Below are 112,400 nucleotides of genomic sequence, written 5' to 3'. Positions count from 1 at the left end.
TGCCGCATGCGTGGTACCAGAACATACCGATTCACCAGCGCAATCGCCACCATTAGCATGACCAGAGCACCTTTTAACAAAAGTAGTCGCCCGTAAGCCATGTGCCAGGGAACAGAAAAACCGACAATAAACAGCGCATTCATAATACCGGTAAGTAAAACACCGATAACAAAAAGATGCCCATAGCGTGAGAAGCGCATCATGGTACAAATGGCAGGTTCCCGCCAGCGACCTTGCGCCATTCGCATACAGTAAAGTACGGGTAGCAGGCCACCGAACCAGGCGGCGGCGCATATCAGATGCAAGGCATGGTTAACCTGCTGGATTGCCCCAGTAATACCACTATGCAGCGTCGCATGCCCGACGCCAGCCAGCAAAATAAACTGCGCAATCGTCAGCATTAACAGCCGTCGCGGCATGCTACGCGGTACGATAATAACCACCACCAGAGTGACCAGCGCGAGGATAATCTGCCATAACCAGACGCCGCCAAACTGCGTTTGCAACACCGCGCCCCATACATCTGTAGAGATAACATCCCGCCAGCCTGAGCCCATTAACCCACCCTGGATCGCCAGCATCAGCGTCGCGCTGATAAAGCTCCACGTTGCGGCATGCCGTTGCAGACGCAAAAAACGACGCATCATTAAACGACGAACCGAAACGGGAGCAAGCCATGCGCCGTAAAGCGCACAGCCAAACACCAGCATCAACGTGGTAAAATGGATAAACCGTAATGCAACCCAGGTAAATGCCAGCATCGGTTATTTCACGCTAAAGGTATATTGCCCCTTCGTCTTGTGACCATCCACGGAAACAACGTGCCAGTCGACCGTATATTTTCCAGCTTCAAGTGTTTGATCAAGCGGAACAATCAGCTGTGTTTTGTCCTGCTCACTGCGTGACGCCTTACCCGTTTTGATCTGTTCTTTGTTTGGACCTGTCAGCGTTGCGCCGCTGAATCCCGGCTCTACGCCTTCAGAAAAATTCAGCGTCAACGCCTGAGGAGATGCCGCAACCTCGGCATTAGCCGCCGGGCTTTGTTTTGTGAGGTGGGCATGCGCCAGGGCGGCGGGCGTTGCCAGCACGCTGGCGAGTACGATGAGAGCGCTGCGAAGCATAGATGCAGATGAAGCCATTTCAACTATTCCTTTTTGTTATGTCTAATCTATAGAGAATAACCTTCTACAATGATCGAGTCGAGAATCATCATTTCGGTCTTGCCATTAATGCACACTCTTAGTAACTTTGCGCGCCGAAAGACAGAGAAAAGGAGAAGCCCATGAACATCAATCTGGCCAAACTTGAGCAAGCGGAAATGGATAAGGTCAATGTTGACCTGGCCGCTGCGGGTGTAGCGTTTAAGGAGCGATACAACATGCCGGTTGTTGCCGAAGTTGTTGAGCGTGAACAGCCCGAACATTTACGCGACTGGTTTCGCGAAAGACTCATCGCGCACCGACTGGCATCCGTTTCCCTTTCACGTTTACCTTACGAGCCTAAAGTTAAATAAAACTTATACTACGTTACGATTCCTTACATGATGGCTGCTACAGTATAAGTATATTCTTAATCTATACTTTCAGGATGATTGTAGACACTATGAAAAGGAAATCATTATGTCACACTGGAAAATCGCAGCAGCGCAGTACGAACCTCTTCACACCTCAGTTACCGAGCATGTCGCACATCACCTGCAATTCATTCAGGCAGCCGCCCAATGCCAATGTGAATTGCTGGTCTTTCCTTCCCTCTCCTTGTTAGGTTGTGTTGATGAACATGACGCGCTTCCTGCCCCACCCGATGAAGCGCTGTTAGAACCTCTCGCCCATGCCGCCGTGACTTATCGTATGACAATCATTGCGGGACTACCGGTGGAACATAACAACCGGTTCGTAAAAGGCATCGCGCTCTTTTCTCCCTGGATGACCTCGCCCTTAACGTTTCATCAAAGTCACGGAGCCTGTATCGCCAGACAGCAAAATGCCATTAGCGTAGTGGATAGCCAACCGGAAGGAATCGATATCGACCCGGCTTACTCCCTGTTCACGAGCAGTCAGTCCATTAGCGAACCCGAATTGCTCTCCTCCACATCTCGTCTACAGAGTTTCTCGCATAAGTTTGCCATAGCTGTATTAATGGCCAATGCGCGTGGCAGCAGCGCGTTATGGGATGAGCGAGGCCGATTGATTGTTCGCGCAGACAGCGGTTCTTTGCTGTTAACCGGTCAACGCACGCCACGGGGTTGGCAAGGTGATATCATTCCATTACGCTAGTCGTTTTGGGTCAGGAGCATGGCATGTTGCGCATAATAGATACAGAAACCTGTGGTCTACAGGGAGGCATTGTTGAAATTGCTTCTGTCGATGTGGTTGACGGAAAAATAGTCAACCCAATGAGCCACCTGGTACGCCCTGACCGCCCCATCAGCCCACAGGCGATGGCTATCCATCGCATTACTGAAGCAATGGTGGCCGATAAGCCGTGGATTGAAGACATCATCCCGCAGTATTACGGCAGCGAGTGGTACGTGGCGCACAATGCCAGCTTTGACCGCCGCGTATTACCCGATATGCCCGGGGAGTGGATTTGCACCATGAAGCTCTCCCGTCGTTTGTGGCCGGGGATCAAATACAGCAACATGGCGCTGTATAAATCGCGCAAGCTGAGCGTACAGACGCCAGCGGGTCTCCACCATCACCGAGCCCTGTACGACTGCTACATCACTGCTGCACTTCTGATCGACATCATGCAGACGTCAGGCTGGACAGCCGATCAAATGGTCGATATTACCGGCCGTCCCGCGTTACTCACTACTTTCACTTTTGGTAAGTACCGCGGAAAACCGGTATCAGAAGTGGCTGAACGCGATCCGGGCTATCTGCGCTGGTTATTTAATAACCTTGATAATATGAGCCCGGAACTGCGATTAACGCTAAAACACTATTTGGATCACGCCTGAGCAGGCAGTGTTCCCTGCGCCAGTCCAATCAAAAAAGCGTACTCAAGAGCCACACCTTCGTAAGATTTAAAACGCCCGGATTTACCGCCGTGTCCGGAAGCCATATCCGTGCAAAGTAGCAGCAAATGATCGTCCGTTTTCAGCTCACGCAGTTTTGCCACCCATTTTGCTGGTTCCCAGTATTGCACCTGGGAATCGTGTAATCCCGTCGTGACCAGCAGATGCGGATACGCCTGCGCGGTTACATTGTCATACGGACTGTAGCTTTTAATATAGGTGTAATACTCTTCGTCCTGCGGATTACCCCACTCTTCAAACTCACCGGTCGTCAGGGGAATTGATTCATCCAGCATTGTGGTCAGCACATCGACAAACGGCACCTGAGCAATAACACCATGGAAGCGTTCCGGGCGCTCATTAATGGCGACGCCCATTAACATGCCCCCGGCGCTTCCTCCCATGCCATAACATAACTCAGGCGCGCCATAGCCCATTTTTAGCAGCGCATCACAGACGTCGAGGTAATCATTAAAGGTATTTTTCTTGCGCAGAAACTTACCGTCCTCGTACCACTGTTGTCCTAATTCACCACCGCCACGCACATGGGCAATGGCGTAAACAAAGCCGCGATCCAGTAAGCTTAAACGGCTGCTGCTGAAATCGGCATCCATGCTGGCGCCATATGACCCATAGCCATAAACCAGTAACGGATTTTTTCCTTTCAGGAAATACTTTTGATGATAAACCAGCGAAACCGGAACCTCAGTGCCATCACGTGCCGTTATCCATACGTGTTCGCTACGGTAATTCGCCGCATCAAATCCGGGGACCTCCGTCTGTTTAAGCACACGACGTTCACCGGTGTCCATATCCAGTTCAAACAATGTGTCCGGGGTGGTCATGGAGGAATAGCCATAGCGCAGGCGCGATGTCTCCGGCTCTGGATTATAGGCAAGCCAGGTCACATATGCCGGATCGTCAAAGGCGATCCCGACCACTTCGCGCGTTTTACGATTAATCTGTCGCAGGCTGGTTAAGCCTTGCTGACGCTCTTCTACCACCAGCCAGTCGGTGAATAGCGTAAAGCCCTCCAGCATCACGTTGTCACGCGGAGGGATCAGCGTCTCCCAGGCTTGCTCATCACGAACACGGGTACGGTACAGGCCGAAATTTTTCCCCTGACGGTTGGATCGCAGATAAAAATTGTGCTGATAGTGATCGAGACTATATTCGTGGTCTTTGCGTCGCGCTAAAAAGACCAACGGTTCGGCATCTGCCAGTTCTGCATCAAGCAACAAAACTTCACTGGTGGTCGCACTGGCAATGTGGATAACCACATAATGCAATGATGTGGTTTTATGCAGACTGACATAAAACATGTCATCGGCTTCTTCATACACCAGCTCATCCAGTGACGATGGCGAGCCGACTGTATGTCGCCAGACCTGATACGGCAATAACGTCGTTTCATGCTTGCGCACGTAATAGAAAGTCTGAGAATCATTCGCCCATACCAAATCCGCTTCGACGTTTTCCAGCACTTCCGGATACCAGTTGCCGCTTTGCAGGTTGCGAAAACGCACGCCATATTGCCGGCGAGAGAGATAATCTTCGGCCAGTGCCATGATGGTGTTATCCGGTGATATCGCCAGTCCTCCCAGCGTATAAAACTCGCTGTGTGCCGCGCGCTGGTTCCCATCCAACAAAGTGTCCCAATCATCCCACTCTTCACTGAAGGCAGACTGACGCTGATAAATGGCATATTCGCACCCCGGTTCATAAATATGCCGGTAGCGATAACCATTCTTCACATAGGGGGCAGAAGCATCCTGAGGCGGGATACGGTCGATAATCTCTTTCAGGACGCGATCCTGCAAAGCCTGCTGCGAGGCCATAATCTGACGGCCATACGCATTTTCTTGTTGCAGATAATCCAGCACTTCTGGCTGCGAGCGAGTGTCATCTCGCAACCAGTAATAATTATCAACACGAGTATCGCCATGCTGCGTCATGGCGTGGGGAATACGAGAAGCTTTTGGTAGCATGTCATTGTTCTTTTGCTTAAACATCCTATAAGGGTGGCAAAAGACAGCAATGATGCAAGCGAAACATGCGCCTTAGTGGTAAGTAATTAACCCGGTAACGCCTGTTTTTGTTCCTTGAGATCCTGTTCAATGCCTTCACGAACATCCTGCGGGATCTTCAACGCATCGCCCAGCGCATTGAGATAACTACGTTCCATAAAGTGGTCGATATCAATCGCCGCACAACTGAGGAAGTAAATTTCTAGCGCTTCTTCTTCGTTACGGATCCCATGCGCCAGTCGTTGAGGGTCTAACGGTTGTTCGATGGCGCTTTCAATCAGAATGCGGCCCTGCTCTTCCACGCCCGCTTCACGGAGCTGCTGCTCAATAGCGCTACGTTCTTTGGCATCAATATGGCCATCGCTTTTCGCCGCAAAAACCAGCGCCAGAATCAGGCGTTCGGTTCGCTGATCCAGCGGTGAGCTTTCTGCACCAAACTGCGGCTCATCCTGATGCGCTGCGCGAACTTTATCCTTGTACTTGTTCCATAACACAGTCCCGGCAACCGCGCCGCCGCCTACCAGAAGCGCGCTGGTGCCGTATTTACTCAGTAATTTACGAGAAGATTTGTTGGCAACCAGTAATCCTGCCAGACCGCCTAACGCGCCTGGAACCAGAAGTTTACTCAGCCCTTGCTCGCCAGAAGATGACGCGGAGGAACCTTTTTGCCCAAGAAGAGATTGTAGTTGATTTAGCCAGTTAGCCATTTTGCCCCTCAAGTACAGACGAATAATCATCAAAGCGTACCCGAGGGGATGTCAGGAAGTGTTCAGGTCATCAAAAGATGTGCAAATACCTCCGTTACTGCGGCTGATACTCCGCTGTTCCGGCTTTGCAGTCGACTTTTACCTGATAGTGAATATCCGCACTTTTACCGCGAACCGTCAGGGGAACTGACCATTTCCCGTCTTTGCCCGTAATATCGGGCGTGTTTACCCAGGCGACAGGATCGGCTTGCCCGACGCGCTTTTGATCGTCAGCCCAGCGCGCAATGCGATTTTGTTGATAATCACGTTTCACGCTCGCCGCAATACCGTTAGCGTCCAGTCCCTCACACTTGGGGAACTGGACGTTTTTGCTTTCCATATTTGCCGCAAATACAGATACGCTGGCAGACAGCAGCAGCAGGCTCAATAACGTTCTTTTTTTATACATTCTTTTCTCCTTAATCTCCCCTTCGTCATTCAGATTGCCTGTAGCAACGAGAAATAACGTCAGGGATTGCACAATGATTCAGGGAAAAGCATGGTACAAAACGTCAGGAGCGCAAGTCGTTTCAGGCAGCCTGAGTATCATCCCCAGCGTGCGCATCGTTTTCGACAGCCTGCGGCGAAGGCAGCTTGCCATTTTTCAGAATGGCGCTCAGCACATCTTTTTGCTCAGCCAGCCACAGGGAAAGCGCTTCGCGCTGCTCGTCTTCAAGCGCTACCGGCGATTGCTCCAGCCATGTGTCGAGCAGATCTGCTGTATCCAGCATTTTGTCATACGCATCGGCTTCCTTTTTGCTGGTAAACGACATTTTTTCCTCACCTTCCCGAATGACTACGTATTTAACTTCAACCGCCATTTTGCAGCCTCTTAAATTACCTGTATTTATGTACAGTATATTCTTTTTAAGCCCTGAAATCAACCTGGTAATAAAGACAGACGCAAACGTTTTCGTATATACTGCGCCCAGATAAAACAGGGGATTAATTTATGACGTTATTAGGCACAGCGCTGCGTCCAGCAGCAACGCGAGTGATGTTATTAGGTTCGGGAGAACTGGGTAAAGAAGTGGCAATTGAATGTCAACGCCTGGGTGTGGAAGTCATTGCCGTGGATCGTTACCCCGACGCGCCAGCCATGCACGTTGCCCATCGCTCATACGTTATCAACATGCTGGATGGCGAAGCATTACGCCAGCTCGTCGAGCGTGAAAAACCACATTATATCGTGCCGGAAATTGAGGCGATCGCCACGGATATGCTGGTAAAACTGGAGCAGGAAGGCCAGCGTGTTGTGCCATGTGCAAGAGCAACGCAACTGACCATGAACCGGGAAGGAATCCGTCGCCTCGCCGCCGAAGAATTGTCTCTACCGACCTCTTCTTACCGCTTTGCTGACAGTGAAGTCCGCTTTCGCGAAGCCGTCGCTGAAATCGGCTATCCCTGCATCGTGAAACCGGTAATGAGTTCGTCCGGTAAAGGACAAAGCTTTATCCGTTCAGCCGATCAGCTCGCTGCAGCCTGGGACTATGCTCAACAGGGCGGTCGGGCTGGTGCCGGACGCGTTATCGTCGAAGGCGTAGTGAATTTTGATTTTGAAATCACCCTGCTAACCGTTAGCGCCGTTGATGGCGTGCATTTCTGCGCGCCGGTTGGACATCGACAGGAAGATGGCGATTATCGCGAGTCCTGGCAGCCGCAGCAGATGAGTGAACTGGCGCTGGCGCGCGCGCAGGAGATTGCCCGCAAGGTGGTGCTGGCGCTGGGTGGTCACGGACTGTTTGGCGTGGAGCTGTTTGTCTGCGGTGATGAGGTGATTTTCAGCGAAGTCTCCCCTCGCCCTCACGACACGGGTATGGTGACCTTAATTTCGCAGGATCTGTCTGAGTTTGCCCTGCACGTACGTGCATTTCTCGGTCTGCCCGTTGGCGAAATCCGCCAGTATGGGCCTTCTGCTTCCGCTGTTATTCTGCCGCAACTTACCAGTCAGAATATCACGTTTGATAACGTGCAGGCCGCTGTAGGTGCGGGTATGCAAGTTAGGTTCTTCGGCAAACCGGACATCGACGGGAGCCGTCGTCTGGGCGTTGTGCTGGCCACAGCACAGAGCATTGAAGATGCGGTGATACGCGCGAAAGACGCGGCCGCACAGGTGAAAGTTACTGGATAAAAAAACGGGCCGAATGGCCCGTTACAGATTCCCATGCCCGGTAGTGATTACCGGGCATTTTGCGCAATTATTGCTTCGCGCCTTCAACAGCCTCACGAGCCAGTTTGGTAATGCGATCGTAATCACCTGCTTCCAGCGCATCTGCCGGAACCAGCCAGGAACCACCGATGCACAGCACGCTTTTCAGTGCCAGGTAGTCGCGGTAATTCGCTGGAGAGATCCCACCGGTTGGGCAGAAACGGACCTGTGAGAACGGACCCGCAATCGCCTGCAGCGCTTTAGTACCGCCATTTGCTTCAGCAGGGAAGAATTTGAACTCTTTCAAACCGTAGTCCATACCCAGCATCAGTTCAGACACGGTGCTGATACCAGGGATCAACGGAATAGTGCCTTCAGTTGCGGCTTTCAGCAACGGCTCGGTCAGACCCGGACTGATAGCAAACTGTGCACCGGCTTCGGTAACTTCAGCCAGCTGTTGTGGATTCAGTACAGTACCTGCACCAACGATAGCGTCCGGAACTTCTTTTGCGATCGCGCGAATGGCATCCATCGCACATGCGGTACGTAGGGTCACTTCCAGAACGCGCACGCCGCCTGCAACCAGCGCTTTTGCCATCGGCACGGCGTGTTCCAGTTTATTAACCACGATAACCGGTACAACCGGGCCAGTGGTCAGGATTGCTTCTGCACTTGTCTTCCAGTTTTTCATCAGAGTTTTCTCTCGCCTGATTACAAAATAAGTCTTAAAAAGTGATACAGGTTGCGCCCTGTTCCGCACCGGACAGCTTTTCACGCAACGCGCTGAACATTTCACGGCCTGTGCCCACGCGCGATGCGCTGAGGTCAGGAATATGAGGCTGACGAGAAGCAAGTTCCTCTTCATCAACCAGCAGCGTCAATTCACCTGTCTGTCCATTCACACGAATGATGTCGCCATCGCGTACTTTTGCCAGCAGCCCGCCATCATAGGCTTCTGGGGTTACATGGATTGCTGAAGGCACTTTACCTGAAGCACCTGAAAGTCGTCCATCGGTAACTAACGCAATTTTGAAACAACGGTCCAATAATACACCAAGTGGCGGCATGAGTTTATGTAATTCTGGCATTCCGTTTGCTTTTGGTCCCTGATGGCGCACAACTACTACGCAATCACGGTCGAGCAGTCCCGCATCGAAGGCAGGCAATACATCATGCTGACTTTCGAAAACAACCGCGGGCGCTTCAATCACCTGATTTTCTACCGGTACCGCCGACGTTTTCATCACTGCGCGGCCGAGGTTTCCACTCAGCACTTTGGTGCCGCCGTGGTGGGAGAAAGGCTGGTCAAAGGTGGCTATCACGTTGCTGTCCAGCGACTTCGCCGCACCTTCACGCCAGTCCAGCTCACCCTCGTTGAGCCAAGGCTCCATGGTGTAGCGCGATAAACCAAACCCGGCAACGGTGTTCACATCTTCATGCAGCAGACCCGCGTTAAGCAGTTCGCGCATTAACACCGGCACGCCACCCGCCGCCTGGAAGTGGTTAATGTCTGCCGGACCATTCGGGTACAGACGCGCCATCAGCGGCACAATATCGGACAGATCGGAGAAGTCGTCCCAGTTAATCAGAATACCGGCTGCGCGCGCCATCGCGACCAGGTGCATTGTATGGTTAGTGGAGCCCCCGGTCGCCAGCAGCGCGACAATACCGTTGACCACTACTTTTTCATCGATCATTTTACCGATCGGCATCCATTCATTGCCGTTGCCGGTCAGACGCGTTACCTGACGAGCCGCAGCGGCGGTCAACGCTTCGCGCAGCGGCGCATCCGGGTGCACGAATGAGGAGCCTGGCAGTTGCATCCCCATAAACTCCACCACCATCTGGTTGGTGTTTGCCGTGCCATAGAACGTACAGGTACCCGGTGCGTGATAAGACGCAGCTTCGGATTCAAGCAGCGCCATACGATTGACTTTACCTTCAGCATACAACTGACGGATACGCACTTTTTCTTTGTTCGCCAGACCACTCGCCATCGGGCCGGAGGGAATAAAGATCGAAGGCAGATGACCAAATGACAGTGCCGCCATCACCAGACCCGGGACAATTTTGTCGCACACGCCAAGGAATAACGCGCCGTCGAACATATTATGTGAGAGGCCCACAGCAGCCGACATAGCAATCACTTCGCGACTCAACAGCGAAAGCTCCATCCCATCCTGTCCCTGGGTCACACCGTCGCACATCGCAGGAACACCGCCAGCAACCTGGCCTACCGCATTGGCTTCATGCAGCGCTTTACGAATGATGTCCGGGTAATGCTCGTACGGCTGATGTGCGGAAAGCATGTCGTTATAGGAGGTAATGATCGCGATATTGTTACGCAGCATGCTTTTCAGCGAAGCCTTGTCATCCGGCTGGCAGGCAGCAAAACCATGCGCCAGGTTACCGCACGCCAGTTGTGAACGATGAACGGTAGTCGATTTCGCTTGTTCAATACGGGCAAGGTAGGCGGAACGTGTGTCGCGAGAACGTTCGACGATACGTTGTGTTACGCGTAACAAATTCGGATTCATAGAGGCTCCTAAAATTTATCTGTCAGAGCGTTGGAAAAACAATGTGTTTCAGTTGGCTTAAAAACAGCTGAATCGCTTGTTAGCCGTAGCTCAGGGGCAAAATCGTTTCAGGCAGTGTAATAAAAAAAGCCCCGCGGGTGAATCCACGCGAGGCTTAAAAGTGCAAAAATTATTCTACAATCTGTGTTAGATCATGTTACCGGTAAAATAACACCTATGGGCTAGATGATATTTTACTCGAATTCGTTCCAGGAACGACCATCACGGGTAATCATGGCCACAGAGGCAACCGGTCCCCAAGTCCCGGCCTGATAAGGCTTCGGCGCGTCGTTGTCCATTGCCCAGGCTTCGGTAATAGAGTCGACCCACTTCCATGCTTCTTCAACTTCATCTCGACGCACAAACAGCGCCTGAATGCCGCGCATCGTTTCAAGCAGCAGACGCTCATAAGCGTCGGCCAGATGTGTTTGGTTGAAGGTTTCGGAGTAGCTCAGATCAAGTTTGGTAATTTGCAGGTTATGCTTGTGATCCAGACCCGGCACTTTGTTCAGTACCTGGATATCGACACCTTCATCAGGCTGCAAACGGATGGTCAGCTTGTTCTGTGGCAGGTCCTGCCAGGATTCTCTGAACAGGTTCAGCTCAGGCGTTTTGAAGTAAACCACGACTTCAGAGCACTTGGTCGGTAAACGTTTACCGGTACGCAGGTAGAATGGAACACCCGCCCAGCGCCAGTTATCGATATCCACACGGATTGCCACAAACGTTTCCGTGTTGCTGCTCTTGTTGGCACCTTCTTCTTCCAGGTATCCCGGAACTTTTTTGCCCTGGGCAAAACCGGCGGTGTACTGACCGCGAACCGTTTTTTCTCGCACGTTCGAACGATCGATGCGACGCAGTGATTTCAGTACCTTCACTTTTTCATCACGGATGCTGTCAGCGCTCAGATCGGACGGTGGAGACATCGCGATCATGCATAGGATTTGCAGCAGGTGGTTCTGGATCATGTCGCGCATCTGACCGGCCTGGTCAAAGTAGCCCCAGCGCCCTTCAATGCCCACTTCTTCCGCCACGGTAATTTCTACGTGATCGATAGTGCGGTTATCCCAGTTGTTCACAAACAGGGAGTTGGCAAAACGCAGTGCCAACAGGTTCAGTACCGTCTCTTTGCCGAGATAGTGGTCGATGCGGTAAACCTGGCACTCTTCGAAATACTCGCCTACCTGATCATTGATTTCGCGCGATGTTGCCAGTGACGTTCCTAACGGTTTTTCCATCACCACGCGGGCAGGCTTAGCATTCAGCTTTGCTTCACCCAAGCCTTTGCAGATTGCGCCAAAAGTGCTTGGTGGCATCGCGAAATAGTTAATAGTGGTACGTGATTTCTGATCCAGCATTTCACCCAGACGGCTAAATGCGGCGGTATCATTGACGTCCAGATTACAAAACTCCAGACGACCGCTGAGGGTCTCCCATAAACCTTCATCGATTTTTTCTTTCATGAAGGTTTCGAGCGCTTCGCGCACAACCTTGGTATAAGCTGCTTTGTCCCAGTCGGCACGCCCAACCCCAATGATACGGGTTTCCGGGTTAATCTGGCCGGCCTTTTCCAGTTGATACAGGGAAGGCAGCAATTTCCGTCGCGCCAGGTCGCCCTTCGCACCGAAAATGACCAGGTCACATGCCTGGGCTGTTTGCGTTACCGCCATGTCATTCTCCTCAATTAAGTGCCTGGTGCTTTTGCCAGACACTGGTTGTAATTTTATTACAGTGCACTGTACTGCTTTTACGTGAATCCGGAAACCGTAAACGCTTATCCAGCCGTGCTGTTACCGCGAACAGCCGCTTTATTGGCGTATAACCCATCAAAATGGATAAAAAAGTCGTATTTTCCGTACCCATGACGAAGTATGAAAATCCGACTCCGATCATGTAATGAAAAAAAACAACAACTATTCTGTCCATTTTGCTCCGTTGCTGCATTAGCAGGGGTAATATCTATACACTAAATTGTGTATCGGTTTCCCCGTATCGCTGAAATCGTTTTTGCCCATGACCCATGAGTCTACCTACATCATGAATATGCTGGAAAAAATCCAGTTAAAACTGGAACATTTGAGCAAGTCAGAGCGTAAAGTCGCCGACATTATTCTTGCCTCTCCCGAGCGGGCAATCCATTCAAGCATCGCTGCACTTGCTGTAGAAGCGAATGTCAGCGAGCCAACGGTGAACCGTTTCTGTCGCAGCATGGACACCCGCGGCTTTCCTGATTTTAAACTGCATCTGGCGCAAAGTCTGGCAAATGGCACCCCTTATGTTAATCGCAATGTGGATGAGGATGACAGCGTAGAATCTTACACGGGGAAAATCTTCGAGTCAGCGATGGCAAGCCTCGACCACGTTCGCCAGTCGCTGGATAACGCGGCGGTAAACCGGGCGGTAGATTTATTAACCCAGGCGAAGAAAATTGCCTTCTTTGGTTTAGGTTCTTCCGCCGCGGTAGCGCATGACGCGATGAATAAATTTTTCCGCTTTAACGTGCCGGTAATTTATTCCGACGATATTGTTCTGCAACGCATGAGTTGTATGAATTGTAGCGACGACGACGTCATTGTGCTTATTTCTCATACCGGAAGAACCAAAAGTCTGGTTGAACTGGCGCAATTAGCGCGGGAAAACGATGCCATGGTTATCGCCCTCACCTCTCCCGGTACGCCACTGGCACGGGAAGCCACGCTGGCAATTACCCTCGATGTACCGGAAGATACTGACATTTATATGCCCATGGTCTCTCGACTTGCTCAACTGACCGTGATAGATGTGCTGGCTACAGGATTTACTTTGCGCCGAGGGGCAAAATTTAGAGATAACTTGAAGCGTGTCAAGGAAGCGCTCAAGGAATCGCGTTTTGATAAAGAATTACTCATCAAGAGTGATGACCGCTAAAAGCAATAACAATGTTCTACCCTTTTATCATCCGGGTTGTTCATTTACCGTTAATGTTTGAGAACGGCCGGATCAATGTTCACGCAACACCAAGTTGTTTCAGTCAACGGAGTATTACATGTCCAGAAGGCTTCGCAGAACCAAAATCGTTACCACGTTAGGCCCGGCAACTGACCGCGATAACAACCTTGAGAAGATTATCGCCGCGGGTGCGAACGTCGTACGTATGAACTTTTCCCACGGCTCTCCAGAAGATCACAAACTGCGGGCGGATAAAGTCCGTGAAATTGCCGCAAAACTGGGACGTCATGTAGCTATTTTGGGTGACCTGCAGGGACCTAAAATCCGCGTATCCACCTTTAAAGAAGGTAAAGTATTTCTTAACGTTGGCGACAAGTTCCTGTTAGACGCCAACCTCGGCAAAGGCGAAGGCGACAAAGAAAAAGTCGGTATTGATTATAAAGGGCTGCCTGCTGACGTCGTGCCTGGCGATATCCTGCTGCTCGACGATGGTCGCGTACAGCTTAAGGTGCTGGAAGTTCAGGGCATGAAAGTCTTCACCGAAGTCACCGTCGGTGGCCCGCTATCCAATAACAAAGGCATCAACAAACTGGGCGGCGGTCTCTCTGCTGAAGCCCTGACCGAAAAAGACAAAGCCGACATCATTACCGCAGCACAAATCAGCGTTGACTATCTGGCTGTCTCCTTCCCGCGCTGCGGCGAAGATCTGAATTATGCCCGCCGTCTGGCGCGCGATGCCGGTTGCGATGCGAAAATTGTCGCCAAAGTAGAACGTGCAGAAGCCGTCTGCGACCAGAATGCGATGGATGACATCATCCTGGCTTCTGACGTAGTGATGGTAGCCCGTGGCGACCTGGGTGTTGAAATCGGTGACCCTGAGCTGGTAGGTATTCAGAAAGCGTTGATTCGTCGCGCGCGCCAGCTGAACCGTGCGGTCATCACCGCTACGCAGATGATGGAGTCGATGATTACCAACCCAATGCCGACTCGTGCGGAAGTGATGGATGTGGCTAACGCCGTCCTCGACGGCACCGATGCCGTGATGCTCTCTGCAGAAACAGCTGCAGGTCAGTACCCGGCGGAAACCGTCGCGGCAATGGCGCGCGTCTGTCTCGGCGCTGAAAAGATCCCGAGCATCAACGTCTCTAAACACCGCCTTGACGTGCAGTTTGATAACGTTGAAGAAGCGATTGCGATGTCAGCGATGTACGCTGCTAACCACCTGAAAGGGGTCACCGCTATCATCGCAATGACGGAGTCCGGTCGCACTGCGCTGATGACTTCTCGTATCAGTTCCGGCCTGCCGATTTTCGCGATGTCTCGTCATGAGCGTACGCTGAATCTGACCTCCCTGTACCGCGGTGTCACCCCGGTTCACTTCGACAGCGAAACTGACGGCGTCGTTGCCGCCAATGAAGCGGTGAACCTGCTGCGCGATAAAGGCTACCTGGTTTCTGGTGACCTGGTGATCGTGACCCAGGGCGATGTGATGAGCACCATTGGCTCAACCAACACCACGCGTATTCTGACCGTAGAATAAGTCGCTTAAATGTAAAAAAGCCTCTCGTTTGAGAGGCTTTTTTTTATTTCTTCGGATAGAGATCTTTGCGCTTATAGGGCTCAATCTCGCCGGGTTTACGCGTCTTAAGCAGTTTCAGAATCCAGGTGTATTGTTCGACATGAGGCGTGACAAAAATCTCCACCTCTTCGTTCATCCGTCTGGCAATGGTGTGGTCATCCGCCGTCAGGATGTCATCCATCGGTGGACGAACATGGATCGTCAGGCGGTGCGTTCTCCCATCGTATACGGGGAACAGCGGTACCACGCGCGCGTGGCAGACTTTCATCAGACGTCCAATCGCCGGTAACGTTGCTTTATAGGTAGCAAAAAAATCAACAAACTCGCTGTGTTCAGGTCCATGGTCCTGATCCGGCAGATAGTATCCCCAATATCCCTGACGGACAGACTGAATAAACGGTTTGATGCCATCATTACGCGCATGCAAACGACCACCAAAGCGACGGCGTACCGTGTTCCAGACGTAATCGAATACCGGGTTCCCCTGATTGTGGAACATCGCAGCCATTTTCTGTCCCTGGGACGCCATCAGCATCGCCGGGATATCTACCCCCCAGCCATGTGGAACGAGAAAAATAACTTTTTCATCGTTGCGCCGCATCTCTTCGATGATTTCCAGGCCCTGCCAGTCAACCCGACTCTGAATTTTCTCCGGGCCACGTATTGCTAATTCAGCCATCATGACCATCGCCTGAGGCGCAGTTGCATACATATCATCAACAATGGCTTCACGCTCAGCTTCGCTACGTTCAGGAAAGCAGAGGGATAAATTGATCAATGCTCTGCGACGGGAGCTTTTTCCCAGTCTTCCGGCAAGCCGTCCGAGTTTTGCCAGAATAGGATCACGAAATGCTGCCGGCGTTAACGCAATACCAGCTATCGCCGCCACCCCCAGCCAGGCGCCCCAGTAGCGCGGATGGCGAAATGATTTGTGAAACTCAGGGATATACTCAATATTCTTTTTTTTCGTTTCCATGCTCTTCCAGTGTCTGGTGCCGCGAAAAGTAAATCTGCTGATAGTGTAGCGGCGCACCGTGCGCCGTACAAAATAAAAAAGCCGGCACGCATAGCGTACCGGCTTTGTCAGTGTACTAATTAATCAAAACGTAGCTGAGGCATAACCTCTTTCACCTGCGCCAGGTAATCGGTGCGATCCGAGCCGGTCAGACCCTCTGTACGCGGCAGTTTCGCCGTCAAAGGGTTCACGGCCTGCTGGTTAACCCATACTTCATAGTGCAGATGCGGCCCCGTTGAACGCCCGGTGTTACCTGACAGCGCGATACGATCGCCACGTTTAACTTTTTGACCTGGTTTCACCAACAGCTTACGCAGGTGCATATAACGCGTGGTGTAGGTGCGACCATGACGAACCGCAACATAGTATCCGGCAGCGCCGCTACGCTTCGCTACAACCACTTCACCATCGCCCACCGACAGTACCGGCGTCCCCTGCGGCATCGCAAAGTCGACACCTTTGTGCGGCGCTACGCGTCCAGTCACCGGATTCAGGCGACGCGGGTTAAAGTTCGAGGAAATACGGAACTGTTTCGCCGTCGGGAAACGCATGAAGCCTTTCGCCAGCCCGGTACCATTACGGTCATAGAACTTACCGTCTGCTGCACGGATAGCATAATAGTCTTTGCCTTCAGAACGTAAACGCACGCCCAGCAGTTGGCTTTGCTCGCGCTTGCCGTCCAGCATTTCGCGAGACATCAGCACCGAGAACTCATCACCTTTTTTCAGTTTGCGGAAATCCATCTGCCACTGCATGGCCTTAATCACTGCGCTGATTTCAGAGCTGGTCAGACCGGCATCTTTGGCGCTGGCGACGAAGCTTCCGCCCACCGTGCCTTTGATACGACTGTTAACCCAATCGCCCTGTTGCATTTCGCTGCTCATTTTGAAACCCGTCGCAGTGCGATCGTAAGTACGGGTTTCACGGCGGGATACTTCCCAGGTCAGACGCTGCAGGTCACCTTCCGCGCTTAAGGTCCAGGAAAGCTGCTGACCAATTTTCAGATTACGCAGCTCTTTATCGGAAGCAGCGAGTTGACTGATATCGCCCATATCGATGCCGTACTGATTCAGAATACTGCTCAGCGTATCGCCAGTGGAGACGACATACTCATGCACACCAGCTTCACCAGACGTTTTGTCATCCAGTTCATCCTGCGGAATGGCTTCGTCTTCCTGTGCAGCCTGATCAATAGGTTCGCTTGCCTCAGGCAACAGTGAACGAATCTCGCTTTTTTCCAGCTCGATAGTTTTAACGATGGGTGCAGAATCGGGATGGTAAACATAAGGCCGCCAGACGGCAACGGCCAATGTCAGTACGGTAAGCGACCCCAGCATAACGCGATGGGGTCGCGGCAGATTATTAAATGCCAGAGCGACAGAGCGGGCTATCTGTTGCACGTATTCACTTCCTCATTAATCTCCTTTCAGGCAGCTCGCATACTGGTTGGCTAATTGGTTCAAAAACGCTGAATAGCTTGTTTTACCCAGTTTGATATTCGTACCGAGCGGATCCAACGTTCCCATTCGAACGGATGTCCCTCTCGCGACGGCTTCAACGACCGCTGGCCTGAACTGTGGCTCAGCAAAAACGCAGGTTGCTTTTTGCTCAACCAACTGTGTTCTTATTTCATGTAAACGCTGCGCACCAGGTTGAATCTCAGGGTTCACGGTAAAGTGACCAAGCGGTGTTAGTCCGTAGTGTTTTTCGTAGTAGCCATAGGCGTCATGAAAAACGAAATAACCTTTTCCCTTGAGCGGTGCGAGCTCGTTACCTACCTGCTTATCGGTTGCGGCTAATTGTGCCTCAAAATCCTTCAGGTTGGCGTCAAGTTTGGCTCGACTTTGCGGCATAAGTTCCACTAATTTTTCATGGATTGCAACCGCTGAGGCCCGCGCTATCTCTGGAGAAAGCCAAAGATGCATGTTGTAATCGCCGTGATGGTGATGCTCGTCACTTTTTTCACTGCCAGCATCATTGTGTCCATGATCGTCATCGTCGTCGTCAGCACCTTTTATGAGTAACGGTTTCACGTCATTGAGCTGCGCAATCGTTACCTGTTTCGCGTTAGGAATATTCTTGACTGACTTTTCCATAAACGCTTCCATCTCAGGTCCAATCCAAACGACTAAGTCCGCGCCCTGTAAGCGTTTTACGTCTGATGGACGCAGTGAATAGTCATGTTCGGAAGCCCCGTCTGGCAGCAAAACCTCAGTGTCTGTTACCCCGTCCGCAATGGCCGAAGCAATAAATCCCAGCGGCTTGAGCGAGGCCACCACAGCAGCATTTGCTGCCTGTGTTGCACTACCCCAAAGAGCAGCGGATAATGTTGCGAAAAGAAGCGTATTTTTATGTAACATAATGCGACCAATCATCGTAATGAATGTAAGAAATGTGATATTATAACATTCTATAACTTCTGCAAGACTAAAATTGATATGACGACTTTGGTTTCACTGGAAAATGTCTCGGTCTCTTATGGTCAACGCCGCGTCCTGTCTGACGTATCGCTTGAACTTCGACCCGGTAAAATTTTAACGCTTCTCGGCCCGAATGGTGCCGGGAAGTCTACGCTGGTGCGCGTTGTATTAGGACTGGTAGCGGCTGATGAGGGAGTTATCAAGCGTAATGGCCAATTGCGGATTGGCTATGTACCGCAAAAACTGTACCTCGATACTACGCTTCCGCTGACGGTAAGTCGGTTTATGCGCTTACGTCCCGGCACCAAAAAAGAGGATATCCTTCCGGCACTGAAGCGCGTTCAGGCCGGACATCTGATGAATGCGCCGATGCAAAAGCTCTCTGGCGGGGAAACGCAACGCGTCCTGTTAGCCCGTGCTTTATTGAATAAACCTCAGCTACTGGTGCTCGATGAGCCGACCCAGGGCGTGGATGTCAATGGGCAGGTCGCACTGTACGACCTTATCGACCAGTTGCGACGTGAACTGGATTGCGCCGTACTGATGGTTTCCCATGACCTGCATCTGGTGATGGCCAAAACCGATGAAGTACTGTGCCTGAACCATCATATTTGCTGTTCCGGTGCGCCGGAAGTGGTTTCCATGCACCCGGAATTCATCTCAATGTTCGGACAACGCGGCGCCGAACAACTCGGAATTTACCGTCATAATCACAATCACCGCCACGATTTACAGGGTCGTATCGTCTTACGCCGGGGAAATGGTCACTCATGATTGAATTGTTATTACCCGGTTGGTTAGCCGGGATCATGCTGGCCTGTGCTGCTGGCCCACTCGGCTCGTTTGTGGTCTGGCGTCGAATGTCTTATTTCGGTGATACGCTGGCCCACGCTTCGCTGCTGGGAGTCGCCTTTGGCCTGCTGCTGGATGTAAACCCTTTCTATGCGGTTATCGCCGTCACTTTGTTGCTGGCTGGCGGTCTGGTATGGCTTGAAAAGCGCCCTCACCTCGCGATCGATACCTTACTGGGCATTATGGCGCATAGTGCATTGTCGCTGGGGCTGGTTGTCGTCAGTCTGATGTCCAACATCCGTGTGGATCTGATGGCTTACCTGTTTGGTGATTTGCTCGCCGTGACGCCTGAAGATCTTATCTCCATCGCCATCGGCGTGGTTATTGTTCTGGCGATTCTGTTCTGGCAGTGGCGTAACCTGCTGTCGATGACCATCAGTCCGGATCTGGCATTTGTCGATGGCGTGAAGCTGCAACGCGTGAAGCTACTGCTGATGCTGGTTACGGCGTTAACGATTGGCGTGGCGATGAAGTTTGTCGGGGCGTTGATTATCACCTCGCTGCTTATTATCCCTGCGGCGACCGCCCGTCGCTTTGCCCGTACGCCGGAACAGATGGCAGGAGTTGCCGTTGGTGTGGGAATGATAGCGGTTACAGGCGGGCTGACCTTCTCGGCCTTCTATGACACCCCGGCAGGTCCCTCCGTGGTGCTGTGTGCCGCACTGCTGTTTATTTTCAGCATGATGAAAAAACAAGCGAGCTAAGCATGCGTTGCCCGGTGGCGCTGCGCTTACCGGGCCTACAAAATCGCCCAGGCCTGGTGAGCGTAGCGACATCATGCATTAAGGCATTTGTGGAGGCGTAATGCCAAAATGGTTCCAGGCGCGCACGGTTGCCATACGTCCACGCGGCGTACGCTGCAGAAAACCTTGCTGAATCAGATATGGCTCAAGCACGTCCTCAATGGTTTCACGCTCTTCCCCGATCGCCGCTGCCAGGTTATCCAGTCCGACCGGTCCGCCAAAGAATTTGTCGATAACCGCCAGCAGCAACTTACGGTCCATATAATCAAATCCTTCCGCATCCACATTGAGCATATCCAGCGCCTGAGCGGCGATATCTGCTGAAATCGTGCCGTCATGCTTCACTTCGGCGAAATCACGTACCCGGCGTAATAAGCGGTTGGCAATACGCGGCGTACCGCGGGCGCGGCGTGCCACTTCCAGCGCGCCTTCATCGCTCATTTCCAGGCCCATAAAACGCGCACTGCGTCCTACAATGTGCTGCAGGTCAGCCACCTGATAGAATTCCAGGCGCTGTACAATACCAAAACGATCACGTAACGGAGACGTTAACGACCCGGCGCGCGTCGTCGCCCCGATTAGCGTAAACGGCGGCAGATCGATCTTGATCGAACGTGCAGCCGGCCCTTCACCAATCATGATATCCAGCTGATAATCTTCCATCGCCGGATACAGCACCTCTTCCACCACCGGTGAAAGACGATGGATTTCATCGATAAACAGCACATCGTGGGGTTCAAGGTTGGTAAGCATTGCCGCCAGGTCACCCGCTTTTTCCAGTACCGGACCGGACGTGGTGCGCAGATTAACGCCCATTTCATTGGCGACAATATTGGCAAGCGTGGTTTTACCAAGACCTGGAGGACCGAAAATCAGCAGGTGATCGAGAGCGTCACCACGCAACTTCGCCGCCTGGATAAAAATCTCCATTTGCGAACGGACCTGAGGCTGGCCAATATACTCTTCCAGAAATTTAGGGCGGATCGCACGATCCACCAGGTCTTCAGGGGTCGTGCTGACAGCCGAAATCAGGCGATCTGCTTCAATCATCCTTTACCTCACAATGCCGCGCGAAGCGCTTCACGAATCAGGGTTTCACTGCTGGCATCAGGGCGGGCAATTTTGCTCACCATGCGGCTGGCTTCTTGTGGTTTATAGCCCAACGCCACCAGCGCAGCAACCGCTTCCTGCTCGGTGTCGTCCGATGTCGGACTGGCCGGAGAGGTCAGAACCAGATCCGCCGCCGGGGTAAAGAGGTCACCATGCAGACCTTTAAAGCGGTCTTTCATTTCAACAATCAAACGCTCTGCGGTTTTCTTACCAATGCCCGGTAATTTCACTAACGCGCCAAGCTCTTCGCGCTCAACGGCATTAACAAACTGCTGCGCAGACATTCCGGAGAGGATCGCCAGCGCCAGCTTCGGCCCCACGCCATTGGTTTTGATTAACTCTTTAAACAGCGTGCGCTCTTGCTTGTTGTTAAAGCCATACAGCAGTTGAGCGTCTTCACGCACCACAAAATGGGTGAAGATAATCGCTTCCTGCCCGGCTTCCGGCAACTCGTAGAAACAGGTCATCGGCATATGCACTTCATAGCCTACCCCACCCGTTTCCAGAAGGACCAGCGGGGGTTGTTTTTCAATAATGATGCCTCTGAGTCTGCCTATCACGTGACGCTCCTGCGTTAAGGGCTAAAAGGTAATGCGCTATCATAAAAAAAGGCTGGATAGATATCCAGCCTCATTTGTCACTAACGTAATCGCCCTCGCGCCAAATTCAGCCTCGACTCGCTCATTTGCATGGCATTCTGACTGACATGGCAGTGGGTAATAGCAATCGCCAGCGCATCCGCGGCATCCGCTTGCGGATTCGCCGGGAGTTTTAGCAGCGTGCGCACCATATGCTGGACCTGGCTTTTTTCCGCACTACCGATCCCCACCACGGTCTGTTTTACCTGCCGGGCCGCGTATTCAAAGACCGGTAGATCCTGATTGGTCGCCGCAACGATTGCCACGCCACGTGCCTGTCCAAGCTTTAGCGCCGAGTCAGCGTTCTTCGCCATAAAGACCTGCTCAATGGCAAAATAGTCCGGCTGGAACTGGGTGATGATTTCCGTCACGCCCGCGTAAATTAACTTCAGGCGTGACGGGAGATCGTCGACTTTGGTGCGGATACAACCGCTGCCGAGGTAGGTCAGCTGTCTGCCGACCTGGCGAATAACGCCATAACCGGTGATGCGCGACCCCGGGTCAATGCCGAGAATGATAGACATCACGCACCTCCTGTCAGGTTGCGGTACAGCCACCTCATTCTAAGGTAGCTGCAACCTCATCAGAGATCTCGCCGTTATGGTAAACTTCCTGCACGTCGTCGCAGTCTTCCAGCATATCGATCAGACGCAACAACTTCGGCGCTGTTTCTGCATCCATATCTGCTTTGGTGGATGGAATCATAGACACTTCAGCCGCGTCCGCTTTCAGACCTGCCGCTTCCAGCGCGTCACGCACTTTACCCATCTCTTCCCACGCGGTGTAAACGTCAATTGCGCCGTCGTCGAAGGTCACCACGTCTTCAGCACCTGCTTCCAGCGCCGCTTCCATGATGGCGTCTTCGTCGCCTTGTTCAAAGGAGATCACGCCTTTTTTGCTGAACAGGTAAGCCACGGAACCGTCGGTACCAAGGTTGCCGCCCGTTTTCGTGAACGCGTGACGCACTTCCGCAACAGTACGGTTACGGTTGTCAGACAGACATTCAATCATAACGGCTGTACCGCCAGGACCATAACCTTCATAGATGATGGTTTCCATGTTGGAATCTTCATCACCACCCACACCGCGCGCGATTGCACGGTTCAGGGTGTCACGGGTCATGTTGTTAGCCAGCGCTTTATCAACCGCTGCACGCAGACGCGGGTTAGCGTCCGGATCGCCGCCGCCGAGTTTTGCCGCCGTCACCAGCTCACGAATTATTTTGGTGAAAATTTTACCGCGTTTAGCATCCTGCGCTGCTTTACGGTGTCTGGTGTTGGCCCATTTACTATGACCTGCCATAAATAATATCTCCAAAAAGCGCGCCTTTTCAGGCGACGTTAATTACAAACTCTTCAATCGCCTGCCGGTTACTCCACGACTTGGTTAATTGGGCGGCTTCAACCGCATTAACCCAACGATAGGTCAGATGTTCGGTGAACACGATCTCTCGTTCTGAGGGAAGTGCCAGGCAAAACCAGGATTCAGTATTTCGTTCAATTCCCGGTGCATAGCGATGACGTAAATGGCTAAAAATCTCAAACTCCACCGTGCGCTGACAGTCAATTAAGGTCAGTTGCTCAGATGCAACATCAATGGCGACCTCTTCCTTTACTTCGCGCATAGCGGCTTGCGACGCGGTTTCACCCTCTTCAAGGCTGCCGGTGACCGACTGCCAGAAATCAGGATCGTCGCGTCGCTGTAACATCAGCACTCTCCCGGTGTCCTTTGCATAAATCACGACTAACACCGAGACAGGCTGTTTGTATCTCATATCAGTTATTCTCGGCCTTCTTAACAACCTGAATGCTCAGTTCCGCCAGCGCAGCTTCGTTGGCAAAGCTCGGCGCTTCAGTCATCAGACACGCTGCAGCAGTGGTTTTCGGGAAAGCAATAACGTCACGAATGTTGTCAGTACCGGTCAGCAGCATAGTCAGACGGTCCAGACCAAACGCCAGGCCCGCATGCGGTGGTGTACCATATTTTAGCGCATCCAGCAGGAAGCCGAATTTCTCACGCTGCTCTTGCTCGTTAATGCCCAGAATACCGAATACGGTCTGCTGCATGTCGCCGTTGTGAATACGCACGGAACCGCCGCCCACTTCGTAGCCGTTGATTACCATATCGTATGCGTTAGCAACCGCGTCTTCCGGCGCAGCTTTCAGCCCAGCAGCCGTCATATCTTTCGGCGCGGTGAACGGGTGGTGCATTGCGGTCAGTCCGCCTTCACCATCGTCTTCAAACATTGGGAAGTCGATAACCCACAGCGGAGCCCATTTGGCTTCGTCGGTAATATTCAGGTCTTTACCCAGTTTCAGACGCAGCGCGCCCATCGCGTCGGCAACCACTTTCTTGTTGTCGGCACCGAAGAAAATCATGTCGCCGTCTTGCGCATCGGTACGCGCCAGAATCGCTTCCACGATTTCTGCGTTCAGGAACTTAGCAACCGGGCTGGTGATACCTTCCAGACCTTTCGCACGCTCGGTGACTTTGATGTAAGCCAGACCTTTCGCGCCGTAAATCTTAATAAAGTTACCGTAATCGTCAATTTGCTTACGGCTCAGTGCGGCACCGCCCGGTACACGCAGAGCAGCTACGCGGCCTTTCGCATCGTTTGCCGGACCAGAGAACACTGCGAACTCAACGTCTTTCACCAGATCGGCAACGTCAACCAGCTCCATCGGGTTACGCAGGTCTGGTTTATCGGAACCGTAACGACGCTCAGCTTCGGCAAAGGTCATGATCGGGAAATCACCCAGATCCACCCCTTTAACTTCCAGCCACAGATTACGCACCAGCGCTTCCATCACTTCACGCACCTGCGGTGCGGTCATGAAGGAAGTCTCAACGTCGATCTGGGTAAATTCAGGCTGACGGTCAGCACGTAAGTCTTCATCACGGAAGCATTTAACGATCTGATAGTAGCGGTCAAAGCCAGACATCATCAGCAGCTGTTTAAACAACTGAGGTGATTGCGGCAGCGCGTAGAATTTACCTTTATGTACGCGAGAAGGTACCAGGTAATCGCGCGCGCCTTCCGGCGTCGCTTTGGTCAGCATCGGTGTTTCGATGTCGAGGAAGCCGTGGTCGTCCATAAAACGACGCACCAGACTGGTAATTTTGGCACGCGTTTTCAGGCGCTGCGCCATTTCAGGGCGACGCAGATCTAAATAGCGATACTTCAGTCGCGCTTCTTCGGTGTTGACGTGGTTAGAGTCCAACGGCAGCGAGTCTGAACGGTTGATGATGGTCAGATCGGAGGCCAGCACTTCAATTTCGCCCGTCGCCATCTCGGCGTTGACGTTTTTCGCGTCACGCGCACGCACGGTGCCCGTAACCTGGATGCAGAACTCATTACGCAGTTCGGAGGCCAGCTTTAACGCGTCCGCACGGTCCGGATCGAAAAATACCTGCACGATACCTTCGCGGTCGCGCATATCGATAAAGATCAGGCTACCAAGATCACGACGACGGTTGACCCAACCACACAGAGTCACCTGCTGCCCCTCGTGGGACAGACGTAGCTGTCCGCAATATTCTGTACGCATGAGATATCCCTTAACTTTGCCGCAGGCGGATTGTCACCTGTCTCGCAGATGACGAAGTCGCAGCTTTAGCTGAATGTCACAACTGAATGAAAAAAGGCGGCTATTATACTGGAAATTCTGCCGCACGATAAGAGCCTATCCCAGTAGGCTATCTTATTTGCCATTTTACCCTTGGGCAGTGCTCACAATCCTCACGTACTTCATGTACGCTGCGGTTGTTCCGCGCTGTCCGCGGACAAACTGGCGGCAACAATTACGCCTACTGGGATAGACTCTACGTCCGGTACTGACTGTACGCCTGTTTCCTGGACGGGCATTGCGTAATCTCACAAAAAATAACAAAAATTGTCGCCCCTTTCACACTGATTCGCGCTTAAGGTGTAACGGAATTCTATTTTTTACTGGAGTGACCATGCTGGAACTGAACGCAAAAACAACTGCCCTTGTCGTGATTGACTTACAGGAAGGGATCCTGCCTTTCGCTGGTGGACCTCATACGGCACACGCTGTGGTTGCCCGCGCCGCGCAGTTGGCGGAAAAATTCCGTACCCACGGTTCCCCGGTGGTAATGGTGCGCGTCGGGTGGTCTGACGATTACGCCGAAGCGCTAAAACAACCAGTAGATGCTCAGACTCCAGCAAAAGCGTTGCCCGAAAACTGGTGGGATTACCCGGCTGCTCTGGGTAAATGCACCAGCGACCTCGAAGTAACCAAACGCCAGTGGGGCGCATTCTACGGCACCGATCTGGAATTACAGCTGCGTCGCCGGGGTATCGATACCATCGTCCTGTGCGGCATCTCTACGAACATTGGCGTTGAGTCGACGGCGCGAAATGCGTGGGAGCTGGGTTTCAGTCTTATCATTGCAGAGGATGCCTGTAGCGCCGCCAGTGCTGAGCAACACCAGGGTAGCATGACTCACATTTTCCCCCGCATTGCGCGCGTTCGCAGCGTGGAGGAGATTTTGCAAGCGCTATGATCTATATCGGTTTACCCCAGTGGTCGCATCCAAAATGGGTGCGTTTGGGGATCACAAGCCTTGAAGAGTATGCCCGCCACTTTAACTGCGTGGAGGGCAATACCACGCTGTATGCGCTGCCTAAAGCCGATATTGTTGCCCGCTGGCAAGCACAGACCACCGATACGTTTCGATTTTGTTTTAAGTTTCCGGCGACCATTTCGCATAAGGCCGCGCTGCGTAATTGTGATGACCTGGTGCAGGAATTTTTTACGCGCATGTCGCCGCTGGGATCGCGCATTGGACAATACTGGCTGCAATTACCCGCGACTTTTAGCCCACGCGACTTGCCTGCCCTGTGGCAGTTTCTCGATGCGCTCCCCAAATGCTTTACCTACGGTGTGGAAATTCGCCATCCAGACTTCTTTGCCAAAGGCGAAGCCGAACAGCTATTTAATCGCGGGTTACACGAGCGTGGAGTAAACCGGGTGATTCTGGACAGCCGCCCGGTACATGCCGCAATCCCACATACCGAAGCGATACGTGACGCCCAGCGCAAGAAACCGAAGGTTCCGGTGCATGCGGTGGTGACGGCAAACCATCCGATGGTACGCTTTATCGGTAGCGATGATATGGCACAAAACAGCGCGCTTTTTGCCGTCTGGCTGACCAAGCTGTCACTATGGCAACACACCACGACGCCGTATCTGTTTTTGCATACGCCGGACATCGCGCAGGCCCCGGAGCTTGTTGATACACTATGGTCAGATTTACGCAGTGCTCTGCCAGAGATCGGATCAGCACCGTCTATTCCACAGCAATCTTCTCTTTTCTGAAAATGCCACCTATCATAGTCAAGGCCATCAGCCATTTTAAAAGGGAGTTTGTATGGTAAGCGCGCTTTATGCCGTATTGGGTGCGTTATTGTTAATAAAGTTCTCCTTTGACGTTGTTCGCCTGCGCATGCAATATCGCGTTGCCTATGGCGATGGAGGTTTTAGCGAACTGCAAAGCGCTATCCGCATTCACGGTAACGCGGTGGAATATATTCCCGTCGCGTTAGTGCTGCTGTTATTTATGGAAATGAACGGCGCAGAGACGTGGATGGTGCATCTTTGCGGGCTGATGTTGATTGCCGGACGACTGATGCATTATTACGGATTCCACCATCGGCTTTTCCGCTGGCGCCGTTCAGGCATGAGCGCAACCTGGTGTTCGCTGTTGCTAATGGTGCTGGCGAATCTTTGGTATATGCCCTGGGAGTTGGTTTTCTCCCTGCATTAGCGCACAATACGCCACTTTATTTTTCCCGGATTTTTACGTTATGTCTCACCGCGACACGCTTTTTTCTGCGCCTATCGCCAGTCTGGGTGACTGGACCTTTGATGAACGGGTAGCTGAAGTCTTCCCGGATATGATCCAGCGTTCCGTTCCTGGCTATTCCAATATTATTTCTATGATTGGCATGTTGGCCGAACGTTTCGTACAACCCAACACGCAGGTCTACGATCTGGGCTGTTCTCTGGGCGCGGCGACGCTCTCGGTGCGTCGCAATATTCATCACGAGAATTGCAAAATTATTGCTGTCGATAACTCCCCGGCGATGGTTGAGCGCTGCCGTCGTCACATCGACGCTTATAAAGCACCGACTCCGGTTGAGGTTGTCGAAGGCGATATTCGCAACATTACTATCGAAAATGCCTCGATGGTGGTGCTGAATTTTACCCTGCAATTCCTTGAGCCACCCGAGCGCCAGGCGTTGTTGGATAAGATTTATCAGGGGCTGAATCCCGGTGGCGCGTTGGTGCTATCTGAAAAATTCAGCTTCGAAGACGCGAACGTAGGCGAGTTGCTGTTCAACATGCACCACGACTTCAAACGAGCCAATGGCTATAGCGAACTGGAAATCAGCCAGAAGCGCAGCATGCTGGAGAACGTGATGCTCACCGACTCGGTCGAAACGCATAAAGCGCGACTGCATCAGGCCGGCTTTGAGCACAGTGAGTTGTGGTTCCAGTGCTTCAACTTTGGCTCTCTGGTGGCGTTGAAAGCTGAGGTTAGCGCATGATCGATTTTGGTAACTTTTATCAGTTGATTGCCAAAAATCATCTGTCCCATTGGCTGGAAACACTTCCGGCGCAAATCGCTGCCTGGCAGCGCGATCAGCACGGTCTTTTTAAACAATGGTCAAACGCCGTCGAGTTTCTGCCCGAGCTAACGCCGCATCGTCTGGACTTACTGCACAGCGTTACCGCAGAAAGCAAAGAGCCGCTCAGCGAAGGTCAGCTTAAACGCATAGACACCCTGATGCGTAACCTGATGCCATGGCGTAAAGGACCGTACTCGCTGTACGGCGTCAACATCGATACCGAATGGCGTTCCGACTGGAAGTGGGATCGCGTCCTGCCGCACTTGTCTGATCTCACCGGACGTACCATTCTTGATGTCGGCTGCGGCAGTGGCTATCACATGTGGCGCATGATTGGCGCGGGCGCACATCTGGCGGTCGGTATCGACCCGACCCAACTGTTCCTGTGCCAGTTTGAGGCGGTGCGTAAACTGCTGGGCAATGACCAGCGCGCGCATCTGCTGCCGCTGGGTATTGAACAGCTTCCGGCGCTCAACGCCTTTGATACCGTATTCTCCATGGGCGTGCTTTATCACCGCCGCTCGCCGCTGGAACACCTGTGGCAGTTAAAGGATCAGTTGGTTAAAGATGGCGAACTGGTACTGGAAACGCTGGTTGTCGAAGGCGATGAAAATACCGTGCTGGTGCCGGGCGATCGCTACGCCCAGATGCGTAACGTTTACTTTATCCCGTCTGCACTGGCGCTAAAAAACTGGCTGGAAAAATGCGGGTTTGTTGATGTGCGCATTGCCGACGTATGTGTGACCACTACCGAAGAACAGCGCCGCACCGAATGGATGATTACCGAATCGCTGGCCGACTTCCTTGACCCGAACGACCACAGCAAGACGGTGGAAGGCTACCCCGCCCCACTGCGTGCGGTATTGATTGCGCGTAAACCGTAGTCATTTTTGCCAAATGACTATTACGTATAGCACCATTTCTCCAAAATAGTTCGGTTTGCAACAAGGCGGCGACGCAGCAAATCCCTGGGAGCGTAGATAACTACGTGACCGGGGTGAGCGAGGAAAGCCAACACAGTTGCAGACCGAAATATGCAGGAGAAGGATAAAAAAAGGCCCCTGTTGAAATGGCAGGGGCCTGGTACGAGCAAGCATCATATTGGGCGACATGATGCAACGGTAAAATCAGTTGGCCTGATGGTGTGCAATGATTGCTTTCATTTCAGCAACCGCCGCCCCGTCTACCGCATAGCGAGAATACTCATCCGCCTGCGCATCCGAAGACATCGACAACCCCGAATTGCGATAACGCATTGGTGAAGCCAGCCATACTCCGGCAGAACTGTGGACTTCCTGCACCCCAGCATCAAGGAACAGGGACAAATTCGAGGCGCGAACCCCCGCTCCGGCCATAATGATTGGAGCACCAGGCTGCGCAATAAGTTCCATTATTTTTGTTAAACCTTGCGCCGCATCGGATTTTTGCCCGGAGGTGAGTACTCTGGCGATGCCCAAATCAGCTAATTTTTTAAGCGTATTGAGTGGGTTAGCACACATATCAAAGGCACGATGAAAAGTGACTTGCAGTGAACCGGCGGCGATCATTATTTTCTCCATGCGCGGCATATCGACATCGCCATCCGCATCTAAAATGCCGGTCACCAGCCCTGAGAACCCCAGTTCTCTGACCATCGCTATATCATCCAGCATTGCAGCGAACTCACCTTCGGTGTAACAAAAGTCGCCTCCACGTGGACGAATAATGGGATTGACGGGAATCGAAATGTGCTGGCGAACAGAACGCAAGACGCCCAGTGAAGGCGTTAAGCCCCCTTCTTTGGGTGCCGAGCAAAGCTCAATACGATCCGCGCCGTTTTGCTGCGCCGTGCGCGCGCACTCCATGCTGTAACAGCAGATTTCCAGTATAGTCATGCTCACTCCTGACGCTCGCTTGCCACAATGGTTTCAATCGACCAAGGGTGGAATTTTATCGTCACGCTACCATCGCTAACCGCCAGCGTCGGATTCGGTAAACGTTCACGTTCTCCTTTTGGCGAGCTGGTTTTCACAAATATACCAGGTTGACTCAGACCGTGATCGGAAAGCAGCGCCAGCGCTCGCGCATTCAGCGTTTGTGCCTCACCCGGCAGAACAATTTCAATATGTTCCCAGCCTTCATGTGGGTAACGTTTTTCGCCCGGCCACGGCAGTTCGACGATGGAAAATTGCCAATGTTGCACACAAACCGGCTCATACAGTTTAAAAAGACAAATAGGTCTGCCGTTAATGATGTTTTCTGACAACAATTCACCGCACTGTTCAAACCCGCGACGCCAGCGTTCTGCAGTGGTATTTTGATGGCAACGCAAGGAAATGTGATCGGCTTCCAGGCCTGTGATATCCAGCCCAAGACGGATAGAAAGTTCCGTTAATGCCTGCGTGAAATGCGGTAAATCTGCAGAAATATCCTGTAGTTCTGCAACGGTTTGCCAGTTCGCCATATTAAAAGCTCATATCCATGTTCAAAGTCGCTAATTTACTCTGTTGCGCTTCGCCATCCAACCGCTGTTTTCTCCGAACACATCATGGATAAATTTATGCCATTGCATGGTTTATATTTCAGGCTACTGGCGGTACACACAATGCTGACGGCAACGGGCATTTGCAGTATACTCCCGCCCTTAATTCTTAAACTGGTGCGGTGAATTTTAGGCCGCTTCATAAATGTAAGGTATTCCGGTGAATATTCAGGCTCTTCTCTCAGAAAAAGTCAGTCAGGCCATGATTGCTGCAGGCGCGCCTGCAGATTGCGAACCACAGGTTCGTCAGTCAGCAAAAGTACAGTTCGGCGACTATCAAGCTAACGGCATGATGGCTGTCGCTAAAAAACTGGGTATGGCGCCGCGACAACTGGCTGAGCAGGTGCTGACTCATCTGGATCTCAACGGGATTGCCAGCAAAGTTGAAATTGCAGGCCCGGGCTTTATCAACATTTTTCTCGACCCAGCATTTCTGGCGCAGCACGTTCAGCAGGCGCTGGCTTCCGATCGTCTGGGCGTCACCCAACCGACTAAACAAACCGTCGTGGTTGACTACTCCGCGCCTAACGTAGCGAAAGAGATGCACGTTGGTCACCTGCGTTCCACCATCATCGGTGACGCGGCGGTGCGTACGCTGGAATTCCTCGGTCACAAGGTTATCCGCGCCAACCACGTCGGTGACTGGGGTACTCAGTTCGGTATGCTCATCGCATGGCTTGAAAAACAGCAGCAGGAAAATGCCGGAGAGATGGCGCTGGCTGACCTGGAAGGTTTCTACCGTGACGCAAAAAAACATTACGACGAAGATGAAGCCTTCGCTGAACGCGCCCGTAGTTATGTCGTGAAGCTGCAAGGCGGCGACGAATACTTCCGTGAGATGTGGCGTAAACTGGTCGACATTACCATGTCGCAGAACCAGTTAACCTACGATCGCCTCAACGTTACCCTGACCCGTGACGACGTCATGGGCGAGAGCCTGTACAACCCGATGCTGCCTGGCATCGTGGCCGATCTCAAAGCCAAAGGCCTGGCTGTTGAAAGCGAAGGCGCTACCGTCGTATTCCTTGATGAGTATAAAAACAAGGAAGGCGAACCGATGGGCGTTATCATTCAGAAGAAAGATGGCGGCTATCTCTACACGACAACCGACATCGCCTGTGCCAAGTATCGTTACGAAACCCTGCATGCCGATCGCGTACTGTATTACATCGACTCTCGTCAGCATCAGCACTTAATGCAGGCCTGGACCATCGTACGTAAAGCTGGTTATGTGCCGGATTCGGTGCCGCTGGAACACCACATGTTCGGTATGATGCTGGGCAAAGACGGTAAACCGTTCAAAACCCGCGCTGGCGGCACGGTTAAACTGGCCGATCTGCTGGATGAAGCGCTGGAGCGCGCACGTCGTCTGGTCGCAGAGAAGAACCCGAATATGCCTGCCGATGAGCTGGAAAAGCTGGCAAATGCAGTCGGTATCGGCGCGGTGAAATACGCGGATCTGTCCAAAAACCGTACCACCGACTACATCTTCGACTGGGACAACATGCTGGCGTTCGAAGGTAACACCGCGCCATATATGCAGTACGCTTATACCCGCGTACTGTCCGTATTCCGTAAAGCGGATATCGACGAAAGCGCGCTGGCAAATGCGCAGGTGATTATCAACGAAGATCGCGAGGCTCAGCTGGCTGCGCGTCTGCTGCAGTTTGAAGAAACGCTGACCGTCGTTGCGCGTGAAGGTACACCGCACGTGATGTGTGCTTACCTGTACGACGTTGCCGGTCTGTTCTCTGGCTTCTACGAGCACTGCCCTATCCTCAGCGCTGAAAACGAAGAGATTCGTAACAGCCGGCTGAAACTGGCACAGCTGACGGCGAAAACCCTGAAGCTGGGTCTGGATACACTGGGTATCGAAACCGTAGAACGTATGTAATTACCTCAAGTAATGTGGAAGCCCGCGCTATGTCGCGGGCTTTTTTATTTTCCCTGACCCGTTCTCATGGCAGCGCAATCAGGCCTACGAGAAGCGGCGACGTTCACTGTAATTTGTAACAGCCCACAAGGAATGACACATTTCCCTAGAGATATGGAACATTTTTTGCCTGTCATCCCGTTTAAGCCTCCGTATCATTAGGCGGCGAATTAATCGGGTACGGGTCAATGACATTCAGAGATTTTGAGGCGGAAGAAAAACTCTTTCAGCGGCGTGTGTTGGTGGCCTTTGGCCTGGTGGTCATCTGTTTTGGCATCCTGATTTACAATCTGTATAACTTACAAATCTGTCAGCACCAGTATTACACCACCCGGTCGAATGCAAACGACATCAAAATGCTACCCGTCGCCCCCACACGTGGCATGATTTACGATCGCAACGGCATCCCGCTGGTGCGCAACGTCACCTGGTACGATATTTCCGTTACGCCTTATAAAATCAGCGATATGAATGCGTTGATCCAGCAGCTCACGCCCATCGTTGACCTCACTCCTGATGATATTGATCAGTTTCGCCATGAGCTAAAAGCCAGCAGCCGCTATCGTCCGGTCGTGCTAAAAAATGCGCTTACCGATGTGGAAATCGCCCGTTTCTCGGTAAACCAGTTTCATTTTAGCGGCGTAAACATTAATAGCTACGAAGACCGCCAGTATCCCTATGGCGCGGCGCTGGCACATGTGCTTGGCTATGTTTCAAAAATCAATGACAACGACCTGAAAGCACTGGATCAAAAGGGTCAGGCAGAGAACTACGCCGCCGATCACAATATCGGTAAGCAAGGTATTGAGCGCTATTACGAAAATGAACTGCATGGAAAGACCGGATATCAGGAGGTGGAAGTAGATAACCACGGACGCATCGTACGCCTGCTCAAAGATGTGCCGCCCGTTGCCGGAAAAAATATCCATTTGACGCTGGATTTACATTTACAGCAATATATTGAGAGCTTGTTGGCTGGCCAGCGTGCCGCCGTTTTGGTTGAAGATCCACACGACGGTTCTGTACTGGCGATGGTCTCAAACCCTAGCTATGACCCGAATCCGTTTGTCAAAGGCATTAGCTATCAGGACTATAACAAGCTACTCCAGGATAAAGACCTGCCATTAATCAACCGCGTCACACAGGGATTGTACCCCCCCGCTTCAACGGTCAAACCGTATATGGCGATGTCAGCATTACTAAACGGTGTGATCACGCCGCAGACCAGTTTCTTCGGTGCTCCTACCTGGACGCTACCCGGCACCGAGCGACATTACCGTGACTGGAAAAAAACGGGCCACGGTATGTTGGATGTCACCAAAGCGATAGAAGAGTCTGCCGATACGTTCTTCTATCAGGTGGCGTATATGATGGGGATCGACCGGATTAACAGCATGCTCAGCCAGTTTGGTTACGGTAAACCGACCGGCATCGATCTTGATGAGGAGTATAACGGCCTGCTCCCGAGCCGTGAATGGAAGCAAAAAGTGCATAAAAAAGCCTGGTATCAGGGGGATACTATCTCAGTTGGCATCGGCCAGGGCTACTGGATTGCCACTCCTATCCAGATGGTCAAAGCCATGGTCGCACTGATTAACAACGGCAAGGTTATCGTCCCTCACCTGCTACTCGATGAAGAAAATGGCAAAACCTTCACGCCGTATCAGGCTCCAGAAGCACCGTCACAAATCGCCTCAGCCTCGTCACCCTACTGGGGACTGGTGCGTCAGGCGATGTTCGGCATGGCGAATGAACCAAATGGTACAGGTTATAAGTTCTTTCACACCGCACCTTACGGCATTGCGGCGAAAAGCGGCACCTCGCAGGTCTTTAGTCTGAAAGAAAATCAGACCTACAATGCGAAGATGATCCCTGTCCGCTTGCGCGACCACGTGTTCTATACCGCATTTGCGCCCTATAAGAACCCGAAGGTCGCGGTGGCGTTAATTCTGGAAAACGGCGGCAGCGATGGTGTCACCGCCGCGCCGGTTATGCGTCAAATCATGGATCATCTCTTTGCCCCGCAGGACAACACGGTACACACAGTGACGACTCAACCATCGGGTCCGATAGCGGTAGCGCCATCGAATACCGATATCAAAAATACTTACGCAAGTATTCGGTAAGACACAGCATCGCCATCGCTTGTCCGTAAGGCATAGAAGTCCGAGGGATGTTGCGGTAGAAATCGAGATTGTGTCCCATCCCGGTACCAAACGAGGTGTGCAGCAGTTCACCTTCCGGTGAAATATGCTGCACAATGCCACGAATGGCTTTTTCGGCCACCAGCGTATACTCTTGCCCAACATAGCGTTTACGTACAGCTTTGAGGATCCCATAAGCAAATCCGGCAGTTGCCGATGCTTCCAGATACGACTGCGGGTCGTCCAGCAAGGTATGCCACAACCCACTTTCATCCTGGCATTTCGCCAGCGCCGCGATTTGTGCGTTCAGGACCTGAACCAGATAGCGGTGAACGGCATTGTTTTCTGGTAAATCAAGTAATTCGAGGAAGTCCGGGATCACGATAGTTAACCAACTGTTGCCACGCGCCCAGCGGGCATTGGCAAAGTTATGATTTCCTTCATAGCTCCAGCCGTGGAACCACAGCCCCGTGTCTTTATCCATCAGGTTTTGCACGTGCAGCAGGAACTGATACGTTGCCTCTTCGATGTAGTCAGGGCGATTGAGTAATTTGCCAATCTTCGCCAGCGGTAAAACCGTCATCATCAGCGTGTCATCCCACATCTGCTGGTGGTTTTCTTCCGCCAGCGTGATGTGTTGCATACCGCCGAACTCGGTACGCGGCATCTCATGCATTGCCCACTCAGCCCAGCTGTCGAGCCACGGTAGATACGCCGGATTACGCGTCTCTTCATAGCGATACGCCAACGTTAAAAATGGCGCCATGGTGTTAACGTTTTTGGTGGTTGCACCTTCAGCAAAGCGATCGGCAAACCAGCTATCGATGATATCGCGCATCGTTTCATCACCGGTTTGCAGATAGTACTGATACATCCCGTACAAGCCGACGCCGTGCGTCCACTCCCATCCAGCCCAGCCTTTGGTATCAATTACGCGTCCATCGTCCAGACGCAGCAAGAACTCACCAGTTTCGTCATGAATATTGACCAGGTTATGCGTCACCTTTTTGATCAGCGCTTTTAATTCATCCCTGGCAATAAAATGTTCTGGCTGGCGCAACAACGGGCTATGTTTAACCGGGTAAACAATCATTTACTTAACCTCTGTCAATGTCGGATTCAATGCTGTGACCTGCCCCTGTTGCGGCGCAGCAGCTGTATTTGGGAGGCCCCGCAATCCTCGCTTTGACAATGGGCATCCTTATAGGGGCACAGTAAAAGCAAACAGGAAGTGAAACCTTTCTATTTCTGCCAGAAGGATTCGTGAAATGGCAACAATACAAAGAGTCCGGCAACGTACGTCACTTATTTTATAAAACCGCGTTTCTATTTAATTGAATGAGAGGCTGGAGTGTTGAAACAACCAGCAGTTTCAACTGCTGGTCTGAATGACGGAGGGTGTTAACGGTAGTTCACAATCACCTGATTGCTCTGAATGCGTAACGCGGGGATCAGGCGACCACCGCCGGGGACTTCCCAGACAAAATGCATCGGTTCAATGGCCGGAACATTATTGAACCCGTTGGTGGTCCCACTTTGCCCGTCCAGCTCGACACAGCGGGACTGAGAACATAAACGCACCCGCAGACCTGCGGGCGTGGGGCCATTCAGCTCATAGCGCCAGGCTACCAGCGTCATCAAGCCTGAGACCGGCTGGCCAGGAACCAAAGGCGCAGACGAGGCTGACTGGCCACGGTGATTTAAGGTGATCCCCATACCGCTTGCCTGCCAGGCCCCTTCTCCGGCGGCCTGCGCCACCAGAGGAAAAAACAACAACCACAGTAACTTGCGCATTATTTACCTCCAATGGTCGCTGTCATGCGGATATGGCGGTTATCGGAAAGCTCCATGTTCGATAACACCACCAACTGCGGGATGCTGCGACGTAAAAACCGCGCCAGCAGCGGACGCAACGCGTGATTAACCAGCAAGACCGGCGGCGCGCCCAACATTTCCTGCCGGGACAGCGCTTCCTGTGTTTGGGCCAGCAGGCGGTCTGCAAGCCCAGGCTCCAGGCCACCCCCCCCCTGCAGCGCTTGCAGCAGCAAACGCTCGAGCGGAGTATCAAGACCGATAACCTGAACCTCTTCATTACCCGGGAACCACTGCTGAGTGATGGCGCGTCCCAACGCAACACGGACGACCGCGGTAAGCTCATGCGGATCGTTTTGCAGCGGCGCATGTTCCGCCAACGTTTCAAGAATGGTGCGCATATCACGAATCGGTACTTTCTCGTCCAGTAAGTTCTGCAGCACTTTATGCAGCGTGGTGAGCGTCACAACGCCCGGCACCAGATCTTCCGTCAGCTTTGGCATTTCCTGCGACACTCGATCCAGTAACTGCTGCGCTTCCTGACGGCCAAACAGCTCAGCGGCGAACTGGCCAATCAGGTGATTTAGATGCGTAGCAACAACAGTACTGGCTTCAACCACCGTAAAGCCCTGAATCTGCGCCTGTTCCTTCAATGCGCTTTCAATCCAGATAGCGTCCAGTCCGAAAGCCGGATCGACCGTTTTCTCGCCCGGCAGCGACCCGGCAGCAGTACCCGGGTTAATGGCCAGCCAGCGTCCCGGATAGGCGTCACCGCTGCCAATTTCTACCCCTTTCATCAAAATTCGATAGCGGGCCGGCTGTAGATCCATATTGTCACGGATGTGTACCACCGGCGGCAGGAAGCCCATATCCTGAGCAAATTTCTTACGAATACTGCGAATTCGCCCCAGTAACTCGCCATCCTGCTGAAAGTCCACCATTGGGATCAGGCGATAACCTACCTCCATTCCCAGCGAATCTTCCAACTGCACGTCGTTCCACGTAGCTTCCACCACGGAGTTGTTTTCCGGCATTTTCACCGGCTGCGGTTCATCTGGCGCTTTTTGCTCACGACCGCGCATCCACCAGGCCAGGCCCAGCAATGCGGCAGTAAACATCAGAAACACCAGGTTCGGCATGCCCGGAACCAGGCCCAAAAGTCCAAGTACCGCCGCACTGAGCAACATGACACTAGGATTGCTGAACAGTTGGGTCACCATCTGTTCGCCTACGTCCTGGTCGGTACTCACGCGGGTCACGATAACGCCCGCCGCGGTAGAGATAACCAGCGCAGGAATTTGTGCCACCAGCCCGTCACCTATGGTCAGCAGGGTATAACTTTCCGCAGCGCTGCCCATGCTCATACCATGCTGCAACACCCCAACTAACAGACCGCCGACTACGTTGATCACCATGATCAAAATACCGGCAATGGCGTCTCCACGGACGAATTTACTCGCACCGTCCATTGAGCCGTAAAAATCCGCTTCCTGGGTCACTTCCGAGCGTCGTTTTTTAGCTTCATCTTCGCCAATCAGACCGGCATTCAAATCCGCATCAATCGCCATCTGCTTGCCGGGCATACCATCCAGCACGAAGCGCGCGCCAACCTCGGCGATACGCCCTGCACCTTTGGTGATTACCATAAAGTTAATGATGACGAGAATCACGAAGACCACGATGCCGATCGCAAAGTTACCGCCCACCAGGAAGTGACCAAAAGCTTCAACCACCTTCCCCGCCGCCGCCGCGCCGGTGTGTCCTTCCATCAAAATGATACGGGTCGACGCGACGTTCAGCGCCAGGCGTAATAATGTGGTAAACAGCAAAATCGTCGGGAATGCGGCAAATTCCAGCGTACGCTGGGTGAACATCGCCACCAGCAGCACCATGATCGACAGCGCAATGTTAAATGTGAACAGCAAATCGAGGACGAAAGCCGGCAGCGGCAGCACCATCATCGACAGGATCAGCAGGATGAGGATCGGTCCAGCAAGGATTTGCCATTGCGTGGATTTCAGGTTGCTGGGCAGGCGCAGCATCGCGACCAGATTAGCCATCAGTATTCTTCTCGTTCATGAAATCCAGTGCTTCAGGCACCGGAAGGTTTTCAGGTTGTGGTGGACGTTTGCCGCCAGCCAGACGCCAGCGTTTTAGCTGCCATACCCATGCCAGCACTTCGGCAACGGCGGCATATAATTGACCCGGTATTTGCTGACCAATTTCAGCATGGCGATAGAGCGCACGCGCCAGTGGCGGCGCTTCTAACGTAGGGACACGGTGCTCTGCGCCAATTTCACGAATGCGCAGCGCAACCAGCCCGGCCCCCTTAGCGACAACTTTCGGCGCACTCATTTTGTTCTCGTCATACTTCAACGCCACTGAGTAGTGCGTAGGGTTAGTGACAATAACGTCTGCTTTTGGTACATCCGCCATCATGCGACGCTGAGCGGCCGCGCGCTGCATTTGGCGAATTTTGCCCTTAACGTGCGGATCACCTTCGCTTTGCTTAAATTCGTCACGGATATCCTGGCGCGACATGCGCAGCTTTTTCAGATGGCTGTAGATCTGGAAAAAAACGTCGAATCCCACCATCGGAATGACGCCAAGCACCACCAACAACGCGCACATGCCGACTAAATCCAGGGCGTTGCCCATTGCCGTAATCGGAGATTCCGCCATCAGCCGCATCATCTCTGGCCACTTGTGCCAGAGATAAAACCCGGCCACGCTGCCCACTAACGTCGACTTCAGTATCGCTTTGAGCAGTTCTGCGCCGGTTTGCGCGGAAAACATGCGCTTAATGCCCGGCAACGGATTCAGCTTAGAGAATTTGGGTTGCAGGGATTTACCGCTGAAAATCAAGCCGCCAAGCATCACCGGGGAGATTAATGCCACCAGAACGACGCCGGTAATCAACGGCAACAGCGCAATCATCGCGTCTTTAATCAGCAGGATGATTTGGCTGAGGATCAGGTTTGGATCGTTGACCATACTGTGGTCAAAACGTAATCCGGCCGACAGCATACCGGCCAGCCGGCGGGCAAGCGACTCCCCGCCAATCCATATAATGCACACGCCCACCAGCAAAATAAGTAGTGAGGTTAGCTCTTTGGATCGGGGGATCTGCCCTTCTTCCCGCGCTTTTTCAAGTCGGTGGGGTGTGGGGGCTTCTGTTTTGTCGTCGTCGCTTTCTTCTGCCACGCATCAGACCCTGGATAGAGATATAGGCGAGAATGATGCCAGAACAGCTATCCAGCAATGGGAAGAGTAAGCGGTAAAAAAGACGGGATTTATGGCTTTAAGCAGAATTGCGCGTAAGCCGGATGAGAGGCCCACGCCTCACATCCGGCAAATACTCATCAGAACCCGAGGCTATCCAGCAGGTCGTCAACCTGATCCTGGCTTGCCACTACGCCAGCTTTCGAGGCGTCAACCTGCGGGCCGTTCAGCAAGCTTTCGTTTTCACGTTTAGGACGAGCGCCCTGTTCCGGTATGTTTTCCAACAGAACCATCAACAGCTGACGTTCAATTTCCTGGATAACATCCATCATGCGCTTGATGACCTGTCCGGTGAGATCCTGGAAATCCTGCGCCATCATGATGTCCAGCAACTGGGCATTGGTAAAGCTGGTATGTCCGGGCACATCACCAAGGAACTGACGGGTATCGGTGACCAGTTCACGAGCGTCTGACAGTTCGATCGGATTTTCGAACCATTCATCCCAGCGTTTGGTCAGGTCTTTGGCCCCTTTTTCCATCGCGTCCTGGTGCGGCTGCGAAGCTTCGACGCTGTTCAGCGCGCGCTCTGCCGCCTGAGCGGTCATCTGTACAACGTAATCGAGACGATCGCGGGCATCGGGAATTGCTTCTGCCGCTTCGGCAATGGCCTGATCCAGCCCCAGTTCACGCAGGCTGTCGCGCAGCATTCGGGTCAAACTGCCGATGCGCGCGATGATGTCCCCTGCAGAGTGTTCGTCAGCAGGTTTAATTTGTGGTTGCATCATCATCACACCCTCACATGCCCAGTTTCTCAAAGATTTTATTCAGTTTTTCTTCCAGCGTCGCCGCCGTGAACGGTTTCACGACGTAGCCACTGGCGCCTGCCTGTGCCGCCGCAATGATGTTCTCTTTTTTCGCTTCTGCCGTGACCATCAGCACCGGCAGAGAAGCCATCCCACCATCTGCACGGATAGTTTTCAGCAGTTCCAGTCCATCCATGTTCGGCATGTTCCAGTCAGAAATAACAAAACCGAATCCCCCTGCCTGCAGCTTGTTCAGCGCATCCACGCCATCTTCAGCCTCTTCAACATTGTTGAATCCCAGCTCTTTAAGCAGGTTACGCACGATGCGACGCATGGTGGAAAAGTCATCCACAACCAAAAACTTAAGCTCTTTATCCGCCATAAAAATAAACTCCTGATTCAAATACGTATTGCCTGTCCGGCACTAATTTTCACCAGCATTTGCTGGCTCACCTGGCTAAGATCGACCACTTCGCTTACGCCACCCATATTGATGGCCTCGCGCGGCATGCCGAACACCACACAACTTGCTTCGTTTTGCGCAATGGTCCAGGCACCCGCCTGGTTCATCGCTAGCATTCCGGCTGCGCCATCGTTGCCCATACCGGTCAGGATCACCCCAACGGCATTACGCCCCGCATGTTTCGCCACCGAATGAAACAGCACATCCACTGAGGGCCGGTGCCGGTTAACCGGCGGACCGTCATGAATTTTGATTTGATAGTTCGCGCCGCTGCGCGCCAGCTCCATATGCTTGTCGCCAGGCGCGATATACGCATGCCCAGGGAGAACGCGCTCTCCGTCCTCTGCCTCTTTCACGGTAATCTGACACAGTTTGTTCAGACGTTCGGCGAACGATCGGGTAAATCCTGGCGGCATATGCTGGGTAATAAGAATACCGGGACTTGAAAGCGGCAATGGCTGGAGTACATGGCGAATTGCCTCTGTTCCTCCGGTTGAGGCGCCGATGACCAGCAGTTTTTCTGAACTGAGTAATGGCCCCGTTTTCAAGGTCGTCGGTGCCGCCAAGGGTTTGTGGGCGGCCAGTTTTGCCCGCGATGCGGTGCGGATTTTCTCCGCAATCATCTCGCTATACGCCAGCATGCCTTCGCGGATCCCCAACTGAGGCTTGGTGACAAAGTCAATCGCCCCCAGTTCCAGGGCCCGCAGCGTGACCTCAGAACCTTTACCGGTCAGTGAAGAAACCATAACCACCGGCATTGGACGCAGGCGCATCAACTTCTCAAGGAAATCGAGGCCGTCCATGCGCGGCATTTCCACATCCAGCGTCAGGACGTCGGGATTGTATTTTTTGATTAAATCCCGGGCGACCAACGGATCCGGCGCCGTCGCCACCATTTCCATATCACTGTGGCTGTTAATAATTTCGGTCATGATTTGACGCATCAATGCAGAATCATCTACCGACAACACCCTGATTTTACTCATGCTTTATCCTTACCTGGCGCATGCGCATACACGGTCTGTCCACGCAGGCTAAACTCGCGCACAAGGTTGCTAAAGTTTTCTGAATGACCTGCAAACAGCAGTCCGTCAGGTTTAAGAAGTGGAACAAAACGGTGCAAAATGTCCTGCTGCGTCGTTTTATCGAAATAGATCATCACGTTACGGCAAAATATGGCATCAAAAGGGCCAGGCACGTTGTACTGCTTATCCAGTAAATTGACGCTGGAAAATTCAACATGACCTGCCAGTTCCTGCCGAACTCGTACCAGCCCTTCATGCGGCCCGGTGCCGCGCATGAAATAACGCTGCAACTGCTGGGGTGACAGCGTCTTTAGCTCATCGAGGCGGTAAATGCCGTTTCTGGCCTTTTCCAGCACTTCGGTATCAATGTCGCTGGCAAAAACGCGCCAGCGGCCCGGTGCCATACCTAAGGTATCGGCAAGCGTAATCGCAATGCTGTAGGGCTCTTCTCCGGTTGATGCCGCCGCGCTCCAGACGCGGTATTCACCGCTGCGCCGACGAGCATGATCTGACAGCACCGGAAAATGATGCCCTTCGCGAAAAAATGCGGTCAGGTTGGTTGTCAGGGAGTTAATAAAAGCCTGCCACTCAGCACTGTTCTGGTTAGCTTCCAGCATGCTGAGATAGCGACCAAAGTCATCCAGCCCCAGGGTACGCAAACGGCGGACCAGGCGGTTATAAACCATATCCCGCTTGTGGTCGGCCAGTACGATCCCCGCACGCTGGTAGATTAATTGACATATCCGACGAAAATGCGCGTCAGACAGCGCGAGGCGCTGTGTCATCTGTAACAATAATGACGTTTGCCCGGTGGGCAGAGATGATGTCATAGCGCCTTCTCAATCACATTCAGGATACAACGGGCACAACCTGCGGCTGCGCCAACTCTTGTTTTGCTACGGTTTGCTCTTCAAGCTTGAAAAATGCGACACAGGCGGAAAGATTATCGGCCTGTGTGGCGAGTTGTCCGGTGGCGGATGCAGCTTCTTCCACCAGCCCGGCGTTTTGCTGCGTCACTGAGTCCATCTGGCTGACGGCCTGCGCCACCTGCTCAATGCCTCTGCGCTGTTCATCGGATGCCGAGGCAATCTCGCCCATTATGTCGTTAACCCGGGTCACCGAACTGACAATTTCCGTCATCGTGCGCGACGCCATATCCACCAGTTGCGAGCCCTGATGCACCCGGGTGACTGACTCCTCAATGAGCCCCTTAATTTCTTTCGCCGCCTGCGCGCTACGGCTTGCCAGATTACGCACTTCACCAGCGACGACGGCAAAACCACGCCCTTGCTCCCCTGCCCTGGCGGCCTCGACCGCGGCATTCAACGCCAGGATATTGGTCTGGAAGGCAATGCTGTCAATCACGCCGATGATGTCGCCGATTTTCTGCGAGCTGGCAGAAATCTCATGCATGGTGCTGGCAACCCGGGACGTCTGCTCGCCACCTTTATGCGCTGTGTCTGCCGCACTTTTGGCGATCCCTGACGCCTGGCGCGCGTTATCAGCGTTCTGGCCGACAGTGGCGGTAAGTTGTTCCATGCTGGCTGCCGTTTGTGCCAGCGCGGCCGCCTGCTGTTCGGTTCGCGAAGATAAATCGTTATTGCCCATCGCGATTTCTGAAATACCGCTATGCATGGCTGAGCTGCCCTGACGAACGTCATTTACTGTTTCGCGTAATGCCTTTTGCATCTTCTGCAGGCTGGCAAAAATGGCCGAGATCTCATTGCGCCCATAAACCGCTACTGGCCGTGCCAGATTCCCCGCGGCAATACTGTCGAAATGGCTGCCAATAATCGCCAGCGGCTGAACAATCATCTTGCGTGACCAGAACAGCGCACCGCTGGTGAGCAGTGCTGCCAGGACCACCATGGTGGCGAAAATCACCCCCGACATATGGTAATTGCGCTGACTCTGCTCTCCTGCCGTTTGCAACACGCGGTCGATGTTGCTCTGCCACGCATTCACATTCGCATCAAAAGCATCTTGAGCCGCCTGCACCGGCGCGGTCAGAAAATCTGACAGCTGATTGTTTTCAAGCCAGGTGGCCTGATGCGCGAGATCGCTGTGCCACTGGTTGAAACTTTTCTCCGTCGCGCTAAACAGCGCCTTGCCTTGTTCCGTCGAATCCGACGTCGCCATAAAGCGTTTAAACATCAATTCAGACTGCGCCAGGCTGTCGCGCGCAAGAGTCATCAGGGTTTTGATGTCCTCTGGCGGATAGCTCAGGGCGGTCAGCGTCCCTGCCTTATTAAGGGCCGTACTGGCCTGTAATAACACAGCGCGGGTTTGGGCCAGCGCAGCGCGTTGCTGATTACTCCGTTCGACCTGATTCAGGTTCTGAAAACCGTCCCGAAATGCCCAGAAGGACAAGCCATTACTGCCAATCTGCAAAACACCGCAGAGGATTAAAATCAAAAACAGCGTGGTCGAAATTCGAATACGATTAAACATCAACGCTCCCATCAGGCGGCACTGGCCGCGGTTTAACTGTCAGTCAAAATGTTTCCCAATTCGTATCTTGTTCAATGCTCTGGCGCGGATAGGAGGCGCTCGGCGCTGCAGGTAATCGTGTATCGCGTGGTTTTGTCGAGGCCGGACGTGACGCAAGGCGGAAAGTCGATACCGACTGCGTCAGGCGACTGGCCTGTTCTTCAAGAGCGGCCGCTGCGGCAGCCGATTCCTGTACCAAAGAGGCGTTCTGCTGCGTAACGCGATCCATTTCAGAGACCGCGAGCGCAACCTGATCAATCCCCCGGCTTTGCTCGTCGGAGGCCGAGGCAATCTCACCCATGATATCGGTCACCCGCGTCACGGCATTGACGATGTCGTTCATCGTTTCCCCAGCGCTTTCTACCAGTACAGAACCGGTATCAACCCGGGAAACGGAATCTTCAATCAATGCTTTAATCTCTTTCGCCGCCTGCGCACTGCGGCTTGCCAGATTACGCACTTCGCCCGCCACCACGGCAAAGCCGCGGCCTTGCTCACCGGCGCGTGCAGCTTCAACCGCCGCGTTCAGTGCGAGAATGTTGGTCTGAAAGGCAATGCCATCGATGACGCTAATAATGTCGGCAATTTTCTTCGAGCTATCGGCAATTTCGTGCATGGTGTTCACCACGCTATCAACCACTTTGCCGCCATGCTGCGCGGTGTCCGAGGCGCTTTTCGCCAGTTGCGAGGCCTGACGCGCGTTGTCCGCGTTTTGCTTCACGGTTGCGGTCAGCTGTTCCATGCTGGCTGCGGTTTCTTCCAGCGCTGACGCCTGCTGTTCCGTACGAGATGAGAGATCCGTGTTTCCGCTGGCAATTTCGCTGGTACCAGAATAAATCGCATCAGAGCCTTCACGCACCAGAGTGACGGTTTCCGTCAGCGAGCGCTGCATATGATCAACCGTACTGGCCAGCTCGCCGATTTCGTTACGACCACTAACGGCGAGAGTTGCGGTCAGGTTACCGCTGGCGATTTCCCGAATATGGGCAATAACACGGGACAGAGGATTAAGCAGGGTATGACGGATGCCGTACCAGACCACCACCAGAATCAGCACCAGCACTACGGCCAGCACGCCAAGCTGCCATTGGGCGAAATGGTAATCCCGCGCGCTTTGATCAAATGCCTGAACGTAAAGCTTTTCGCTAACGCTGGCGTACTTGCCCAGCGCCTCGCCGAGCGCGTTTTGCATTCCCTGCGTAGGCTGCGCAAAGTAGGCGTCCATATTGCCGCTTTCCAGAAACTGAACCAGTTCTGCCAAGGCCGCATGGTACTGCTGATATTTTTCCTCAATGTTGCCGCTGGCTTCTGCCATTTCCGGCAACGGTGTGATGTTTTTAAATTTTGCGTAATGCGTTTCAGCCTGCGCCAGCGATGCTTTCGCATTCTTCAGCAGATCGTTTTTGGCGCTGCTTTGCTGGTTAGACGCATCCATCATCATGCGCGCAGAAGAACGGCTTAAATTGATTCGTGTTTGCAGCATCAGATCCCATGTTGAGGTGAGTTCACTTTGCTGCTGTCGAAGATCGTTAGAAATAACAAAACTTTGCTGATTCTGCTGCAATGAAGAAAACAACAGACCACCGGAAACAAGCTGTAGCAGTGCGAAAACCCCCAGCACCATCATCAGCATTGTGACAACGCGGATACGGTTAAACATAAGGCACCTTCCTGAAAACGAGTTATCAACGTTATCGGCAGTGGCTGAGATAACTTTACGTTTGCAAAAAGGAAATCCTGAAGGGATGTGAAGCCTGGCGAGGGGAAGGTAAAACGGGTGTGCAGCAACCACAGATTATTCACATAAAAACACCATAATTATCATGCAAATAACATTCATACTCATCAGTGAGCACGGCCAGATTGGCTGAAATACACTTTTTTGTGTGATTTGGATCACACATACGCATCGTAAATACCACAACAAAATGGATAAAAAATTAAAAAAAGTTGTATCCGTTTACGCTTTAATCCAATTTATATGATGAATACTTCGTTACCACTTAATAAGTATAAAAAATGAGTAACCGATCAATAAATGTTAAATCCTTACTGAGGGCTTTTTAGTGGCAAATGCAAACAAACTCACGTTGTTTATCGTGATCTTCATGCTGGCGGGGATCCTGTCGGGTGCGGTGATCCACTCTTATGCCTCCCCCGGCGTTGTGACCGCCTGGGCCGATAATATTACGCTTCTCACCGACATCTTTTTACGTCTGATTAAGATGGTGATTGCGCCTTTAGTATTCAGCACCCTGACCGTTGGTATTATGCGCCTGGGGGAAACGTCCACCATCGGTCGCGTGGGCGGCAAAGCGATGATCTGGTTTATCAGCTCTTCTGTATTGTCTATTCTGGTCGGTCTGTTTGTGGTTTCCCTTGAGCAACCCGGGAGCGGGTTAAACCTTACGATCCCGCTGGAAGCCACCGACACCGGTCTGGCCGTAGGCGGCATGAGCCTGAAAGGTTTTCTGACACATACCATTCCAACCAGCATAGCCGAGGCAATGGCTAACAATGAGATCCTGCAAATCGTGGTGTTCTCAATGTTCTTCGGTATTGGTGGAGCATCGCTCGGAGAGAAATTTAACGCTCCGCTGGTTGCCGCGCTGGATGTGGTTTCCCACATTATGCTGAAAGTGACCGGCTACGTGATGTACGTCGCGCCGCTGGCAATTTTTGCCGCCATCTCTTCCGTAATCTCTACCCAGGGTCTGGGGATCCTGCTTAACTATGCATCGTTTATCGGCGGCTACTATGTGGCGATTTTGCTGACCTGCCTGGTTCTGTTGGCGGTGGGTTATGTCATGCTGAAAAAAGAGGTATTTCGCCTGGTGAGCATGCTGAAAGACCCGGTTCTGGTCGCATTCACCACCAGCAGCTCTGAGGCCGCTTATCCGAAAACGCTGGAGCAATTAACTAAATTTGGCTGCTCACCCAACATCGTGTCATTCGTGCTGCCTATCGGTTATTCGTTCAACCTAGTCGGTTCCATGGTCTATTGTTCATTTGCCTCCATGTTTATCGCGCAGGCCTATAATATTCACCTCTCTTTCGCAGAAATCACCGTCCTGATGCTGACGCTGATGCTGGCGTCCAAAGGAATTGCAGGTGTGCCACGTTCAGCACTGGTGGTGCTGGCGGCAACCATCCCGAGCTTCAATATTCCGGTTGCCGGAATTCTGCTACTGATGGGAATTGATCACTTCCTGGATATGGGACGTTCAGCAATCAACGTATTAGGTAATGGGATTGCAACGGCGATGCTGGCGCAGGATGAAGGTTTACTGGAAGAAGAACCTGAGCTGGTTGAGCGGGAAGCGTAAGAAGGAAATCTGCCGGATACGCTACGCTAATCCGGCCTACAACAGCAATCATTGTAGGCCGGATGAGTTATGGCGATTATGCGACGTGGGAAGCGGCAATATCCAGCAGCGCCATTTCTTCGCTGTTCAGCAGCTTCTCAATGTTGACCAGGATCAGCATCCGGTCACCCAGCGCACCCAATCCCGTCAAATATTCCGTCGACAGCGTGACCGCAAACTCCGGTGCCGGACGGATTTGATCCGTTGTCAGCGACAGCACATCCGAAACGCCATCCACCACAATCCCAACCACCCGCTGACCCAGGTTCAGCACAATCACCACGGTGTTTTCGTTGTAATCCACATCACTCTGGCTAAATTTCACGCGCAGGTCGACGATAGGCACAATCACACCACGCAGGTTCGTGACGCCTTTGATAAATGCAGGCGTGTTAGCGATGCGCGTCACCTGATCATAACCACGGATTTCCTGCACTTTCAGGATATCGATACCGTACTCTTCATCCCCCAGCGTAAACACGAGGAATTCCTGACCTGACGGTTCGCCGGCCAGTTTAGTTACATTACTCATACCGGTCATATTATTCCCTTCTCACTCAATCAGGCGGCTGTGATCGCCACACGTTGTTCGCGGTTTAATCCCTGCAATGCAGAGACATCGACAATCAGCGCGACGCTGCCGTCGCCGAGGATCGTTGCTGCAGAAATACCTGGCACTTTGCGGTAGTTGCTTTCCAGGTTTTTGACCACTACCTGGTGTTGGCCAATTAACTGATCGACCAGCAGCGCATAGCGACGCCCTGCACTTTGTAAAATAACCACAATGCCCTGAGTCGCTTCAGTTTTAGCGCCTTCAACCTCAAAGACCTTCCACAACTCAACCAGCGGTAAATATTCGCCACGCACTTCCAGAACGCGTTCGCCTCCGGCCAACGGATGGAGATCTTCTTCGCGCGGTTGCAGCGATTCCATAACGGCATTTAGTGGCAGAATGAAGACCTCATCCGCCACACGCACGGACATCCCATCGAGGATCGCCAGCGTCAGCGGCAGCAGAATGCGAATAGTGGTCCCCTGTCCCTGTTTGGACTGGATCTCAACATGGCCGCCCATCTCCTGGATATTTCGCTTCACCACATCCATACCCACGCCGCGTCCGGAGACATCCGTCACCTGTTCGGCGGTCGAAAAGCCTGGAGCGAAGATCAACATACCCACTTCGTCATCGCTCATGTTTTCGTGGATCGGCATACCCTGGGAGATAGCTTTGGCCAGAATACGTTCGCGGTTCAGGCCAGCGCCATCGTCAGTCACTTCAATACAAATATTCCCACCCTGGTGCTCCGCGGAAAGCGTCAGATTGCCGATTGGGCTTTTGCCGGATTCAAGGCGTTTTTCCGGCAGTTCGATACCATGGTCGAGGCTGTTACGCACCAGGTGCGTCAACGGATCGATGATGCGTTCAATCAGGCTCTTATCGAGTTCGGTTGAGCTACCTACCTGCGTCAGCTCGACCTGTTTACCCAGCTTACCGGCCAGATCGCGCACCAAACGAGGGAAACGACTGAACACATACTCCATTGGCATCATACGAATCGACATCACCGACTCTTGCAAATCGCGGGCGTTACGTTGTAACTGACCCATGCTGGTGATGAGATCGCCATGATTGACGGGATCCAGTTCGTTAGATCGCTGGGCCAGCATCGACTGGGTGATGACCAACTCACCGACCAGGTTAATAAGCTGATCGACCTTCTCAACCGCTACGCGGATGCTGGTCGACTCGCTGGCGCGGGCTGGTTTTTCACGCTCCGCGCGCCCATGTGGCGCTTCACTGGCGGCGGCTTTCACCGCTGGCGCAACGGCAACCGGCTGCGGCTTCGCGACAACGGCTACCTCTTCAGTTTCAACGGTCGCGGGCGCTGCGCTGACGGTTTCGAATTCAATTTGGTCAGCTTCAATGACAAAGCAGAGTACTGCAATGATGTCATCTTCTGCGAGGTTGCCATCAAGCGTAGCTGACAGCGTGTCGCTTCCTTTTACCACATCGGTTAAGGTCGCCAGGTTCCCCAGTTCCTCTTCCAGCAAATCCACTTCGCTGGCTTTCAGACGCGAGAGAGTAATGCGTTTTTTGCTCTCTTCACTGGCGAGTTCAGGCTTTGCAACCGCCTCTTCCTGCATCGCGGTGCTATCAACAACGCTCAGTTTTGCTGAGTTGACAACTGACGGTGCGGTTTCACCTTTCGCTTCGAGCGCTAACTGCCGTAACGCCTGGCAAATGTACTCAAAACTGTCGGCATCAGGCTCCACTGAGCTTTTATAGGCGTCGAGCTGTTCCTGCATAATATCTTTCGTTTCCAAAAACAGGTTGATAATGTCGGCATTGAGCTGCATCTCGCCACGCCGCGCTTCATCCAGCAGGTTTTCCATCAGATGGGTCGTTTCCTGCAAAATGGTAAAGCCGAAGGTGCCCGCCCCGCCTTTAATCGAGTGCGCTGCACGAAAAATGGCATTCAGCTGTTCGGAGTCCGGGGCTTCAGGAACCAAATCAAGAAGGTGTTGCTCCATATCAGCCAACAGTTCGTCAGCTTCATCAAAAAATGTCTGATAAAAATCGCTAATATCCATGCTCACGCTATCACCTCGGATTGGCTGGTGGCGATGTGGGAACGCTTACCGGCGGGAGTTCCGCTGGCCGTTGTAAGACACTTACCGGCTCATTCTGGCTTTCAGCGTTTTCATGCAAAATGGCCTCTTCTGCCTGCTTATTGAGAACCAGCAGGCTAATACGGCGGTTGATAGCGTCTTCAGGACCGCGATCGCTCAGACGCATCGTGGCGGCCATACCTACCACACGTAATACTTTTCCATCATCCAGACCGCCGCTAACCAGCTCGCGACGCGATGCATTTGCGCGATCGGCAGACAATTCCCAGTTGCTGTACCCTTTCTCACCATTCGCGTAAGGGTAATCATCCGTGTGACCGGAAAGGCTGATCCGGTTAGGGATCCCGTTGAGCACTGGTGCAATCGCGCGCAGGATATCGCGCATGTACGGCTCAACTTCAGCACTACCGGTCTTAAACATTGGGCGATTCTGACTGTCGATAATCTGTATCCGCAGCCCTTCCTGAACTAAATCAATCTTTAAATGCGGACGCAGCGCTCGCAGTTTGGGATCGGATTCAATCAGTTGATCGAGATCGCCACGAAGTTTGCTCAAGCGGCTCTGTTCCATACGTTTTCTCAGGTCATCAATATTCGGCTGCTTGTTCACCTCACCCTGCTGCTGGGTGTAATCATCCCCGCCGCCTGGAATCGGGCTTTGGCTATTCGAAATACGATTTCCCCCGGTCACCGCGGTGGCCAGCGGTGTACGGAAATATTCGGCAATCTGGATCAATTCTTTAGGGCTGGAAATAGAAATGAGCCACATCACCAGAAAGAAGGCCATCATCGCGGTCATAAAATCGGCGTAGGCGATTTTCCACGAGCCATGCGCCCCACCACCGTGATTCTTATGTTTGCGTCGCTTTACAACGATAATGGGATGGGCCTGATTTTTCATGCGTCCTCGGTCGTCTGTTGCGCAGTTGGATTTCTCACCGCACGAACATGTTCTTCCAGTTCGATAAACGAAGGACGTTCGCTGGAGTACAGAGTCTTACGACCGAATTCAACGGCAATCGGCGGCGCGTAGCCATTCAGATTGGAGAGCAGCGTTATCTTCACGCACTGCATCATTTTGGTTGTTTCAGCGCTTTTCTGGCGCAGAACGCTGGCAAGCGGAGAAATAAATCCATAGGCCAGCAAAATACCGAGGAATGTTCCCACCATCGCATGCGCAATCAACGCCCCCAGCTCTGCTGCCGGGCGATCGGCAGAAGCCAGTGCATGCACAACACCCATAACGGCCGCGACGATCCCGAATGCCGGCAGTGAGTCGCCGACCATCGCCAGACTATTCGCCGGAACTTCGGCCTCACTCTCATGAGTCTCAATTTCTTCGTCCATCAGCGCTTCAATTTCAAACGTATTCATATTGCCGCTGATAATCAGGCGTAGATAATCGACAATAAAATCAAGCATTACGGCATCGGCAAGAATGCGCGGATAGCTAGCGAAGATTTCACTTTCTTTTGGGTTTTCGATGTCGCGCTCAAGCGAGAACATGCCCTGTTGACGTGACTTGGCCATCAGGCGATACAGGAGCGCCAGCAGATCCATATACATCGCTTTGGTGTATTTCGAACGACGGAAAAGCAACGGGATCGCTTTCATCGTCCCTTTGATGGCTTTCCCATTATTGCCGACGATGAATGCCCCAATACCCGCGCCACCGATAATCACCAGCTCAGCCGGTTGATAGAGTGCCCCAAGGTGTCCGCCGGTCATCATGTAACCGCCGAAAACTGTACCAATAACAACCAGGTAACCTAATAAGATAAGCACGACATCATCCTTTCGCAATTGACTATGACAGGATGCGCAGTCGGGCAATTAACGTAAGGTCAGGACAAAAAAAAGCAGCGGTAATCGCTTACCGCTGCTGGAGTGTTCATCCACACCGTATCAGTTAAACAGCCTGTTCGATCTGTTCATCCAGCAGTTGTGGAATAATATCGGCAGCATTCTGGGAAAGTTTACGTCTTTTTACGGCCCTTGATGGCGGCTGGCATAAACTACAGGCAAAGCTGCCTGCGGGTTGGTGTGCATGGGTGATAAAATTCCCACCGCAACAATTGCATTGGGACAACTCCAGCAATCCGCTGTCGACAAATCGCACCAGCGTCCACGCGCGAGTTAACGCCAGCAATGGCCCTTCTTCAGGCTGCGGACACTGCTCAAGATATAACCGATACGCCTTAATTACGGCATCCACGCCGCTACAGAGACCCGTTTTGAGCAGGAATTGCCATGCATTGCAAAACATCGACGCATGAATATTTTGTTCCCACGTCATAAACCAGTCGGTGGAAAACGGGAGCATCCCTTTTGGCGGAGGACTACCGCGTAATTCTTTGTACAGCTTGATTAATCGACCACGGCTTAATTGCGTTTCGCTTTCCAGCATTTGCAAACGGGCGCCCAATGTGATTAATTCCATTGCCAACTGGATATCACGCGCTTCCTGAACAATGCTTTTTTCGCTCATCATCAAGCCCTTTTCTTACGTGCTGCATCATCGATGTCGCTTAACAGGCGTGTGGAAAGCATAATACCAGTATGGATTTGCTGAAGATCGTCAACGCGGGAGTCTTGCGTCAGGCGAGTAACAGTCTGGTGATCGTCGAAACGGAAATGACATACCAGTTGGTTTGTTTCGGCCAGTTTGACCATTTGAGGAAGTGTTAATGTTGCCAACGTGTCCGCCATTTCCTCGCTGATACCAAGGCGAAACATCGCAGATGCTTTGTCCTGAACGATCAAACGCTGTGCAAGCAATAAATATGACAAATTGATGTCATAAATGTGTTTCAGCAACTCGGATGTATGCATTATTTGCATCCATAATAACCAACATTGTTTTCATGCGGTAAAACCGCACCCCGTGATGTCGCCGGGAAGGCCCGGTAAAAAAAAGCAAAAGGTCAAATACATAGCAACGTAACGACACTTACGCGTCGTCTAAACATTCCCTTTTAAGAAGGCAGCGTCCCTTACAAGCTCACATCAATTCTTACAAATGTCTAAGATTTTTCCTAATTCGACGCAACTCTACCCGCCGTCAGTTACACATACAACGGAGCTATGCTGCGAATTTAAAGAATATGTGATCAAGATCACATAAACCAGCCAAACACTTAACATAAATCCATCAGCGTGGCTTTTACTTTGTTTATTTCTTAACCTTCCATTATCCATTTCGATTCCTGATGTACGAATATTCTTGCAATAAAAGCGAATAGTATTATGTTCACGACCGTTAATATCACGCCATGAAATAGCGAGCTGGATCACATATTTAACTCAAAAAACTTTTTTAATTAAATACTTTATAAACAATGACTTAAATATTTAGAGCGATTAATTAATACCGCGATGTGACGACCTTGCAAATGTTAATGTATGTTTATTTTTTATTAACACATTGTTTTCATTAGCCGTGGGTTTTACTTAAGTTACCTGAACATATCTGCAACCAATATGAATCGATTATTCTATTTATAAGAATAATTAATGAATAATCATGATGACATTCACACTATGAAGGAAGGAAACGTTGCAGTATGGAGTAAGCTGAGTAAAGCTGAAAAGCCCTCTCATAATTCTTGAAAAAAAGGAGCGAGTTATGAGCTATTCGCACATTCTTGTTGCTGTTGCCGCCACCCCTGAAAGTCAGCAGTTGTTAGACAAGGCGGTTTCTATCGCTCGCCCTGTCAACGCCCGAATTAGCCTGATTACACTGGTCTCAGACCCCGAACTGTATAACCAGTTTGCTGCCCCCATGCTGGAAGACCTGCGTGAAGTCATGCAGGAAGAAACTCAGGATTTTATCGACAAACTTAGCAAAGAAGCAGAATACCCCATTGAGCATACCTTTATTACCTATGGGGCTCTGAATGAACATATCCTGGATGTATGCCGCAAATACGCTATTGATCTGGTCATTTACGGCAACCATAACCACAGTTTTTTTTCACGCGCTTCCTGTTCCGCGAAAAGCGTGATTCATACCAGCCAGGTGGACGTTCTTCTGGTTCCGCTAGCCGGAGATTAATACACAGCGCCAGGACTTCATGCGAGTTTAGAACAGGATGAAATATTGTCTGGCAGTTGGCATTGACTCCGACGCGGCGTGACTGCTTTAAGATCACTAATGAACGTCGCCTGCCAGTTGTCGATATCGTTTTTAACGATAGTCTCAAGCATTTCAGCGTGGCGCGAGATGCGTTCGGTAAGTGGCATCGTCAGCGCCTGGTTTAATGCGCCTGCCACTTCATCCCGGTCATAAGGATTAACAATAAGCGCAGAGGTTAGCTCATTCGCCGCCCCGGCAAATTGCGATAAAACCAGCACGCCAGGGTTAGCAGGATCCTGTGCGGCCACAAACTCTTTCGCCACCAGGTTCATACCATCGCGCAACGGGGTCACCAATCCTACGTCAGAGTAGCGGAAGATCTTCATCAGCAATTTACGATCAAAATACTGGTTCAGATAGTAAAGCGGCGTCCAGCCCAGTTGCCCATATTTGCCGTTGATTCGCCCTGCTTCTGTTTCCAGTTGGTGGCGAATATCCTGATAGGCCTGCACCTCTTCACGCGAGGTCGGCGCTATCTGCGTATAGCGAATTTTACCGTGGTGCTGCGGATAATGTTCCAGTAAGGCCTCGTAAGCCTGAAAGCGCTCCGGCAAGCCTTTGGAGTAATCCAGACGCTCCACGGAGAAAATATTCTGCACATTTTTAAGCTCCGCTTTTAGCTGCGCCAGTTTTGGCGGCAGCGGTCCGGACGCCTGTCGTGCTATCTCATCAGGTTCGATACCGATGGGATAGACCTGAGTGCGAAACGCTTTTCCCCATGCCAGATGCTGCTTATCTTTATGCGTGGACACCCGAGTCTGGGCTGCGAGACAGTCCAGAAAAGCCTGGCGATCGTTTTCAGTCTGGAAACCAAGCAAATCAAAATCACACATTTGCTCAAGTAGCGCCAGATGTGGAGGGAGCGCATTAAAAATTTCCGGCGTCGGAAAAGGAATATGCAGGAAAAAACCGATGCGGTTATTCACACCGCGCTTACGTAACTCGCAGGCAAACGGCAACAGATGGTAATCATGAATCCAGATGATGTCGTCATCGCCAAGCAGCGGCAGAAGTTTATCTACCAGTAAGGCATTAACCCGTTGGTAGCCTTCCCAGGCAGAGCGCTGAAACTGAACTAAATCCAGTCGATAGTGAAATGCGGGCCATAAAACCGCATTTGAAAACTGGCAGTAATACTCTTCGTAATCTTGCTCACTCAAATTAAACGAGGCCCAGGTGATATTGCCACGCGTGACTTTTTTTAACGGTTTATCCTCATTACCTGTATCACCACTCCAGCCAAACCACAGACCACCAGCAGCTTTTAACGCGCCCAGTACACCGACCGCGAGCCCACCCGCGCTCCCTTTGTCATCTGGTGAGGCGATACGATTAGATACTACGACTAAACGACTCATAGCCACCTCTTCTGTTATTCGTTGCTTTCGATTCTTGCTGCGAAGAGTTAATTTGCTCCAGCCAGCGCCAGACATCCCTGACGCCATCCAGACGCCATGTCGCCTGCGTCGGACCGCTCCCCACCTTCACGGAAATACCGCCAGCGCGGTTAACCACAGCAAATCCTGTTTCATCTGTCAGATCATCACCGAAAAACACAGGGATCCGGCCAGCAAAAGGCGCTTCCTGCATAAATGCAGCTATCGCGTCGCCTTTATTGCTGCCCTTAGGCTTTATTTCCACGACACATTTTCCGTGCTGCAGAGCAAGCTGCGGCCATCTGCGCGTGATGCGTTCAGCCAGGGTAATCAGCGCAGCTTCGTGTTCGGGTGCCTGACGATAGTGCAACGCGAAAGCCATACCTTTGGTTTCCAGCGTTGTCCCCGGTAACGTCACTAACGCTGCGTGTAATAAAGCCCCAGCTTCACGCTCGATACCTTCAGGCAGGTGTACTATGTGCGTTTGACCATTGATGTCACGGCGTTCTGCCCCATGCACTCCGGCAAGTGGAAAACGAAACGGAGTTGTGAGTGCGTCAAGCTCAACCATTGAGCGCCCTGAAATCAATGCCAGCGCATCCGCATTATGCGTCGCTAACTGATGTAAACATTGCAGGATTGCCTTAGGGACAACGACCTGGTCGGGAAAGGGTTTAATCTCAGCAAGTGTCCCATCGAGATCAAAAAAGTAAGCACAGTTTACAGATTGTTCAGGGGGTAAGATCAGTGATGCTGTCACCCGGTTATCCTCCTCATCATGGTCAGAACGCCACGCGGATCGCGGCGTATAGATGATGTATGACGGATATAAGTATAGACAGTGTGACCATGCTCGCCATTTGGAAAAACAATCGCCAGCCGGGTAGCGGCTGGCGACGGGCAGAAGCTAGACTAAAAAGTTAGGGTTTAAATCATCAAACGGTACGCTTCGCTTTTTGCTTGTAACGGTCGAAGATCACCGCCGCCAGCAGGATGAGGCCACGTACCACATACTGCGCGAACGGAGAGATATTCAGCAGGTTCATCGCATTCTCAACCGTACCCAGGATCAACACCCCGGCCACCACATATGAGATTTTTCCGATGCCACCTTTAAGCGAAACGCCCCCTAACACGCAGGCTGAAATCACGATCAACTCATAACCGATTGAGGTCATTGGCTGGCCGCTGGTCATACGCGATGCGAGGATAATCCCGGCAATGGCGGATACCAGACCGGAAAGAATAAAGATAATAATCTTGGTACGAACAACCGGAACCCCTGCCAGGCGCGCCGCCTCTTCATTGCCCCCAATGGCCAGCGTATTACGACCAAACGTGGTTTTGTTCAGCAGTAAACCAAAGACAATGAAACAAACGACAGTGATCCAGATAGGCGCAGGCAGACCAAACCAGTTAGCATAACCGAGTGTAAAGAAACGCTCGTCTTCAATCCCGACTGCCTTACCGTCGGAGATAATATAAGCCAGACCACGTACAATCTGCATCGTCGCAAGAGTAGTGATCAGGGCGTTAATTTTTAACCGCGCAATCACGAACCCATTCACCAGGCCACACAGAATACCGAGCAGAAGTCCGGCAGCCACGCCAATCCACAAACTTTCAGTCATGTTAATGACTACGGCAGTGGTAACACCAGCACAAGCAATCACAGATGCGACAGACAGGTCGAAATCACCGGATGCCAGACAAAACAGCATCCCACACGCGACCATACCCGACATTGATACTGCCAGTCCCAGTCCCTTCATATTGATGAAGGTGGCAAAGTTTGGCACAAACAGGGAACAAACGAGGAACAGCACGGCGAACACCACCAGCATACCGTATTGATCCCAAATGCGGCCCAGATTTAGCGCCGACTTCGCTGCGCCAGAACCCGATGTAGAAACGGAAGACATCATACTCTCCTTATTCAGGCTACAGCCTGGCTGACTTTAGGCATAGCAAGGCTCAACGCCTGGCGCTCATCCGCCTGTTCATGAAGTAACTCACCGGCAATTTCGCCTTCTCTCATCACCACAATACGATCGGCGACACCGAGCACTTCTGGCAGGTCACTGGAAGCAAACAATACGGCCACACCGCGCGCTGCGAGGGCATAAATCACGTTGTAAATTTCATGCTTGGCGCCTACATCAATGCCGCGTGTAGGCTCATCCAACAAAATCACCTTCATCTCTTCCGATAACCAACGACCGAGGATAGCCTTCTGTTGATTACCACCGGAGAGATTCATGATCAGTTGCTCTGCACCCGGTGTTTTGATGTTGAGTGAACGAATATGGTGATCGGCATTGGTCTCTTCCCAGCCGTTGTTGATCACGCATCCCCCCAGAACATGCTTACGTCGTGCACTAATGTTGATGTTGTTGCGCACTGAATGGACCGGAATGATCCCTTCGGCTTTGCGATCCTCCGGGCACAGCATCATCCCTGCTTCAATGGCATGGCTTGGTTTACGGATATCGATAGGCTGTTCATCAATAAATACCTGGCCCGCCGTGATACGCGTACCACCGAATAGTCCTTTCATTAATTCGCTACGTCCGGCCCCCACCAGGCCAAACAGCCCGACAATTTCACCGCTTCGCACGGATAAACTGATTGGCGTACGCACGCCCGGGGCTTTTACTTCATGCAACCGCAGACGCTCTGTGCCATACGGTCTGGATTTCCAGCCATAGATATCCCCGAGGTCGCGCCCGACCATCGCCTGCACCAGCGCGTCGTGATCGACCTGCTGCATATCCGTGAACGTTTTGACGTAATGACCATCTTTAAACACAGTGATGGCATCGCTGAGAGCAAAAATCTCCTCCATACGGTGCGACACGTACAGAATGATGCGTCCTTCGTTGCGCAGCTCACGGATGACACGAAATAGATTCTCAATCTCGCGAGCCGACAGGGAGCTGGTCGGTTCATCAAACGCAATAATTTTGGCGTTTCGCGCCAGCGCTTTTGCAATCTCCACCATCTGCCACTGACCAATGGAGAGGTATTTCAATGGGGTATCGGGATCGATATCCATTCCCAGATGCTTCAGCTGGATTCCTGCTTCATAGTTCAGCAGCGAGCGGTTCACAATCCCGCCTTTGTGCGGTAACTGCCCTAAATAAATATTCTCGGCAACGGTCATTTCCGGGACGAGATGCAGTTCCTGATAAATAATGGCGACGCCGGCGCTGAGCGCGGCAGTGGTATCCGCGAAGGAAACTTCTTGTCCGCGGATCGTCAATGATCCCGTCGTTGGCGCATAGTTACCGCTGAGAATTTTTAAGAGTGTTGATTTCCCGGCGCCATTTTCGCCCATCAGCGCATGCACCTGTCCGGCATAGCAGTCGAAACTGATATCCGTCAGCGCCTTAACGCCGGGGAACGTTTTGCCAATGCCGCGAAATGAGAGATACGGGGTAGACTGTTGCATAACGTCTCCGTGAGTCAGATCTTTATGCCGGAGGGGGGTTTTGCCTCATCCGGCCTTCTGAGGACGCAATTCGTAGGCCGGATAAGACGCGTTGACGTCGCATCCGGCATTTGTGTTACTTACCGCCTAAGCCTTTCTTCGCCAGCTCTTCTTTGAAGTTATCGCGGGTAATCAGCACCACATCCGTCACTTCAGTGAATGCCGGTGGCTCTGCACCTTTCGTTACCCAGTTGTAGAGCATTTCACTGGACTTGTAGCCGTGAACGTCCGGGCTTGGCAGCAGTGAACCGTAGAACCCGGTCGCTTCGCCTTTAGACAGTTCGCTTACTGCGTCAACACCGTTGATACCAATACCAATTACGTTTGGTGCTTTGAAGCCCTGCCCTTCGGTCGCACGTACGCCGCCCAGCACGGTATTGTCGTTCATACCGACAATCAGCCAGTGTTTGACTTCAGGATGCTGAACCAGCATAGAGTTAGCGGCATCGAATGCGCCGGGGATATCATTTGATTTAGTCGGGACCTGATAGATCTGTTTTTCCGGGAAGCCAGCGGCTTTAAGCGCTTCCATTGAACCAGAAGTACGACGACGTGCGGTATCCAGTTCGTTGGCGGTAATGGCCATTACGGCGGTGGATTTCACATCCCAACCGCGTTTTTGCATCTCCTTGTACAGCTCCTGGCCCTGGCGCTCACCAATTTTGGTTGCCGCCATCATCACCAGCGGTACGGTATCCATCGGTTTACCTTTGGCGTTGGCAAACTGGTCATCGACGGCAATGACTTTCATATCGTAGCCACGCGCCTTAGCCATAATGGCTGGCCCCAGTTTTGGGTCTGGCGTACAAATAACAAACCCTTTTGCTCCACTTGCAGCCAGGCTGTCGATGGCGTTAAGGGTTTTCTCACCATCCGGGACGGCAATTTTAATCACCTCAAAACCAAGGTCTTTACCGGCTTTATCGGCAAATTTCCATTCAGTCTGGAACCACGGTTCTTCCGGCTGTTTGACCAGGAAACCGAGCTTCATGGATTCAGCGATAGCGGATTGTGACATAATGGCCGCCAGACCGATGGCAGCAAGCGCTTTAGTGAATTTGTGCATGGTTAACTCCAGCTTTAACGTTCTTTTATGTAGGGTAAAATCAGACGATTTTTTGTAATTCGGACGTAAAACAAGGCATTACCTTTTATTGATAAGATCAATGCCAGTGCTGAGAGTATTTGTAGCGGGAAATTGATTCTCCATAAGAGAGCGGCATCACACCACAGAATTACAGTAATTGCGTACATAAATTCAGCGGGAAATGACATAAAAAAACGCGGTTTTGTCGACGGGAAAAAAGAGGAATAGCAGATTAGTCCATAACATCAGCCAACGAATCCTTGTTCCCGAATACCGGAGCATTCGGGAAAATGATTACCATCGGTAATAAATGTGGTCAGCGTGATCGCGAACCGGAATATCATCTCCCAATAGACGCGCCGCAAGCGTCAATGCAAAATCGAAAATATGCCCTAACCCTTTACCGCAAATCAGGTTGCCATCTTCCACAATCGGCGCATCGATATATTCCCCATCCGTTACGTTTTGCCACAGATCCCCTGAACACACGTAGCGACGCCCCTTCAGCAGGCCGTTGCCACCCAGCACGCGCGCAGCCGCGGAACACACCGGGCAAATGAGTTTTCCTGCCTCGTCATGGCGAGCGATAAACTGGATGACAGCCTTACTGGCGGCAAGATTAACGCTGCCCTGCGGCCCGCCCGGTAACACAACGGCATCGTAAAGATCCGTCTGACGCGCAGCCAGCGTGCTGTCCGTCACCATCGGCACGTCATGATAGCTCACCACCGCACGGGACTCGGCGCAGGCCAGTGTTTCAACTTCGATCTGCAGGCGGCGCAGAATATCAATGGTAACAATGGCTTCCGCCTCTTCAAAACCAGGTGCCAGTAGCACGGCAACCTTTTTCATACACACTCCTCGATTTTTCCAAATACACCAAACAATAAATGCCGAATCATTCAGGCGCTTAACTTTATTAATTTCAACAAAACTGATCTGGCGCAAATAATTAGCCGCAGATTTCGTTCACCGACACGTCGCGATGATGAAATTTCTTCATCCCAAGGCCGGATAATCATCCGGTGACAGACAATACCTGATTGTGAAATTCCATTTCATGATATGAAACATCATTTCAATATTAATTCTTCATTTTAATCCCATAAATATCAATCTGTTATATTCACATCACTTATATACACAAGCAGAAAAATAACTAATATTGCTATGACAATATGTAAAAAATCATAAATACGCAGATTTAAGGATTTTCTTAAGTCGGAACAGGAGTTATGCTGAATCTCGATCGGGAGCGAATATAATTCGTGATCACTAAAGGACCGGCGGAACGGATTTATTCTGCTAACAGTTTTAATTGTACGTAGAGGTGATGTGTAGCGGCAGCCCGTTGCACTGACGTAAGTAACGTACATCCCCCTTTCTGGAAATAAGGATATTGATATGGCTGCAGTTGGAATTGTTCATAAACTCAACACACAAATGAACCTCGAGTTCTACGCATCGAATCTTTACCTGTATCTCAGTGAATGGTGTTACGAACACAGCCTGACTGGCACCGCAACCTTTCTACGCACTCAGGCACAATGTAACGTGACTCAAATGATGCGTATGTTCAATTTTATGAAAAGTGCCGGAGCTAACCCCATCGTCAAGGCAATTGATGTTCCGGGTGATGAACTAACTTCTCTTGAAGAACTGTTTCAGAAAACGCTGGATGAATACCAACAGCGTTACAGCAAGCTATCACGCTTGACCAATGAAGCAGAAGCCTTGAATGATGCAACAACCATTGATTTTCTTCACGATCTGGAAAAAGAGCAGCAGCAGGATGGCGTGCTGTTACAGACGATTCTTGATGAAGTCCGCAGCGCTAAACGTGCGGGACTGTGCATGGCGCAAACCGATAAGCATCTGCTGAACGTCGTGAACTATCAACATCACTAATCTTCAATTTTCATCATGTTAATGCCGGATAACGATGCGACGCACCTTATCCGGCTGGTGCTTAATTTTCTCTACGCTCACGCCTCTCATTCTGCGAGGCGCAAAAAAACCTTTCTAAAACCTGAAACAACGGTTTATTTTAGTGAGATTCATTCTGCGGCGTGAATTTCAACTCGATCAAGGCAACTGCTTTTTGTATTGCGCGCATAGTAACCGGATCGGCGCCCGCAGGATGGCTGGAGAAATCGATGCTTTTCAGTTGGCTGGACATTTTCTCCCGCACTTCTACTGGGGCAATAACATCAAGAACATCCAGAATCTGCTTGATAACCAGCTGACAGGCAACAACGTCCGAGAGCAGTTCCTGATCGGCATTCAGTGTTTGGGACATAGTGAGCTCCTTATAGAAAGGTCGTCATAGTACCTATTCAACGAACGAAACGATAGCCGCGCATGCATTACGAATGCGCTGGAAAATAAAAATAGATCCAGTCAGTTTCTTTTGAGATGGCAAGCACAACATGAGTGAACATTTAGCGGTTGAGAACAAACGCGGTCTATCCCCGGCTGCATTACTTGTTGCCGGGGCTTTCTTTATGGAGTTTATTGACGGCACGGTGATTGCCACCGCACTGCCCGACATGGCGAAGAGTTTTGCCGTGCAAGCGGTAGACCTGAACATAGGTATCAGCGCCTATCTGATCACCCTCGCGGTGCTGATTCCCGCCAGCGGCTGGATTGCGGATCGCTTCGGCGCCCGAAAGGTGTTTACCCTGGCGCTGGCGATATTTACTCTCGCCTCGGTTTTATGCGGTTTTTCCGAAAGCCTTGAGAGCTTTGTCGCCATGCGAATCTTACAGGGTGTAGGTGGCGCGCTAATGGTTCCGGTTGGCCGACTTGCGGTATTGCGTACCACGCCTAAACATCAGTTGATCACCGCTATTGCGACCCTGACCTGGCCCGCGTTAGTCGCCCCCATCATTGGCCCTCCCCTTGGCGGATTCATTACCAGCTATGCCAACTGGCGTTGGATCTTCTTCATCAATGTACCGCTCGGGATACTGGCGATTGCGCTGGCGCTACGTTTTATCCCGGATATTCATGACGACGAGCGCCGCCCATTTGATATAACGGGATTTATCGCAACCTCTGTAGCGATGGTAAGCCTGGTGTATGCCATGGAGTTACTGGGAACCCAACAGCCTCAGGGCTGGCTGACCACCGGACTTTTGGCGCTAGGAACAGTGACATTTCTGTTTGCCCTGCATCATTTTCGTCGCGCCGCATGGCCAATGATTCGCCTTGATGCCATGAACGTCCCTACTTTTCGCGTCACCATGTATGGCGGATCGCTGTTTCGTGCCTCTATCAGCGCCGTGCCGTTTCTGCTGCCGTTAATGTTTCAGGTAGGTTTTGGCATGAACGCTTTTCACGCGGGTTCGCTGGTGCTGGCGGTATTTGTGGGCAATCTGACGATTAAACCGGCCACCACACCGTTGATTCGTTGGCTGGGCTTTAAGAAACTGCTGTTGATTAACGGTGCACTTAACGTTCTGGCGCTGCTGGCCTGTGCATTAATTACGCCGCAGACCCCCGTGTGGGTTATTTTGCTGGTGTTGTATCTGGGCGGTTTGTTCCGCTCAATTCAGTTTACCGGCGTCAGCACGCTTGCCTTCGCGGACGTCCCCGCGGCACAAATGAGCTACGCTAATACGCTGTTCAGTACAGCGACACAATTAGCGGTAGGATTGGGCATTTCTTTAGCCGCTATTGGGATCCGCATTGGCGATGTGATCAGTGAAAGGCTGGCATTGGGTAATATTCCAGGGATCAGTTTCCGGCTGGCCTTTGTCGCTATTGCCATTATTTGTCTGGTAGGTATGGTGGATACGCTGCGGCTCACCCGTGATGCAGGAAGTACAGTATCGAACAAGAACAGGTAGCCCGGAGGGTGAACGCTGCCGGGCCAACAGGATTTAGCCAATTACCTCGCGTACAAACGCTTCGATTGCTTTGTCCTGGCAGTTTTCAAAGAAGCACTGCTGGAAGCGCGGGCCTGATACAGCGGTTTTCACCAGTTCAGGATCGATAGCGCGCAGCGTGTCCAGATAATTTTCTTTTACCACAGCCGCTTTCACCTGATTCAGAATACCGGCGTTACGTACCTGCGGCTCTTTACGCTCCGGTGGGTAGCCTTCCCCGTTACGCCCGGTGAACGCTTTTTCAAACATATAGCGCACATTCAGCTCAGCACCCCAGCCAAAACCTTTGGCGAATGCCAGAGAAAGTGCGTTGCCGTTGTTGATCTGAGAGAACAAGAACGCATCTGCAGGATCGAGGCAATAACCACACACCACACCCGGATGGATATTCAGTGACATCATTGCCCCCTGGCCCGTGCCGCAACCGGTGACCACGAAATCAACCGCTTTGGAATTAAGCAGGATGCTGGCCATAATTCCTAAATGGATATAGGTCAGATGATGATCATTTTCATCGCTCATCCCAACGTTATAGACCGGAAAACCTTTTTCATCCGCAACGGCTTTAAGCTCGTTATGGATGATGGCGTTTTTGCTTGCCTGGCTGTTTTCCATCATCAATGCAATTTTCATTCTGTACTCTCCTGAATGCACTGCGGTAGCCCGCTGAAAGTCATAACATTCAGCCACATTACTATTTTGCAATCACACTTTCAAATTTAATGAAATTTAGTTTTAAAAAACAAAGTTGCGCTCACATTCTTGTCTGAACAGTTCAGAATTGCCTCAAACGAATGACCTCGTTGTGATTAATCACAGATGATCTTCGGGCTATTCAAGCCATTGATGAGGGCCTCTGTATGCCATGATAGTGTATCTTCGAACTTTCAGAGCGATCTCATGAAGACCTTTATCCTTGCGCTTTTGCCGCTCGTGCTGACAGGATGCACAATTACAAAACAGGCACAGGTCAGCGAAGCCAGCGCCATCACTGGTGTGGTTCGCCTGACTTATAATCAGGCCATGTTACAAACAGCACGTACCGATGACTACGTTACCCAAGGGACAGCCACCAAAGAGTGTCAGCGCCTGGGCTATGCCAGCGCTGAAGCGTTTGGTCAGCCGGTGTCAACCTGCAGCGTATATGCAGGCTCTCTGTGCTTAAATACCAAAATTACACTCGCCTGGCAGTGTCATGGTGTCGCAGTATCGCAATCCCCCTCATTCAATTATTAATATTTCCGACCAGCACATTTTTGCTGGTCTTTTAGCACTTTATTATTTATATCCCCCGCTTAATATCGTTAATGCGTTTTATTCCCATTCGCATTTTTAATAAATAAATTTATTATTTTACCTTTTGCAAATAATTAAATAACAAATTATAGTGACGCCACGTCAATATATAATAATGTTTGTGGAGCAGAACCATGCTGAAAACAGAAATGATCGACCAACTGAATGAGCAAATGAATCTTGAATTATATTCATCTCTGCTCTACCAACAGATGAGCGCGTGGTGCAGCTATCACAGCTTCGAAGGTGCCGCCGCGTTTTTGCGCCGTCACGCTCAGGAAGAGATGACGCACATGCAGCGTCTGTTCGATTACCTGACCGATACCGGCAGCTTGCCGCGTATTAATACCGTTTCTTCCCCTTTTGCTGAATATGCGTCTCTGGATGAACTGTTCCGTGTCACTTACGAACACGAGCAGCTGATCACCCAGAAAATTAATGAGCTGGCACACGCGGCAATGACCCACCAGGATTATCCAACCTTTAATTTCCTGCAATGGTATGTTGCCGAGCAGCATGAAGAAGAGAAATTATTTAAATCTGTTATTGATAAGCTGTCGCTGGCAGGGAAAAGCGGCGAAGGTCTTTATTTCATCGATAAAGAACTGGCTACGCTTGATACGCAGAATTAATATTTTGGGGTAATGAAGGCAACCCGCCATCATTACCCATTAAAATCAGTGACGGCAGATCTTGCTTTCGTGCGTAGAGAAGCCGTCTTCTTTTGCAATAAACTTTCCCTTCGCCGCTAAAAACGCCACCAGCTCGCCTGCCGTCATATCTGACGCGGAACAAGTGTGAAAACGCGCCTGCTCGCCGAAACGTGCCGTAATCGCCGCTTCAAGGCTGGCATTTGAATACTGCTCGCCAGATTCAATCATCATGTTGAGCACTTCGTGACCGTGAATAGATTCCATACTACCTCCTCAATAAAGACCGTAGCCTAATGTGAACCGCACGGCGCTGCTTTGCGCTAACGCAGGTTTATCCGCAGATAAATGTCATTTGTTATACATCTTAATGGTCAAAAACATCGTAAACATTAATGTACAACCATTGTAACGGCGATTTGACGAACATAGCGTTTTGCCTTAACCTGCGCCGCAGATATAACCGTTGATTATCTCTGGGACAGAGGAAAGCGTGAAAAACAGAACCCTGGGTAGTATTTTTATCGTGGCGGGAACCACGATTGGTGCCGGTATGTTGGCAATGCCGTTGGCTGCGGCAGGCGTGGGGTTTAGCGTCACGTTGGTATTGTTAGTCAGTCTTTGGGCGTTGATGTGCTACACCGCGCTGCTGCTGCTTGAAGTATATCAACATGTCCCGGCAGACACCGGGCTGGGTACACTGGCAAAACGTTATCTTGGTCGTTACGGACAATGGATAACGGGCTTTAGCATGATGTTTTTAATGTATGCCCTGACGGCGGCGTACATCAGTGGTGCAGGTGAACTGCTGGCCTCCAGCATCAGCGACTGGACCGGAGCAAATATATCTCCGACAACAGGCGTACTGCTGTTCACCTTTGTTGCCGGTGGCGTGGTTTGTGTTGGGACCTCGCTGGTTGATCTGTTCAACCGTCTGCTATTCAGCGCCAAGATAATCTTCCTGGTAGCGATGCTGGCTCTGTTAATGCCGCATATCCATAAAGTGAACCTGCTTACGCTGCCGCTGCAACAGGGGCTGGCGCTCTCCGCAATCCCGGTCATCTTCACCTCGTTCGGTTTTCACGGCAGTGTTCCCAGTATCGTCAGCTATATGAACGGTAACATCCGTAAACTGCGTTGGGTGTTTATTACGGGTAGCGCTATTCCACTGGTCGCCTATATCTTCTGGCAACTGGCGACGCTTGGCAGCATTAACTCGACAACGTTCATGGGGCTTTTAGCCAACCACGCAGGCTTAAACGGCTTATTGCAGGCATTGCGTGAAGTCGTGGCTTCGCCGCACGTCGAACTGGCGGTACATCTGTTTGCCGACCTCGCGCTGGCAACCTCTTTCCTCGGCGTTGCATTGGGATTATTTGACTACCTGGCTGACCTCTTCCAGCGCCGCAATACCGTAGCGGGAAGAATGCAAACCGGCGTGGTGACCTTCCTGCCGCCGCTGGCATTCGCGCTGTTCTATCCGCGTGGTTTTGTCATGGCATTAGGGTATGCGGGCGTTGCCCTGGCGGTGCTGGCGCTGCTCATTCCCTCGATGCTGGCCTGGCAGAGCAGAAAACATAATCCGCAGGCCAACTACCGCGTAGCCGGCGGTGCTCCGGCGCTGGCACTGGTATTTTTGTGCGGCATTGTGGTGATAGCAGTACAGTTTTCTATTGCAGCAGGATTACTACCAGAAGTAGGTTAAAACAAAGGGGCTTTCGCCCCTTTCTGTTAATGCAAACAGCACTGCTTATATTTCTTGCCGCTGCCACAGGGGCAAGGGTCATTGCGCCCTACTTTGGCATCCACTTTCACCGGTACTTTGACCGGCGTTTCCTGAGGATGCGCCATCCAGTAAGCATGCAGATCCAGCGCAGCCAGGCGGATGGCATCGACGCTCTCTTCAAACGCCTCAGGTGTCAATTTCTCAACCACCGCAAAGTTCTCTTCCGTACCGTGCAGCGCAATAGCCTCAAGTGCTGGTTTTAACGTGTCCGGTAACGCGGACCAGTCTGACAGTGCAACGCCGCGCATATAACCAAAGCACCACTCTTCAACGATGGTCAGTTCATGATCGTCAATTTCACGCAAACCAAACAACGGCTCAAACTGCTCAGGATATTCATCCAGACGATCGGCCGTATCCGCCATATGTTGAAACGCCAGGTTCATGAAACGCGTCATTTCTTTTTCGGAGGACCAGCGAGGGACATACTGCGCGCCCCCCCAAATAGCGACCAGCCACTGCTCTGGTTCAATTTCATACGGTGAACTCAGCACCGCCGTCAGCAAACCATCCAGTTCTGACACATCCAGAATAGCCTTGTCTGTATTGTACTTAGTCAGTACATCATCCAGCCATTCCAGTTCGCTCTCGTTTAATGGTCCCGTTTTCATAACGCTTTTCCTTAGTCAAAAAATCTTGCCTGTGATCATCCTACATGGCTGGAGGGATAACAGATACAAATGGGCATATGCGGCATACAGTTGCCGCCTGTTCAGGTTAACAGGAAACGAGGGGAATTCCGGAAGTTAACACACAAAAGAGAACACGAAGCCGCCGGGCATCATACCGGGAAAACACAATAAAACCACCCGCAGGTGATTTACTGTTGTTCAATGCGGTTGAGCGTTGCGGTATAGCCCGTTTTCGCTACCGCGTTAAGTAAAGTATCGGTTGGGAAACCTTCTGGCACAATCGCTTCTGCTTGTCGGGTTTTTAGGGAGGACTTTGCTTTAATCACGCCGTCGGTTTCACGTAGCGCCTGATTGACCGAAATAACGCATAGCGAGCAGGTCATATTTTGTATATCCAGCACCACTTTTTGATTGGTCGCCTGAGCCAACAGCGGCAGCAACAAGCATGCAACTAATGTGAAGATTTTCATTCAAATACCTCATAAAACCAGGCAACGAGCGTTGGATAAAAGAGCACCGGCAAAATCAACGCCAGCGCGCACCAGTAGAGAACGCGCGCTTGCTTCAGAGTTAGCCACCCGGAGCACCACAGCCGCCTGGAGAAATAGAGCCGCCAGAAAACATGCAGTAATAAGCCCAATGACACCAGCATCAAGGGAATTCGCAAAAACTCAAACTGGGTGAAAACAGCAAAGCTCGCCGCCGAAATACCAAACAGCAGGTAGAGCAGCGGTCCAACGCAGCATAAGCCAGCGGTGACGGCAGCTACCGCGGCCGTCAACAGGGTGAGTCCCGCCCCTTTAGCGTTGTTCTGTGGCAACATAGCTGTAGGAGAACGCTTTAGGATCGTAGAAATTGATCGGATCGCCATCGACTTCAGCGTAAGGATAGCCAAAGTTGTTCATGGCTCCCTGCTCCGTTGCCGGATACAGCTCGAAATCACGCCCGTAGTTGAATCCAACCCAGTTCATTTCCCAGTTGCCAAACAGGTAAGTGTTTACCGCCTGGACATCAGCGTCCTGATGCGATTTTTTCTCTGCAAGACGCATTTTGGTCACATCAGCAGGATCGCAAGGTAACCAACCGTAACCGGCCAGATAGAACTCGGCACGACAATGTTGCCCACCGCTCACATCAGCAACGCCTGCGCTGTCTGCTTTGCCAAAAGCACTTTTCGAGTAACGTTCGAGCTTATTGGCTTTGCCCAGACGGATACCAAACAGTTCGCGCGCCGGAATGCCGCTGGCCCGCGCCAGAGCCACAAAAACGGAGCTCATGTCGGTGCATTTTCCTTTGAGCTTACCGCTTTTTAAGATCTCCGCTACATCCCCCGTGCCGCAGCCGATAACGTCGTTATCGCGCTCCATATGGCTACTCACCCACTCGTAAATCAGGCGTGCTTTTTTCAGCGGATCCTGCTCATTACCGGTGATTTTACGTGCGGTTTCCAGAACCAGCCCATCAACTGGGGTATGTGCTGTTGGCAAAAGGTACGGTTTTACATCCTGCGGATAAATAACCTGCTCCGGCGCTTGCCAGGTTTTCAACGCGTCTTGCTTCAGCGGTTCCCAGTCGGCGGTTTCAATGTCGATATCAACGTTAATCAACAGTTCACCCTGCGAGTCAGGCCAGGTGGCAAACAGCGTTTTCGCGCCATAAGTATTATTAGTGGTGACATACGCTTGCTTATAGTTTCCGCTAAAGGCAAGCGCCGTCATTTGTTGAAACGCGGTATCTACAGGAAGCGGGATCCACAGTTTCACTACACCGCTCGAGCCCTTAGGAGGGTTAAGTTTATAGGTCTGGGATAACACAAAGCGCCGACGCGCGACTGGTGCAACGGATGGCTCAGCGGCGTGAACCGTCTGACTAATAACCGCAGGACCGACTAAACCGGCGGCCGAAAGGAGAACGCTATTTTTGAGAAATTGTCGACGTTGCATTGCTGTCTGTCCATGTTGTAAGAGTTGAGCTACGGCTAAGAAGGTAAAAACCGTATACGATCATCACAGCAGACAGACGCTGACATAAAAAGGTGAGCCGATGGAGGTTATTCATCAATAACAGACCTGTTAACTGTGAATGAAATAAGATACTACAAGGTCGCTATTAAGCCATTTACAGGCAAAAAAGTACAGCAGTGAGCGGATATCAATCTGCCAGCCCCCTTCTTATGAAACAAACTCAGCGTAAATCCTGTCTATATTTAACTGCAGCCATAGCGGAAACAACCCTACCCCTAAATCCCGTTTCTTATCTTTGGAGGACATAAAAATGGCAATGAGAATACTGTCTATCGATGGTGGCGGGATCAGAGGCATCCTTCCGGGTATGCTACTTGTGGCACTGGAGAAGAAATTGCAGGATATATCACAAAATCCTGCCGCCAGAATTGCGGATTACTTCGATCTCGTTGCCGGTACCAGTACCGGGGCCATTCTGTGTTCTGCTTACGTTTGCCCTGATGCGAAAGGAAAGCCCAAGTTCTCCGCTCAGGAAGCCGTCAATTTCTATCTTCAGGATGGGGATGAAATTTTTGATGTCGGCGTCTGGAAAACAATCAGTTCACTGGGTGGTGCTAGCGATGAAAAATATTCTGCAAAGGAGCTGGAGAGGGTATTAAAAACAGCATTTGGTGAAACAAAAATCAGTGAATTATTAAGACCAACCTGCTTTGTTTCTTATGACGTGAGCAGTCGTCTTCCTGTTATTTTCAAACAACACTCCGCCCTCGCCAAGAATCGGGACTTCCTGGTCAGGGATGCTTTACGGGGTACCTCAGCAGCTCCCACCTATTTCGAGGCAGCGCGTATTTATTCATTACCCCCGGTACCCGAAAAATTTGTCCTGGTTGATGGCGGTGTGGTGGCAAACGACCCGGCACTCTGCGCCTATTCCGAAGCGATTAAATTCAGTAATGTCGCTGGCATTAAGGATATGATTATTGTCTCACTGGGCACTGGCAAGAAATTGCAGGGGTATTCTTATTCCGAAGTTAAGGACTGGGGCCCCTTTGGCTGGGCAAAACCGGCTATTGATATCGCGCTAGAGGGGGGGCCACAGATGACCGCGTATTATCTGCAACAAATTGCCTCAACGGTAAAAACTCTAAATACTACAGAATTCAGCCTGAACTATACGGCGCCGATCCAACGCTGGATAACGCATCGCGTGAAAACTTAGAACTTCTGCGCAAGGCAGGCCTACAAAATGCCGCCGTGTATGATAAGAAATTGACTGAGATCGCTAAGTTATTAATCAGTAGTGGAGGCAATTTTAAATATCAGGACGCTAATTAATCCTCAACGCTGACTGAACTCAAAATATATGTACATTCGTTGCCAGCTTACGGGCTAACCCTCTGGCCCCTTCGCGCATGACCGTATCGTGATTCCAGCGAAAAACGGGTGCCGCCAGCGGGGCCAGGTAATTCATCCAACGAATTGTGGTGCGAACATTCCAGTCATATCTGACGATGGTCTCAGCGCCACTGGCAGAAAAATACCACACACCTCGCCCTTCTACCGCCCCACTGGCTTGTCCCTCAAGCAGCGAGCAAGGCAGAATATTTAACACGTTGATGTCAAAGGTTAAGCGATAGGGAAGCGCTCCTTTCCAGGTATAACGATGCAGCGCCCCAATGCCCTGTACATCACCTTTTTTAATTTCAACAATGCGTTCCAGACTTTCCCACCATTCAGGCCACTGATCGGGATGAGAAAAAACATCCCATACCTCCTGAATAGAAGCCTCAACCCGCCAGACGGTGGAAAACTGATAGTCAGCCATAATACAGCCTCCTTCAGGGTGAGAAGAAATTGGCAGGAAAACGGATATTAATGACAAAAGCATCCAGAAGCACAGTTTCTAATCGCTGCCCATCTGGCGCATAGCTGATCACTTTGGCAGGGAGTCCGTGATAATTATCCAGCCAGACATCATAGCGGTGAACACCATCAACCACCATTGTTCCAGGCCCAACCACAGATACGTGCGTCGTCGCCCGTCCTGCAAGGTTTTCCTTACCAACAGTGGTCATTGTCCCTTCGCGTTGCAGATGACGAATATTGCCCAACAACACGCCGATATCAGAGCGATCCACCCGATGACCACGCTCATCCTGGATCAATGAATTAGTAGGCGACAGGCGCAAAATAGGCAAAGAACCCACACCAAATGGCCATAACGTCACTTTACCGCTGACAGGATTAAAGATAAGCACCGCTCCTGAATGCGGTTGGGTAAAATCCATCCGCACATACCCAGGCTTTTGAAAGCTATAGCGAATAATTTTGCTTTCATCGGATGGCGACGAAGAGCGCATCATGACCTGATAAGACGTCAGGTTTTTAAATGACTGTTGAGAAAATGCGATGGGATCCATAGACCTGGCATTCTGCGAAAAGATATTCCCTTTTTCCACCGAATATGCTGCGCAACTAAAGGTGAGCAATGCTGCGAACATGACTATCGGGGAAGATGAAATGTTCATAGCTGCCCCCTGAACCAGTGCGATTGGCAAACAGGAGTTATCACCTGCCAACTGTTTTTATTATAGTTCTTAACTGCGCGGCACTACTCTTCCGGCCCTCAGACTCAGTATGGACAGCAGGTTTAAATTATTGGTTTTCTTTTCAGTTGAGATGACAACATAAAGCTATACTTTAATAGCTATACTTTTAATAGGTATTAATCATGAAACTGCCATCGGTATTTTCATGCGCCGTTCTCATATTACTGCTGCTGTCGTCATCTTCTGCCACATCCAGCACGTTACAAAACCAGGCCGTCAGAGAGCAAGAGTTAAGCGCGGCACTTCAAGCCGGTAATGGCGTGATCATCATTGGCGGGACGGATGATTTCGTTTTCACGTTCAGGGCACGAAACCGAATCCACAGACATCTGGCGATACAGGATGACTTTGGCGATCCCATCCTGATGAATGGTTTCCAGGACCACAACTATAATCCCGCCCGCGATGGTTTTATCAACAACCCTGCCCGAGGGGGCTTTTTGTTTAACGCGCCGATTCGGCGATAGATTGATGTGCAATAGTGAGTTCTATGCTTGTAAAAAACAGGCACAAAAAAACCACCCGTAGGTGGTTTCACGACACTGCTTATTGCTTTGATTATTCTGTTCTTTCCCATGGTACCCGGAGTGGGACTTGAACCCACACAGCGCGAACGCCGAGGGATTTTAAATCATGCGTGTTATCTATAGTAATCAACAAGTTAAAGGATTATTTCACCATTAATTCATTTTTTTATTATCTGAACATTCAAAAGGTTACCGCTAACCACCGGACCCCAATGGTGAAGCTTTTACAGTTGTGAAGATCCGCTGTGCGAGACTACCTGAGCCCTATTCAACATAATCTGATGAAGTGATCCTACTAACCCAATCAAACATGATTTGCATATGGTTGCCTTCAGGTACTTTAATTCCAACATGGCAAGCATTAACACCAGTGGTATCACCTACAATAATTCTGCCATCAAGCATATAAACCCTGATGCCAACCCCTTGCTTGAAACACTTATTGCATATCGAAAAGAAATCCTGCTTTGTTGGCTTATGTGGCTGGGTATTGAATGTTCCGTTCATCACTAACGCAGTACAAATATCAGAGTTATCATTTAGCTCTTCAAGAGAGGCAAGAGACTCAAGTTTTACTTCAATTCTGTTGCTTCCTTTGGGAACATCTGACGCCAGAATTAAGTTCTCATTCTGATTGAATTTTGAGATGTAACCAATGATCGACTGCCCATTGCAGCTAACCATCTTAACCGGACAATCATGAAAACGCAGAAACTGTATCCGACGAGCGAACATTGAATAGTCACGTGGCCACTTTTCAGCCACTCGCCCATAAGAAATATCATTCATTATCAGAACATCCATTCAATCCTGAAAGCATTATTCTAAACGAAAAAAAACCCCGTGGAAGCGGGGTTTGCGCAGTAAGCGTAAATTAACGCAGCAGAGACAGGACGTTCTGCGTGGTCTGGTTAGCCTGTGCCAGTACAGAAGTACCTGCCTGTTGCAGAATGTTTGCACGAGACATGTTGGACACTTCGGTCGCGTAGTCAGCATCTTCGATACGGCTACGGGCTTCAGACAGGTTGTTTACGGTGTTACCCAGGTTGGTAATGGTAGAGTTGAAACGGTTCTGTACCGCACCCAGGTCGGAACGCAGGTCAGCAACTTTCGCCAGAGCCGCGTCGATTTTAGCCAGCGGGCTTTCGGTAGTAGCAGTCGCAATTTCATTCACTTTAGGTTCAGTTTTGAAATTGTGATTTTTTACTTTCTCTGCAAGATAGTCCTTACCACCTACAGTAGCAATTTCGGTTTTACCATTGACACCGCCGAGTTGAACTGCAGCAGTCTGAGACTTACCATCCTTATCAGTATATGCTACTTCTTTAATGGATATTTTGTTAGATTCGTCAACTGATGCAGCATAATATTTTCCGCTAGCAGTTTTCAGCGCATAACCGCCATCAATTGCTTTATCATTTTTATCAGTAAAGGACACCTTAACCAAAGTTGCGGAAGTTGCTTCTGCATTGGAAACCCCGCCTTTTTCGAGAGCAGCTTTTGCCGCAGTAAGGTCAGGCGTTACTTTTTCTTGCAGTTTGGTAACGACTTTAGCGCCAGCAGGAGCTGTGTCCTTAGTAGTATCTGTCAAGGTTACTTTGCCATCGCTAGCAACAGTAACTTCATATGTACCACTCTTTGTTGCGTCGCCAGTAGCTGTTACTTCTCCATAGTATTTATTTGTAGCAGCATCAAATTTAACATCTCCCAAGGCTGCTGCCGTTACTGATCCACCCAACTTACCTGTTGCATCAGCATTAAAACCAGTGGTAACAAATGCAGTAGCGGAGTCTTTGTATCCCAAGTTAAGATCTGCTGCAACGTCAGTAGCATCATATTTTTTCTGCACGTTCAGTGAATCCAGCCCCAGGGTTTTGGAGTTGATTTCTTGCAGGTTGATATCGATGGTTTCGCCATCGTTGGCACCAACCTGGATGGTCAGGGTGTTGTCTTTGGCCAGCACTTTCACGCCGTTGAACTGGGTCTGACCAGATACGCGATCGATTTCGTTCAGACGCTGAGTGATTTCAGCCTGGATGGAATCGAGGTCAGACTGGGAGTTGGTACCGGTAGAAGACTGAACCGCCAGCTCACGAACACGCTGCAGGTTGTTGTTGATTTCAGACAGAGAACCTTCAGTGGTCTGCGCGATGGAGATACCATCGTTGGCGTTACGGGACGCCTGAGTCAGACCTTTGATGTTAGAGGTGAAGCGGTTAGCAATCGCCTGACCTGCAGCATCGTCTTTCGCGCTGTTGATACGCAGACCGGAAGACAGACGCTCAATAGCGGAGCTCAGAGAAGACTGAGATTTGTTCAGGTTGTTCTGGGTCAACAGCGACAGGCTGTTTGTATTGATAACTTGTGCCATAAAATATTCCTTTTTGGTTATTACGCCAGGCTTGCCTGTGTCATTCAAGTTATCGTCATCAATCAATTAAACTTTACTATTTTTTTTAATCTCAACAACCAACTGTTTCCAAAAGAACTTAAACAAAACCTACTCTTAAATCAGGTGGATTACATCTTTTTTTTGCTCCTTTTGCGAGGGCATCGTTCTTAAAAAATGCAAAATACATACGACACAGAAACTGTCACTCTCCGTAATCACTCGAAATTAATTTCCTTGCTAAGAATCATTTTTAATCAGCACTAAATTAATCATTGTTAATGCCGATACTCAACTCGCACATAATAAATTTGAACACAAAATTAGCATGTCATTGCCCGCCCGTGCGGGCTTTTTTGTTTTTGCCATCACATGACGGGACAGTCATCAAACTCCCCCAGCCTTGCATCATTAATGATGTAGGTGATCACCCCGAATATAGCGGGTGCAGAACTGTAACCGTCATCATCTGCTGGCAGCGATTCCATTCTCCCGTTATCCAGATTAACCAGGTGGGGCTGAGGATGAGTCCGATATCGCTTGATCCTGAATTCTCCGTCTATCGCGCATATCAGCAGCGAGCCATCGCAGGCAGTAAGGGACGCATCTACCACAAGCAGCGCCCCCTGCAGTATCCCTTCTCTGAAATGTGAACGAGATGCCCGCATGAAATAAGTCGCTGCGGGCTGGCTGATTAGCTGCTGGTCGAGGGAGATCCTTGTTTCAACGTAATCTGCCGCAGGTGAAGGAAAGCCCATGTTTACGCCCTCTCTTGAATACCGGATAAAAACACAGTATAAATACTGTATATCCATCCAGTAAAGAGGCAATAGGCAATGTTCGTGGAACTCGTTTATGACAAAAGGAATTTTGATGGTCTGCCAGGTGCAAAAGATATCATTCTGGGCGAATTGACCAGGAGGGTTCACCGGATCTTCCCCGATGCTGATGTTCGGGTTAAACCGATGATGACACTGCCGGCGATCAACACTGACGCCAGCAAGCATGAGAAGGAACAGATAAGCCGTACTGTTCAGGAAATGTTTGAAGAGGCTGATATGTGGCTGGTTTCAGATTAAACGCCTTGAACCGTCATATTGCTTAAGTACAATCCGCAGCGACTGGCAATCATTCAATACTCACACTATCGAACGTTAGCCAGTCGGTCGCAGCCATGCTCTTGCATACGGCGTGGCTGCGGCACCTGTCAATTTGTCCTACTGAGCCTCCTGCTGATTTTGCAGGCGTTCAAGTTCAGCTTTTATCATAGCCTCCTGTGACTCTTTCGCCTCTCTTAGTCTCTGTTGCCAGATGCTGTCTTCCGGCATTTCCACACGTACGGAAACATAAGAATCCGCCGGGATGTCGACTGGCTCACCGTCAGCTACTGTCTCAGTAAATACACCGTTAATATCAGTGTTCCCTATTCTGTTCTGAGCAAACGGTGGGGCTGAGGGATAAACCCGGTGATATGTCCTGACCAAGATTGAACCATCAGCATTGACTTTGTAATCCAGCCAGATGCGGGGCTGCTTGTTTCTGTCGACTGGGATTTCGAAACCACCATCGATACCCCCCCATGCTGCATCAGAACTCAGACCGATACATCCGTTTATGAGATACTCGCCCTTCGCAGTCCTGATGACAGAGACTCCTTCCGATTCCTCATTGGTAGTAAATTTTCCGCTTCCAAAAATATTGACGATCGGTGATGCCTGCTTGATAAAACCGTTGCTGTCTACGGTTGTATTTGCCTCAGTTCTTAATTTATAAAATCGGGAGAAATACCATGCACCACCAGCCAGTGCTGCCCCACGGAAACCGATATTAATACCCTTACAGGCAATCTGAAAAGATGTATCAGCCCCTGACTGATCATGCCATCCCCGGTTATTAATCAGCCCGACTGCATCCGTGGCACCAAACCCAGATTGTGGGAGACTCGAACCTTTTGTCAGTCCTCCTGATATCCCCTTTGGATAATTCTCCATCGAATCATATGCAGAGATTAAACGAAAATCAGTCACAGCCTGCATGGCTATAAGCTTTTCCCCTGACTGGTAATTTTTTAATGAATCATCGGCATCTCTTGTCGCTGCCGATTTCAGTTCCAGCGCCTGCCGTCCACCTGCAGCATCTTTCGCCCCCGTCCCACCCTGGGTAAGTGACAACGGGGTAGTGAGCCCGGTAAGGCTGGTAATGTCAGAGTTATCACCTTTCTTTGCCAGGCCACTCAGTGTGGACGCAATACCGCCCCATGCTGGTCCGGTGAATGAACTGCCATCCGGCAATTTTACCGTGACATCTCCGCTGCTGCTGAATACCTGCTGCCAGTTCTGTTTGTCGTAATTCAGACCGAGAAGCGCCTGGGTATTCTGAACGACCATTGCGGCAGTAACCATATTCAGCGCCACACGAGGAACGGCATCCCAGGCCAGGTTATTTGCTGTCGGACCAGTAAAGGCACTGACCAGTGTCAGCGAATCATTGCTCTCAATGGATTTTACCGGAAGGGTGTAGGCTATGCCGCCCACCACAGAAACGACAAAGTCGCCAGGCTGAAGCGTCGTACTAAAAGAGGTCTGATAGCCAAGAACTGTTGCTGAGTTATGAGTTAACTGAATAACACCTGCAGACATGGTGGTTCCTTAATACATGTTCGGAAGAATAAGAATGGGCATGGCGATATTTCTGTTACGGGTCATATCCCATGCACCAGAATTGCGGTCCGCAAATACTTTGTTGTAGGCTGACCGGACGCTACCGCCAGACATGACCACGCCTTTGGTTCTGATATTTCCCCATCCACCTATCATTCGTACCTGAACGCCGGTATAGACTATCTGGCAGAATCCACCGCCAATATCCTGAAATGCGTCAGTAATCTGAATTTGGCGGTCATAGACAAACGGGCGTTTCAGCGTGGAGAACGTGACCTGGCCTGCGGCGTTGGTCATTGTGATACCGTCGCCACCGACTGGTGCTGTCTGATTGAATATCACCAGGTCTATCGTCGCCGTTCCGGCCACATCGTCCCGCCCGGTGTAGGAAATATCGCGAACGATGATATTGCCGCCATCAAACCCCACCGACACATTCGGGTTATCCCATTTACCGAAAGGAATACCGCCCACCGGAAGCGGCGCGCTGCCGTTAACCGTAATGCGCCCGGAATAAGCGCAGGTCATCAGCGCGGCCTGATTGGATATGGCGGTGAAGTCAGTCGAGTTTGAAACAAACAGCCCTTCGTTATAAGTTACCGCGGGCAGCAGCTCCATGACGTAGCCTGACCAATCCGGAGTAAGGGCTTTACCACCGATTGTCTCAGCACCAATGATGACCCCGGCGTCCCCGTTTCTGGTGACTCCTGTCATAATGGCCACATCAAATTCAGCGAAGGAATAGATGTAAATGGGATTGGTGGGCACCACGATAGCCAGTGAGCCGGGAACAAGTGGCGTATTGACCGGGTACTGCATTGACTGGGATGACCAGCCCGAGAACGTTGTGCAAAAACTGGGGGCACGCAACCCCGCAGTAATTGCCATCACCGGACGGCCGTCGTTGTAATTAATAAAAATCCCCTCCGACATTATTACCCCCTGAATGTGCCGATCTGAACATTCCCACCATTTGTCAGATTAACGAGAAGTCCATAACCATCGATTACGACTTTGTTATTTATCCCGTTAAAAGAGAAATTCCCGCTGTCGGCATAGAGTTTCCCATGCAATTCAGCGTTTCCATTTTTATCAATGCGCCAGCCAGCTGAGCCAGCAACGAAGTTATTCGACTGGATATAATTACCAATTTTTGCATTGGTAATACTGCCATCTTGAATTAGTGCATCACGGATAAATACCTGTCCGTTATAGACAAAGAACGCAGCAGTGTAGTTGCCCGGATCACTTCCGGAATAAATACCAAACTGATCAGCAGCAAAAACCACTGTGGATTTATAGCTGTTCCCCGATGGCTCAATCGACATACCGAACCCGGTGCTGTATTTCACTCCATTCCTGACAATGCCGAGATTAGTGACATAAGAAGCTTTTGCCGTTCCATCAATATTTACTTCAGCGGTCAGTTTCTGGTTAACCGCAGCAGTCAAAGTGCCTTCTGGTCCGATTGACGCCTGAACATAACTGGACAGGTCAGCGAGCCCCTGCTCGGCTGTCGCAACGGTTGTTTTAACCACTAGGATTTCAGCGCGAACTTCGCCGTACTGCATCCACTGATGTTCTACTGTGCCATGGTTCGCCAGTGCATTTTCCATAACGCCTTGCAGGTTAGTATCAACGCCATTTTTAACATTCTGGAACGCATCTGACTTCTGTATCCCGTCATCAATGAGATCGAACAAACCGCCTGTGTCCATAGAACACAATGCCGGAACCTCGATAAATCCGGAGGCGCCAAAGGCATTTATCGTCCTGATGTACCAGTAATAGGTATGGCCGATCTTTAACTGATTACTTGTCCAGGTCGTTCCCATCCCCTCGCGGCTGGAATTCCCTTCCACCGTGGCTGTTGAGGTGTTGGGTAGCTTTGTTTCGCCAGACGTCCAGAAATCGAACTGTGTGGAAACACTGGTAATTACAGCCAGACGCGGGATCAACGTGACGGCAAAGAAACCCTGTTCAATATCAACATGGGAAGGTGCTGGCGGGGCTTCGATACTGAATTCCAGATATCCTTCTGGCGACTCGGCTCCCATCTGGTTTACGGCAATAACGTGGGCTGTGTAGGTGTTTTTCGGTAACCCGGTAAGACGCGTAAACGTCCCCGGAACCTGGACGGACATGACCATTTGACCATTGCGGCGAATGATCACTTTGTTGTAAACCACCTGCCCGATATTCTGCCAGGACAAAATGCCCTGTACGACCTGACCGATTTCCTCCACGGTATATTTCAGGTTCTGCGGCTGCGCCACTCCGCCTGATGGCAACTGAGTGAACGGCGGTCGCTCAATCGGTTTACCAATGGCATCGCCCCAGACATCTGCCGTTTCCTGCTTCAGCGTCAGTTGCACACCGTTCTGCACGCCAAATTTCCAGTCCGTTACCCGCATCTCAACGTTAACAATACCGATAGACGGGAAATTCACCTTCACATACATTCCCGGACGGTAACGATATCCGCTCAGGTTCAACGTAACGTTCATGGTTCTGGCGATGCGGGTGCGCTTTAACTTCACGTCAGCCAGCCGCTGGGCCTGAAATTCAGAGGTCACAAATCGCAGCTTCATATCCTGCGATATTTCCACGCCGTCTTCCGTCACCCATTCACTGACAGACACTGATGGGAAATCCGCTTCGGTATAGCCCTGCTGCGGATCAACAAATGTCCCCTTGATAGTGTTAACACGTTCCGCCTGAGAGACTTCCGGCATGATTTCGATATCACCGGCCAGCTGGCTCTCAGTGATCACCTCTGTCGCAGGACCATAATAAGCCCCGACCAGAAGGCCATGTTTGCCCGCGGTATACGTTACATCCCCGGCGCATGCTGCCAGCATCCCTTCAAGAATACTGACCTTGTTTTCACTGAGATCGAACTCACCGTTGATGGTATAGCGCTTCTCAACGGTATTACCGCCAGTAATCACATCTTCATCACAGATATTCGCCGCGTCCTTAAACTGGTCCCAGAGAATATCGGTGTCGGGCACTTTCAGGTAATTGCGGTAATAGTCCAGGATAACCAGCGCCGCATTATTGCTGTAACCCGTTAAACCTGTGCGCGGGTCATAAATAGCCCGCCCCTGCTTTTCGACCTTGATGTTAGGGATACCTGCCGGGAATTTTTCAGCGTTGAACTTCAGGGATACGCGCAGCCAGGAGATCCCTTTCCCGATCATGTCTTCTTTCCATGACGGGCAGTTTTCCAGCATGTACGGGTCCGCCGTCTGGCGATTGGTGTGCAGCTCGAAAAAGGCATGCTCAGGATAGCTACTGATCGGCTCATCACCCAGCCAGACAGTCTGTACGCCGGATAACGGATGCCCCGCCAGGGCAATGGCCAGATGCAGCATTTCGCCATCATCCTGTTCGCCAGCCTGCTCTTCGGAAAAGAACAAAGTGCCCGCCGACGTTGAGCGACCGTAAACAACGGTTTTGGCACTGGCCGCAGCGCGCAGAACCTGTTTACGTTCAGACGTATCACGGTAGGAATTCAGCGACGGGGTCTTGGTCAGCGCCTGAGTGGCAATCTGTGCGGCGACGGTGATAACCATCGCAATGGCATACATTTCATTTGCCGCTGCCACACCTGCGGCAATGGTGGCAACAATAGGAACAGCAGCAGGCATTAACGCACCCTCCATACACTCAACGGTTTAACCCGCAGACTGACAAGACCATTTTCGCCAGGCACCCACACAACGCCGGAATACACCACCCCGGCACATCGCGCACCGGCATTTTCAACCACGGCAATATCCCCTCGCTGCGCCAGCTTCACCGGCACCTCATCGAGATAACGGGCCAGCACCTTTTCAAGCGAACCGCCACCGCGCAATATCGCCTTTTTAGCCCCATGCTCGCTGTCGTAGGTTCCGCGCCAGCCTGCCGCAAAATCCTCGCCGCACATGGCCTGAGCGCAGTCCGCCGCGAACAGGCAGCAGTCATGACTGCCCCATAAAAAAGGCCGCTTTTCAGCGGCCCTTATTACGGTGATTAATCTGTTATGCCAGTCCGGATGCTTCATGCTTCCTCACTTATAGGTAAATCCTGGTGCATCTTTTTTACTGCCCCAGTAAATCGAACGTTCAGACATCTGCGCCACATACCGGAATATGCGGTCGCCGGGATAAGCAGCCTGCTGCGATTCATCGGTATAGCGATCGGGGAAAGGACGTTGCCAGTCTTCAAAAATATTACTGATGGTGTACTGCAGGGCGTTCGTCCCGCCAGCGGTCGCCCCCGTACTGGATACCCGCCCTTTAAACAGGAGATCGGCAACCTGGACAACACCGTTATCATCCATGGCCACCAGATAGATTTCGGCATTTCTGCCAACGCATCGCTCATTCAGCGTGGTGGCAAAGAGGGTCATATCCAGACCTGAGAGGGTCATTTTGACCTGCGTGGGGCTGGTCGTGCTGGTTTCACTGGCATCATCAACAGACCCCATGCGCCCCATGCCATAATAGACATATCCACCAAGAACCAGCGTCCCGGTGCCGGAATGCACATAGACGGTACCGGATTCAAACTGAATATTGGCGGCGATCGCGACCGTCACCCTGTCGCGGGATAACCAGTCCACCATCGAATCAGAAAAAGGGGAATAAAGCATTAAAATGCCTCCTCAAGCTCCAGCGTGTAACTGGTAAAAACACCCGGCACGCGGTTACCTGCACCCTGCTGGTTATCCTTCAGTTTGAAAATGCCGTAAGGTTTCGCGACCTCGATGACGGCATTAGCAGGTGGCGAGCTACGCAACATAGGCGCAAATATAATCATTGCGGTACCGTTCGCCGCGCTCGTCACGTCGGCTGTAACCATCTTCAGTTCATCGTTAACAGTGAAATAATCGCCCTGTCTGAGCACCACTGTTCCCGGCGTCCAGCCCTTACTCTGAAGCTGAAACCCTGTCTGATTAGCGCCATCAACAACAGGCACGCCAGCTGGCGCTCTGCCACTTCGCCCCCAGTCACGGACTTTTACCCTGCCATACTCACCATCAAGCGAAGCCACCAGAGCATCAATACGTCTGGATTTTTCATCCGTCAGGTTATTAAAGGTCAGGGAACATACCCAGCGGGTGCCGGGGAAGCGAGCTGTCTGCGATGAGCCATTGAAGGGAGAGCGAAAGGTTTTGGTATTACTTTCTGGTCGCCAGGTCAGCGACGCGGGACAGACATCTTCCGGCCATTCGAGTGCAGCCATAGATTCTCCTGCATTACTCTGCGCACGGCGGCGCTACTGATCATTTGTCAGGATGTTACTGATTTACATACCTGGTTATGGTTGTTACTCAGCCCGTCAGTGGTGGGACACTGGCGCACTCATAAAAGGAGGGATGGCTGATTACCTCTGGATAAGGGAGTTATATGGACGAAATAAGTGCAAAAGTTCAATTTAATTCAAAAAAAGAAAGCCTGAATGAAGTCGCTGATGAATTAAATGATATTAAAATGATCCTTCTTAGCGTAGCTTTGAAATTAGACAATGAGGGTCGCCAGCAAATCATTAAGGAGTTATCACAGATTGATTCCCCATCGATTCAGCAATGGGTTGGCAATCTCAAAGGACTGCATCAGTCTTAATCCCTAATTTTAAGGTATAAAAACCATTCGCGGCCTGATTTGTGGCCGCTTCAATAATCTTCGCAACAACATTTTGAGCATGTTCTTTTGCCCGCTGATTGTACCCTTCCAGAGTAAGTTCTGGCGTTAAGTCTTCGCTGTACTGGATAGTAGCTACGGTTGCTTTGCCAATTTTCACCGACACGTTACTACCAATGCGCTGCGTAGATGACATCGTCAAATTTTCTCCTAAAGAAATTCTTACTCCATTTTCTTTCGGAAACCCTACTTTAAATTCAAGTGACTCAACTTGCCGTTCTAACGTCATAGCTGTCTCCCGCCTTTCGACTTAATGAATATTAATAATGCTTACACGCCAAGTAAGCGCCTCGCCTGACCTCTATTAGAGAAGTCCTGAAGCAAATCCTGACGCGCCTGTTTCGCACCGTCATTTGCTCCCTGTCGTGCGGCTTCCTGCATAGCCTGCTTAAGTGCCGCATCACCGTTACCGGATATGTTGAAGTGCTGATGAATAATCGTATCACCGCCGCCTGATGTAGCCCCCTGAGTACCAACCATGCGAACACCCAGCGAACCATCAGCTGATCGTGTCAGCGGCATAATGGCTTCCGGCCCCGCCTCCCCCATAAGCCCAGCGCCTTTTGCAAAAGCAAAATATGTCGGTGTGCTAACAATGCTGTTGCTGTAAGCGCTCAGACTTTCAGAAGCATACGCTCCACCTTTCGCATTTAGCTTTATGCCTGAAGCGGCAGAGTTATAAGCGCCGGAAGGAGTGCTACCAGATGCAGCCCCAGCGCCCGCACCAAACATACCGCCGATTGAACTGAAAAAACCGCTGTTACTGGCTGAGCGCAAAGAATCCACCAGCATCGCATTGAGGATAATTTTCTGCATAGACTGAAGCACCGAACTGGCCCAATCTTCCCAGTCAACCTTATTACCGGCCAGTGCATCAGAAATGTTACCCACCAGCCCGGACATTGCGTTATTCACCAGGTCAGCAGACTGTGATGCGTAATCAGAAGCAGTGTCAGCCCAGTTTGCAAAACCTTCACGCATACCCGTTGTCCAGTCACTGCGCTGGGCATCAGAGGCTGAGTAGTAAGATTCCTGATCTCGTAACCGCTCATCGAGATAACGTTTATTAAGTTCCAGTTCCTGACGGTATAGGTCTTCAGAAATATCACCTGACTGGTACTGCCGCTGCAGATCAACGTTCTTCTGCTGAAATTCCTCCCGGATGCGTAGCATTTCCTGCATACGTTCACGTATTCGGCTTCCCTGTCCATACCCGGTAAGTTCTGCCTGGTTAGATGCTCGCGCGCTGGCGTTTGAGTCAGCGAGGTTGGCTTCATACGCCGCTAATTTTTCGCGGATTTTCTGCTGATCAATCAACGCTGCATTCTGCAATAAGGTTTGTTTTTGCGCTTCGGTGAGAGAAGTAAGCTCCCCCTGGCTAACCTGATATTTAAGTTTTGCCAGTTCGGTATTCTGACCAGCCAGAGCGATTTGCTCTTTCTGCTGCTTAATGAGTTTGTCGTAAGTATCCGCTGTTTTTTCTGCATCCGACTTACCACGACTCTGCCGATTGCTATCCCGAATAGCCTGAAGCTTTCGTTCTCCTTCAACAGATAGATTTATATATTTTTCATATTGACCAGCAGGAAGATTAAGGTCAGACGCTTCAAATTCTGCCTGTCTTTTGGTTTTTTCAATCCCCTTTAAACCAGCTAATTCATTTTGCCGCTGCACTTTGTCCATAGCGGCCTGCTGTTTTTGGTCAAGGGTGGGCAAAACAGGACCTGCATAAGTAGGCGTTGGCATCGTCACTAGTCCAGTGACTTTGTTCAGCCGTGTATACATTTCCGTTAATGAGCCAACAGCACCAGCCATTTCAACGGTTTTATCTATTGCCTCACTCGTAATGTCGTTTATTAAGTCTTGAGTTTTATGACGCTTATTTAGCATCTGCTCAAGACGCCCCTCTTCAATAGCTAGTTCTGATGCAAATGTTGCAGCTTTTTCAGTAGCATCATTATATAGCCACGTCCCCTCTGAGGCAGACTGCGCCGCTTGTTTGGCGTTATAGAGTTGGTTTGATAACTCTGCAATTTTTAGTTTTAGCTGCTCGATAGAATAATCTTGAGCATCAAGTGAAATATTAGCTTGCCCAAGGTTTGCCGATATCTGGGTTTGAGACATCGATTTTAAATTTTCTCTGACCTGTTCGATTGTGTCCGCATATTGGATAGCTGATTCACGAGCTTGTTCTTGCCGCTGGTACATTGTGTACCAAGCACCCGCACCAAGCATCAAAATACCTGGAATTCCTCCGACTAACGAAAGCAGCCCGGATGCTCCGTTTTTAAACAGATTCATCGCTGAGGTTGCTTTATTAAGAGCATCCTGAGATGCAGAAACAGCACGGTTTGATTGAACCAACGTCGCATTAGCTGCAATCATCGCGCGACGCTTTATAATAGCATTCTGTGTTGCCGTAGCCTCAGCGTTAGTATTTCTGGCAAGATCCAACTCAGACTTAGCAAGCTGATAAGTACGTTCTGCGGCTATAGCATCAGCAGCGGCTTTACGCTGTGATTGAGTTGCGGACTCGGCACGAGCGGCCGCAAGGGCAATTTCATTTTTACGGGCATCAATCAATTGCGCTGTTTGGTTCCCTATGTCACCAAACATTCCCCCAAGATATCTGGCACCGCCAATAGCAGCCAGTACCCCAGCTGCAGTAGCTACAGTGTCAATATTACTTGAGATCGTATCGAGCACACTAACAAGGGCGCTAGTTGCCCCAGTGGCTTCATTAGCACCGCCAACCCATGCCATGAACGCATTCTCAACCTTTGTAGTCGCAGCTGAAACAGTCTGAGGCATCGCTTCATACTCACCCCTGAGTGTGCCTAATTGACTTACAAGCGCAGGAACTACCTTGTCAGCGGTTAATTGTCCGGCATCAGCCATTGCTTTAAGATCTTTTCTAGCAACCCCCATTCCCGCCGCCAGAGCACGGATTACGCGATCACCGTTTTCATTAACAGAGTTGAATTCTTCACCGCGTAAAACCCCTTGAGCCAGCGCTTGGCTGAATTGAGTAATAACAGAACTAGCTTCAGATGTACTGGCACCTGATAACTTCAACCCAGTTGATATAGATTCTGTTATTTTTAATACTTCTTCTGAACTATATCCAAATTCACGCATTGATGCAGCGGAACGGGCAAATAAACTGGCATTATCTGAAAAAGCAGTTCCTGTACGCTGACTAATTTCCATCAGTGCTCGCTGGGATTCGCTAAAATCATCAGATGACTGTGATGCCTGTTTCAGTCGCGCATTCACTGAGTTCCACTCATCAGCAAGTGAAATTAGATGACCTGTAGCAAAAGCCCCTGCAAACGCGCCAGCCATACCCAATGCAGATGCTTTGGCGGTGTTAATCTGATTGGTTACTTCGGCAAGCGCTCTTTGTGTCTCGCGTGAAGCTGCTGCAGCCTGGCGACCTCCAGTTTGCATTACGCGATAATAATCATTACCCATTCGAGAAGCGCGAGAAATTTCTGTCTGAAAGGACTGAGAATTCGCAGAAATTTTAATTATCAGTTCACGGAGAGTTGCCATAATCCACCTAATAAAAAACCCCGCCGAAGCGAGGCTCACATATAATCATTTTTCTCGGTGGGCTATTTGTATCAATAAATCAATTTGAGCATCTTGCTTTTTATTTATTTCTTTAAGGGCTTCTACCTGTTCATTTGCCCTAACACTAACACGTAATAAATAAAAAACTATAATTAAATTGATTAGCCAACCAAAAACACCGAATACAACAAAAAGTGGCTCCATGATTCCTCCAATGATTTCCAGAGGTAATCGTATATCTGTAATTGAGTTGTGTGAAGAATTATTGCGTTGCGGCAATCAATGCTTTTTCAAGCCCTGCGAATGGATCGGCCTCTTCTTCATCATGATCACGCTGCCATCGCAGCAACATATCACTCATAGTGGCCTTGCCGCCCTGTGCATTAAACACAGCGGTAGCAATTTGCGCCGCCTGAATGTCACCACGAATGTCACCTATTGGACTATGTTTATCAAACTCAGCCCACAGCCTAAGTTCACTGGCTGACATCACTACCTGAAGCTCTGAAAGAGTGCGCCCCATACGAAGCGCCAGCGACATCAAAAACCGCATTCCGGGCTGAGCTACTTTCCCTCAGCCTCCTTTTGATCAGTTGTCAGGTTGAGTGCCTGACGAAGAAGACGCGCGTGGACTGGACCATAAACCGATTCAACCTCGGCAAAATCTTCCTTACTGAACACCGGTTCGCCATGCTCATCAAACAACACATCGATAAAAAGCGTAACATCAGCGCGTAGATTACGGTGTGCCCGTTCAGAGATAGATAACTCGCCTTCCGTCTCTCTCGGTTTAATTACATCCTGCCAGTGAAGCCATGCTTCTGCTGATGGTTCACGAAGAACAACTTTCACGCCATCCCATTCCGGCACGATTACATCAATATGACGAAATGCTGACGCCCTGGACAGCGCCAGTTCTTTAAGACTCTTAGCCATTTTTTATCCCTGATTAAAGAAGATGATTTACGCTACCGTTACGACGCAGGTTGCTGAGGTAACTTTTCCAGCAGGTGTGGAGGCGTCGGTAACTTCACAAACGTAATCACCGGCATCACCTGCAGCAGCGTTTGCCTTGTTGAACGTTGCTGTCGTCTGTCCACTAACCGCGCTGCCGCTTTTCTTCCAGACGTAGGAATAAGGTGCTGTTCCTCCAGCCGCTACAACCGTCAGTGACAATGCCGCACCAGAGGAAACGGATTTGGTGTCAGGCAGATCGGTGGTAAGCCGCAGCGCGTTATCAATTTTCGTCGGCTTACCTTTCAGGCGTAGCGAGAACGTTGCGGCCACCACGCTGTTTGTTCCTGAAGACCAGGTATGCTGACGGACTTCAGACAGGAACTGGAAGCCAATACCAGACGGGAAGACAATCCGGAAACCATACGTGGTGTCGTTATCGTAAGCTTCACGCAACGCATCCTGTGCCGGGTTAACGTAGAAATTACCGGACATGGAGATTTCTGACTGAGCGCCCAGGCCGTTGATGTTTTCCTGCTCGGTGGAACACAGCGTGGTGACATCAATGTCCTGCTTCTGACCGCCAGTAAACTGGACTTCTTTGATAGTACAGTGCAAATCCAGCCAGGTTGCGGCGCCAATCGTATCCAGTGTCGCTGGCGCAGAGGTGATTTGAATTTTAGTACCCTGCGATTTTTCATACAGTGAGGACATATTTGTCTCCTGAAAATAGAAAACCCGCCGTAGCGGGTCTGTGAGTTAATGGATTTGTCAGACAGTGACCTGAAATTCCAGCGTCGCCCGGTAATACCGGTTCTCTGGTTCATAACCAGGGGTTTTGCTTATATTGGTGGGATTGAGTGGCTTAACCACCTGAAGCGCCATCTCACAAAGATTCCGCGCCTCTTTGAGAGTCAGTGAGTAAACATCCACCTGAACCGATATTCCTGATTCGGCCTGTCCGCAAAGAACATCGGAGGTCACATCAGAAATAAGTGAAAAAATTACCCATGGTGGCGATATCGAGGGCTGACCATCACTACCCAGCGGCGCAACGTAAGGATAAACCTGTCCACTGGCCAGAGGCTTCAGCAAAAGATAAAGGTCATCTTCCGTCATTTACTCAGCACCTCATCAATCGCCTGGTTCATGCGTTTCATAGCGACTCGCGTGGCCAGTTCTTCGCGCGTATCAAACGCAGGACGAACAAAAGGATGTGGGGGCATATTCACTGTGCCCATTTCGACAAATCGCCAGTAAAACGCGTTGCGTCGATCGGAGGCTTTCATTGAATTATCGCTGTTACCCGTTCGCATGTTTCGACCACGAATATGAACACCGGATGAAATATCACCGCGTTTACGCGATCGCTGCGTCAGCACCACAACGTTTTTCTTCAGCTTTCCGGTTCGTTCAGGCGCTCTTACTATCACCTCGTCTTTCAGAACCTCAGCACCAGCTCGAGTGGCATCACGCAGAACTTTGTTGTTTTCGGCGCGGCTCAGTAATTCAAGATCGCGGGAAATCGCTTCAAGGCCAGAAAAATCCAGACTGATATCAATCATTTTTCCGCTCCATTTTTACAGAGTATTTCCAGCCTGGTGGCTTTACTGTCGGGAATGGGAGGACCGATGATATTCAGTACCGCGCCTTTAAATGGGCCTGTCAGCACTTTTAATCTTGACGCAGCAGTCACATCACGCCGGAAACGGACCCACACCCGGATCGTTGCCTGCGCCGTTTCCGCACCCGATTGCAACTGCTCCCGGCCACTGATGCCCAGCACCTCCGCCCATATAGTCTTTCCCTCCTGCCACTCTTCAACCGGCTGGCCTGTCGTATCGCGAAAAGAAACAAAGTTCAGGATAGTGACACGATGGCGTAATCGACCTGCCTGCATGCTCCCTCCTTATGTTCCCGGGTGCTTCCGGTACGGCCCCAGGAGAGCCTGAACACCAAACGGCAACGTGCTTGTAATATTGCCAATATTTACCGGTTCTCTGTTCTCGTACCAGTGGCTGACAAGAAGCATTAACGCCAGTTTGATATCGTCGCTGATGATGATGCCATCAGGGTCGTTATCCGGGATGCTCGTATCGTAGAGAGACCTGTTTACAAGTTTCTCTGCATGGGACTTTGCTGCACTGAGATATATCGCCAGTGTCTGATCTTCAGAAACATCATCGCTGTCTATCCGGCATTGCTGCCGCAGTTCGGCAATAGATGGTTTCATTTTGCTTTCCCACGTTTTGTTGCCGCTGGCTCTGGCTCTGGCTCTGGCTCTGGCTCTGGCTCTGCAGTGATATGAACATCGCCACCACCAAATTTAATAATGCCAAGTTCGGCAGCAATTTCCTCAGCGCGGGCTGGTAACTCACCGTCCGGATACACCCCAGCGGGAATGGATTCAACAATACAACCATCTGGGGACCATTTAAGTTCACGCAATAATTCAGGCATAAATCACCTCGGGAAATTGGGGCCGAAGCCCCAGAGAATTAGGCGCCAGTGCCGATCTGCAGCAGTTTAATGGCCTGAGAATCCACCAGCATTCCCCCGGTGCGTTTGGTGGTATAGAAACCAACGAATGGTTTTTTGGTGTAGGGGTCACGAAGAATACGGGTGCCAATGCGGTCAACAATGGTGTAACCACGCTTGAAATTGCCAAATGCAATTGCTTTAGCGTCAGCAGCGATATCCGGCATCTGTTCGTTCTCTGCCACACCATAACCAACCAGAGATGAAGGCTGACCCAGTTCCAGACCTGGACGCCACAGGTAGTTGCCTTCTGAATCTTTCAGGATTCGGATAGCAAACAGGCTGTTGTTGTTCATCATGAACTTCGCGCCATTGCGATGCACTTTACGCAGCGTGTAGACCAGTTTGATGATCGCATCAGCCGTTACACCCGTCGCAGCGCCAGAGAGAATGTGCTGGAGAGTACCAAATGCACGAGTCTTGTCCGGATCAAGCGTGGAGGCGTATGCCAGAAAACCTTTCGGCTTCTTCGTCCCGTTCCCGCTGGTAAAGGCGATTTCTTCCTGCTCTGCAAATTCAATTGCCAGTTCGCTGTTGATCCAGTCTTCGACGTTGAAGAAAGCATCGTCCAGCATGGTTTGAGTGGCCTGCGGGTTACCGTAAATTTCCCCCATGAACGGCTCAATCTGACCGAGCTTAGACGCATCGGTTTCCGGGCGGGCATCCGTTTCACCAACCCATCCCGAAGCCGTACCGCCGAGATTAACCAGTTTTTTATAGTTAGCGCCGCCGACTGTAATGGTTGTCGCTTCCTGGCGCATCACCACTTCATCTTTCAGAAGATTAAGGATCGTGCGATCCAGCTCTTCCGGCACAGCATAGCCACCATCTTCATCCACACCAACCTGCAGAGCTTTGCGTTCAAGTTCGCGGAGCCCATCATCTTTACCTTTACGCATAAAACCAATGAAGGCGGTTTTATGTTCGCTTGCGGCTTTGCTCTGAGAACCACCGGCTGGACGTTTAACCTGCTTCAGTTCCTCTTCCAGCGCAGATTTAAGTTCATCCAGTTCAGACAACTTGCCGTTTAAGGTTTCAACCTCTCCCGCCAGCTTGCCCTTTTCCTGTTCAACTGCTTCCAGGCGCTTATCGTTCTTTTCTTTGAACGCATCAAACTTCGCCTGCAGTTCCTGCGCGACCTGCTCTACGTCTTTAACGTCAACTGACATAATTAACTCCTGATTAAAATTTGATGTTTTTCAGTGCATCCAGTGCGGTACTCACTTCATCAACATCACGCTGTGAAAGTGAGCAATACCCCCCGGCCATGAATGCTTTAGCCTGGGTGCGTGAGAGCCCAACATCGCGCAGGACTCGTTCAATACTTTTTTGAGAAGGGATTTCTCCGCGTGAAAATGCGCTTTTGACATCACTTACACGCGCTTCATCGTTCGACGGAAACGTTACGAGACTGACTTCCCACAGGTCGATCTCCTTAAGAAGGAACACACCCTTAACACGGTCGTACTCCCAGTCTTTCAGCATGTAACCAATAGAAAGGCCGGTTAAAGAACCGGCCTTCATGTGGGCGTGAGCGCGTTTCGAAAGGGGATCATCATCAATGAGTAACCGGCCTTTAACATAAAGGCCTACCTCATCCTCTTTCATCTCAGTGTAAATACCGATGGGCTCATCCATACGGTGCTGCCAGAGTAATGCAGGGAGAGCATTCTTTTCTTTCCATGCCTGAAGGGAGGTCGAAAAAGCGCCCGGCACGACAACATCATCGTAGCTGTCCTTTACGCCAAAAACAGAGCCATAACCTTCAAACTCCCCGCTGTCGCTGACAGACTTTAGCTGTAGCGGAATATCCAGCCGCTGTTTAGTCATCGGCATTATGTTGTTCCTCGGTTGTTTTGTTCTTGCTGCTGTCTGACGGCTTCGTCGTCATGTTCATTGGCGTAAGGTAAATATCTCCGCCTGCGCGTGGGTTAAGTTCTTCAAGTTCCCGGCAGTCATTTGGTGAGTAGATTCCCCAGTTAATGCCTGTTGAATACGCCTCAAATCGCGACTTCATATCCCCGCGAAGCAATGCGCCGGCATTGAATTTTGCGTAGTACACGCCCTGCTTTGATTCCTTCACCAGCCCGATGTTGATTCGCTGCTCAATGCGGGTCATATACGGAACGAGTGAATAATTGATAAACCCCATGCCGAGGTTTTCAATATTGTTAAACGTCGAGCGGTCAGTGTTCTGCACCATGTGCATTGGCACCCGGAACAGGCGGCATATTTCCTCCAGCTGGAATTTCCTGGTCTCAAGGAACTGACTGTCTTCCGCATTGAGCGCCATCGACTTCCAGTCCAGTCCCATTTCGAGAATCATTGGTCGGTGCGCGTTGCTCAGCCCGAGATGTCGATCCTCAAAATCTTTTTTCAGCCTTGCATAAGCAGCGTCAGTGAGCGTTTGTTCAGTGCGGAGTACACCGGAGGTAACCGCGCCATTTGAGAACAACCGCGCCCCATGTTCCTCAGTTGCCATTCCCAGAGATATTGCTTCTCTTGCATAGGCTATAGGGTTCAGTCCCACCAGCCCGTCAAAGGTAAGCGTTCTGACATGCCAGATATCATCCTGCCCAAGCACATCTGTTGAGCCATCGGGGAATGTTACCTGGTAAACCGGCTGCCACTGGCTGTTAAGCTTTGGTTCAACACACCCAGGGTCAATGGGTAGAAGCTCCACCACCTCGCCAAGCGCTTTAACTTTGTAGGCGTAAAAATTACCGCGAAGACAAAGACAGACAATGACCAGCTCCCAGAACTCCTGAGGGGTCATGTAATCATTTGGCTTCATCGTCAGTAATTTATGCAGCCTTTCGGAAGTCGCTTTTTGTTTGCTGTTTCCGGTTACCTTGTACAGGTTACAGGGCAGCATGCCCATAGACTCAGCAAGAACCCGTATACAACCGAATACCGCTGTTAACCGCATGGCTTTCTGGCTGCTTACCCTTTTCCCTGTATAGGTGTCGTAAGTCATTCCCACTGCTTCAGCGAGTTCTGCCGGAGTAGTGACAGGGGTATCACTTTTTTTGAACATCCCGGGGAAAAACATCAGTCAGTCCCTCCTCGCAATGTTTTCCCGGCCAGCGAAAGCGTGCGGGAAACCAGCCATGACCAGATAAGGCAAAGCACACCGGCGCTGATTAAGCCTCCTGGCGGATAAATCATCCATACACCAAACGAAAGCAAAATAGCGCCCATCACCCCGATCAGCGGGGCGAGAATCATCAGGATCATAACTGCCTCTTTATAATGAACGGACGCCGTAACTTTCCAGATGGTCAGAGAGGCTGTCCTGTTGTTCGCCGCCGTTTACAAGCAAGCGACTCATCGCAATAAACATTCCGACAGGGCCGTCTATTTTGTTTTCAGGTGTGGATTTGTTGGGGAAAATATTCTCGTTTTTGTCAGGCTTGACGGTGACGTTTGACATCATCCAGGTCATCACCGGATTGCCATCATGATGGAAACGCCCGGCGTAAATCTTCGCCTCGACTTCCTTCATTGCTTCTGACAGATTTTTCACCGTCTGAGGGACTTCAACAATCGGCACCCCTTCAGCAGCTATCGCTAGCGCAAACTGGGTTGCGCTCCACGGGTCATATGCAAACTCGTTCAGCGAGTCGCCGCGCGCCCATTCGATCGTTTCTTCTTTAATTACGGCATGGTCAACAACATCACCATCAGTAAATTCAAGGAAACCGGCCTGATTCCATTTCCTGTATAGATCTGCCTGCTGCCTGGAACAAGCCTCCAGACGCCCTTCAGGAATCCAGAATCGGGAACGGACATAAACATCACCATTTGGAGCAAGCCAGACTTTAACTGCGGCTGAAATATCAATTTTGTTGGAGAGATCAACGCCCAGCCACATTGACCAGTTGGCCGAAGTGGCATCTTCCCAGGCATCACGGCATTTTTCCCATCGGGCCATGTCCATCCATGCTTTTTCACCCTGCACCCAGATGTTGAGATGCTTGGTAAAAAAGCCCACCCGCGCCGCAACCTGCTCTTTCGCCTTTTTAGCCAGGCGGCGCATATCGTCCCATCGCTTACAAACTCCCAGTCCGGGGTTTGCTTTCGGCCAGTTTGCCTCGTCGAAAGGATCATCACCCTCATCCAGGGTATAAATCAGGGCAAAATAGCTGTCATCCTTAATCGAAAGTGGGTCCGGGTTATCGAAGTTTTTCAGAACCTTGATCGCGTAATCCCGCTGCTCATAACAAATACCTTCTTTATTAAAACCAGCAGTAGTGATAGCGAAAATAAGGGACTGCAGGCGTGCACCAGTTGCTGTTTCCAGAACCTCCCAAACATCACGGGTTTTATGCGCATGGAGCTCATCCACAATCCCGCAGTGAATATTCAGACCATCGAGGTTGTTCGCATCACTGGCGACAGGTTCAAATTTTGAACCTGTCCGTTCCTGGTGAATGTTCAATTTGTTGCTGCCGAACAACCGGCCCAGCGTCTTCGGGGCCAGCTTGATCATGCGCTTCGCATCATCAAACACGATGCGGGCCTGATCCCTGGTTGTTGCTGCGGAATAAACCTCAGAACCACCCTCACCGTCTGCGCCAGTCATATAAAGCCCGATACCAGACGAAAGCGTTGATTTAGCATTTTTACGCGCCACTTCGTCATAGGCGGTACGAAAACGACGCACAAACATGGGGTCGCCATCGTCGTCAAGAATGCTTTCAAACGTAATTTCATCTATCAGCGGGACGACAAAACCAAAAAGGTTAATCAGGATGAAGGTGTGCCAGTCCATCAACTCGATCGGTTTGCCGGTCAAATGCCCCTTCACATGGGGGACGAAGTTATAGAAATCGAGAACGTGCTGGGCGCGGCTTTCATCAAAATAAACACCGCGCTCCGGGCCGTGCTCTAAATCATGAAAGAACCGCTGGCACGCAAGACGCACCAGTTCGCCAGCAACGATATCGCCAGATACCACGCGCTCGGCGTAGCGGAATCCATCTGCAACGGTTGCCATTCATCATTTGCGCTTTTTAAGAAATTCTTCCAGTGGGTCGGCTTCTGCCGGTCCTTTTGCACCAACCTTTGATCGGCTGGCAGGTGTCATGCCGAATTCACTCAGCATCGCTCTGATTCGTTTCCACGCATCAGCCTTCATGACCGCTGCGGGGTGCGGTTTTATCATTCTGATTTCCCGCTCCCCTCCTTCGTCTGAATCTTCTTTGCTGTAAACGGCATAGGTGTAACCTTCCCGATCAAGCGTGTCGCAGTGATGCCGGTATTCAACATAGGCTTCTATCAACAACTCCAGCGCTTTAGCATCCAGCGTGGTCAATACGCCGACTGCATCAAGTTCATCACCGATCCGCTTGAACCAGTACTTACCCTGCTTATCGAAATGTTTCGGTATTGGGGGGACCCCTGACGGGGGTTTTGGCTCGTTCTTATTGATCGGGCGTTTGGATGGGTTCCCCTTCACTAAAGCCAGATGTGTCGGGGTTTTCGGTGGTCCTGGCATAATCGAAAACTCCTATTAATCATCGGATGGGGGACCCCAAAAAAAAGTTTTCTAACCTGCGGCGGTGTAAAAAAAGGTTAGGCGGCGGTCCTTTGGGCTCTCGGCTACAGGGATTTGACCTCCCCCTCCCTTCAATGCCTGTTTATGATAATCACTATCACTTGAATCGTTCGCGCCCTGTTTTCGAGCGGTGGCAGGGCCAGCACAGGCTTTCGAGGTTCGAATCGTCATCGGTACCCCCATGTGCTTTAGACTTGATGTGGTCAACAGTTGTGGCCGCGACAGCACTACCAGTGCGCAGGCAGTTCTGACACAGGTGATTGTCACGCTTCATGATTCTGGCACGCTTGACATCCCACTTACTGCCATATCCACGTTCATGACGACTCTTACCCTGCTGGTGCTGTTGCCATCCCTCATTGCGGTGTTGCTCACAGTAACCAGAGCGATCCGTAGTCGTACCTGGGCAACCTCTCTTGCGACAGGCGCGGGGGATTAGTGCTGGCATAGTTAATCCTTACAAAAACCCATGATGGTACGTGTAATAAGCACATAGAAAAGCCCGCATTACGCGGCTGATTCGATATGATGGCTCAGCATCATTTTTTATTACTACTTCTTAATACATCACATACTGTAATGAAAAATAAATACAGTAGATTTGGCATCTCGAACAATTTCTATTACTTAATGAATATTCCCTCCTTTTTGCCTTTACTAACGTAAGCTAATTTGTCATCACCACTCATAAGTACACTTTGTAATTGCGGTAGAATTTTTATACATCCACCTAACACCGAGAAAATGCTTCCCAAGCCTCCTAAAATGTCATATGGATGTGGGCCATTAATGGCGACCCATGCACCAGAACATGCACCAAATGCTTGTGTCAGGTTAAACTCAAATGACGTTGAAATACTAAACTTTATCGGACTTCTCCACACTTCCTGATTTAATCGCTCAATATCTATTATTGCCTGTTTAAGGCTAGAAAGTGTTTTTGCTCTCTGAAGGTTAAAATCACCTGAGCGTTTAACCTCAAAATATAGCTCATCTAAATACTCATGGAGAGCGATTAATTCTGGTTTCCTTCTATCTTTAAACTCAAGTATCTCATGCAGATGAACATCTATATTAGGAACAGGTAATAAATTGGCTAGTTCAAAACGCATAACTTCAGAAGTTCTAGATAGCTCTGGTACAATGTTGATCTGCTCATTTAAAAAATGCATTCGCCAATCAATAGTGGCATCCGTATGGTGAAGGACGTCTATTGTCTTAGCATGTGTTTCCGCATAGACATCAGCAATTTGACCGCCATAGTAATTCCCATGGCACTGAAAATCAGGTCTACTCAACAACCCGCAGCGTACCAACTCATCTTCATTGTTGAATCCAATGCGAATTAAATTATTCGTCGGGCAAACAAGTTTATCCCAATAAAGGCAAAGATAATTTATTTCTAATGAACTTATCCCCTTACCAAGATAAAACCCTTCATCACCCTCAGTTTTTAGCACTTCACAAGCACTAAATACAACCCCTCTTTCCATGCCAAGATCCTCTCAAATTAAGATGAGGATAATTTAGCACTGATACGGCTAAAAAGTGAATGGCTAACATACCACAAAAAAATCATCCTCTTTTGAAGTAATACGCGTTCCGCCTTTTATCAATATTCATCGTTTATTCCCGACGTTATTAGACTCTCTCACCGAGCCATAAATACGCTCACATGTCATTCCGGCTCGGTAGCGTTCATCAGCGATTCCAGCATAACGTTTAGCTTCTGCTGCAATATCTCCGAGCATGTTGGCGAGCATTCCTGCGGTGGTGTCGGTTGTCTGGCTTCTGACGGCAGCGGCAAGATCTGCGGTGTGCTTTGCGGCGTCCAGGCGGACGGCAAGTTTTGTTGCTTCGGTACGCAACTGGCTAACAGTGGCAGACAAGCCAGCAGCAGTGGCAGCAGACTTAGCGGCTTGTGCTTGTGCATCTTTAACAGCCTCATCACGAGCAATAATTCGCCCTTGTTCAATCATGCGGGCGGCGGTCTGCGCGTTCGCTGTTTGCGATGATTCCGCGCTATCACGTTCCGCCCATTTTTTTTCCCAACCGCAGTTACTCCACTCGTTTCCGGCGATAAATGTGACGACCACCAGCACCGTAATGGCAATGAACTGATAGCGCAGGCTCACTGGTCTATCTCCCAGCACGTCAGCGCGCTTTCCTGGTCTCGTCGTTCTACCTGGCCATAGCAGCCATTTTTCTGGCCTTTGGTCAGACGACAGTCGCGGCCACCGTCTTTAATCCACCAGCGAATAGCTTCACAGGCTCCTTTACGATCGCCAGCATTGATGCGCTTATAGAACGTGGACGGGAAGCATTTTCCGGGGCCGATGTTATACGGACAAAAAGATGCGATCCCAGCTTTCTGTGGTTCGGTCAGTGGCACCTTGATGTTTCGCTCAACCCATGCCAGCGCATTGTCGCGTTCTATGGCGTTCACCTTGGAACATTTCTCAGCAGACAGCTTCATGCCCTGAACTACTGGCTTTCCATCAACCATCGTGGCGCCACGACAAATGGTCCATATACCAGAGCCGTCCTTGTACGCTGTTGTGCTGTTACCCTCTTTCTCATCCAGAAACTGATCGAGAATCACGGGCGCGGAAGCCCCCGCAAGAATCAAACCAACGACCGCTGCGCTCAGTTTATTCCTCAGCTTTTGTGGCATAGCCATTGCGACGATCCTCCCGTTCTTTCCAGCGGAAATACCAGTTCACTGCACAGGTAATAACGGTGCATGCAATACCGACAATAATTGCCCAGTCGCTCAGGCTTAACCCTGCAATTCTGTCGGCCAACATCCATGACACCTCTTTTGCTGTTTTAGCTGTTTCGGCATATGCCTTCGCTGATACACCGCAGCCGGCAAGCGTGGTTCCTGATCCATATGAAAGTCTGCTGTAAATGGTGCTCATTCTGGTCATAGCCTCACCTCCGATTTTTCGGATGGCGCTGTGTGTGATGAAAAGGTCAGGCTTCACGGGCTGGATTTATCAACAAAGCACGTAGCAGATGATTCCCCTGAGCCTGAAATGAAAAAGCCCCGCTAAGTTGCGAGGCCTTGTGTTTCATTGAATTGTCTTTTTTGACCTATATCTCATACTTCCTTGTCATTTAACGGTAAATGTTTAGCGCCAGCGTTTTCTGGCCATGACTTCACACAGGAGTAGAAATGTTTACAGCTAAAGACGATGCCTACATCTTAAAAAGTGATGGCAGCAGATGCGGCCCGTATAAGGCCAAGTTTGCAGGTGATACAGTTATCGTAAACGACCAAATGGCCGACATCGATGACGGAGATACTGTTATTCGAGTCCTTCCAAACGGTAAGGAAGAACATAAAGAAGTTTATAAAGCTAATTTTTACGACACAAGCATTGGCGGATTTGGGCCACACTTCCAACTCAAGGTTGGCCCCAAAAAGGTACAACCAGCTGTTTCTTCTCAGCAAATCAACATTCACGGAGGGAATGTACAGATTGGAGATCATAATCGTCAGGAGATTACCAATAGCATTGAGACCCTGAATAACTTGATAAATAGCTCTCAGGGCACACCGCAGCAGAAAGAAGAAGCAAAAAGCCTGCTCCGCAAATTAGCCGAGCATCCGCTGGTTACTGCTATAGCTGGTGGTGCTATAGGGTTGCTTTAGATATGAAAAAACCCGCTCCTAGGCGGGTTTCTGATGTTTGTTGCTCAGTTCGGTTTAACGTCCCGAGCCTATCACAATTTAAGCACTTTCCGCGCAAGTATTCAAGTAAAATCTGTCGCTATTTGTGCCGAATGCGTCACACATTGGTGCGTAAAGCATCGATTCTGCGAAACTTAGCCAAACATCAATCCGGCTCTCACATGTACGCAAGCACCATTCAGGATGTTTCTCGTTCAGATCTCGGGCCATAGCCTTTTTGCTGAGACGTTTGATATACCGATCCTCTATCAAGTCATATAAACGCTTATTGCCAGAACGGATTAAAATCTCACTGAGGACTGAGTTGACTACCATTGCCTCCTCATCAGTGCAGAAGGCCAGACCGCTTTTATTCTTCCCTTCCAGAATCTCTTTGAAGAACGCTTCCAGTTCGGGTTTGCTGATACCCGCTTTCTTCATCCGGCGTAGTGCTTCGTTAATTGCCGTTTTGGTGATTTTTCCGGATGCAAGAAGCTGGTTAAACATGTTCCCACCGCTACCACCGCCGATATAAGACCAGCGGCCCCACATACGCAACTTACCCTGTATCCAGATGCTTTCCAGAGTGCGAAGACGAACCATTTCACCAGATTTACCAACTTCAGAAGGATTAATCATTTAGCGTTCTCCACTTACGCCAGTACGCCGATTGCCAGCGCACGATCTATAATCCGAAACACCAGGACCAGTTGGTCACCGTATTTCGATTCAAATGCCACAGGATCAGCATGCAACTCGTCGTGATGCTCTCTGCACAGAGGAATCACAAACAGGTCGTGTGCCTTTGTACCCATTCCACCCTGCCCGTGGCCAATCAGGTGGTGGGGGTCGTCAGCTTGCTTGTTACAGCAGACGCACGGCTGGGCCTTAACCCATCTCGTGTATTTCTCATTCACCCAGCGGCGACGCTTGGGTTTAAGCATGAAGGATTCCGGCGTCTCCGGGTCTACCTTCATCGCCACTATCTTTTTCGCTTTCTCCTGTACCAGTTGTTGAGCGGGTAATGTCGGAACAATATCGCTTTCACGTGTTACCGACTGGTTAGTCTCTTCCTTCAGACGAAGGGCTTTGTGGGCTACGGCTTCAGGTATCTCATCAACCAGGTCGTTCCTTACCATCCACCAGCAAAACTCCGGCAGCGTAAGAACGTGGTCTTCACTGAAGCCTAATTGACCGTTTACGACCTTCAGAAGCCAGGATACCAGGTTTTCACGGGCAATACCCGCCAGACCTTCAGTGAACTGCTCACGAATTTTTAAGTCACAGCCCCAGCACGTGCGGATTGAGCCAGGCGAATGCCGGGTTATGGTGTAGTTGCGGTCGTGCCACTCGCTGTGTGGGTACTGACATTCCAGTTTTCTTTCGAGCCAGGCATCCAGTGAATTCAGTCCACCAGCACGATGTATGACCTTCAGATTTTCGAAGACATCACGCATCAACGGATCGTTCTGAAGCTCCTGAGCAGTCTCCGGCAGCATGCCAGACGGTAAATCAGCCATAGACTCTGCCTGTGGCTCGATAAGAACACGCCCACGTCTGAACAGATGCATCAGTTCACTGCCTGGGCGAAATATCACTACCCCGGTCATCGGTGCCACTTCAGGTGTCAGTAATGCCCTCACGCTACCTGCCCCTTAGCAATATGCTCTGCCCACAGGCCGCCAATCCAGCGAACACCCTTGGCGGTGAAGCGGGACTGATTAAACGCGTAATTTGTCTGGTTTGTCGTTCCTGTCTTCACCTCGAAGCGCCCAGCCTCGATATGCTTGCTCTTTGGCGTGAGAACACGGTTAAGCCGGTACATGATGCCGTTCTCAATCAGGAACATCGCAAACTCCGGCTCTTTGGCGTTAAGCAGCTTGGCGACCTGTCGGAAAGTCATTGACCCAGTAGCCGTAACATAACGATCAACGAACTCGGCCTTCGGTGCTGCTACTGCCAGTTCTTCACTCAGCCGCTGTTTCTGTTCTGCCAGATCAGCAGCAAGGCGCAGGGCCTCAGGGAGGGAGCGGGGGACAATCATTCCACCGTTGCTCTCCAGTTCCTGCCACCGGTCAACAAGTCGGGCGGTAAACTCCGGCGATAACTGGGCAACGATCACATAGCTGTCTCGTTTGTTCACTTCATAGTGATGGTAGGTCTGCCCGTTCTGGGGATGGGTGTACTGCAATGCAGCATACCCACCAATCACACCGGAATTCATGAGACGCTCTATCGTTACGCAGACATTGCTGTGCCGGGAATCAACCAGTTTCGCAATCTCACGGCTGGACATGGTGATCTGCTGCCCTACCGTTGCTGCATGATGGGTCGGACACGTTACTGTTATGCTCATCTGTTGCATGCTCTGTCTCCACTTATCAGGCGGCTGCACCCGCCACGGTTTCAAATCGGCTGATCGTTATCTCTACCCTTCCAGGCTTTACTACAGGCCCCCATTCGATTGCCATCCGTTTAACCTGACTGTCGTCTTCCCAGACTCTGGCATTCGTCAGTGCGTCGAACAGCGCTTTGTTGTAGTTGTCCAGATCCCGCCGTCTGTTATCTGGCGGGAAAAGAACTATGTTTACCTCAACGTTGACGTTAACGGGTTTCGGTATACCGCCGTACTGCTGCACAACAGAGGCATAAACGTTCTTCTTGAACTTCCTCCCCATCTCGCTTATCAGATGCTTACCCTTTAACGCACCACGGTCAGGGGACCGGTAATAGGTGTTAACTGTTGGCGGGAATGGCAACGTTAATTTCATTACTGAACACCTCTCGCTTCCAGCCATGACAAGGCGCGTTCTCTTGAATCACTATCACCGTTAATGAGGGACTTGATGATCGATATCGCGTCTGCCTCATCGTTTGCTGAAATAACGGTAATCCCCCTGGAAACCCCTGGCGCTACTGAGATAAATCCCTTCTTCGCTATGGCCTTAACATGCTCCGCTGCTGCGTTCGGTGATGAGCAACCAATCAGCCCTGCCAGTTCACATATCGTTGTAGGGAATCCGAACCGGCGCTGATAGTTCACGATCGAACCAAGTACTTCACTTTGTCTCACGGTAAGTTTGTTCACTTCAGCGCTCCTTAATCCGCTTGTTCAGAATTCCGACTTCGAGATACAAATGAGATGGCGTAAAGCCAAGCTGTTTAACCATCCCCATGGCACCGTTAAAAATTGGCCTGGCTATTTCGTCGCAATTCATGCCAGGGTTAGCCTTGCGTTTAGCAGTTATTTCCTCGTTGCATCTTCTGGCGATGTTACGAAGCGCGTTACGTGCTTCAACGTCCTGCATAAGCAACCTCCAGTAGCGAACCAGGTTTACCAACGTAACCAGGAGCCATGATTACATCAGGGTTTTCTGCCTGATTTCCCCAGTGATGCCAGCCGGGAACAGCGCAGCGGCTGAACAACTCAATACGTGACACATCGCCGTATAATTGCTCCAGACGGTAACGCGCTTCTGCTGGCTTCTGGCTGTGCTCGCCGAGTGGGCTGTAGATAACCTGTTTTACGCTCGCGTCCTGACGCTCAAGACCTTTCCCTCTTGTGGCAATTAGCAGATCCTCGGTATTGGCGCGGGTATGGTTGCCACCGTTCATTCGAGTCTGAGCGTTTAACAGGTCGAGGAAGTCGTAAAAGTCCTCTACTCCACCAGCCTGAAGCGCTTTGTTGATGTGCTGCTCAGCCAGTGAGTTGAACTTCACCCAGGTGAATCCCTTCATGGTCCGAACTTTAAAACCCCATGCCTCAGCAAGTTCGATCGCCTCACGGGTATGTGTACCGGTGAACCACATGGCAAGAACGGAATCTTCCGCAGCCAACTCCCAGACAGGCAGGCGTTTTATGTCGATGAGTTTCATCGTGCCGTAATGGTTTTCCGCTGCTCCATTGCTGATGGTGTTCCCGTATTCCCACGGTGGATCGGCGTAAATCAGTGAATAGTTCATTAACGGCCTCCCGAAAATCGACCAGCCAGATAGCATCCGTCTTCGGCAATAACTGCTGGTTTAGCCAGGCCAAGACAGCGCTGACGTTCTGCCAGTATTGCTGCTCGCTCTGATTCAATGGCTGATGCGCTGAACGCCTCCATGTAAATTGTCGCGGCACGGTGAAAAAGACCTTTCGACTCCAGACCTTTTGCCGTTTCCATCAAGGCGCTGACTTCAGGACTTGGTTCAAACACTTCGAAGTGGCAATCTGCTGGCGGTTCCGCGTAGTAACGGAATTGGCGACCGTCGCGTTTACGCGTGGCCAACCCAGAACCATACAGGCGGCAAACGGCGAGTTGGAGCCTGTCCTGACTGAACTGGGTCAGACCTTCGATGATGTCTCTGGTCGTGGAGCCGGGGTTCATGGCAATAAACATCTGTACCGTTTTCAGAATGCTCATCGTTACCCCCTGAACCCTGGTGGAATAGCGCTGTAATCAGTGTTCTTGAAGCTGGGTTTGAAGATGCCATCTTCACGGGCCCATTCCCCATTCACTCGTTCAGGTCGGCCAGCTTTGTCCCAGTTATTTGCAGACTTGAGATATCCCGGGAACTTGGACGGCTGGAAAAGCGTCTGTGGTCTCAGGTAATCAGACATCTTCAGGTCATCACCCCACTTCGCGTTGCAGTAATCCACCACCAGCGACAACTCTTCAACGGTGAACCCTTCGCCGATTCGTGCTCGGATGTTTTGCATTGACGTGGTTGAAACCTGGTAGCGTGAGTTCGTGACCTGGTTCAGGTGAGATAACACCGATTTGGCCTGGTCAGTGATCAACACTTCACGGTCTGGTTGCGCCGCAACCGGACAAGAAGGTTTATTAGTCTGTATGTCTAAGTCTGGTTTAACGTCTGTATAGAGATAGGATTCCGCACTTTCGCGATTTCCATGATTCCCGTTATTCGCGGTTTTGTTTTCGCGGCTTCGCGGAATGGTTCCCGCACTTTCACGCTTTCCATTCCGTACTTTCACGGTCTCAGATTTCTCAGGAAAAATTAGAGAAATAAGCAGGTCACCATCCATTCGATAATGCTTAGTTGGGGTGCCATTTACTTTCTTAGAGCACGTTTCAAATACGCCAGGAAGGTATTTAGTAATAATCTTTTTGACCAGTCGCTCTGTTTGATCCTCAGTTAGCTCACCCGCTTCTTGGCCAAGCTCCTTATGGGTTTTATAGAACCATCCATCTTCTGAACCAAACGCTGACCAGAAAACAAGGTTGTTAAGAACGGCTGCGAGCGCATGGGCCTGCTGGTCATCCTTGAAAAACAGCAAGTATGGCCTTGGAAGAACAATAACGTTCTTCTGACCAGACATAGACTGGACGATGTCAAATATTCTGCTCATGGTCGTCCTTTAACTCTGTAAATTTGCGCTGGAATTGCTCAAGAGGGCTGAAGCACTCATGCTCGTACCCTTCTCGAAGGTATATAACGCGTCCAGTCTGGGGCTCCCATCTGATGACTTTGACTGGGACTCCTCGGTGGTCTTTGAATCGCCGGTTAACTTCAGCCATTCTTCACGCCCCTTCTCGTTCATCTGAACAAACGTCTCTACCATCAACCCGGCAGGTTGGTAGTTGTCCCCATCCTCCTGGTTATTTATGATCTCCACATAGCCGAACGGGGAGTTCTTCCCCACCAGAGGAAGACATCTGAATTGCTTAGCTGGTCTGAATCGGTTTAAACTGTTCATGCGTTAGTTTCTCCACTGAATACGACACGCCACGACGCCAGGAGCTGCACACTCGCTGGCGTCACTTCTTTTGACGGCGGCTGAATAAGGCCACAATCGCGCGGATTTCTTCTTCACGCGCTGCCAGATGACGGCGGTGATGTTCCAGAATCTCTTCTGCTTCATGCTTTTCAATCACTCCATCCTCAAGCGCCTTCTGGATAATCTGATCAACCTGCCCTCTTGCAGCTGCTGTGCGCATTGCACGGCTAAACAAGTCAACACGGTCCAGATCTTCCAGGTTTGGTACGTCCACCAGCAGCGCACCGCGACGTTTAGCAAAGTAGTCGGCAACGAATGACGTGTTGGAAATGTCTTCCATCGCTTCCAACTCAGTTACTTCAAAGAAACGACAACCGTTTTTCTCGTAAAGGTTGTTGTTGAACTGGGTTTCTGACATGCCCAACGCACCAGCCATAGCCTGACGGCCTCCGGGGTACGCCTTACACATCGCTTTCACTACTTCTTTCAGGGTTTGCTCTACCATCTTGTTTTTCCTTTGGTAGTTATGTTTAAGCTGCTGTGTCTGTAGACTTTTGGTAAAGGCTGGCATCGTATTTAAGCTTGCCTTTAGTGATACGTTCGATAACAAAAGCTTGCTTCTGAGGGATCACATCACCCCATCTGCACACTGCAGGATGGGAAATTCCCAAAACACTCGCGGTTTTTGATACCCCTCCGAAGTGTTCTATGACGTCAGTTTTAAGCATGGTTCCTCCTGGTTAACTCACGCCTTAAAGGTAACAAAAGGTACATTAAATAGCAAACAACAGTTACAAGGAATCAATGTAACATTGGTTACATGAAAACAGAGATGAAAGACCGAATAAGATCCCGGCGAGTCCAGCTCGATATAACTCAGCAGACCCTGGCTAAACGCCTTGGGGTGAGTAGAGTGTCCGTTACCAAATGGGAGAACGGTACAACTAAGCCTGACGGAGAAAACCTTCACCAACTAGCGATGGCTTTACAGACCACTCCTGAATGGATTCTTTACGGCAAGGGTGATGAGACTCAAGATGACACCAAAGTTATCCCATACCTGAAGCCACCTACCGCCGTTCCTATTATCTCTGCTGTTCAGGCCGGGGTATGGACTGATACCTATGCATGCTCAAGGCTTACTGATGTGATTTCATGGACTCAAACCACAGCAAACGTTTCTGGTGAAGTTTTCGGATTGGTGGTTCGTGGTGAGTCAATGACTAACCCACATGGACTTCCATCAATTCCGGAGGGCTCAATCGTTATTGTTGAGCCACATTACGGACAACTTGATGACCTGTATGGGAAAATTGTCGTAGCAATACTTGATGGTTCAGCAGAAGCGACTGTGAAGAAACTTGTTTGGGATAGCCCTTACTCATATCTCATGCCGCTTAATCCCGCCTTTAAGCCGATCCCCATTGATGGCAATTGCCGCATTGTAGGCAAAGTTGTTCAGATAACGCAGAACATCTAAGTAACTCATTTCTAATGCCAGATATCATTCTGGCATTTTTTTCGCCTTCAAGGTAACAAAAAGTACATTAACTTACTTGACCGTAATGATAACTAAAGGTACATTTAAAACACACCAGACGAACCCATAGTTACATTCATCTGGTGATGCCTCGGCATCCTGTAATGGCTGTCACTTCCCACACTTTGTGGCAGCCATCTTTTCGAGGACAAAGCTGGCTAGCTGAACAATGGATTTATGAGGTATGACGGTGGCGAAACGGGAATACGTAGCAGACAAGTTCAACAGCAGAGGGATCCACTACTGTATGACCCGTGAAGGTGAAGTTTTTCAGGTATGGAAGCTCTGCGAAAACTACTGTCGACACGTTAAAGGTGGAATAGCAAAGAGTTGGCGGTTGGTTGCCGGGAAGTTGAACGAAGCAGATGCGTTCACCATCTATAACCGCCGCACTAAATAGAGAACATAGCGAAAGACGATCAAACCCAGACGATACCTGAGTGGCTTTAAAAACAGATGGGAACCGGTGTAATCCAGGTACACAACGAAAAGAGCGCTGGCATGCAAAAAATATCTCGCAGCCGTAGCAGTACCAAAAGCCAGGATGGAACGGCAGAAACGCGGTAGTGCTCTTTTCGTTGTGTTGTAGCTCAAAAGGGTAGAGCGCCTCCTGAAGGAGGAGTTGAGCACTAACCAAGGATCATAACCCAGGTTATCTCATGCGGCTGGCCAGACGTTATCCGGGTTCGAGTCCCGGCAGCACAATTCACAACATGAAAGCGCACTCCTTTACTTACCAGTTATGGGTGACGGGTGTGAAACAGGTGGAGTGCGCTTCCAGTTGTGGCATTAGCTCAGCAGGATAGAGCAACGGCCTTCTAAGCCGTGGGTCGCAGGTTCGAATCCTGCATGCTGCACCAGAATCACGTAGCCAGCGTGGTACCAGGAAGTAAGAAAGCTGTGTGGAGTCTTGGCGGTACTAGTACCAACCTTTGAAGTCCCTGGTACCGCCCTTTTACTCAACTGAAAGCGCGTTCTGTCCCTTGTCATTAAGTGCCAGTTCGTTAAATCCAAAACTAGCGGAACGCGCTTTCAATTGAGTGGAGAAACTAACCGGCGATTGCAGTCGCCCGTTTCACTAAGTGCCTCTTCATGGGGCATTTACTGAAACGAAACCAAAATTTTTATTCGCCTTTTGGCGAGGGATTCGTGCAACCAAAATTCAGCGCCGTGCAGGGCGCATATAACACGGAGAAACTAACCATGACGACCACACAGAACGTCACTGAGTTACAACCACGCATGACAAGAGAGCAGTTGATCGATGCAGCCCGTAAAGCGGCCCCTCTCCTTCCTGTTGCTTACCGCGGGATCATGACCGAACTGGCTAACCGCCTTGATATCGTCAGCGTTGCACTGTGCGAGTCAATGGAACAACGTAAGTCGCTGGCTATTGAGAACACCGTATTACGCGATGACGTTGTCTGCTGGGCAAAAGAATGCGATCGCATTGTTGAAAGACACACAAAAACACGTAGCAACATGCACCTTCTGGAGGCTCAGCGCGAACTGCGTGAGCTAACTCCGGTAACTAATGTTGTGATGAATGAAGGGGCTAAGTGATGGCAGCTAACTCATTCAAACAGATGTCACGTGACGGGACCATCAAGCGCACCGATACCGGGATGTTTATCAGCCTTGAACATATCCACGTGCGTGAAGGTTTCAACAAACGTGAAGACGACGAACGCACCCGCCAGGCAGATGACGACCTGTTTAACTATCTGATGAACGGCGGCACCGTTCCTCCGCTGGAGGTTATCGCACGTGATGAAGGTGGTGTGTGGGTTGTTGAAGGCCACCGCCGCCGTCGTTGCTACGCACGTTGTGCTGAAGCTGGTAAGCCAGTAGACCGCATTCATATCATGCCGTTTAACGGTAACGATGTTCAGCGTCTGGCTCGCATCATGACCAGTAATAACCAACTCCCCCTTTCCGATATTGAACAGGCTGCTGTTATTCAGGAGCTTCATAACGCTTTCAACCAGACCACCAGCGAGATTGCAAAGCTGGTCAACAAGTCTTTACCGACTGTAGAAAAACTCCTGCTTCTCAGCACTGCTAACCAAGACGTTCAGAATGAAGTTAAATCAGGGGCCGTGTCCGTAGATGTGGCTGTTGACCGCGTAAAAGAGTTCGGCGAAAAGGCCGGTGAGGTTCTCCAGAAGGATAAAGCTTCTGCTGCTGCCAAAGGCAAGAAAAAAGTCACCCGCAGCGTTATAGCGCCCGAAATTAGCATTAAGAAAGCGCGTCGCCTTGTAGAGCTGATCAGCCTGGTGGGTATAAGCGACACAGGTGTTATCGCTCTCGAAGGATTGGTACATGCAGAAGTCGTTGAAATTATCGACGAGCACAAAGCTATCGCCGCTCAGCGTCATGGAGAAACATCATGATTACCGAAAAAAATAATGTTTTTTATTGCGACTGCGGTTTTTCATGGCGGCGCGGTATGAGCGGTTCACATAATTGTGAGGATAGATTGCGGGCAAAACTCACAGACCTTGCGGTACAACTCGCTAACGCCAAGAGCAAGTGCAGGGAGTTGGCGGCGGGTCACTGGCCTCGCTTGCAGGAGCAAGATATCAACGCCTTAATGCGTTTCAATGAAACATGTGAAGACGGCGAAGGATATGACATTGGCGCTGAAGCGATGGCGCGTCTTGTTGAAATAGGTCTGGCAGGCAAAGGTCCTCATGGAATCCGCAATATCACTCCATTCGGTCAGTGGGTAATTAACGCTCTGGAAGGCGAGGTGGATTTGGAGCCGTTGAAAACCGAAGAAGACAACATCGCAGAATCAGCTTTGCGAATGGCTCAACTTAGAACTGGAGCAGCCCAATGACAGCACTCAACAAACAGGCGTTAAGGTCGCGCGAAGAATTTGAGGAATATTACAACGAAACGCATGCGGTTAAGGTCACCAGTCAATTCAAGCGCTTTGGGTATTACGTTTCACCAACCATGCAAAAGGCTTGGGAGCTGTGGCAAAAGGCTCAATCATCTATGCAGGATGAGCTGAAATCCGTAGAGAACAACCTCATTGATAGCGAATGTCATGTTGCTGAACTGGAGGAAGCGCTACGTGATAAACAGGCGTTACTTGAAGCCGCAGAGAAGCGCATTGCAGAACTGGAGGCGCGTAGCATCGGTGAGCATGATTTGTTTTTGCGTGCAAAGGCGCTGATGTATCAGTCAGGAGGAGCACCAGTTGAAAAATCACTAAATCCGGTTGATGCGTGGTTATTTGATGCAGAGCAGGCAACTACAAAAGCGCCAGTTTTACCGCCATTGAATGACGACCTTGTAAGCATTTTAGGGCGTCCAAATTTCATGTGCAGCCAGTTTGCTGAATTTCTGCGTATGGATGGCATGGAAATCAGGCGTAAATCTGAGCATGAGCAAGCAGCCGTGATTCACTGGTTTATGAATCTTTATCTGCAACATGGTGCCGGGTGGTGCAATGTGGCGCGTGCAGAACTTGAACGCATTAACCGCGCCGCTGGCATTGGCGTGAAGGGGGAGTGAGTCAGTGGAAAAATGTAATCGCTGTATTGTCGGCCTGATTGGATCGCAGCCAGTTCTTTCCGGTGACTGGGCTAATGCGGTCGCAAATTTTGAAATCGTAATTGCTGACTGGAACGAGAAAACCAAACGCTTTGCCGTTCCGCATCCTGGATTCGCCCGTAAGTTCAATTACTGCCCGCATTGCGGAAACAAGGTAGAGGACTAACCCATGACAACTAACAACCACCCGGCGAACGGTCCTGTATCACTCGATCGCCTG

Annotated in this window: 128 protein-coding genes and 2 tRNA genes (1 of these 130 running past the window's edge); 36 read left to right on the top strand and 94 right to left on the bottom strand. The window is 50.7% G+C overall.

Translation table 11 applies throughout. The features are described 5' to 3' along the window. Together copD and yobA are read right to left on the bottom strand one after the other, a co-directional pair. On the bottom strand, positions 1-761 hold the 5' portion of the coding sequence (gene copD, locus GUC46_RS10160; protein ID WP_049002332.1) for a copper homeostasis membrane protein CopD. It extends 112 nt beyond the left edge of the window; the window shows 761 of its 873 coding nt (coding positions 1-761); its start codon is at positions 759-761; its stop codon lies beyond the left edge, outside the window. A 3-nt stretch (positions 762-764) separates the two neighbouring features. Further along, positions 765-1,139 (bottom strand): CopC domain-containing protein YobA, encoded by a 375-nt coding sequence (yobA, locus tag GUC46_RS10155; protein WP_044711069.1) that lies wholly within the window; start codon positions 1,137-1,139, stop codon positions 765-767. Positions 1,140-1,282: 143 nt separating this feature from the next. Here yobA and GUC46_RS10150 point away from each other — a divergent pair, with 143 nt between their 5' ends. The 3 genes from GUC46_RS10150 (at position 1,283) to exoX (ending at position 2,962) form a co-directional block, all read left to right on the top strand. Next, entirely contained in the window at positions 1,283-1,513 is a 231-nt protein-coding gene (locus GUC46_RS10150) for a DNA polymerase III subunit theta (protein ID WP_003034925.1), read from the top strand. A gap of 106 nt (positions 1,514-1,619) precedes the next feature. After that, positions 1,620-2,276: a carbon-nitrogen hydrolase family protein gene (locus tag GUC46_RS10145; protein ID WP_003841657.1), complete on the top strand. Its 657-nt coding sequence runs from the start codon at positions 1,620-1,622 to the stop codon at positions 2,274-2,276. A gap of 23 nt (positions 2,277-2,299) precedes the next feature. Further along, a complete protein-coding gene (exoX, locus tag GUC46_RS10140) occupies positions 2,300-2,962 on the top strand; it encodes an exodeoxyribonuclease X (RefSeq protein ID WP_003841659.1) in 663 nt (220 codons plus the stop codon). Here exoX and ptrB read toward each other — a convergent pair. The 4 genes from ptrB to yebG all read right to left on the bottom strand — a co-directional run bounded on the left by ptrB (position 2,953) and on the right by yebG (position 6,613). Beyond that, positions 2,953-5,007 carry an oligopeptidase B gene (gene ptrB, locus GUC46_RS10135; protein WP_201743314.1) on the bottom strand — a complete coding sequence of 685 codons (2,055 nt, stop codon included), beginning with the start codon at positions 5,005-5,007 and terminating at the stop codon, positions 2,953-2,955. The two genes, exoX and ptrB, sit on opposite strands and share 10 nt — an antisense overlap. A gap of 86 nt (positions 5,008-5,093) precedes the next feature. Further along, the gene (locus GUC46_RS10130; protein WP_130714587.1) at positions 5,094-5,753 is read right to left on the bottom strand and encodes a tellurite resistance TerB family protein; all 660 of its coding nucleotides are present in this window, start codon (positions 5,751-5,753) and stop codon (positions 5,094-5,096) included. A 94-nt stretch (positions 5,754-5,847) separates the two neighbouring features. After that, the gene (gene yebF, locus GUC46_RS10125; RefSeq protein ID WP_003034909.1) at positions 5,848-6,201 is read right to left on the bottom strand and encodes a protein YebF; all 354 of its coding nucleotides are present in this window, start codon (positions 6,199-6,201) and stop codon (positions 5,848-5,850) included. Positions 6,202-6,322: 121 nt separating this feature from the next. Further along, positions 6,323-6,613, bottom strand: coding sequence for a DNA damage-inducible protein YebG (gene yebG, locus GUC46_RS10120; RefSeq protein WP_003034906.1), 291 nt, complete (start codon positions 6,611-6,613; stop codon positions 6,323-6,325). Between the two features lie 131 nt (positions 6,614-6,744). Between yebG and purT the strand changes: the two genes are divergently transcribed. Then, positions 6,745-7,923, top strand: coding sequence for a formate-dependent phosphoribosylglycinamide formyltransferase (gene purT / locus GUC46_RS10115; protein ID WP_044700298.1), 1,179 nt, complete (start codon positions 6,745-6,747; stop codon positions 7,921-7,923). 67 nt (positions 7,924-7,990) lie between these two features. Here purT and kdgA read toward each other — a convergent pair whose 3' ends face one another. The 3 genes from kdgA to zwf form a co-directional block, all read right to left on the bottom strand. Continuing rightward, entirely contained in the window at positions 7,991-8,632 is a 642-nt protein-coding gene (kdgA, locus tag GUC46_RS10110; protein WP_003034901.1) for a bifunctional 4-hydroxy-2-oxoglutarate aldolase/2-dehydro-3-deoxy-phosphogluconate aldolase, read from the bottom strand. 34 nt (positions 8,633-8,666) lie between these two features. Then, entirely contained in the window at positions 8,667-10,478 is a 1,812-nt protein-coding gene (edd, locus tag GUC46_RS10105; RefSeq protein WP_130714586.1) for a phosphogluconate dehydratase, read from the bottom strand. 233 nt (positions 10,479-10,711) lie between these two features. Next, the gene (zwf, locus tag GUC46_RS10100) at positions 10,712-12,187 is read right to left on the bottom strand and encodes a glucose-6-phosphate dehydrogenase (RefSeq protein WP_003034896.1); all 1,476 of its coding nucleotides are present in this window, start codon (positions 12,185-12,187) and stop codon (positions 10,712-10,714) included. A gap of 367 nt (positions 12,188-12,554) precedes the next feature. On the opposite strand from zwf, the gene GUC46_RS10095 reads away from it, so the two are divergent. Both GUC46_RS10095 and pyk read left to right on the top strand, forming a co-directional pair. Beyond that, positions 12,555-13,424, top strand: a complete 870-nt coding sequence (locus tag GUC46_RS10095; RefSeq protein WP_003034893.1) for a MurR/RpiR family transcriptional regulator — start codon at positions 12,555-12,557, stop codon at positions 13,422-13,424. 118 nt (positions 13,425-13,542) lie between these two features. Then, positions 13,543-14,985, top strand: a complete 1,443-nt coding sequence (gene pyk, locus GUC46_RS10090; protein WP_003034890.1) for a pyruvate kinase — start codon at positions 13,543-13,545, stop codon at positions 14,983-14,985. A 43-nt stretch (positions 14,986-15,028) separates the two neighbouring features. Here the strand turns inward: pyk and lpxM are convergent, their stop codons facing one another. From lpxM to znuA, 3 genes are all read right to left on the bottom strand, one after another. Continuing rightward, entirely contained in the window at positions 15,029-16,000 is a 972-nt protein-coding gene (gene lpxM / locus GUC46_RS10085) for a lauroyl-Kdo(2)-lipid IV(A) myristoyltransferase (RefSeq protein ID WP_003841672.1), read from the bottom strand. Between the two features lie 119 nt (positions 16,001-16,119). Then, positions 16,120-17,439: a murein DD-endopeptidase MepM gene (mepM, locus tag GUC46_RS10080; RefSeq protein ID WP_003034883.1), complete on the bottom strand. Its 1,320-nt coding sequence runs from the start codon at positions 17,437-17,439 to the stop codon at positions 16,120-16,122. A gap of 15 nt (positions 17,440-17,454) precedes the next feature. Further along, positions 17,455-18,399 carry a zinc ABC transporter substrate-binding protein ZnuA gene (gene znuA, locus GUC46_RS10075; RefSeq protein WP_160180171.1) on the bottom strand — a complete coding sequence of 315 codons (945 nt, stop codon included), beginning with the start codon at positions 18,397-18,399 and terminating at the stop codon, positions 17,455-17,457. Between the two features lie 78 nt (positions 18,400-18,477). Between znuA and znuC the strand changes: the two genes are divergently transcribed. Then, entirely contained in the window at positions 18,478-19,233 is a 756-nt protein-coding gene (znuC, locus tag GUC46_RS10070; RefSeq protein WP_003034877.1) for a zinc ABC transporter ATP-binding protein ZnuC, read from the top strand. After that, positions 19,230-20,015, top strand: a complete 786-nt coding sequence (gene znuB, locus GUC46_RS10065; RefSeq protein WP_003034874.1) for a zinc ABC transporter permease subunit ZnuB — start codon at positions 19,230-19,232, stop codon at positions 20,013-20,015. Before znuC ends, znuB begins: the two co-directional genes overlap by 4 nt. Positions 20,016-20,093: 78 nt before the next feature. Here the strand turns inward: znuB and ruvB are convergent, their stop codons facing one another. The 6 genes from ruvB to aspS all read right to left on the bottom strand — a co-directional run bounded on the left by ruvB (position 20,094) and on the right by aspS (position 25,350). After that, entirely contained in the window at positions 20,094-21,104 is a 1,011-nt protein-coding gene (gene ruvB, locus GUC46_RS10060) for a Holliday junction branch migration DNA helicase RuvB (protein WP_003841680.1), read from the bottom strand. Positions 21,105-21,112: 8 nt separating this feature from the next. Beyond that, positions 21,113-21,724, bottom strand: coding sequence for a Holliday junction branch migration protein RuvA (gene ruvA / locus GUC46_RS10055; RefSeq protein ID WP_130714584.1), 612 nt, complete (start codon positions 21,722-21,724; stop codon positions 21,113-21,115). Between the two features lie 80 nt (positions 21,725-21,804). After that, complete coding sequence (gene ruvC / locus GUC46_RS10050) at positions 21,805-22,326, bottom strand: crossover junction endodeoxyribonuclease RuvC (RefSeq protein ID WP_003034867.1); 522 nt, start codon at positions 22,324-22,326, stop codon at positions 21,805-21,807. Positions 22,327-22,360: 34 nt separating this feature from the next. Continuing rightward, positions 22,361-23,104, bottom strand: coding sequence for a YebC/PmpR family DNA-binding transcriptional regulator (locus GUC46_RS10045; RefSeq protein ID WP_003034865.1), 744 nt, complete (start codon positions 23,102-23,104; stop codon positions 22,361-22,363). Positions 23,105-23,132: 28 nt separating this feature from the next. Continuing rightward, positions 23,133-23,576 carry a dihydroneopterin triphosphate diphosphatase gene (gene nudB / locus GUC46_RS10040; RefSeq protein WP_003844155.1) on the bottom strand — a complete coding sequence of 148 codons (444 nt, stop codon included), beginning with the start codon at positions 23,574-23,576 and terminating at the stop codon, positions 23,133-23,135. Between the two features lies 1 nt (position 23,577). After that, on the bottom strand, positions 23,578-25,350 hold the full coding sequence (gene aspS, locus GUC46_RS10035) for an aspartate--tRNA ligase (RefSeq protein ID WP_130714582.1): 1,773 nt from the start codon (positions 25,348-25,350) through the stop codon (positions 23,578-23,580). A 412-nt stretch (positions 25,351-25,762) separates the two neighbouring features. On the opposite strand from aspS, the gene GUC46_RS10030 reads away from it, so the two are divergent. The 5 genes from GUC46_RS10030 to cmoB are packed head-to-tail and all read left to right on the top strand — an operon-like array spanning position 25,763 to position 29,341. Beyond that, a complete protein-coding gene (locus GUC46_RS10030; protein ID WP_130714581.1) occupies positions 25,763-26,329 on the top strand; it encodes a hydrolase in 567 nt (188 codons plus the stop codon). Further along, a complete protein-coding gene (locus tag GUC46_RS10025; RefSeq protein WP_130714580.1) occupies positions 26,326-27,144 on the top strand; it encodes a DUF72 domain-containing protein in 819 nt (272 codons plus the stop codon). Before GUC46_RS10030 ends, GUC46_RS10025 begins: the two co-directional genes overlap by 4 nt. 52 nt (positions 27,145-27,196) lie before the next feature. Further along, on the top strand, positions 27,197-27,592 hold the full coding sequence (locus GUC46_RS10020; protein WP_003034689.1) for an MAPEG family protein: 396 nt from the start codon (positions 27,197-27,199) through the stop codon (positions 27,590-27,592). A gap of 40 nt (positions 27,593-27,632) precedes the next feature. After that, positions 27,633-28,376 (top strand): carboxy-S-adenosyl-L-methionine synthase CmoA, encoded by a 744-nt coding sequence (cmoA, locus tag GUC46_RS10015; RefSeq protein ID WP_003034686.1) that lies wholly within the window; start codon positions 27,633-27,635, stop codon positions 28,374-28,376. Further along, positions 28,373-29,341 carry a tRNA 5-methoxyuridine(34)/uridine 5-oxyacetic acid(34) synthase CmoB gene (gene cmoB / locus GUC46_RS10010; RefSeq protein ID WP_003839177.1) on the top strand — a complete coding sequence of 323 codons (969 nt, stop codon included), beginning with the start codon at positions 28,373-28,375 and terminating at the stop codon, positions 29,339-29,341. The genes cmoA and cmoB overlap by 4 nt, the downstream gene beginning before the upstream one ends. A gap of 243 nt (positions 29,342-29,584) precedes the next feature. Here the strand turns inward: cmoB and cutC are convergent, their stop codons facing one another. Together cutC and GUC46_RS10000 are read right to left on the bottom strand one after the other, a co-directional pair. Beyond that, positions 29,585-30,331, bottom strand: a complete 747-nt coding sequence (cutC, locus tag GUC46_RS10005; RefSeq protein ID WP_071667637.1) for a copper homeostasis protein CutC — start codon at positions 30,329-30,331, stop codon at positions 29,585-29,587. Positions 30,332-30,333: 2 nt separating this feature from the next. After that, a complete protein-coding gene (locus tag GUC46_RS10000; RefSeq protein ID WP_054528507.1) occupies positions 30,334-30,900 on the bottom strand; it encodes a VOC family protein in 567 nt (188 codons plus the stop codon). Between the two features lie 238 nt (positions 30,901-31,138). Here GUC46_RS10000 and argS point away from each other — a divergent pair, with 238 nt between their 5' ends. Beyond that, positions 31,139-32,872, top strand: coding sequence for an arginine--tRNA ligase (argS, locus tag GUC46_RS09995; protein WP_160180168.1), 1,734 nt, complete (start codon positions 31,139-31,141; stop codon positions 32,870-32,872). A gap of 227 nt (positions 32,873-33,099) precedes the next feature. Then, positions 33,100-35,037, top strand: a complete 1,938-nt coding sequence (mrdA, locus tag GUC46_RS09990; RefSeq protein WP_130714579.1) for a penicillin-binding protein 2 — start codon at positions 33,100-33,102, stop codon at positions 35,035-35,037. Here mrdA and GUC46_RS09985 read toward each other — a convergent pair. The 10 genes from GUC46_RS09985 to tar form a co-directional block, all read right to left on the bottom strand. Continuing rightward, a complete protein-coding gene (locus GUC46_RS09985) occupies positions 35,009-36,148 on the bottom strand; it encodes a glycoside hydrolase family 105 protein (RefSeq protein ID WP_044711087.1) in 1,140 nt (379 codons plus the stop codon). The two genes, mrdA and GUC46_RS09985, sit on opposite strands and share 29 nt — an antisense overlap. 308 nt (positions 36,149-36,456) lie before the next feature. Next, positions 36,457-36,849 carry a flagellar protein FlhE gene (gene flhe, locus GUC46_RS09980; RefSeq protein ID WP_003034667.1) on the bottom strand — a complete coding sequence of 131 codons (393 nt, stop codon included), beginning with the start codon at positions 36,847-36,849 and terminating at the stop codon, positions 36,457-36,459. Next, positions 36,849-38,927: a flagellar biosynthesis protein FlhA gene (gene flhA, locus GUC46_RS09975; RefSeq protein WP_003034666.1), complete on the bottom strand. Its 2,079-nt coding sequence runs from the start codon at positions 38,925-38,927 to the stop codon at positions 36,849-36,851. Before flhA ends, flhe begins: the two co-directional genes overlap by 1 nt. Next, positions 38,920-40,071, bottom strand: a complete 1,152-nt coding sequence (flhB, locus tag GUC46_RS09970) for a flagellar biosynthesis protein FlhB (RefSeq protein ID WP_003034664.1) — start codon at positions 40,069-40,071, stop codon at positions 38,920-38,922. Before flhB ends, flhA begins: the two co-directional genes overlap by 8 nt. Positions 40,072-40,229: 158 nt before the next feature. Then, positions 40,230-40,874 carry a protein phosphatase CheZ gene (gene cheZ / locus GUC46_RS09965; protein ID WP_003034659.1) on the bottom strand — a complete coding sequence of 215 codons (645 nt, stop codon included), beginning with the start codon at positions 40,872-40,874 and terminating at the stop codon, positions 40,230-40,232. Positions 40,875-40,884: 10 nt separating this feature from the next. Then, positions 40,885-41,274: a chemotaxis response regulator CheY gene (gene cheY / locus GUC46_RS09960; RefSeq protein WP_003034656.1), complete on the bottom strand. Its 390-nt coding sequence runs from the start codon at positions 41,272-41,274 to the stop codon at positions 40,885-40,887. 17 nt (positions 41,275-41,291) lie between these two features. After that, positions 41,292-42,341 (bottom strand): chemotaxis response regulator protein-glutamate methylesterase, encoded by a 1,050-nt coding sequence (locus GUC46_RS09955; RefSeq protein WP_003034651.1) that lies wholly within the window; start codon positions 42,339-42,341, stop codon positions 41,292-41,294. Next, a complete protein-coding gene (cheR, locus tag GUC46_RS09950; RefSeq protein ID WP_003034649.1) occupies positions 42,338-43,210 on the bottom strand; it encodes a protein-glutamate O-methyltransferase CheR in 873 nt (290 codons plus the stop codon). Before cheR ends, GUC46_RS09955 begins: the two co-directional genes overlap by 4 nt. Before the next feature lie 19 nt (positions 43,211-43,229). Next, positions 43,230-44,831, bottom strand: a complete 1,602-nt coding sequence (tap, locus tag GUC46_RS09945) for a methyl-accepting chemotaxis protein IV (protein ID WP_060855098.1) — start codon at positions 44,829-44,831, stop codon at positions 43,230-43,232. Positions 44,832-44,874: 43 nt separating this feature from the next. Next, complete coding sequence (gene tar / locus GUC46_RS09940) at positions 44,875-46,530, bottom strand: methyl-accepting chemotaxis protein II (protein ID WP_032936849.1); 1,656 nt, start codon at positions 46,528-46,530, stop codon at positions 44,875-44,877. A gap of 406 nt (positions 46,531-46,936) precedes the next feature. Between tar and GUC46_RS09935 the strand changes: the two genes are divergently transcribed. Beyond that, the gene (locus tag GUC46_RS09935; protein ID WP_048217995.1) at positions 46,937-48,196 is read left to right on the top strand and encodes a dicarboxylate/amino acid:cation symporter; all 1,260 of its coding nucleotides are present in this window, start codon (positions 46,937-46,939) and stop codon (positions 48,194-48,196) included. A 76-nt stretch (positions 48,197-48,272) separates the two neighbouring features. On the opposite strand, the gene cheW is transcribed toward GUC46_RS09935, so the two are convergent. The 6 genes from cheW to flhD form a co-directional block, all read right to left on the bottom strand. Beyond that, positions 48,273-48,776 (bottom strand): chemotaxis protein CheW, encoded by a 504-nt coding sequence (cheW, locus tag GUC46_RS09930; RefSeq protein ID WP_003034638.1) that lies wholly within the window; start codon positions 48,774-48,776, stop codon positions 48,273-48,275. 20 nt (positions 48,777-48,796) lie between these two features. After that, positions 48,797-50,833, bottom strand: a complete 2,037-nt coding sequence (cheA, locus tag GUC46_RS09925; protein ID WP_003034635.1) for a chemotaxis protein CheA — start codon at positions 50,831-50,833, stop codon at positions 48,797-48,799. Between the two features lie 4 nt (positions 50,834-50,837). Continuing rightward, positions 50,838-51,767, bottom strand: coding sequence for a flagellar motor protein MotB (gene motB / locus GUC46_RS09920; RefSeq protein ID WP_003034631.1), 930 nt, complete (start codon positions 51,765-51,767; stop codon positions 50,838-50,840). Continuing rightward, positions 51,764-52,651 (bottom strand): flagellar motor stator protein MotA, encoded by an 888-nt coding sequence (gene motA, locus GUC46_RS09915; RefSeq protein WP_003034628.1) that lies wholly within the window; start codon positions 52,649-52,651, stop codon positions 51,764-51,766. The genes motB and motA overlap by 4 nt, the downstream gene beginning before the upstream one ends. A gap of 124 nt (positions 52,652-52,775) precedes the next feature. Further along, on the bottom strand, positions 52,776-53,360 hold the full coding sequence (flhC, locus tag GUC46_RS09910; RefSeq protein ID WP_008785071.1) for a flagellar transcriptional regulator FlhC: 585 nt from the start codon (positions 53,358-53,360) through the stop codon (positions 52,776-52,778). Then, complete coding sequence (gene flhD / locus GUC46_RS09905; protein WP_003034622.1) at positions 53,357-53,698, bottom strand: flagellar transcriptional regulator FlhD; 342 nt, start codon at positions 53,696-53,698, stop codon at positions 53,357-53,359. Before flhD ends, flhC begins: the two co-directional genes overlap by 4 nt. Positions 53,699-54,491: 793 nt before the next feature. Between flhD and uspC the strand changes: the two genes are divergently transcribed. Then, the gene (gene uspC / locus GUC46_RS09900) at positions 54,492-54,920 is read left to right on the top strand and encodes a universal stress protein UspC (RefSeq protein WP_003034619.1); all 429 of its coding nucleotides are present in this window, start codon (positions 54,492-54,494) and stop codon (positions 54,918-54,920) included. 17 nt (positions 54,921-54,937) lie between these two features. On the opposite strand, the gene otsA is transcribed toward uspC, so the two are convergent. The 6 genes from otsA to GUC46_RS09870 form a co-directional block, all read right to left on the bottom strand. After that, positions 54,938-56,359, bottom strand: a complete 1,422-nt coding sequence (otsA, locus tag GUC46_RS09895; RefSeq protein WP_003839138.1) for an alpha,alpha-trehalose-phosphate synthase — start codon at positions 56,357-56,359, stop codon at positions 54,938-54,940. Beyond that, positions 56,334-57,137 carry a trehalose-phosphatase gene (otsB, locus tag GUC46_RS09890; protein ID WP_044711094.1) on the bottom strand — a complete coding sequence of 268 codons (804 nt, stop codon included), beginning with the start codon at positions 57,135-57,137 and terminating at the stop codon, positions 56,334-56,336. The genes otsA and otsB overlap by 26 nt, the downstream gene beginning before the upstream one ends. 175 nt (positions 57,138-57,312) lie before the next feature. Continuing rightward, a complete protein-coding gene (gene araH / locus GUC46_RS09885) occupies positions 57,313-58,299 on the bottom strand; it encodes an L-arabinose ABC transporter permease AraH (RefSeq protein ID WP_003034609.1) in 987 nt (328 codons plus the stop codon). A 14-nt stretch (positions 58,300-58,313) separates the two neighbouring features. Beyond that, complete coding sequence (gene araG, locus GUC46_RS09880) at positions 58,314-59,828, bottom strand: arabinose ABC transporter ATP-binding protein AraG (protein ID WP_032936845.1); 1,515 nt, start codon at positions 59,826-59,828, stop codon at positions 58,314-58,316. A gap of 115 nt (positions 59,829-59,943) precedes the next feature. After that, positions 59,944-60,933, bottom strand: coding sequence for an arabinose ABC transporter substrate-binding protein (locus tag GUC46_RS09875; protein WP_003034602.1), 990 nt, complete (start codon positions 60,931-60,933; stop codon positions 59,944-59,946). Between the two features lie 315 nt (positions 60,934-61,248). Continuing rightward, a complete protein-coding gene (locus GUC46_RS09870) occupies positions 61,249-61,806 on the bottom strand; it encodes a DJ-1/PfpI family protein (protein ID WP_003844182.1) in 558 nt (185 codons plus the stop codon). 552 nt (positions 61,807-62,358) lie between these two features. Between GUC46_RS09870 and GUC46_RS09865 the strand changes: the two genes are divergently transcribed. Next, complete coding sequence (locus GUC46_RS09865; protein ID WP_160180166.1) at positions 62,359-62,862, top strand: non-heme ferritin-like protein; 504 nt, start codon at positions 62,359-62,361, stop codon at positions 62,860-62,862. Between the two features lie 139 nt (positions 62,863-63,001). Here GUC46_RS09865 and GUC46_RS09860 read toward each other — a convergent pair whose 3' ends face one another. After that, positions 63,002-63,253 (bottom strand): DUF2766 family protein, encoded by a 252-nt coding sequence (locus GUC46_RS09860; RefSeq protein ID WP_003034595.1) that lies wholly within the window; start codon positions 63,251-63,253, stop codon positions 63,002-63,004. Between the two features lie 130 nt (positions 63,254-63,383). Here GUC46_RS09860 and GUC46_RS09855 point away from each other — a divergent pair, with 130 nt between their 5' ends. After that, positions 63,384-64,805: an MFS transporter gene (locus GUC46_RS09855; RefSeq protein WP_130714575.1), complete on the top strand. Its 1,422-nt coding sequence runs from the start codon at positions 63,384-63,386 to the stop codon at positions 64,803-64,805. A 33-nt stretch (positions 64,806-64,838) separates the two neighbouring features. On the opposite strand, the gene GUC46_RS09850 is transcribed toward GUC46_RS09855, so the two are convergent. Further along, a complete protein-coding gene (locus GUC46_RS09850) occupies positions 64,839-65,477 on the bottom strand; it encodes an RpiB/LacA/LacB family sugar-phosphate isomerase (RefSeq protein WP_003034591.1) in 639 nt (212 codons plus the stop codon). 267 nt (positions 65,478-65,744) lie between these two features. Between GUC46_RS09850 and yecR the strand changes: the two genes are divergently transcribed. Together yecR and ftnA are read left to right on the top strand one after the other, a co-directional pair. After that, positions 65,745-66,080, top strand: coding sequence for a YecR family lipoprotein (gene yecR / locus GUC46_RS09845; protein ID WP_003034590.1), 336 nt, complete (start codon positions 65,745-65,747; stop codon positions 66,078-66,080). A 194-nt stretch (positions 66,081-66,274) separates the two neighbouring features. Next, a complete protein-coding gene (gene ftnA, locus GUC46_RS09840; protein WP_003034588.1) occupies positions 66,275-66,772 on the top strand; it encodes a non-heme ferritin in 498 nt (165 codons plus the stop codon). A gap of 45 nt (positions 66,773-66,817) precedes the next feature. Here the strand turns inward: ftnA and GUC46_RS09835 are convergent, their stop codons facing one another. Then, complete coding sequence (locus GUC46_RS09835; RefSeq protein WP_044711100.1) at positions 66,818-67,057, bottom strand: YecH family metal-binding protein; 240 nt, start codon at positions 67,055-67,057, stop codon at positions 66,818-66,820. 226 nt (positions 67,058-67,283) lie between these two features. On the opposite strand from GUC46_RS09835, the gene tyrP reads away from it, so the two are divergent. Continuing rightward, on the top strand, positions 67,284-68,495 hold the full coding sequence (gene tyrP, locus GUC46_RS09830; RefSeq protein ID WP_044711101.1) for a tyrosine transporter TyrP: 1,212 nt from the start codon (positions 67,284-67,286) through the stop codon (positions 68,493-68,495). A gap of 26 nt (positions 68,496-68,521) precedes the next feature. Here tyrP and GUC46_RS09825 read toward each other — a convergent pair whose 3' ends face one another. The 4 genes from GUC46_RS09825 to GUC46_RS09810 all read right to left on the bottom strand — a co-directional run bounded on the left by GUC46_RS09825 (position 68,522) and on the right by GUC46_RS09810 (position 71,151). Further along, positions 68,522-69,187: a YecA family protein gene (locus tag GUC46_RS09825; protein ID WP_044701508.1), complete on the bottom strand. Its 666-nt coding sequence runs from the start codon at positions 69,185-69,187 to the stop codon at positions 68,522-68,524. A gap of 209 nt (positions 69,188-69,396) precedes the next feature. Then, complete coding sequence (locus GUC46_RS09820) at positions 69,397-69,678, bottom strand: heavy-metal-associated domain-containing protein (protein ID WP_032936843.1); 282 nt, start codon at positions 69,676-69,678, stop codon at positions 69,397-69,399. Beyond that, positions 69,675-70,031: a mercuric transporter MerT family protein gene (locus GUC46_RS09815; RefSeq protein WP_044711102.1), complete on the bottom strand. Its 357-nt coding sequence runs from the start codon at positions 70,029-70,031 to the stop codon at positions 69,675-69,677. The genes GUC46_RS09820 and GUC46_RS09815 overlap by 4 nt, the downstream gene beginning before the upstream one ends. Further along, positions 70,009-71,151, bottom strand: a complete 1,143-nt coding sequence (locus GUC46_RS09810; RefSeq protein WP_130714574.1) for a transglutaminase-like domain-containing protein — start codon at positions 71,149-71,151, stop codon at positions 70,009-70,011. The genes GUC46_RS09815 and GUC46_RS09810 overlap by 23 nt, the downstream gene beginning before the upstream one ends. A 331-nt stretch (positions 71,152-71,482) precedes the next feature. Between GUC46_RS09810 and GUC46_RS09805 the strand changes: the two genes are divergently transcribed. Further along, positions 71,483-72,391, top strand: coding sequence for a patatin-like phospholipase family protein (locus GUC46_RS09805; RefSeq protein WP_236654166.1), 909 nt, complete (start codon positions 71,483-71,485; stop codon positions 72,389-72,391). Between the two features lie 135 nt (positions 72,392-72,526). Here the strand turns inward: GUC46_RS09805 and GUC46_RS09800 are convergent, their stop codons facing one another. Both GUC46_RS09800 and GUC46_RS09795 read right to left on the bottom strand, forming a co-directional pair. Then, positions 72,527-72,997, bottom strand: coding sequence for an SRPBCC family protein (locus tag GUC46_RS09800; RefSeq protein ID WP_003839113.1), 471 nt, complete (start codon positions 72,995-72,997; stop codon positions 72,527-72,529). A gap of 13 nt (positions 72,998-73,010) precedes the next feature. Continuing rightward, positions 73,011-73,700: a DUF1571 domain-containing protein gene (locus GUC46_RS09795; protein ID WP_121540181.1), complete on the bottom strand. Its 690-nt coding sequence runs from the start codon at positions 73,698-73,700 to the stop codon at positions 73,011-73,013. A gap of 203 nt (positions 73,701-73,903) precedes the next feature. Between GUC46_RS09795 and GUC46_RS09790 the strand changes: the two genes are divergently transcribed. Beyond that, positions 73,904-74,248: a hypothetical protein gene (locus GUC46_RS09790; RefSeq protein WP_106902148.1), complete on the top strand. Its 345-nt coding sequence runs from the start codon at positions 73,904-73,906 to the stop codon at positions 74,246-74,248. A 324-nt stretch (positions 74,249-74,572) separates the two neighbouring features. On the opposite strand, the gene GUC46_RS09785 is transcribed toward GUC46_RS09790, so the two are convergent. The 3 genes from GUC46_RS09785 to GUC46_RS09775 all read right to left on the bottom strand — a co-directional run bounded on the left by GUC46_RS09785 (position 74,573) and on the right by GUC46_RS09775 (position 77,512). After that, positions 74,573-75,097 carry a phase 1 flagellin transcriptional repressor gene (locus GUC46_RS09785; protein WP_130714572.1) on the bottom strand — a complete coding sequence of 175 codons (525 nt, stop codon included), beginning with the start codon at positions 75,095-75,097 and terminating at the stop codon, positions 74,573-74,575. Positions 75,098-75,182: 85 nt separating this feature from the next. Further along, complete coding sequence (locus tag GUC46_RS09780) at positions 75,183-76,679, bottom strand: FliC/FljB family flagellin (protein ID WP_130714571.1); 1,497 nt, start codon at positions 76,677-76,679, stop codon at positions 75,183-75,185. Positions 76,680-77,065: 386 nt separating this feature from the next. Beyond that, on the bottom strand, positions 77,066-77,512 hold the full coding sequence (locus tag GUC46_RS09775) for a S24 family peptidase (RefSeq protein WP_225990944.1): 447 nt from the start codon (positions 77,510-77,512) through the stop codon (positions 77,066-77,068). A gap of 21 nt (positions 77,513-77,533) precedes the next feature. Here GUC46_RS09775 and GUC46_RS09770 point away from each other — a divergent pair, with 21 nt between their 5' ends. Next, on the top strand, positions 77,534-77,776 hold the full coding sequence (locus GUC46_RS09770; protein ID WP_000497432.1) for a DinI family protein: 243 nt from the start codon (positions 77,534-77,536) through the stop codon (positions 77,774-77,776). Between the two features lie 138 nt (positions 77,777-77,914). Here GUC46_RS09770 and GUC46_RS09765 read toward each other — a convergent pair whose 3' ends face one another. From GUC46_RS09765 to GUC46_RS09740, 6 genes are read right to left on the bottom strand one after another with little or no spacing between them, the layout of a single operon-like run. Next, positions 77,915-79,336 carry a phage tail protein gene (locus GUC46_RS09765; RefSeq protein WP_160180163.1) on the bottom strand — a complete coding sequence of 474 codons (1,422 nt, stop codon included), beginning with the start codon at positions 79,334-79,336 and terminating at the stop codon, positions 77,915-77,917. Between the two features lie 9 nt (positions 79,337-79,345). Next, the gene (locus tag GUC46_RS09760; protein ID WP_160180161.1) at positions 79,346-80,290 is read right to left on the bottom strand and encodes a DUF6453 family protein; all 945 of its coding nucleotides are present in this window, start codon (positions 80,288-80,290) and stop codon (positions 79,346-79,348) included. Positions 80,291-80,292: 2 nt separating this feature from the next. Next, complete coding sequence (locus tag GUC46_RS09755; RefSeq protein WP_136346193.1) at positions 80,293-83,010, bottom strand: DUF1983 domain-containing protein; 2,718 nt, start codon at positions 83,008-83,010, stop codon at positions 80,293-80,295. Further along, positions 83,010-83,408 carry a hypothetical protein gene (locus tag GUC46_RS09750; RefSeq protein ID WP_023993424.1) on the bottom strand — a complete coding sequence of 133 codons (399 nt, stop codon included), beginning with the start codon at positions 83,406-83,408 and terminating at the stop codon, positions 83,010-83,012. The genes GUC46_RS09755 and GUC46_RS09750 overlap by 1 nt, the downstream gene beginning before the upstream one ends. Positions 83,409-83,414: 6 nt before the next feature. Beyond that, on the bottom strand, positions 83,415-83,999 hold the full coding sequence (locus GUC46_RS09745) for a hypothetical protein (RefSeq protein ID WP_086539181.1): 585 nt from the start codon (positions 83,997-83,999) through the stop codon (positions 83,415-83,417). Then, a complete protein-coding gene (locus GUC46_RS09740; protein ID WP_136346194.1) occupies positions 83,999-84,592 on the bottom strand; it encodes a hypothetical protein in 594 nt (197 codons plus the stop codon). Before GUC46_RS09740 ends, GUC46_RS09745 begins: the two co-directional genes overlap by 1 nt. Before the next feature lie 164 nt (positions 84,593-84,756). Between GUC46_RS09740 and GUC46_RS09735 the strand changes: the two genes are divergently transcribed. After that, positions 84,757-84,972, top strand: coding sequence for a hypothetical protein (locus GUC46_RS09735; protein WP_136346195.1), 216 nt, complete (start codon positions 84,757-84,759; stop codon positions 84,970-84,972). Here GUC46_RS09735 and GUC46_RS09730 read toward each other — a convergent pair. The 22 genes from GUC46_RS09730 to GUC46_RS09625 all read right to left on the bottom strand — a co-directional run bounded on the left by GUC46_RS09730 (position 84,950) and on the right by GUC46_RS09625 (position 100,608). Continuing rightward, positions 84,950-85,279, bottom strand: a complete 330-nt coding sequence (locus GUC46_RS09730; RefSeq protein WP_233596138.1) for a hypothetical protein — start codon at positions 85,277-85,279, stop codon at positions 84,950-84,952. The genes GUC46_RS09735 and GUC46_RS09730 overlap by 23 nt on opposite strands. A gap of 41 nt (positions 85,280-85,320) precedes the next feature. After that, a complete protein-coding gene (locus GUC46_RS09725) occupies positions 85,321-88,605 on the bottom strand; it encodes a phage tail tape measure protein (protein ID WP_160180159.1) in 3,285 nt (1,094 codons plus the stop codon). 45 nt (positions 88,606-88,650) lie between these two features. Next, on the bottom strand, positions 88,651-88,830 hold the full coding sequence (locus tag GUC46_RS09720; protein ID WP_038642089.1) for a YebO family protein: 180 nt from the start codon (positions 88,828-88,830) through the stop codon (positions 88,651-88,653). Positions 88,831-88,888: 58 nt separating this feature from the next. Next, complete coding sequence (locus tag GUC46_RS09715; RefSeq protein WP_100272254.1) at positions 88,889-89,179, bottom strand: DUF4035 domain-containing protein; 291 nt, start codon at positions 89,177-89,179, stop codon at positions 88,889-88,891. 11 nt (positions 89,180-89,190) lie between these two features. Next, positions 89,191-89,562: a phage tail assembly chaperone gene (locus tag GUC46_RS09710; protein ID WP_100272253.1), complete on the bottom strand. Its 372-nt coding sequence runs from the start codon at positions 89,560-89,562 to the stop codon at positions 89,191-89,193. Positions 89,563-89,589: 27 nt separating this feature from the next. Then, positions 89,590-90,294: a phage tail protein gene (locus GUC46_RS09705; protein WP_142972601.1), complete on the bottom strand. Its 705-nt coding sequence runs from the start codon at positions 90,292-90,294 to the stop codon at positions 89,590-89,592. A 57-nt stretch (positions 90,295-90,351) separates the two neighbouring features. Further along, the gene (locus tag GUC46_RS09700; protein ID WP_160180157.1) at positions 90,352-90,699 is read right to left on the bottom strand and encodes a DUF3168 domain-containing protein; all 348 of its coding nucleotides are present in this window, start codon (positions 90,697-90,699) and stop codon (positions 90,352-90,354) included. After that, positions 90,696-91,145, bottom strand: a complete 450-nt coding sequence (locus GUC46_RS09695; RefSeq protein ID WP_071684539.1) for an HK97-gp10 family putative phage morphogenesis protein — start codon at positions 91,143-91,145, stop codon at positions 90,696-90,698. Before GUC46_RS09695 ends, GUC46_RS09700 begins: the two co-directional genes overlap by 4 nt. Continuing rightward, a complete protein-coding gene (locus tag GUC46_RS09690; protein ID WP_129610256.1) occupies positions 91,142-91,480 on the bottom strand; it encodes a phage head closure protein in 339 nt (112 codons plus the stop codon). The genes GUC46_RS09695 and GUC46_RS09690 overlap by 4 nt, the downstream gene beginning before the upstream one ends. 9 nt (positions 91,481-91,489) lie before the next feature. After that, positions 91,490-91,813, bottom strand: coding sequence for a head-tail connector protein (locus GUC46_RS09685; protein WP_160180155.1), 324 nt, complete (start codon positions 91,811-91,813; stop codon positions 91,490-91,492). Continuing rightward, positions 91,810-92,040 carry a hypothetical protein gene (locus GUC46_RS09680; protein WP_160180153.1) on the bottom strand — a complete coding sequence of 77 codons (231 nt, stop codon included), beginning with the start codon at positions 92,038-92,040 and terminating at the stop codon, positions 91,810-91,812. The genes GUC46_RS09685 and GUC46_RS09680 overlap by 4 nt, the downstream gene beginning before the upstream one ends. A gap of 38 nt (positions 92,041-92,078) precedes the next feature. Beyond that, the gene (locus GUC46_RS09675) at positions 92,079-93,287 is read right to left on the bottom strand and encodes a phage major capsid protein (RefSeq protein ID WP_136346201.1); all 1,209 of its coding nucleotides are present in this window, start codon (positions 93,285-93,287) and stop codon (positions 92,079-92,081) included. 13 nt (positions 93,288-93,300) lie between these two features. Then, on the bottom strand, positions 93,301-93,954 hold the full coding sequence (locus tag GUC46_RS09670; RefSeq protein ID WP_136346202.1) for an HK97 family phage prohead protease: 654 nt from the start codon (positions 93,952-93,954) through the stop codon (positions 93,301-93,303). Continuing rightward, positions 93,941-95,170 (bottom strand): phage portal protein, encoded by a 1,230-nt coding sequence (locus tag GUC46_RS09665; RefSeq protein WP_136346203.1) that lies wholly within the window; start codon positions 95,168-95,170, stop codon positions 93,941-93,943. The genes GUC46_RS09670 and GUC46_RS09665 overlap by 14 nt, the downstream gene beginning before the upstream one ends. Then, on the bottom strand, positions 95,170-95,355 hold the full coding sequence (locus tag GUC46_RS09660) for a hypothetical protein (RefSeq protein ID WP_136346204.1): 186 nt from the start codon (positions 95,353-95,355) through the stop codon (positions 95,170-95,172). The genes GUC46_RS09665 and GUC46_RS09660 overlap by 1 nt, the downstream gene beginning before the upstream one ends. Before the next feature lie 10 nt (positions 95,356-95,365). Continuing rightward, positions 95,366-97,117 carry a terminase large subunit gene (locus GUC46_RS09655; RefSeq protein WP_136346205.1) on the bottom strand — a complete coding sequence of 584 codons (1,752 nt, stop codon included), beginning with the start codon at positions 97,115-97,117 and terminating at the stop codon, positions 95,366-95,368. 3 nt (positions 97,118-97,120) lie between these two features. Further along, positions 97,121-97,618 carry a phage terminase small subunit P27 family gene (locus tag GUC46_RS09650; protein ID WP_136346206.1) on the bottom strand — a complete coding sequence of 166 codons (498 nt, stop codon included), beginning with the start codon at positions 97,616-97,618 and terminating at the stop codon, positions 97,121-97,123. 157 nt (positions 97,619-97,775) lie between these two features. Further along, a complete protein-coding gene (locus GUC46_RS09645; protein WP_160180151.1) occupies positions 97,776-98,126 on the bottom strand; it encodes an HNH endonuclease in 351 nt (116 codons plus the stop codon). 175 nt (positions 98,127-98,301) lie between these two features. Further along, positions 98,302-99,171: a DUF6236 family protein gene (locus GUC46_RS09640; RefSeq protein ID WP_160180149.1), complete on the bottom strand. Its 870-nt coding sequence runs from the start codon at positions 99,169-99,171 to the stop codon at positions 98,302-98,304. Between the two features lie 126 nt (positions 99,172-99,297). Further along, positions 99,298-99,813: a DUF2514 domain-containing protein gene (locus GUC46_RS09635; protein WP_160180788.1), complete on the bottom strand. Its 516-nt coding sequence runs from the start codon at positions 99,811-99,813 to the stop codon at positions 99,298-99,300. Further along, positions 99,810-100,358 carry a lysozyme gene (locus tag GUC46_RS09630; RefSeq protein ID WP_160180146.1) on the bottom strand — a complete coding sequence of 183 codons (549 nt, stop codon included), beginning with the start codon at positions 100,356-100,358 and terminating at the stop codon, positions 99,810-99,812. Before GUC46_RS09630 ends, GUC46_RS09635 begins: the two co-directional genes overlap by 4 nt. Then, positions 100,330-100,608 (bottom strand): phage holin, encoded by a 279-nt coding sequence (locus tag GUC46_RS09625; protein WP_016150433.1) that lies wholly within the window; start codon positions 100,606-100,608, stop codon positions 100,330-100,332. The genes GUC46_RS09630 and GUC46_RS09625 overlap by 29 nt, the downstream gene beginning before the upstream one ends. Before the next feature lie 248 nt (positions 100,609-100,856). On the opposite strand from GUC46_RS09625, the gene GUC46_RS09620 reads away from it, so the two are divergent. Then, positions 100,857-101,336: a hypothetical protein gene (locus tag GUC46_RS09620; RefSeq protein ID WP_096878852.1), complete on the top strand. Its 480-nt coding sequence runs from the start codon at positions 100,857-100,859 to the stop codon at positions 101,334-101,336. Positions 101,337-101,414: 78 nt separating this feature from the next. On the opposite strand, the gene GUC46_RS09615 is transcribed toward GUC46_RS09620, so the two are convergent. From GUC46_RS09615 to GUC46_RS09560, 12 genes are all read right to left on the bottom strand, one after another. Continuing rightward, a complete protein-coding gene (locus tag GUC46_RS09615; RefSeq protein ID WP_160180144.1) occupies positions 101,415-101,993 on the bottom strand; it encodes a DUF1133 family protein in 579 nt (192 codons plus the stop codon). 14 nt (positions 101,994-102,007) lie between these two features. Next, positions 102,008-102,997, bottom strand: a complete 990-nt coding sequence (locus tag GUC46_RS09610; RefSeq protein WP_160180142.1) for a DUF968 domain-containing protein — start codon at positions 102,995-102,997, stop codon at positions 102,008-102,010. Further along, complete coding sequence (locus GUC46_RS09605; protein WP_050542098.1) at positions 102,994-103,710, bottom strand: phage antirepressor KilAC domain-containing protein; 717 nt, start codon at positions 103,708-103,710, stop codon at positions 102,994-102,996. The genes GUC46_RS09610 and GUC46_RS09605 overlap by 4 nt, the downstream gene beginning before the upstream one ends. Before the next feature lie 25 nt (positions 103,711-103,735). Next, positions 103,736-104,125 carry a RusA family crossover junction endodeoxyribonuclease gene (locus GUC46_RS09600; RefSeq protein ID WP_069891578.1) on the bottom strand — a complete coding sequence of 130 codons (390 nt, stop codon included), beginning with the start codon at positions 104,123-104,125 and terminating at the stop codon, positions 103,736-103,738. Continuing rightward, positions 104,125-104,442 carry a LexA family transcriptional regulator gene (locus GUC46_RS09595; protein WP_160180140.1) on the bottom strand — a complete coding sequence of 106 codons (318 nt, stop codon included), beginning with the start codon at positions 104,440-104,442 and terminating at the stop codon, positions 104,125-104,127. Before GUC46_RS09595 ends, GUC46_RS09600 begins: the two co-directional genes overlap by 1 nt. A gap of 1 nt (position 104,443) precedes the next feature. Continuing rightward, complete coding sequence (locus tag GUC46_RS09590; protein ID WP_003833987.1) at positions 104,444-104,662, bottom strand: hypothetical protein; 219 nt, start codon at positions 104,660-104,662, stop codon at positions 104,444-104,446. Continuing rightward, complete coding sequence (locus tag GUC46_RS09585) at positions 104,649-105,317, bottom strand: MT-A70 family methyltransferase (protein ID WP_160180138.1); 669 nt, start codon at positions 105,315-105,317, stop codon at positions 104,649-104,651. The genes GUC46_RS09590 and GUC46_RS09585 overlap by 14 nt, the downstream gene beginning before the upstream one ends. Then, entirely contained in the window at positions 105,317-105,760 is a 444-nt protein-coding gene (locus GUC46_RS09580; protein ID WP_160180136.1) for a hypothetical protein, read from the bottom strand. Before GUC46_RS09580 ends, GUC46_RS09585 begins: the two co-directional genes overlap by 1 nt. Positions 105,761-105,762: 2 nt before the next feature. Beyond that, a complete protein-coding gene (locus GUC46_RS09575) occupies positions 105,763-106,707 on the bottom strand; it encodes a conserved phage C-terminal domain-containing protein (RefSeq protein WP_065944720.1) in 945 nt (314 codons plus the stop codon). After that, a complete protein-coding gene (locus tag GUC46_RS09570; protein ID WP_160180134.1) occupies positions 106,691-106,876 on the bottom strand; it encodes a DUF4222 domain-containing protein in 186 nt (61 codons plus the stop codon). Before GUC46_RS09570 ends, GUC46_RS09575 begins: the two co-directional genes overlap by 17 nt. Positions 106,877-107,116: 240 nt before the next feature. Then, the gene (locus GUC46_RS09565) at positions 107,117-107,581 is read right to left on the bottom strand and encodes a YmfL family putative regulatory protein (RefSeq protein WP_160180131.1); all 465 of its coding nucleotides are present in this window, start codon (positions 107,579-107,581) and stop codon (positions 107,117-107,119) included. A 25-nt stretch (positions 107,582-107,606) separates the two neighbouring features. Further along, positions 107,607-107,804 (bottom strand): Cro/CI family transcriptional regulator, encoded by a 198-nt coding sequence (locus GUC46_RS09560; RefSeq protein ID WP_032207801.1) that lies wholly within the window; start codon positions 107,802-107,804, stop codon positions 107,607-107,609. A gap of 92 nt (positions 107,805-107,896) precedes the next feature. Here GUC46_RS09560 and GUC46_RS09555 point away from each other — a divergent pair, with 92 nt between their 5' ends. The 9 genes from GUC46_RS09555 (at position 107,897) to GUC46_RS09510 (ending at position 112,346) form a co-directional block, all read left to right on the top strand. Then, on the top strand, positions 107,897-108,556 hold the full coding sequence (locus GUC46_RS09555) for a LexA family transcriptional regulator (RefSeq protein WP_174335262.1): 660 nt from the start codon (positions 107,897-107,899) through the stop codon (positions 108,554-108,556). A 244-nt stretch (positions 108,557-108,800) separates the two neighbouring features. Continuing rightward, positions 108,801-109,016, top strand: coding sequence for a hypothetical protein (locus GUC46_RS09550; RefSeq protein WP_151564552.1), 216 nt, complete (start codon positions 108,801-108,803; stop codon positions 109,014-109,016). Between the two features lie 179 nt (positions 109,017-109,195). Further along, positions 109,196-109,321, top strand: a tRNA-Leu gene (locus tag GUC46_RS09545). Positions 109,322-109,399: 78 nt separating this feature from the next. Beyond that, positions 109,400-109,476 (top strand) — tRNA-Arg (locus GUC46_RS09540). A 343-nt stretch (positions 109,477-109,819) separates the two neighbouring features. Continuing rightward, the gene (locus GUC46_RS09535) at positions 109,820-110,179 is read left to right on the top strand and encodes a hypothetical protein (RefSeq protein WP_225092854.1); all 360 of its coding nucleotides are present in this window, start codon (positions 109,820-109,822) and stop codon (positions 110,177-110,179) included. Next, positions 110,179-111,009 carry a chromosome partitioning protein ParB gene (locus GUC46_RS09530; protein ID WP_130714549.1) on the top strand — a complete coding sequence of 277 codons (831 nt, stop codon included), beginning with the start codon at positions 110,179-110,181 and terminating at the stop codon, positions 111,007-111,009. Before GUC46_RS09535 ends, GUC46_RS09530 begins: the two co-directional genes overlap by 1 nt. Then, positions 111,006-111,458 (top strand): hypothetical protein, encoded by a 453-nt coding sequence (locus tag GUC46_RS09525; protein WP_160180124.1) that lies wholly within the window; start codon positions 111,006-111,008, stop codon positions 111,456-111,458. Before GUC46_RS09530 ends, GUC46_RS09525 begins: the two co-directional genes overlap by 4 nt. After that, a complete protein-coding gene (locus GUC46_RS24045; protein WP_236654164.1) occupies positions 111,455-112,141 on the top strand; it encodes a tektin family protein in 687 nt (228 codons plus the stop codon). Before GUC46_RS09525 ends, GUC46_RS24045 begins: the two co-directional genes overlap by 4 nt. Positions 112,142-112,145: 4 nt before the next feature. After that, positions 112,146-112,346 carry a hypothetical protein gene (locus GUC46_RS09510; protein ID WP_142972720.1) on the top strand — a complete coding sequence of 67 codons (201 nt, stop codon included), beginning with the start codon at positions 112,146-112,148 and terminating at the stop codon, positions 112,344-112,346. Positions 112,347-112,400 lie beyond the last annotated feature (54 nt).

The sequence above is a fragment of the Citrobacter sp. LUTT5 genome (genome assembly GCF_009905315.1).
GTDB classification, from domain to species: domain Bacteria; phylum Pseudomonadota; class Gammaproteobacteria; order Enterobacterales; family Enterobacteriaceae; genus Citrobacter; species Citrobacter freundii.
The sequence above is the reverse complement of the archived record's forward strand: the minus strand, read 5'-3'. Positions and strand labels throughout refer to the sequence as shown.

Coding starts and splice junctions, on each gene's coding strand:
- yobA (WP_044711069.1), bottom strand. CDS start 1,139: ATGGCTTCATCTGCATCTATGCTTCGCAGCGCTCTCATCGTACTCGCC.
- GUC46_RS10150 (WP_003034925.1), top strand. CDS start 1,283: ATGAACATCAATCTGGCCAAACTTGAGCAAGCGGAAATGGATAAGGTC.
- GUC46_RS10145 (WP_003841657.1), top strand. CDS start 1,620: ATGTCACACTGGAAAATCGCAGCAGCGCAGTACGAACCTCTTCACACC.
- exoX (WP_003841659.1), top strand. CDS start 2,300: ATGTTGCGCATAATAGATACAGAAACCTGTGGTCTACAGGGAGGCATT.
- ptrB (WP_201743314.1), bottom strand. CDS start 5,007: ATGCTACCAAAAGCTTCTCGTATTCCCCACGCCATGACGCAGCATGGC.
- GUC46_RS10130 (WP_130714587.1), bottom strand. CDS start 5,753: ATGGCTAACTGGCTAAATCAACTACAATCTCTTCTTGGGCAAAAAGGT.
- yebF (WP_003034909.1), bottom strand. CDS start 6,201: ATGTATAAAAAAAGAACGTTATTGAGCCTGCTGCTGCTGTCTGCCAGC.
- yebG (WP_003034906.1), bottom strand. CDS start 6,613: ATGGCGGTTGAAGTTAAATACGTAGTCATTCGGGAAGGTGAGGAAAAA.
- purT (WP_044700298.1), top strand. CDS start 6,745: ATGACGTTATTAGGCACAGCGCTGCGTCCAGCAGCAACGCGAGTGATG.
- kdgA (WP_003034901.1), bottom strand. CDS start 8,632: ATGAAAAACTGGAAGACAAGTGCAGAAGCAATCCTGACCACTGGCCCG.
- edd (WP_130714586.1), bottom strand. CDS start 10,478: ATGAATCCGAATTTGTTACGCGTAACACAACGTATCGTCGAACGTTCT.
- zwf (WP_003034896.1), bottom strand. CDS start 12,187: ATGGCGGTAACGCAAACAGCCCAGGCATGTGACCTGGTCATTTTCGGT.
- GUC46_RS10095 (WP_003034893.1), top strand. CDS start 12,555: ATGAATATGCTGGAAAAAATCCAGTTAAAACTGGAACATTTGAGCAAG.
- pyk (WP_003034890.1), top strand. CDS start 13,543: ATGTCCAGAAGGCTTCGCAGAACCAAAATCGTTACCACGTTAGGCCCG.
- lpxM (WP_003841672.1), bottom strand. CDS start 16,000: ATGGAAACGAAAAAAAAGAATATTGAGTATATCCCTGAGTTTCACAAA.
- znuA (WP_160180171.1), bottom strand. CDS start 18,399: ATGTTACATAAAAATACGCTTCTTTTCGCAACATTATCCGCTGCTCTT.
- znuC (WP_003034877.1), top strand. CDS start 18,478: ATGACGACTTTGGTTTCACTGGAAAATGTCTCGGTCTCTTATGGTCAA.
- znuB (WP_003034874.1), top strand. CDS start 19,230: ATGATTGAATTGTTATTACCCGGTTGGTTAGCCGGGATCATGCTGGCC.
- ruvB (WP_003841680.1), bottom strand. CDS start 21,104: ATGATTGAAGCAGATCGCCTGATTTCGGCTGTCAGCACGACCCCTGAA.
- ruvC (WP_003034867.1), bottom strand. CDS start 22,326: ATGTCTATCATTCTCGGCATTGACCCGGGGTCGCGCATCACCGGTTAT.
- GUC46_RS10045 (WP_003034865.1), bottom strand. CDS start 23,104: ATGGCAGGTCATAGTAAATGGGCCAACACCAGACACCGTAAAGCAGCG.
- nudB (WP_003844155.1), bottom strand. CDS start 23,576: ATGAGATACAAACAGCCTGTCTCGGTGTTAGTCGTGATTTATGCAAAG.
- aspS (WP_130714582.1), bottom strand. CDS start 25,350: ATGCGTACAGAATATTGCGGACAGCTACGTCTGTCCCACGAGGGGCAG.
- GUC46_RS10030 (WP_130714581.1), top strand. CDS start 25,763: ATGCTGGAACTGAACGCAAAAACAACTGCCCTTGTCGTGATTGACTTA.
- GUC46_RS10025 (WP_130714580.1), top strand. CDS start 26,326: ATGATCTATATCGGTTTACCCCAGTGGTCGCATCCAAAATGGGTGCGT.
- GUC46_RS10020 (WP_003034689.1), top strand. CDS start 27,197: ATGGTAAGCGCGCTTTATGCCGTATTGGGTGCGTTATTGTTAATAAAG.
- cmoA (WP_003034686.1), top strand. CDS start 27,633: ATGTCTCACCGCGACACGCTTTTTTCTGCGCCTATCGCCAGTCTGGGT.
- cmoB (WP_003839177.1), top strand. CDS start 28,373: ATGATCGATTTTGGTAACTTTTATCAGTTGATTGCCAAAAATCATCTG.
- cutC (WP_071667637.1), bottom strand. CDS start 30,331: ATGACTATACTGGAAATCTGCTGTTACAGCATGGAGTGCGCGCGCACG.
- GUC46_RS10000 (WP_054528507.1), bottom strand. CDS start 30,900: ATGGCGAACTGGCAAACCGTTGCAGAACTACAGGATATTTCTGCAGAT.
- mrdA (WP_130714579.1), top strand. CDS start 33,100: ATGACATTCAGAGATTTTGAGGCGGAAGAAAAACTCTTTCAGCGGCGT.
- GUC46_RS09985 (WP_044711087.1), bottom strand. CDS start 36,148: ATGATTGTTTACCCGGTTAAACATAGCCCGTTGTTGCGCCAGCCAGAA.
- flhe (WP_003034667.1), bottom strand. CDS start 36,849: ATGCGCAAGTTACTGTGGTTGTTGTTTTTTCCTCTGGTGGCGCAGGCC.
- flhA (WP_003034666.1), bottom strand. CDS start 38,927: ATGGCTAATCTGGTCGCGATGCTGCGCCTGCCCAGCAACCTGAAATCC.
- cheZ (WP_003034659.1), bottom strand. CDS start 40,874: ATGATGCAACCACAAATTAAACCTGCTGACGAACACTCTGCAGGGGAC.
- cheY (WP_003034656.1), bottom strand. CDS start 41,274: ATGGCGGATAAAGAGCTTAAGTTTTTGGTTGTGGATGACTTTTCCACC.
- GUC46_RS09955 (WP_003034651.1), bottom strand. CDS start 42,341: ATGAGTAAAATCAGGGTGTTGTCGGTAGATGATTCTGCATTGATGCGT.
- cheR (WP_003034649.1), bottom strand. CDS start 43,210: ATGACATCATCTCTGCCCACCGGGCAAACGTCATTATTGTTACAGATG.
- tap (WP_060855098.1), bottom strand. CDS start 44,831: ATGTTTAATCGTATTCGAATTTCGACCACGCTGTTTTTGATTTTAATC.
- tar (WP_032936849.1), bottom strand. CDS start 46,530: ATGTTTAACCGTATCCGCGTTGTCACAATGCTGATGATGGTGCTGGGG.
- cheW (WP_003034638.1), bottom strand. CDS start 48,776: ATGACCGGTATGAGTAATGTAACTAAACTGGCCGGCGAACCGTCAGGT.
- motB (WP_003034631.1), bottom strand. CDS start 51,767: ATGAAAAATCAGGCCCATCCCATTATCGTTGTAAAGCGACGCAAACAT.
- flhD (WP_003034622.1), bottom strand. CDS start 53,698: ATGCATACATCCGAGTTGCTGAAACACATTTATGACATCAATTTGTCA.
- uspC (WP_003034619.1), top strand. CDS start 54,492: ATGAGCTATTCGCACATTCTTGTTGCTGTTGCCGCCACCCCTGAAAGT.
- otsA (WP_003839138.1), bottom strand. CDS start 56,359: ATGAGTCGTTTAGTCGTAGTATCTAATCGTATCGCCTCACCAGATGAC.
- araH (WP_003034609.1), bottom strand. CDS start 58,299: ATGTCTTCCGTTTCTACATCGGGTTCTGGCGCAGCGAAGTCGGCGCTA.
- araG (WP_032936845.1), bottom strand. CDS start 59,828: ATGCAACAGTCTACCCCGTATCTCTCATTTCGCGGCATTGGCAAAACG.
- GUC46_RS09875 (WP_003034602.1), bottom strand. CDS start 60,933: ATGCACAAATTCACTAAAGCGCTTGCTGCCATCGGTCTGGCGGCCATT.
- GUC46_RS09870 (WP_003844182.1), bottom strand. CDS start 61,806: ATGAAAAAGGTTGCCGTGCTACTGGCACCTGGTTTTGAAGAGGCGGAA.
- GUC46_RS09865 (WP_160180166.1), top strand. CDS start 62,359: ATGGCTGCAGTTGGAATTGTTCATAAACTCAACACACAAATGAACCTC.
- GUC46_RS09860 (WP_003034595.1), bottom strand. CDS start 63,253: ATGTCCCAAACACTGAATGCCGATCAGGAACTGCTCTCGGACGTTGTT.
- GUC46_RS09855 (WP_130714575.1), top strand. CDS start 63,384: ATGAGTGAACATTTAGCGGTTGAGAACAAACGCGGTCTATCCCCGGCT.
- GUC46_RS09850 (WP_003034591.1), bottom strand. CDS start 65,477: ATGAAAATTGCATTGATGATGGAAAACAGCCAGGCAAGCAAAAACGCC.
- yecR (WP_003034590.1), top strand. CDS start 65,745: ATGAAGACCTTTATCCTTGCGCTTTTGCCGCTCGTGCTGACAGGATGC.
- ftnA (WP_003034588.1), top strand. CDS start 66,275: ATGCTGAAAACAGAAATGATCGACCAACTGAATGAGCAAATGAATCTT.
- GUC46_RS09835 (WP_044711100.1), bottom strand. CDS start 67,057: ATGGAATCTATTCACGGTCACGAAGTGCTCAACATGATGATTGAATCT.
- GUC46_RS09825 (WP_044701508.1), bottom strand. CDS start 69,187: ATGAAAACGGGACCATTAAACGAGAGCGAACTGGAATGGCTGGATGAT.
- GUC46_RS09820 (WP_032936843.1), bottom strand. CDS start 69,678: ATGAAAATCTTCACATTAGTTGCATGCTTGTTGCTGCCGCTGTTGGCT.
- GUC46_RS09815 (WP_044711102.1), bottom strand. CDS start 70,031: ATGTTGCCACAGAACAACGCTAAAGGGGCGGGACTCACCCTGTTGACG.
- GUC46_RS09810 (WP_130714574.1), bottom strand. CDS start 71,151: ATGCAACGTCGACAATTTCTCAAAAATAGCGTTCTCCTTTCGGCCGCC.
- GUC46_RS09805 (WP_236654166.1), top strand. CDS start 71,483: ATGGCAATGAGAATACTGTCTATCGATGGTGGCGGGATCAGAGGCATC.
- GUC46_RS09800 (WP_003839113.1), bottom strand. CDS start 72,997: ATGGCTGACTATCAGTTTTCCACCGTCTGGCGGGTTGAGGCTTCTATT.
- GUC46_RS09795 (WP_121540181.1), bottom strand. CDS start 73,700: ATGAACATTTCATCTTCCCCGATAGTCATGTTCGCAGCATTGCTCACC.
- GUC46_RS09790 (WP_106902148.1), top strand. CDS start 73,904: ATGAAACTGCCATCGGTATTTTCATGCGCCGTTCTCATATTACTGCTG.
- GUC46_RS09785 (WP_130714572.1), bottom strand. CDS start 75,097: ATGAATGATATTTCTTATGGGCGAGTGGCTGAAAAGTGGCCACGTGAC.
- GUC46_RS09780 (WP_130714571.1), bottom strand. CDS start 76,679: ATGGCACAAGTTATCAATACAAACAGCCTGTCGCTGTTGACCCAGAAC.
- GUC46_RS09775 (WP_225990944.1), bottom strand. CDS start 77,512: ATGGATATACAGTATTTATACTGTGTTTTTATCCGGTATTCAAGAGAG.
- GUC46_RS09770 (WP_000497432.1), top strand. CDS start 77,534: ATGTTCGTGGAACTCGTTTATGACAAAAGGAATTTTGATGGTCTGCCA.
- GUC46_RS09765 (WP_160180163.1), bottom strand. CDS start 79,336: ATGTCTGCAGGTGTTATTCAGTTAACTCATAACTCAGCAACAGTTCTT.
- GUC46_RS09760 (WP_160180161.1), bottom strand. CDS start 80,290: ATGTCGGAGGGGATTTTTATTAATTACAACGACGGCCGTCCGGTGATG.
- GUC46_RS09755 (WP_136346193.1), bottom strand. CDS start 83,010: ATGCCTGCTGCTGTTCCTATTGTTGCCACCATTGCCGCAGGTGTGGCA.
- GUC46_RS09750 (WP_023993424.1), bottom strand. CDS start 83,408: ATGAAGCATCCGGACTGGCATAACAGATTAATCACCGTAATAAGGGCC.
- GUC46_RS09745 (WP_086539181.1), bottom strand. CDS start 83,999: ATGCTTTATTCCCCTTTTTCTGATTCGATGGTGGACTGGTTATCCCGC.
- GUC46_RS09740 (WP_136346194.1), bottom strand. CDS start 84,592: ATGGCTGCACTCGAATGGCCGGAAGATGTCTGTCCCGCGTCGCTGACC.
- GUC46_RS09735 (WP_136346195.1), top strand. CDS start 84,757: ATGGACGAAATAAGTGCAAAAGTTCAATTTAATTCAAAAAAAGAAAGC.
- GUC46_RS09730 (WP_233596138.1), bottom strand. CDS start 85,279: ATGACGTTAGAACGGCAAGTTGAGTCACTTGAATTTAAAGTAGGGTTT.
- GUC46_RS09725 (WP_160180159.1), bottom strand. CDS start 88,605: ATGGCAACTCTCCGTGAACTGATAATTAAAATTTCTGCGAATTCTCAG.
- GUC46_RS09720 (WP_038642089.1), bottom strand. CDS start 88,830: ATGGAGCCACTTTTTGTTGTATTCGGTGTTTTTGGTTGGCTAATCAAT.
- GUC46_RS09715 (WP_100272254.1), bottom strand. CDS start 89,179: ATGCGGTTTTTGATGTCGCTGGCGCTTCGTATGGGGCGCACTCTTTCA.
- GUC46_RS09710 (WP_100272253.1), bottom strand. CDS start 89,562: ATGGCTAAGAGTCTTAAAGAACTGGCGCTGTCCAGGGCGTCAGCATTT.
- GUC46_RS09705 (WP_142972601.1), bottom strand. CDS start 90,294: ATGTCCTCACTGTATGAAAAATCGCAGGGTACTAAAATTCAAATCACC.
- GUC46_RS09700 (WP_160180157.1), bottom strand. CDS start 90,699: ATGACGGAAGATGACCTTTATCTTTTGCTGAAGCCTCTGGCCAGTGGA.
- GUC46_RS09695 (WP_071684539.1), bottom strand. CDS start 91,145: ATGATTGATATCAGTCTGGATTTTTCTGGCCTTGAAGCGATTTCCCGC.
- GUC46_RS09690 (WP_129610256.1), bottom strand. CDS start 91,480: ATGCAGGCAGGTCGATTACGCCATCGTGTCACTATCCTGAACTTTGTT.
- GUC46_RS09685 (WP_160180155.1), bottom strand. CDS start 91,813: ATGAAACCATCTATTGCCGAACTGCGGCAGCAATGCCGGATAGACAGC.
- GUC46_RS09680 (WP_160180153.1), bottom strand. CDS start 92,040: ATGCCTGAATTATTGCGTGAACTTAAATGGTCCCCAGATGGTTGTATT.
- GUC46_RS09675 (WP_136346201.1), bottom strand. CDS start 93,287: ATGTCAGTTGACGTTAAAGACGTAGAGCAGGTCGCGCAGGAACTGCAG.
- GUC46_RS09670 (WP_136346202.1), bottom strand. CDS start 93,954: ATGCCGATGACTAAACAGCGGCTGGATATTCCGCTACAGCTAAAGTCT.
- GUC46_RS09665 (WP_136346203.1), bottom strand. CDS start 95,170: ATGTTTTTCCCCGGGATGTTCAAAAAAAGTGATACCCCTGTCACTACT.
- GUC46_RS09660 (WP_136346204.1), bottom strand. CDS start 95,355: ATGATCCTGATGATTCTCGCCCCGCTGATCGGGGTGATGGGCGCTATT.
- GUC46_RS09655 (WP_136346205.1), bottom strand. CDS start 97,117: ATGGCAACCGTTGCAGATGGATTCCGCTACGCCGAGCGCGTGGTATCT.
- GUC46_RS09650 (WP_136346206.1), bottom strand. CDS start 97,618: ATGCCAGGACCACCGAAAACCCCGACACATCTGGCTTTAGTGAAGGGG.
- GUC46_RS09645 (WP_160180151.1), bottom strand. CDS start 98,126: ATGCCAGCACTAATCCCCCGCGCCTGTCGCAAGAGAGGTTGCCCAGGT.
- GUC46_RS09640 (WP_160180149.1), bottom strand. CDS start 99,171: ATGGAAAGAGGGGTTGTATTTAGTGCTTGTGAAGTGCTAAAAACTGAG.
- GUC46_RS09630 (WP_160180146.1), bottom strand. CDS start 100,358: ATGGCTATGCCACAAAAGCTGAGGAATAAACTGAGCGCAGCGGTCGTT.
- GUC46_RS09625 (WP_016150433.1), bottom strand. CDS start 100,608: ATGACCAGAATGAGCACCATTTACAGCAGACTTTCATATGGATCAGGA.
- GUC46_RS09620 (WP_096878852.1), top strand. CDS start 100,857: ATGTTTACAGCTAAAGACGATGCCTACATCTTAAAAAGTGATGGCAGC.
- GUC46_RS09615 (WP_160180144.1), bottom strand. CDS start 101,993: ATGATTAATCCTTCTGAAGTTGGTAAATCTGGTGAAATGGTTCGTCTT.
- GUC46_RS09605 (WP_050542098.1), bottom strand. CDS start 103,710: ATGAGCATAACAGTAACGTGTCCGACCCATCATGCAGCAACGGTAGGG.
- GUC46_RS09600 (WP_069891578.1), bottom strand. CDS start 104,125: ATGAAATTAACGTTGCCATTCCCGCCAACAGTTAACACCTATTACCGG.
- GUC46_RS09590 (WP_003833987.1), bottom strand. CDS start 104,662: ATGCAGGACGTTGAAGCACGTAACGCGCTTCGTAACATCGCCAGAAGA.
- GUC46_RS09585 (WP_160180138.1), bottom strand. CDS start 105,317: ATGAACTATTCACTGATTTACGCCGATCCACCGTGGGAATACGGGAAC.
- GUC46_RS09580 (WP_160180136.1), bottom strand. CDS start 105,760: ATGAGCATTCTGAAAACGGTACAGATGTTTATTGCCATGAACCCCGGC.
- GUC46_RS09575 (WP_065944720.1), bottom strand. CDS start 106,707: ATGAGCAGAATATTTGACATCGTCCAGTCTATGTCTGGTCAGAAGAAC.
- GUC46_RS09570 (WP_160180134.1), bottom strand. CDS start 106,876: ATGGCTGAAGTTAACCGGCGATTCAAAGACCACCGAGGAGTCCCAGTC.
- GUC46_RS09565 (WP_160180131.1), bottom strand. CDS start 107,581: ATGGTAGAGCAAACCCTGAAAGAAGTAGTGAAAGCGATGTGTAAGGCG.
- GUC46_RS09560 (WP_032207801.1), bottom strand. CDS start 107,804: ATGCTTAAAACTGACGTCATAGAACACTTCGGAGGGGTATCAAAAACC.
- GUC46_RS09555 (WP_174335262.1), top strand. CDS start 107,897: ATGAAAACAGAGATGAAAGACCGAATAAGATCCCGGCGAGTCCAGCTC.
- GUC46_RS09550 (WP_151564552.1), top strand. CDS start 108,801: ATGACGGTGGCGAAACGGGAATACGTAGCAGACAAGTTCAACAGCAGA.
- GUC46_RS09535 (WP_225092854.1), top strand. CDS start 109,820: ATGACGACCACACAGAACGTCACTGAGTTACAACCACGCATGACAAGA.
- GUC46_RS09530 (WP_130714549.1), top strand. CDS start 110,179: ATGGCAGCTAACTCATTCAAACAGATGTCACGTGACGGGACCATCAAG.
- GUC46_RS09525 (WP_160180124.1), top strand. CDS start 111,006: ATGATTACCGAAAAAAATAATGTTTTTTATTGCGACTGCGGTTTTTCA.
- GUC46_RS24045 (WP_236654164.1), top strand. CDS start 111,455: ATGACAGCACTCAACAAACAGGCGTTAAGGTCGCGCGAAGAATTTGAG.